Annotated in this window: 106 protein-coding genes, 2 tRNA genes and 2 pseudogenes (1 of these 110 running past the window's edge); 56 read left to right on the forward strand and 54 right to left on the reverse strand. The window is 69.8% G+C overall.

Going from position 1 to position 111,041, the window contains the following annotated elements; genetic code table 11:
- On the forward strand, positions 1–590 hold a 590-nt coding region (locus ABS772_RS15890; RefSeq protein ID WP_350395811.1), incomplete at its 5' end, for a TCP-1/cpn60 chaperonin family protein.
- A 190-nt stretch (positions 591–780) separates the two neighbouring features.
- Positions 781–1,074 carry a hypothetical protein gene (locus ABS772_RS15895; protein WP_350395812.1) on the forward strand — a complete coding sequence of 98 codons (294 nt, stop codon included), beginning with the start codon at positions 781–783 and terminating at the stop codon, positions 1,072–1,074.
- 218 nt (positions 1,075–1,292) lie between these two features.
- On the opposite strand, the gene ABS772_RS15900 is transcribed toward ABS772_RS15895, so the two are convergent.
- A complete protein-coding gene (locus tag ABS772_RS15900; RefSeq protein ID WP_350395813.1) occupies positions 1,293–1,823 on the reverse strand; it encodes a hypothetical protein in 531 nt (176 codons plus the stop codon).
- The gene (locus tag ABS772_RS15905; protein ID WP_350395987.1) at positions 1,813–2,718 is read right to left on the reverse strand and encodes a ParA family protein; all 906 of its coding nucleotides are present in this window, start codon (positions 2,716–2,718) and stop codon (positions 1,813–1,815) included. Before ABS772_RS15905 ends, ABS772_RS15900 begins: the two co-directional genes overlap by 11 nt.
- A gap of 283 nt (positions 2,719–3,001) precedes the next feature.
- Between ABS772_RS15905 and ABS772_RS15910 the strand changes: the two genes are divergently transcribed.
- Positions 3,002–3,400 carry an MAPEG family protein gene (locus ABS772_RS15910; RefSeq protein WP_238257998.1) on the forward strand — a complete coding sequence of 133 codons (399 nt, stop codon included), beginning with the start codon at positions 3,002–3,004 and terminating at the stop codon, positions 3,398–3,400.
- A 10-nt stretch (positions 3,401–3,410) separates the two neighbouring features.
- On the opposite strand, the gene ABS772_RS15915 is transcribed toward ABS772_RS15910, so the two are convergent.
- Both ABS772_RS15915 and ABS772_RS15920 read right to left on the reverse strand, forming a co-directional pair.
- Positions 3,411–4,478, reverse strand: a complete 1,068-nt coding sequence (locus ABS772_RS15915; protein ID WP_350395814.1) for an adenylate/guanylate cyclase domain-containing protein — start codon at positions 4,476–4,478, stop codon at positions 3,411–3,413.
- Positions 4,479–4,852: 374 nt separating this feature from the next.
- Complete coding sequence (locus tag ABS772_RS15920; protein ID WP_350395815.1) at positions 4,853–7,039, reverse strand: transglycosylase domain-containing protein; 2,187 nt, start codon at positions 7,037–7,039, stop codon at positions 4,853–4,855.
- A gap of 464 nt (positions 7,040–7,503) precedes the next feature.
- Between ABS772_RS15920 and ABS772_RS15925 the strand changes: the two genes are divergently transcribed.
- A complete protein-coding gene (locus ABS772_RS15925) occupies positions 7,504–8,796 on the forward strand; it encodes a PepSY-associated TM helix domain-containing protein (protein WP_350395816.1) in 1,293 nt (430 codons plus the stop codon).
- A gap of 2 nt (positions 8,797–8,798) precedes the next feature.
- Here the strand turns inward: ABS772_RS15925 and ABS772_RS15930 are convergent, their stop codons facing one another.
- The 3 genes from ABS772_RS15930 to ABS772_RS15940 all read right to left on the reverse strand — a co-directional run bounded on the left by ABS772_RS15930 (position 8,799) and on the right by ABS772_RS15940 (position 11,616).
- A complete protein-coding gene (locus ABS772_RS15930) occupies positions 8,799–9,581 on the reverse strand; it encodes a restriction endonuclease (protein WP_350395817.1) in 783 nt (260 codons plus the stop codon).
- 195 nt (positions 9,582–9,776) lie between these two features.
- On the reverse strand, positions 9,777–10,292 hold the full coding sequence (locus ABS772_RS15935; protein ID WP_238255364.1) for a MucR family transcriptional regulator: 516 nt from the start codon (positions 10,290–10,292) through the stop codon (positions 9,777–9,779).
- A 673-nt stretch (positions 10,293–10,965) separates the two neighbouring features.
- On the reverse strand, positions 10,966–11,616 hold the full coding sequence (locus ABS772_RS15940) for a class II aldolase/adducin family protein (protein ID WP_350395818.1): 651 nt from the start codon (positions 11,614–11,616) through the stop codon (positions 10,966–10,968).
- Positions 11,617–11,736: 120 nt separating this feature from the next.
- On the opposite strand from ABS772_RS15940, the gene ABS772_RS15945 reads away from it, so the two are divergent.
- Complete coding sequence (locus ABS772_RS15945) at positions 11,737–11,913, forward strand: hypothetical protein (protein WP_350395819.1); 177 nt, start codon at positions 11,737–11,739, stop codon at positions 11,911–11,913.
- Positions 11,914–11,959: 46 nt separating this feature from the next.
- Positions 11,960–14,662, forward strand: coding sequence for a bifunctional acetate--CoA ligase family protein/GNAT family N-acetyltransferase (locus ABS772_RS15950; protein ID WP_350395820.1), 2,703 nt, complete (start codon positions 11,960–11,962; stop codon positions 14,660–14,662).
- Between the two features lie 145 nt (positions 14,663–14,807).
- Here the strand turns inward: ABS772_RS15950 and ABS772_RS15955 are convergent, their stop codons facing one another.
- The 3 genes from ABS772_RS15955 to ABS772_RS15965 all read right to left on the reverse strand — a co-directional run bounded on the left by ABS772_RS15955 (position 14,808) and on the right by ABS772_RS15965 (position 18,655).
- Positions 14,808–15,629: an IS110 family RNA-guided transposase gene (locus ABS772_RS15955; protein ID WP_350395821.1), complete on the reverse strand. Its 822-nt coding sequence runs from the start codon at positions 15,627–15,629 to the stop codon at positions 14,808–14,810.
- Between the two features lie 554 nt (positions 15,630–16,183).
- Positions 16,184–16,711 carry a Dps family protein gene (locus ABS772_RS15960; RefSeq protein ID WP_238255360.1) on the reverse strand — a complete coding sequence of 176 codons (528 nt, stop codon included), beginning with the start codon at positions 16,709–16,711 and terminating at the stop codon, positions 16,184–16,186.
- Positions 16,712–16,855: 144 nt separating this feature from the next.
- Positions 16,856–18,655, reverse strand: coding sequence for a L,D-transpeptidase family protein (locus ABS772_RS15965; RefSeq protein ID WP_350395822.1), 1,800 nt, complete (start codon positions 18,653–18,655; stop codon positions 16,856–16,858).
- Positions 18,656–18,848: 193 nt separating this feature from the next.
- On the opposite strand from ABS772_RS15965, the gene ruvB reads away from it, so the two are divergent.
- From ruvB to tolB, 8 genes are all read left to right on the forward strand, one after another.
- Positions 18,849–19,919: a Holliday junction branch migration DNA helicase RuvB gene (ruvB, locus tag ABS772_RS15970; RefSeq protein ID WP_238258203.1), complete on the forward strand. Its 1,071-nt coding sequence runs from the start codon at positions 18,849–18,851 to the stop codon at positions 19,917–19,919.
- Positions 19,912–20,880, forward strand: coding sequence for a metallophosphoesterase (locus tag ABS772_RS15975; RefSeq protein WP_350395823.1), 969 nt, complete (start codon positions 19,912–19,914; stop codon positions 20,878–20,880). Before ruvB ends, ABS772_RS15975 begins: the two co-directional genes overlap by 8 nt.
- A gap of 296 nt (positions 20,881–21,176) precedes the next feature.
- Positions 21,177–21,890: a DUF4142 domain-containing protein gene (locus ABS772_RS15980; protein ID WP_350395824.1), complete on the forward strand. Its 714-nt coding sequence runs from the start codon at positions 21,177–21,179 to the stop codon at positions 21,888–21,890.
- Positions 21,891–22,047: 157 nt separating this feature from the next.
- The gene (gene ybgC, locus ABS772_RS15985; protein ID WP_350395825.1) at positions 22,048–22,479 is read left to right on the forward strand and encodes a tol-pal system-associated acyl-CoA thioesterase; all 432 of its coding nucleotides are present in this window, start codon (positions 22,048–22,050) and stop codon (positions 22,477–22,479) included.
- Between the two features lie 286 nt (positions 22,480–22,765).
- Positions 22,766–23,482, forward strand: a complete 717-nt coding sequence (gene tolQ, locus ABS772_RS15990) for a protein TolQ (protein ID WP_238257247.1) — start codon at positions 22,766–22,768, stop codon at positions 23,480–23,482.
- A 31-nt stretch (positions 23,483–23,513) separates the two neighbouring features.
- Complete coding sequence (locus ABS772_RS15995) at positions 23,514–23,963, forward strand: ExbD/TolR family protein (RefSeq protein WP_012456993.1); 450 nt, start codon at positions 23,514–23,516, stop codon at positions 23,961–23,963.
- Positions 23,964–23,977: 14 nt separating this feature from the next.
- Entirely contained in the window at positions 23,978–25,348 is a 1,371-nt protein-coding gene (tolA, locus tag ABS772_RS16000; protein WP_350395826.1) for a cell envelope integrity protein TolA, read from the forward strand.
- 78 nt (positions 25,349–25,426) lie between these two features.
- Positions 25,427–26,767 (forward strand): Tol-Pal system beta propeller repeat protein TolB, encoded by a 1,341-nt coding sequence (gene tolB / locus ABS772_RS16005; protein ID WP_350395827.1) that lies wholly within the window; start codon positions 25,427–25,429, stop codon positions 26,765–26,767.
- A 1,075-nt stretch (positions 26,768–27,842) separates the two neighbouring features.
- Here tolB and ABS772_RS16010 read toward each other — a convergent pair.
- Positions 27,843–28,478, reverse strand: coding sequence for a glutathione S-transferase N-terminal domain-containing protein (locus tag ABS772_RS16010; RefSeq protein ID WP_238257243.1), 636 nt, complete (start codon positions 28,476–28,478; stop codon positions 27,843–27,845).
- Between the two features lie 200 nt (positions 28,479–28,678).
- On the opposite strand from ABS772_RS16010, the gene ABS772_RS16015 reads away from it, so the two are divergent.
- From ABS772_RS16015 to gltX, 4 genes and pseudogenes are all read left to right on the forward strand, one after another.
- Positions 28,679–28,945 carry a hypothetical protein gene (locus ABS772_RS16015; protein WP_350395828.1) on the forward strand — a complete coding sequence of 89 codons (267 nt, stop codon included), beginning with the start codon at positions 28,679–28,681 and terminating at the stop codon, positions 28,943–28,945.
- Between the two features lie 155 nt (positions 28,946–29,100).
- Entirely contained in the window at positions 29,101–29,535 is a 435-nt protein-coding gene (locus tag ABS772_RS16020; RefSeq protein WP_238257241.1) for a DUF4345 domain-containing protein, read from the forward strand.
- Positions 29,532–29,720: pseudogene (locus ABS772_RS16025) on the forward strand (hypothetical protein); the annotation flags it as partial. The gene ABS772_RS16020 and the pseudogene ABS772_RS16025, both read left to right, overlap by 4 nt.
- Before the next feature lie 129 nt (positions 29,721–29,849).
- Positions 29,850–31,199 (forward strand): glutamate--tRNA ligase, encoded by a 1,350-nt coding sequence (gltX, locus tag ABS772_RS16030; RefSeq protein ID WP_350395829.1) that lies wholly within the window; start codon positions 29,850–29,852, stop codon positions 31,197–31,199.
- On the opposite strand, the gene ABS772_RS16035 is transcribed toward gltX, so the two are convergent.
- The 5 genes from ABS772_RS16035 to ABS772_RS16055 form a co-directional block, all read right to left on the reverse strand.
- Positions 31,196–31,975, reverse strand: a complete 780-nt coding sequence (locus ABS772_RS16035) for a class I SAM-dependent methyltransferase (protein WP_350395830.1) — start codon at positions 31,973–31,975, stop codon at positions 31,196–31,198. The genes gltX and ABS772_RS16035 overlap by 4 nt on opposite strands.
- Positions 31,972–32,463, reverse strand: a complete 492-nt coding sequence (locus tag ABS772_RS16040) for a VOC family protein (protein ID WP_350395831.1) — start codon at positions 32,461–32,463, stop codon at positions 31,972–31,974. Before ABS772_RS16040 ends, ABS772_RS16035 begins: the two co-directional genes overlap by 4 nt.
- Before the next feature lie 79 nt (positions 32,464–32,542).
- A complete protein-coding gene (locus tag ABS772_RS16045; RefSeq protein WP_350395832.1) occupies positions 32,543–33,769 on the reverse strand; it encodes an MFS transporter in 1,227 nt (408 codons plus the stop codon).
- A gap of 77 nt (positions 33,770–33,846) precedes the next feature.
- Positions 33,847–35,979, reverse strand: a complete 2,133-nt coding sequence (locus ABS772_RS16050) for an OmpA family protein (protein WP_350395833.1) — start codon at positions 35,977–35,979, stop codon at positions 33,847–33,849.
- A gap of 158 nt (positions 35,980–36,137) precedes the next feature.
- Positions 36,138–37,256: a DUF2865 domain-containing protein gene (locus ABS772_RS16055; RefSeq protein ID WP_350395834.1), complete on the reverse strand. Its 1,119-nt coding sequence runs from the start codon at positions 37,254–37,256 to the stop codon at positions 36,138–36,140.
- A gap of 73 nt (positions 37,257–37,329) precedes the next feature.
- Between ABS772_RS16055 and ABS772_RS16060 the strand changes: the two genes are divergently transcribed.
- On the forward strand, positions 37,330–37,875 hold the full coding sequence (locus ABS772_RS16060; protein WP_350395835.1) for a CreA family protein: 546 nt from the start codon (positions 37,330–37,332) through the stop codon (positions 37,873–37,875).
- 11 nt (positions 37,876–37,886) lie between these two features.
- Here ABS772_RS16060 and ABS772_RS16065 read toward each other — a convergent pair whose 3' ends face one another.
- From ABS772_RS16065 to ABS772_RS16075, 3 genes are all read right to left on the reverse strand, one after another.
- Positions 37,887–38,156: a Txe/YoeB family addiction module toxin gene (locus ABS772_RS16065; protein WP_350395836.1), complete on the reverse strand. Its 270-nt coding sequence runs from the start codon at positions 38,154–38,156 to the stop codon at positions 37,887–37,889.
- Positions 38,153–38,407 carry a type II toxin-antitoxin system Phd/YefM family antitoxin gene (locus ABS772_RS16070; RefSeq protein WP_350395837.1) on the reverse strand — a complete coding sequence of 85 codons (255 nt, stop codon included), beginning with the start codon at positions 38,405–38,407 and terminating at the stop codon, positions 38,153–38,155. The genes ABS772_RS16065 and ABS772_RS16070 overlap by 4 nt, the downstream gene beginning before the upstream one ends.
- Before the next feature lie 93 nt (positions 38,408–38,500).
- The gene (locus ABS772_RS16075) at positions 38,501–38,830 is read right to left on the reverse strand and encodes a hypothetical protein (protein ID WP_238255324.1); all 330 of its coding nucleotides are present in this window, start codon (positions 38,828–38,830) and stop codon (positions 38,501–38,503) included.
- A gap of 329 nt (positions 38,831–39,159) precedes the next feature.
- Here ABS772_RS16075 and cysS point away from each other — a divergent pair, with 329 nt between their 5' ends.
- On the forward strand, positions 39,160–40,548 hold the full coding sequence (cysS, locus tag ABS772_RS16080) for a cysteine--tRNA ligase (RefSeq protein ID WP_350395838.1): 1,389 nt from the start codon (positions 39,160–39,162) through the stop codon (positions 40,546–40,548).
- A 4-nt stretch (positions 40,549–40,552) separates the two neighbouring features.
- Here cysS and ABS772_RS16085 read toward each other — a convergent pair whose 3' ends face one another.
- Both ABS772_RS16085 and ABS772_RS16090 read right to left on the reverse strand, forming a co-directional pair.
- A complete protein-coding gene (locus ABS772_RS16085) occupies positions 40,553–41,344 on the reverse strand; it encodes a class I SAM-dependent methyltransferase (protein ID WP_350395839.1) in 792 nt (263 codons plus the stop codon).
- Positions 41,344–41,946: an LOG family protein gene (locus ABS772_RS16090; RefSeq protein ID WP_238255321.1), complete on the reverse strand. Its 603-nt coding sequence runs from the start codon at positions 41,944–41,946 to the stop codon at positions 41,344–41,346. Before ABS772_RS16090 ends, ABS772_RS16085 begins: the two co-directional genes overlap by 1 nt.
- Positions 41,947–42,174: 228 nt before the next feature.
- Here ABS772_RS16090 and ABS772_RS16095 point away from each other — a divergent pair, with 228 nt between their 5' ends.
- The 5 genes from ABS772_RS16095 (at position 42,175) to ABS772_RS16115 (ending at position 48,768) form a co-directional block, all read left to right on the forward strand.
- Entirely contained in the window at positions 42,175–43,890 is a 1,716-nt protein-coding gene (locus ABS772_RS16095) for a LysM peptidoglycan-binding domain-containing protein (protein ID WP_350395840.1), read from the forward strand.
- Between the two features lie 109 nt (positions 43,891–43,999).
- The gene (locus ABS772_RS16100; protein ID WP_350395841.1) at positions 44,000–45,928 is read left to right on the forward strand and encodes an ABCB family ABC transporter ATP-binding protein/permease; all 1,929 of its coding nucleotides are present in this window, start codon (positions 44,000–44,002) and stop codon (positions 45,926–45,928) included.
- 75 nt (positions 45,929–46,003) lie between these two features.
- Positions 46,004–46,714: a phosphatidylserine decarboxylase gene (locus tag ABS772_RS16105; protein ID WP_350395842.1), complete on the forward strand. Its 711-nt coding sequence runs from the start codon at positions 46,004–46,006 to the stop codon at positions 46,712–46,714.
- Between the two features lie 50 nt (positions 46,715–46,764).
- Positions 46,765–47,607, forward strand: coding sequence for a CDP-alcohol phosphatidyltransferase family protein (locus ABS772_RS16110; RefSeq protein WP_350395843.1), 843 nt, complete (start codon positions 46,765–46,767; stop codon positions 47,605–47,607).
- Positions 47,608–47,712: 105 nt separating this feature from the next.
- Entirely contained in the window at positions 47,713–48,768 is a 1,056-nt protein-coding gene (locus tag ABS772_RS16115; protein ID WP_350395844.1) for an NAD(P)H-dependent flavin oxidoreductase, read from the forward strand.
- 248 nt (positions 48,769–49,016) lie between these two features.
- On the opposite strand, the gene rpsD is transcribed toward ABS772_RS16115, so the two are convergent.
- A complete protein-coding gene (rpsD, locus tag ABS772_RS16120) occupies positions 49,017–49,634 on the reverse strand; it encodes a 30S ribosomal protein S4 (protein ID WP_238257416.1) in 618 nt (205 codons plus the stop codon).
- 286 nt (positions 49,635–49,920) lie between these two features.
- On the opposite strand from rpsD, the gene ABS772_RS16125 reads away from it, so the two are divergent.
- Positions 49,921–51,117 (forward strand): lytic murein transglycosylase, encoded by a 1,197-nt coding sequence (locus ABS772_RS16125; RefSeq protein WP_350395845.1) that lies wholly within the window; start codon positions 49,921–49,923, stop codon positions 51,115–51,117.
- A gap of 84 nt (positions 51,118–51,201) precedes the next feature.
- On the opposite strand, the gene ABS772_RS16130 is transcribed toward ABS772_RS16125, so the two are convergent.
- The 7 genes from ABS772_RS16130 to ABS772_RS16160 all read right to left on the reverse strand — a co-directional run bounded on the left by ABS772_RS16130 (position 51,202) and on the right by ABS772_RS16160 (position 57,026).
- Positions 51,202–51,597, reverse strand: coding sequence for a HEPN domain-containing protein (locus tag ABS772_RS16130; protein ID WP_350395846.1), 396 nt, complete (start codon positions 51,595–51,597; stop codon positions 51,202–51,204).
- On the reverse strand, positions 51,594–51,968 hold the full coding sequence (locus ABS772_RS16135; protein WP_350395847.1) for a nucleotidyltransferase domain-containing protein: 375 nt from the start codon (positions 51,966–51,968) through the stop codon (positions 51,594–51,596). The genes ABS772_RS16130 and ABS772_RS16135 overlap by 4 nt, the downstream gene beginning before the upstream one ends.
- Positions 51,969–52,112: 144 nt before the next feature.
- Positions 52,113–52,505 carry a 50S ribosomal protein L19 gene (gene rplS / locus ABS772_RS16140; RefSeq protein WP_238257412.1) on the reverse strand — a complete coding sequence of 131 codons (393 nt, stop codon included), beginning with the start codon at positions 52,503–52,505 and terminating at the stop codon, positions 52,113–52,115.
- Between the two features lie 244 nt (positions 52,506–52,749).
- A complete protein-coding gene (gene ppk2 / locus ABS772_RS16145) occupies positions 52,750–53,640 on the reverse strand; it encodes a polyphosphate kinase 2 (protein WP_350395848.1) in 891 nt (296 codons plus the stop codon).
- A gap of 161 nt (positions 53,641–53,801) precedes the next feature.
- Positions 53,802–55,202, reverse strand: coding sequence for a murein L,D-transpeptidase family protein (locus ABS772_RS16150; protein ID WP_350395849.1), 1,401 nt, complete (start codon positions 55,200–55,202; stop codon positions 53,802–53,804).
- Positions 55,203–55,350: 148 nt separating this feature from the next.
- Positions 55,351–56,076 carry a DUF1796 family putative cysteine peptidase gene (locus ABS772_RS16155; protein ID WP_350395850.1) on the reverse strand — a complete coding sequence of 242 codons (726 nt, stop codon included), beginning with the start codon at positions 56,074–56,076 and terminating at the stop codon, positions 55,351–55,353.
- Positions 56,073–57,026 (reverse strand): acetyl-CoA carboxylase carboxyltransferase subunit alpha, encoded by a 954-nt coding sequence (locus tag ABS772_RS16160; protein WP_350395988.1) that lies wholly within the window; start codon positions 57,024–57,026, stop codon positions 56,073–56,075. Before ABS772_RS16160 ends, ABS772_RS16155 begins: the two co-directional genes overlap by 4 nt.
- Positions 57,027–57,219: 193 nt before the next feature.
- On the opposite strand from ABS772_RS16160, the gene ABS772_RS16165 reads away from it, so the two are divergent.
- The 3 genes from ABS772_RS16165 to ABS772_RS16175 all read left to right on the forward strand — a co-directional run bounded on the left by ABS772_RS16165 (position 57,220) and on the right by ABS772_RS16175 (position 59,966).
- On the forward strand, positions 57,220–58,344 hold the full coding sequence (locus ABS772_RS16165) for a patatin-like phospholipase family protein (protein ID WP_350395851.1): 1,125 nt from the start codon (positions 57,220–57,222) through the stop codon (positions 58,342–58,344).
- Positions 58,345–58,409: 65 nt separating this feature from the next.
- Complete coding sequence (locus ABS772_RS16170) at positions 58,410–59,153, forward strand: acetoacetate decarboxylase (RefSeq protein ID WP_350395852.1); 744 nt, start codon at positions 58,410–58,412, stop codon at positions 59,151–59,153.
- A gap of 27 nt (positions 59,154–59,180) precedes the next feature.
- Positions 59,181–59,966 carry a 3-hydroxybutyrate dehydrogenase gene (locus tag ABS772_RS16175; RefSeq protein WP_238257499.1) on the forward strand — a complete coding sequence of 262 codons (786 nt, stop codon included), beginning with the start codon at positions 59,181–59,183 and terminating at the stop codon, positions 59,964–59,966.
- Positions 59,967–60,013: 47 nt separating this feature from the next.
- On the opposite strand, the gene ABS772_RS16180 is transcribed toward ABS772_RS16175, so the two are convergent.
- From ABS772_RS16180 to ABS772_RS16190, 3 genes are all read right to left on the reverse strand, one after another.
- Positions 60,014–60,370 carry a CsbD family protein gene (locus ABS772_RS16180; RefSeq protein ID WP_238257500.1) on the reverse strand — a complete coding sequence of 119 codons (357 nt, stop codon included), beginning with the start codon at positions 60,368–60,370 and terminating at the stop codon, positions 60,014–60,016.
- A gap of 238 nt (positions 60,371–60,608) precedes the next feature.
- Positions 60,609–62,018 carry a malonyl-CoA decarboxylase gene (locus ABS772_RS16185; protein WP_238257501.1) on the reverse strand — a complete coding sequence of 470 codons (1,410 nt, stop codon included), beginning with the start codon at positions 62,016–62,018 and terminating at the stop codon, positions 60,609–60,611.
- Positions 62,019–62,213: 195 nt separating this feature from the next.
- Positions 62,214–62,417, reverse strand: a complete 204-nt coding sequence (locus tag ABS772_RS16190; protein ID WP_238257502.1) for a hypothetical protein — start codon at positions 62,415–62,417, stop codon at positions 62,214–62,216.
- Positions 62,418–62,680: 263 nt separating this feature from the next.
- Here ABS772_RS16190 and ABS772_RS16195 point away from each other — a divergent pair, with 263 nt between their 5' ends.
- Positions 62,681–63,877, forward strand: a complete 1,197-nt coding sequence (locus ABS772_RS16195; RefSeq protein ID WP_350395853.1) for an MFS transporter — start codon at positions 62,681–62,683, stop codon at positions 63,875–63,877.
- On the opposite strand, the gene cobD is transcribed toward ABS772_RS16195, so the two are convergent.
- Positions 63,870–64,880, reverse strand: a complete 1,011-nt coding sequence (cobD, locus tag ABS772_RS16200) for a threonine-phosphate decarboxylase CobD (RefSeq protein WP_350395854.1) — start codon at positions 64,878–64,880, stop codon at positions 63,870–63,872. The genes ABS772_RS16195 and cobD overlap by 8 nt on opposite strands.
- 17 nt (positions 64,881–64,897) lie before the next feature.
- Here cobD and cbiB point away from each other — a divergent pair, with 17 nt between their 5' ends.
- Entirely contained in the window at positions 64,898–65,896 is a 999-nt protein-coding gene (cbiB, locus tag ABS772_RS16205) for an adenosylcobinamide-phosphate synthase CbiB (RefSeq protein ID WP_350395855.1), read from the forward strand.
- A 73-nt stretch (positions 65,897–65,969) separates the two neighbouring features.
- Positions 65,970–67,088, forward strand: coding sequence for a DUF3616 domain-containing protein (locus tag ABS772_RS16210; RefSeq protein WP_350395856.1), 1,119 nt, complete (start codon positions 65,970–65,972; stop codon positions 67,086–67,088).
- Between the two features lie 207 nt (positions 67,089–67,295).
- Here the strand turns inward: ABS772_RS16210 and ABS772_RS16215 are convergent, their stop codons facing one another.
- Positions 67,296–68,753 (reverse strand): cobyric acid synthase, encoded by a 1,458-nt coding sequence (locus ABS772_RS16215; RefSeq protein WP_350395857.1) that lies wholly within the window; start codon positions 68,751–68,753, stop codon positions 67,296–67,298.
- A gap of 71 nt (positions 68,754–68,824) precedes the next feature.
- Positions 68,825–69,634 carry a cobalt-precorrin-6A reductase gene (locus tag ABS772_RS16220; RefSeq protein ID WP_350395858.1) on the reverse strand — a complete coding sequence of 270 codons (810 nt, stop codon included), beginning with the start codon at positions 69,632–69,634 and terminating at the stop codon, positions 68,825–68,827.
- Positions 69,635–69,692: 58 nt separating this feature from the next.
- Between ABS772_RS16220 and ABS772_RS16225 the strand changes: the two genes are divergently transcribed.
- A complete protein-coding gene (locus ABS772_RS16225; protein ID WP_350395859.1) occupies positions 69,693–70,991 on the forward strand; it encodes a DNA polymerase IV in 1,299 nt (432 codons plus the stop codon).
- Between the two features lie 229 nt (positions 70,992–71,220).
- Here ABS772_RS16225 and ABS772_RS16230 read toward each other — a convergent pair whose 3' ends face one another.
- From ABS772_RS16230 to ABS772_RS16240, 3 genes are all read right to left on the reverse strand, one after another.
- Entirely contained in the window at positions 71,221–71,748 is a 528-nt protein-coding gene (locus tag ABS772_RS16230; protein WP_350395860.1) for a DUF421 domain-containing protein, read from the reverse strand.
- A gap of 64 nt (positions 71,749–71,812) precedes the next feature.
- Complete coding sequence (locus ABS772_RS16235) at positions 71,813–72,583, reverse strand: potassium channel family protein (RefSeq protein WP_350395861.1); 771 nt, start codon at positions 72,581–72,583, stop codon at positions 71,813–71,815.
- 96 nt (positions 72,584–72,679) lie between these two features.
- A complete protein-coding gene (locus ABS772_RS16240) occupies positions 72,680–73,558 on the reverse strand; it encodes a cell envelope integrity EipB family protein (protein WP_350395862.1) in 879 nt (292 codons plus the stop codon).
- A 509-nt stretch (positions 73,559–74,067) separates the two neighbouring features.
- Here ABS772_RS16240 and ABS772_RS16245 point away from each other — a divergent pair.
- Positions 74,068–74,613, forward strand: a complete 546-nt coding sequence (locus ABS772_RS16245; protein WP_238255818.1) for a GcrA family cell cycle regulator — start codon at positions 74,068–74,070, stop codon at positions 74,611–74,613.
- A 185-nt stretch (positions 74,614–74,798) separates the two neighbouring features.
- Here the strand turns inward: ABS772_RS16245 and phoB are convergent, their stop codons facing one another.
- The 6 genes from phoB to pstS form a co-directional block, all read right to left on the reverse strand.
- Positions 74,799–75,503, reverse strand: a complete 705-nt coding sequence (gene phoB / locus ABS772_RS16250) for a phosphate regulon transcriptional regulator PhoB (protein ID WP_017483366.1) — start codon at positions 75,501–75,503, stop codon at positions 74,799–74,801.
- Between the two features lie 91 nt (positions 75,504–75,594).
- On the reverse strand, positions 75,595–76,308 hold the full coding sequence (phoU, locus tag ABS772_RS16255; protein ID WP_238255816.1) for a phosphate signaling complex protein PhoU: 714 nt from the start codon (positions 76,306–76,308) through the stop codon (positions 75,595–75,597).
- 132 nt (positions 76,309–76,440) lie between these two features.
- Complete coding sequence (gene pstB / locus ABS772_RS16260; protein WP_238255815.1) at positions 76,441–77,256, reverse strand: phosphate ABC transporter ATP-binding protein PstB; 816 nt, start codon at positions 77,254–77,256, stop codon at positions 76,441–76,443.
- Positions 77,257–77,295: 39 nt separating this feature from the next.
- Positions 77,296–78,189, reverse strand: coding sequence for a phosphate ABC transporter permease PstA (gene pstA / locus ABS772_RS16265; RefSeq protein WP_238255814.1), 894 nt, complete (start codon positions 78,187–78,189; stop codon positions 77,296–77,298).
- 80 nt (positions 78,190–78,269) lie between these two features.
- Complete coding sequence (gene pstC / locus ABS772_RS16270) at positions 78,270–79,244, reverse strand: phosphate ABC transporter permease subunit PstC (RefSeq protein WP_238255813.1); 975 nt, start codon at positions 79,242–79,244, stop codon at positions 78,270–78,272.
- Positions 79,245–79,355: 111 nt separating this feature from the next.
- Positions 79,356–80,399, reverse strand: coding sequence for a phosphate ABC transporter substrate-binding protein PstS (gene pstS, locus ABS772_RS16275; protein ID WP_238255812.1), 1,044 nt, complete (start codon positions 80,397–80,399; stop codon positions 79,356–79,358).
- Between the two features lie 304 nt (positions 80,400–80,703).
- Here pstS and ABS772_RS16280 point away from each other — a divergent pair, with 304 nt between their 5' ends.
- On the forward strand, positions 80,704–80,979 hold the full coding sequence (locus ABS772_RS16280) for a hypothetical protein (protein ID WP_238255811.1): 276 nt from the start codon (positions 80,704–80,706) through the stop codon (positions 80,977–80,979).
- Between the two features lie 46 nt (positions 80,980–81,025).
- On the opposite strand, the gene ABS772_RS16285 is transcribed toward ABS772_RS16280, so the two are convergent.
- From ABS772_RS16285 to ABS772_RS16295, 3 genes are all read right to left on the reverse strand, one after another.
- A complete protein-coding gene (locus tag ABS772_RS16285; RefSeq protein WP_238255810.1) occupies positions 81,026–81,232 on the reverse strand; it encodes a hypothetical protein in 207 nt (68 codons plus the stop codon).
- A 253-nt stretch (positions 81,233–81,485) separates the two neighbouring features.
- Entirely contained in the window at positions 81,486–81,737 is a 252-nt protein-coding gene (locus tag ABS772_RS16290; protein WP_350395863.1) for a PilZ domain-containing protein, read from the reverse strand.
- A 169-nt stretch (positions 81,738–81,906) separates the two neighbouring features.
- Positions 81,907–82,269 (reverse strand): hypothetical protein, encoded by a 363-nt coding sequence (locus ABS772_RS16295; RefSeq protein ID WP_350395864.1) that lies wholly within the window; start codon positions 82,267–82,269, stop codon positions 81,907–81,909.
- A gap of 333 nt (positions 82,270–82,602) precedes the next feature.
- Here ABS772_RS16295 and ABS772_RS16300 point away from each other — a divergent pair, with 333 nt between their 5' ends.
- From ABS772_RS16300 to ABS772_RS16320, 5 genes are all read left to right on the forward strand, one after another.
- On the forward strand, positions 82,603–83,499 hold the full coding sequence (locus tag ABS772_RS16300) for an NAD(P)H-hydrate dehydratase (protein ID WP_350395865.1): 897 nt from the start codon (positions 82,603–82,605) through the stop codon (positions 83,497–83,499).
- Between the two features lie 525 nt (positions 83,500–84,024).
- A complete protein-coding gene (locus tag ABS772_RS16305) occupies positions 84,025–84,279 on the forward strand; it encodes a hypothetical protein (RefSeq protein WP_350395866.1) in 255 nt (84 codons plus the stop codon).
- Positions 84,280–84,306: 27 nt separating this feature from the next.
- Positions 84,307–84,582: an adenylosuccinate synthase gene (locus tag ABS772_RS16310; protein ID WP_238257837.1), complete on the forward strand. Its 276-nt coding sequence runs from the start codon at positions 84,307–84,309 to the stop codon at positions 84,580–84,582.
- 28 nt (positions 84,583–84,610) lie between these two features.
- Positions 84,611–84,853: a hypothetical protein gene (locus ABS772_RS16315; protein ID WP_238257836.1), complete on the forward strand. Its 243-nt coding sequence runs from the start codon at positions 84,611–84,613 to the stop codon at positions 84,851–84,853.
- A 192-nt stretch (positions 84,854–85,045) separates the two neighbouring features.
- Positions 85,046–85,420, forward strand: a complete 375-nt coding sequence (locus ABS772_RS16320; protein ID WP_350395867.1) for a DUF4440 domain-containing protein — start codon at positions 85,046–85,048, stop codon at positions 85,418–85,420.
- A gap of 588 nt (positions 85,421–86,008) precedes the next feature.
- On the opposite strand, the gene ABS772_RS16325 is transcribed toward ABS772_RS16320, so the two are convergent.
- The 3 genes from ABS772_RS16325 to ABS772_RS16335 all read right to left on the reverse strand — a co-directional run bounded on the left by ABS772_RS16325 (position 86,009) and on the right by ABS772_RS16335 (position 87,729).
- Complete coding sequence (locus ABS772_RS16325) at positions 86,009–86,977, reverse strand: hypothetical protein (RefSeq protein WP_350395868.1); 969 nt, start codon at positions 86,975–86,977, stop codon at positions 86,009–86,011.
- A gap of 254 nt (positions 86,978–87,231) precedes the next feature.
- Positions 87,232–87,420 carry a hypothetical protein gene (locus ABS772_RS16330; protein ID WP_350395869.1) on the reverse strand — a complete coding sequence of 63 codons (189 nt, stop codon included), beginning with the start codon at positions 87,418–87,420 and terminating at the stop codon, positions 87,232–87,234.
- A gap of 153 nt (positions 87,421–87,573) precedes the next feature.
- Positions 87,574–87,729 (reverse strand): hypothetical protein, encoded by a 156-nt coding sequence (locus ABS772_RS16335; RefSeq protein ID WP_350395870.1) that lies wholly within the window; start codon positions 87,727–87,729, stop codon positions 87,574–87,576.
- A gap of 393 nt (positions 87,730–88,122) precedes the next feature.
- Here ABS772_RS16335 and ABS772_RS16340 point away from each other — a divergent pair, with 393 nt between their 5' ends.
- Positions 88,123–88,320 (forward strand): hypothetical protein, encoded by a 198-nt coding sequence (locus ABS772_RS16340; protein WP_350395871.1) that lies wholly within the window; start codon positions 88,123–88,125, stop codon positions 88,318–88,320.
- 21 nt (positions 88,321–88,341) lie between these two features.
- Entirely contained in the window at positions 88,342–88,728 is a 387-nt protein-coding gene (locus ABS772_RS16345; RefSeq protein WP_350395872.1) for a hypothetical protein, read from the forward strand.
- Positions 88,729–88,805: 77 nt separating this feature from the next.
- Here the strand turns inward: ABS772_RS16345 and ABS772_RS16350 are convergent.
- Positions 88,806–88,881: transfer RNA gene (locus ABS772_RS16350), tRNA-Asn, on the reverse strand.
- Positions 88,882–89,126: 245 nt separating this feature from the next.
- On the opposite strand from ABS772_RS16350, the gene ABS772_RS16355 reads away from it, so the two are divergent.
- From ABS772_RS16355 to ABS772_RS26420, 4 genes are all read left to right on the forward strand, one after another.
- Positions 89,127–89,200, forward strand: a tRNA-Cys gene (locus tag ABS772_RS16355).
- 167 nt (positions 89,201–89,367) lie between these two features.
- The gene (locus tag ABS772_RS16360) at positions 89,368–90,018 is read left to right on the forward strand and encodes a protein-L-isoaspartate O-methyltransferase family protein (protein WP_350395873.1); all 651 of its coding nucleotides are present in this window, start codon (positions 89,368–89,370) and stop codon (positions 90,016–90,018) included.
- Between the two features lie 435 nt (positions 90,019–90,453).
- Positions 90,454–91,878 (forward strand): TolC family outer membrane protein, encoded by a 1,425-nt coding sequence (locus ABS772_RS16365; protein WP_350395989.1) that lies wholly within the window; start codon positions 90,454–90,456, stop codon positions 91,876–91,878.
- A 370-nt stretch (positions 91,879–92,248) separates the two neighbouring features.
- A complete protein-coding gene (locus ABS772_RS26420; RefSeq protein WP_407942997.1) occupies positions 92,249–92,599 on the forward strand; it encodes a PopZ family protein in 351 nt (116 codons plus the stop codon).
- Positions 92,600–92,934: 335 nt separating this feature from the next.
- Here the strand turns inward: ABS772_RS26420 and ABS772_RS16375 are convergent, their stop codons facing one another.
- The gene (locus tag ABS772_RS16375) at positions 92,935–93,408 is read right to left on the reverse strand and encodes a hypothetical protein (protein ID WP_350395875.1); all 474 of its coding nucleotides are present in this window, start codon (positions 93,406–93,408) and stop codon (positions 92,935–92,937) included.
- 2,089 nt (positions 93,409–95,497) lie between these two features.
- Here ABS772_RS16375 and ABS772_RS16380 point away from each other — a divergent pair.
- The 7 genes from ABS772_RS16380 to ABS772_RS16410 all read left to right on the forward strand — a co-directional run bounded on the left by ABS772_RS16380 (position 95,498) and on the right by ABS772_RS16410 (position 104,247).
- On the forward strand, positions 95,498–98,218 hold the full coding sequence (locus ABS772_RS16380; protein WP_350395876.1) for a valine--tRNA ligase: 2,721 nt from the start codon (positions 95,498–95,500) through the stop codon (positions 98,216–98,218).
- On the forward strand, positions 98,215–98,952 hold the full coding sequence (locus tag ABS772_RS16385) for a DUF2459 domain-containing protein (protein WP_350395877.1): 738 nt from the start codon (positions 98,215–98,217) through the stop codon (positions 98,950–98,952). Before ABS772_RS16380 ends, ABS772_RS16385 begins: the two co-directional genes overlap by 4 nt.
- A gap of 109 nt (positions 98,953–99,061) precedes the next feature.
- A complete protein-coding gene (locus ABS772_RS16390; RefSeq protein WP_350395878.1) occupies positions 99,062–100,579 on the forward strand; it encodes a Do family serine endopeptidase in 1,518 nt (505 codons plus the stop codon).
- Positions 100,580–100,766: 187 nt separating this feature from the next.
- A complete protein-coding gene (locus ABS772_RS16395; protein WP_350395879.1) occupies positions 100,767–101,648 on the forward strand; it encodes an aldo/keto reductase in 882 nt (293 codons plus the stop codon).
- A gap of 159 nt (positions 101,649–101,807) precedes the next feature.
- A complete protein-coding gene (locus ABS772_RS16400; RefSeq protein WP_350395880.1) occupies positions 101,808–102,257 on the forward strand; it encodes a hypothetical protein in 450 nt (149 codons plus the stop codon).
- Between the two features lie 72 nt (positions 102,258–102,329).
- Positions 102,330–103,409, forward strand: a complete 1,080-nt coding sequence (locus ABS772_RS16405) for a tartrate dehydrogenase (protein WP_350395881.1) — start codon at positions 102,330–102,332, stop codon at positions 103,407–103,409.
- Between the two features lie 13 nt (positions 103,410–103,422).
- On the forward strand, positions 103,423–104,247 hold the full coding sequence (locus ABS772_RS16410; protein WP_350395882.1) for a BKACE family enzyme: 825 nt from the start codon (positions 103,423–103,425) through the stop codon (positions 104,245–104,247).
- Between the two features lie 58 nt (positions 104,248–104,305).
- Here the strand turns inward: ABS772_RS16410 and ABS772_RS16415 are convergent, their stop codons facing one another.
- Complete coding sequence (locus ABS772_RS16415) at positions 104,306–105,661, reverse strand: MFS family transporter (protein WP_350395883.1); 1,356 nt, start codon at positions 105,659–105,661, stop codon at positions 104,306–104,308.
- Positions 105,662–106,113: 452 nt separating this feature from the next.
- Between ABS772_RS16415 and ABS772_RS16420 the strand changes: the two genes are divergently transcribed.
- A complete protein-coding gene (locus ABS772_RS16420) occupies positions 106,114–106,974 on the forward strand; it encodes a DUF1236 domain-containing protein (RefSeq protein WP_350395884.1) in 861 nt (286 codons plus the stop codon).
- Positions 106,975–107,139: 165 nt separating this feature from the next.
- Positions 107,140–107,865 carry a transcriptional repressor LexA gene (gene lexA / locus ABS772_RS16425; protein WP_238256229.1) on the forward strand — a complete coding sequence of 242 codons (726 nt, stop codon included), beginning with the start codon at positions 107,140–107,142 and terminating at the stop codon, positions 107,863–107,865.
- Here lexA and ABS772_RS16430 read toward each other — a convergent pair.
- Positions 107,859–109,238 (reverse strand): annotated as a pseudogene (locus ABS772_RS16430) (ComEC/Rec2 family competence protein); the annotation flags it as partial. The gene lexA and the pseudogene ABS772_RS16430 overlap by 7 nt on opposite strands.
- A gap of 64 nt (positions 109,239–109,302) precedes the next feature.
- On the opposite strand from ABS772_RS16430, the gene ABS772_RS16435 reads away from it, so the two are divergent.
- Positions 109,303–111,041, forward strand: the 5' portion of a protein-coding gene (locus ABS772_RS16435; protein WP_350395885.1) for a recombinase family protein. It continues 43 nt past the right edge of the window; only the first 1,739 of its 1,782 coding nucleotides appear in the window; its start codon is at positions 109,303–109,305; its stop codon lies off the right edge, out of view.

The following is a 111,041-nucleotide window of genomic DNA, read 5'->3' on the forward strand; positions in this document are numbered from 1 at the left end:
CGCAGATCGAGGAGACCACCTCGGACTACGACCGTGAGAAGCTCCAGGAGCGTCTCGCCAAGCTCGCGGGCGGCGTCGCGGTGATCCGCGTCGGCGGCGCGACCGAGGTCGAGGTCAAGGAGAAGAAGGACCGCGTGGACGACGCGCTCAACGCCACCCGCGCCGCGGTGGAAGAGGGCATCGTTCCGGGCGGCGGCACCGCCCTGCTCCGCGCCAAGAAGGCGGTCGCCGAGCTGAAGTCCGACGTTCCGGACGTCCAGGCCGGCATCAAGATCGTGCTCAAGGCGCTCGAGGCTCCGCTGCGCCAGATCGCCCAGAACGCGGGCGTCGAGGGCTCGATCGTCGTCGGCAAGATCACCGACAACACCGGCTCCGAGACCTTCGGCTTCAACGCGCAGACCGAAGAGTACGTCGACATGATCCAGGCCGGCATCGTCGACCCGGCCAAGGTCGTGCGCACCGCCCTTCAGGACGCCGCCTCGGTGGCCGGCCTGCTGGTGACCACGGAAGCCATGGTCGCCGACGCGCCGAAGAAGGACAGCCCCGCTCCGGCGATGCCGGGCGGCGGCATGGGCGGCATGGACTTCTAAGTCCAAGCATCCATCGAAGATCGGAGGAGGGGGTCGCCGCGAGGCGGCCCCTTTCTCTTTTGAGCGCCCGGAGCGTCGGGCGCGAACGGCCGGGACGGGAACGGTCCGATCTCAAGAAAAGCGGTGGACACTATCCTATGCGATGGCTGGCGGTTCCGTCTCTCGGCAGCCTCGTCCCGTGACCGGCCAGATGTCTGCGAACACCGTGACGGATCGTACGCCCGCCCCATCGCCCCCGTCCCTGCGCCTCCGCGAGGAGATGCTCGGCCTGATGCAGGCGCTGGCCGACGGAATCCGGATCGACGGCCTGATGGCCGATCAGCTCTCGCAGATCGCCGATCGCGCCCGGCTCTGCGGGGAGGGGGAGATGGCGGACGGCCTCCTCGACGTGACGCGCCAGCACCGGGTCGCGGTGCTGGTGGGGCAGGGCCGGCTCGCCGCCCTGGCGGCCCGCTACGCGATCCTGTTCCCCGACGAGCCGTAGAGCGTGGACAGGGCGGCCCGCATCGGGCGGAGGCTCATACGATTTTCGGTTGATTCCTTCGTTGCCGCTTCCCGTCATTCCGGGGCGCCGAAGGCGAACCCGGAATCCACCTGTGATGCCACGTTGAGTCGCGCATCTCGGGTGGATCCCGGGTTCCGCTGCGCGGCCCCGGGATGACGGGGTAGGGGCTGAACCGAACCAATCAACCGCAGACCGTATCAGCCCTTCTTCTTCTTACCCTTCCGCTCCTTCTGATCCTTCTTGTCCTTCTTCTCCCGGCCCTCTTTCGCGGCCGGCGCGTCGTGGTCCCGGCCGTCCCACACCGCGGCGAAGGGGCGGCTCGCAAGTGCGCGCTGCGGGGGAGGCTCCGCGGCCCGCGTCCGGGCCGCCGCGTCCTCAGCCCGGACCTCGCCCTTGCGGAACGGCGCATCGCCGGCCGCCAGGGCGGTGAGGCGGTGGCGGTGCCAGCCCGGCGTCGCGGTCTTGAGCGAGGGATGATGCGGATCGAGGCGGGTCACGAGCCCCTTCACCTCCGCCTCGGACATCCCGTCCGCAATCAGGGCGAAGGTCTCGCTGCCCAGGATCTCGCGGATATTGCGCAGCGACACCACGCGCAGCGCGCGGGCCTTGAGCTGCTTCACGACGAGGGTGCGGGCGAGCTTGGGAACTTCGGTGCGGATGTCGGGAAACGCTTCCGGCGCGGAGGCCATCGCCTGCAACACGGCGTAACCATCGACATCAAGGGCCATGGAGGAGTTCCTTCACTTCCGCGACGAGCGGAATCAGCACATTGGGGACGTGGGCGCCATACTTGGCGGAGAAGGTCGGCGGTGCGCCGTCGGCGGGAACCAGCGCGTCGGCGAGCGCCGCCGCCTGCGGGATACGGGTTTCGAGCAGGTGGAAGCCGGCATCCTCGGCCCTCGCCTCCGCCTGGAGCCGGGCCAGGGTCCGCTGGTGCTGGCGCACCTGGGCCTGGAAGCGGGTGACGAGAACGTGCGGTGCGCTCCTCGGCACGATGTGGCTCGCCTGCCGGTTCGAACGCCGCCAGATCGTCTCGACGAAGGCGTTGAGACCGTAGGTCGAGAGGAAGTCGGGGATCGAGGTGACGAGAACGAGGTCGGCGGCCCGCACCGCCACCTCGGTCATCGGCGAGATGCCCGGCGCGCAGTCGAAGAAGATGTAGTCGTACTTCTCCGCCAGCGGGGCGAAATCCTCCTGGAAGATCGACCACAGCTTCTCGTCGATGGCGTGCATCGAGAATTTCCGCTCGGTCAGTTCGTAGAGGATCTCCCGTTCCACGAGCCGCAGATGCGGGCCGGACGGCAGCAGCGACAGCGAGAGCGGGGCGTTCTTGTGGATGGTCAGGCTGACGCCGGGCTGGATGCGGGCGGAGAGGTCCGGCTTGTGCCGGGTGATGAGCTTGAGAGCGAGATAGGCTTCGAGCGTGCGCCCGCGGACGATCATCTCGCCGAGCAGCTCGTCGCCCGCGAGGCAGACCGACACGCTCGCCTGCGGATCGAGATCGATCACCAGCACCCGCGCCCCGTCGGCGGCCAGCGCCTCGGCGAGCATGACCACGGTGGTGGTCTTGCCGACCCCGCCCTTCATGTTCGCCACCGCGATCAGCTTGCCGCCCACCGACATCCCCCGGGTATCCATCTCCGCGTCCGGCCACGCTGTACCGCCAAGCCGAGCCGTTGGACGGCACTCTAGCGCATCGAACGTTGCCGTGAGCTGACAACGCCTTTCGGCAAAGTGCCGACTGTCATTCGGCCGGCGCCCGCGTCGATCCGCGATCGTCGCCGGGCGGATACGCCTTCGTGATCACGGCGACGGGCGGACGACGGCGCGGATAATCCTATCTTGCGAAGCGCACACGACATCCGCCGCCCCGGCGGTTCGCCCATCCGATCCGAGGTTTCGCGCTGTGACCTTCCCGACCACCACGGCCTTCTACGCGGCGATCCTGGGCCTGATCTATGCCGGCCTGTCCGGCTGGGTGATCGGCGGTCGCGTCACCGGCCATGTCCTGTTCGGCGACGGCGGGCAGGATGCTCTCCAGCGCCGCATCCGCACGCACGCCAACTTCCAGGAATACGTGCCGCTGACCCTGCTGCTGATCGCGCTCTACGAGGCGGGCGGCGGCGCCCATGCCTGGGTCCAGGGCCTGCTGATCGTGCTGGTGATCGCGCGCATCCTGCACCCGATCGGGATGTTCGCGCCGCCGAACTCGCCGCGTCAGTTCGCCTGCCGCGGCGGCGGCATCATCGCGACGATCGCCGTCATGACGGTCGCCGCGATCCTGCTACTGTTGCGCGCCGGCTGACCAACTGGCCTCACGGCGCGGCGGCGATCCGCGGCGCCGTCGTCCCGGTGAGCGTCGGCATTCCGCCGCGTTCGAGGGTCGCCACGGACAGGGGCTGGCCGCGCCCGCGCAGGGAATGGGTTCCGAGCGGGCGCGCGACGACACCCTCGGGCAGGCGCGGCAGCCGCTTCAGCAGATCCTCGGAGATCAGCGTGTCGACGCCGAGCGGGCGGCACAGGGCTTCGACCCGGGCGACCACGTTCACCGCGTCGCCGAAATAGGCGATCTTGTGCCGGTCCACGCCGACTTCGGCCGTGATCACCCGACCGCCATGCAGGCCCGCCCGCAGCCGCGGAACGGTGCCGAAGCGCGCCTCCCACGCCTCGGCCTCCGCCTCGATCCGCTCGCGCACGGCGAACAGGCACTCGACGCAGCGCGCGTCCTTCAGCCCGCGGGCCATCGGCCAGGTGATCATGGCGAGGTCGCCGATATAGTCGTCGGTCGAGCCGTAGAACCGGCGAACCGGCTCCGCGAGGGTGGCGAAGACGGCGCTGAGATATTCCTGCGCCCGCAGGTCGCCGTGCGTCTCGGCGAAGGCGGTGGACCCGACGACGTCGAGGAACAGGAAGATGCGCTCCTCCTCCACCGGACGGTGGTAGCGCCCGACGAGGAAGTTGATGAAGACCTCGCCGCCGATCAGGTCGCGCATGCGGATCACGAAGACGAGGAGCGCCGAGACGGCGAGCGCGTAGGCGAGCACCCGCGGCGTGGTGCGCACGGCCTCCGCCAGGCTGTCGTCGGTCAGGCCGATCAGCCAGACGACGAAGCCGCCGAGCGCGGTGCCGACGATGATCATCGCCACGTAGGAGAGTTCCGCCGCCACGACGTAGAGCCCGGCGGGCAGGCGGCGGATGCGCGCCTGGACGCCCGCCAGAAGCACGCCCCGGTCGAAGGCCAGCGCCGAGATGCCGACGCACAGGCCGTAGGTGAAGCCGGCCGCCGGGGTCGCGCCGCCGGCGAAAATGACGTTGTAGAGCAGCCCCGCCCCGCCCGAGGCGAGGAGGATGAGCAGCCAGAACCAGCGATGGTGCGGCAGCATCAGATCGGGCTCCGGCGATCGTCGGAGGAAGTGCCCGGCCCGTGCGCGGCGGCCCGTGAGCCTTGCGTGCAGCGGTCGGGCAGGCGGGTCGACACGGGCGCTCCTTCCGTCGCCGGTCAGGAGGTGTCGGGGAAACCCTGATCCTCACCAGGCTGTCGAAGGCTCATGCCTGCAACGTGGCGCGAATGTGGCGCGACGCCGCATGCAGGGTTCGGGCCGGACCATAAATGTTTCTCGCCGAAGGCCCGGCGGGAGGGATGAGCGCCCCTGCCGGGAGAAACCGGCAAAGCTTGGCACGCCCCAGGAGGACGCTCGAACACCGGCCGCTTCCGTTCAGTCGCGGCGGCGCTGCGGGGTTCTCTTGAACGAGCCCCTTACTCGCCGACCCCGAACAGCTTCTCGAGGAAGTTGCGGTCGTCCCGGCTCGGACCGCGCTCCCGTGCGCCGGGAACCGGGCGCGGGGGGAGGGCGGAGGCCGTCTGCTCGGGCTCGCCGAGCAGCGCACCGATCAGGCCGCCGGGGCCGGACTCGCGCTCGGGCGCCGCCTCGGGCCGCGGAGCGCGCCAGCGGTTGAGGCCCGGCAGGCCGACCGGCTTCTCGCCCTTGAGCGCCGTGGTCATGTACGCCTTCCAGATCTCGACCGGCAGGCTGCCGCCCGAGGCCCGCTTGGTCGGCTCGCCGTCGTCGTTGCCGAGCCAGACCCCGGTCACCAGCGTGGCCGAGTAGCCGACGAACCACGCGTCCCGGAACTCCTGGCTGGTGCCGGTCTTGCCGGCCAGTTCCCAGCCGGGGATGTCCGCCTTCTTCGCCGTGCCCATGGTGAAGACGTCGTGCATCATGGCGTTCATCATGCCGACGGCGTTGGGGTCGATGACGCGGCCGAGGCCGCCCTCGCCGCGCTTGTACAGCACCTTGCCGGTGGCGCTCTTGATGCTCGCGATGACGTAGGGGATCACGCCGGTGCCGCCGTTGGCGAAGGCGCAGTAGGCCCCCACCAGTTCGAGCGGCGTCACCTCGGAGGTGCCGAGCGCGATCGAGCCGTTGGCCTGGAGCGGCGAGGAGATGCCGAGCCGCTGGGCGGTCTGCACTACCGCCTTCGGGCCGACCTCCTGGCCGAGCTTCACCGCGACCGTGTTGAGCGAGAGCGCAAGCGCCTCGCGCAGGGAAACCGGGCCGCGGTAATTGTGCGAGTAGTTCTCCGGCGCCCAGTTGCCGATCCGCACGGGAGCGTCGTCGCGGATGGTGTCCGGGGTCAGGCCGCGCTCGACCGCGGCGAGGTAGACGAAGGGCTTGAAGGCCGAGCCCGGCTGGCGCTTGGCGGTGGTGGCGCGGTTGAACTGGCTCTGCGCGTAGTCGCGCCCGCCGACGAGCGCCCGGATCGCCCCGTCGGGCCGCATCGAGACGAGCGCACCCTGGGCGACGTTGTAGCGGCTGCCCTTGGCGTTCAGCTCGTCGGTGAGCGCCTTCTCGCCCGCCGTCTGCATCCCCGCATCCACGGTGGTGGCGACGACGATGTCGTCGTCGAACTTCGGCAGGAAGTCGTCGAGCACGTCCATCACGAGGTCGGCGACGTAGTTCGGCGAGCCGCCGCCGCGGGTCGAGGCGGGACGCGCCGGCTGCGCCAGCGCCACCTTCACGTCGGAGCTCTTGGCGAAACCAAGTTCCTCCATGGCGGCGAGCACCTGGGCGGCCCGGGCCTGCGCGGCCTTCAGGTTGCGGTTGGGCGCGAGCCGCGAGGGGGCCTGCACCAGGCCGCCGAGCATGGCGGCTTCCGCCAGCGTCACGTTCTTGGCGGGCTTGCCGAAATAGCGCTGCGCCGCCGCCTCGACGCCGTAGGCGCCGGCGCCGAAATAGACCCGGTTGAGGTAGAGTTCGAGGATCTCGTCCTTGGTGTATTTGTGCTCCAGCCACAGCGCCAGGATCGCCTCCTGGATCTTACGCGAGGCGGAGCGCTCCGGGGTGAGGAACAGGTTCTTGGCGAGCTGCTGGGTCAGCGTCGAGCCGCCCTGGGCCACGCCGCGCCGGGTCAGGTTCTGCGTGATCGCGCGGGCGATACCGATCGGATCGATGCCGAAATGGTCGTAGAAGCGCCGGTCCTCGATGGCGACGAAGGCGCGGGGCAGGTAGGGCGGCAGTTCCTTGATCGAGACGACCCGTCCGCCGGTCTCGCCGCGGTTGGCGAGCAGGCTGCCGTCGCTCGCGAGGATCGCGATGTTGGGCGGACGCTTCGGCACCGCGAGCTGGTCGATCGGCGGCAGTTGCGAGGCGTGGTAGGCGATGAGGCCGGCCAGCCCGATGACGGCCCAGATCCCCAGGACGACGCCGGCATAGACCAGGCGGCCAAGCCAGGAGCGCCGACGCGGCGGGCGCCGGCCGCCGCCGCCGGACGCCTTGCGCGCGCGCACCTTCGGTGGCGACGCGGCGCGTCCGGACGAGGCCCGTTGCGCGCCCGCGGACCGGTCGTTGCGCGACAGGCGCACGTCGAGACGGCCCGGCTCGCTCCCCTCCGGGATGTCGAAGGTCGGTTCGCTGCGTGGTTTGCGTCCGCGAGACTGCGCCATGCGTTCCATGCGTCCGGGACGATCGATCCGCGAGGACTTTTCCTCCGACGATCCTCCTCGAGGGATCTCGAGGCTCCCGCGACCGTGCTCCCCTTACTCGGAATCCGCGCGTCGAAAGTCCGCCGGATCGCCCCCGTCGAACGGGCCGGCCCGCCCTGCGGAACGGCGGCTCGCCCCTTGCGTCAGAGACAGTAAATGCGGCGGGTTTAAGGGTTGTTAAACCAGCCGGAGCGCCCCCCGCCGGCCTTTACCGGATCTTCACGCGTGAGCGTCTCGCGCGCGATGCGATCGTGCCGCCCGAGGGCTGGCGCATCGTCCGCGCAACCTTTATCGACGGTCCCGCCCTGGCCGCGCTGGCACGAGGGCACGCACGAGGGGCTGGATCGGGTCCCGTTCGTCCCAGGGCCGGATGGCCTTTCCTTCTCCGCCGGGCCGGCCCGTCCCGGAACGAGGCTTGAGGGTTGATGGCGCGCTCCGTTTTCGTTCTCCTCCACCGCTGGGCGGGCTTGGCGATCGCCGCCTTCCTGCTCGTGGCGGGGCTCACCGGCGCGGTGATCTCCTGGGACCACGAGCTCGACGACTGGCTCAACCCGCATCTCCACACCGTCGAGAGCCGCGGCGCGGCGATCCCCGCCCTCGACCTCGCGCGGCAGTTCGAGGCGCGTGAGCCGCATGCCCGCGTCGCCTACGTGCCGCTGGCGGCGGAGCCCGGCGAGTCGCTGTCGCTGTTCGTGGTGCCGCGGGTCGATGCGGGAACGGGGAGCCTGTACAAGCTCGGCTACAATCAGGTCTTCCTCGACCCCGTGACCGGCGCCGAACTCGGCCGGCGGGAATGGGGCCAGGTCTGGCCGATCACCCGCGAGACGCTGATCTCGTTTCTGTACAAGCTGCACTACTCCCTGCACCTGCCTGAGATGTGGGGCGAGGAGCGCTGGGGAATCTGGCTGCTGGGCATCGTCGCCGTCGTCTGGGTGCTCGATTCGTTCGTCGGCTTCTACTTGACCCTGCCGGTGCGCAAGGCGCGCAACCCGGACCGTCCGGCCGCGGTCGAGCGGCAACTCGGCCGGGGCTGGTGGTCGCGCTGGAAGCCGGCCTGGAAGGTGAAGACCTCGGGCAGCCCCTACCGGATCACCTTCGATCTGCACCGCGCCTTCAGCCTCTGGACCTTCGCGCTGCTGTTCGTGCTCGCCTTCACGGCGTTCTCGCTCAATCTCTACCGGGAAGTGTTTCTCCCGCTGATGTCGAGCGTCTCGCAGCTGACGCCCGACCCGTCGAACACCCGCCCCTTCGTCTCGCCGCTCAAGCCGATCGAGCCGGGGGTGGACTACGCCCGGATCCTCGAATCGGCGCAGGCGGAGGGGCAGCGCCGCGGCTGGAAGGAGCCGGTCGGCGCGCTGGCCTACTCGACGATGCAGGGCTTCTACACCGCGCGCTTCTTCGAGCCCGGCGACGACCACGGCGCCGCGGGCGTCGGCCCGGCGGCGATCTACTTCGACGGCGGGGACGGACGGGTGATCGGCGACCGCCAGCCCTGGGTCGGCACCGCCGCCGACATCTTCGTGCAGGCGCAGTTCCCGGTCCATTCCGGCCGCATCCTCGGCCTTCCGGGGCGCATCCTCATCTCGTTCATGGGGCTCGTCGTGGCGATGCTCTCGGTCACCGGCGTGGTGATCTGGTGGCGCAAGCGCGCGGCGCGGCTCTCCGTGCGCCGCAAGGCCGTCGCACTGCCCGCGGGCCGGCCCGTACCGGCGGAATAGGCTCAGCGCCCGGCCGTCGTGACGCGACGGCCGGCCCGGCGCGTTGGGGCCAGCGTCGCGAGGTCGTCGTGGTGCAGGAGCAGCACGCCGGTCGTGCCGGCGAGCTTGCGGGCGGCGGGCGTGAAGCCGGCATTCGAGACCACGGCCGCCATGTCGCCGGACCAGTGCAGCGCCGCCGCCGCGACCTCCTGCACCGCTGCGTTGCCGACCGGGCGCGTGTAGCGCTTGCACTGCACGACGAGGCGCAGACCGGCCTTCTCTGCGATGACGTCGCAGCCCTGGTCGCCGCTCGCCCCCGTCGGCCGGGCATCCCACCCCGCCTCGCCCAGGAGCTCGGCGCAGTACCGCTCGTAGGCGACGCCATCCTCCGGCGTGTCGATCGCGTCGGGTAGTTCGTGCGCGCAGGCGACCCGCTCGACGATCGCCACCATCTCGTCGAAGCGCGGCTCGACGTAGTCGGAGAAGCCGCGCTCCTCCACCAGCGGCAGGACCGTGCGCTCCACGAAGTACGCGCGCTCGCGCAGCCAGCCGTCCTCGATGATGTTGCCGTAGGCGTCGAGGAAACATTCCTGCCGCCGTCTCAGGGCCAGCGTCGCAGCGTGACGCCGGGCAATCCGGCGCACCAGCGAGCGGAACCGGCGCGGGCGGCCGAGGCGGATCAGCAGGATCGCCAGGCACGCCGCTCCGGTCGCGGCGAAGGCCGGCGCGCCATAGCGGAGACCGGCGCCTCCCCCGAGGACGACGGTCCAGAACAGGCGCGTGGCAGTGGGCGACCGGCCGGACATCATGTCTCCCGCAAGCGGCCGGGCCTGAGCCCGGCATCCGCGGGAACTGTTCCGGTCAACGGGTTGCCCGACTTCTAACGCCGCCGCCCCATCGTCCGGCGCCCGGCGAGGCGGCAGGGCATCACGTGTGGATAAGCCTCTACGGCCCGCATCGACCGCCGGCTGACGGCCAGGCGTCGCCCACCGCTCGCGCGTTCAGGCCGCGTCCCCCGACTTGGCCCGGCCTCGGCGGCGCGGCGCCGAGGCGCTGCTGTCCTGGGCCGATTCCGGCGCGGCCTCGGGTGCGACCTTCGCGGGCCATTTCCGACGCTGCTGGCCGAGGCCCATCGTCCGGGCGAGTTCCGAACGGGTGGCGGCGTAGCTCGGAGCCACCATCGGATAGTCATCCGGCAGGTTCCAGCGCGCGCGATACTCGTCCGGCGAGAGGTTGTAGCGGGTCCGAAGGTGCCGCTTGAGCGACTTGAACTTCTTGCCGTCCTCGAGGCAGATGAGGAAATCCTGCTGAATCGAGCGCCGTATCGACACGGCCGGGGTCAGAGCCGGCTGCTCGGGCTCGGCCGGCTTGTTCGACAGCTGGGCGAGAGCGCCGTGGACCGACGTGATCAGGCCGGGCAATTCCCCGACCGCCAGCGAGTTGTTCCCCACGTAGGCCGACACGATGTCAACGGCCAGAGTTACGTAATCGCCAGTGGAGCTATCCTCGAGCGACATCCTCAATATCCCTTCTGATATGTGCAACCGACGTGCCCCATTGCGCGCCGCGGGGGCGACGCCATCATTGCGGAGCACGGAGTGACTGCGCTGAATGGCGCAGGATTTAACCTTTGATCGGTTTTGCCGCAAGACGGATTTTTGGGTCCGACAGAAATCAATTCAACTTTTGCCCAGGTCAGCGACCCATTTGCGAGAAAAGAAGCATTCTAAATTCCACGATACCGGCCAAATTCAGCCACAACTCAAGAGTTCAAGCCAGGAGGATTGCGTAGAGAACGCTGGCCGAATTGGTGCAGCGGCGTGAGCCCGACTCGCTCGAGAGGTTGCAGGCGGCCGGGGCGGATGATGGACACCGTGGCACGGTTGCAGAGCGGTCATATCGACGACGGGTGATCGGATCTCGAGGCAGACGGTCGTCGGTCCAGGCTACTAAGATATAATAATATGGATTTATGGCATCGAATGCCGGGACAAAGCAGTCTCAACGATCCCACCTTGCGCCCCTGCTCCAATCTCATCCGGTGAAGGTTTGCTCGGACGACGATTTCAAGATCCGCGCGACGTCCCGTCGTCCGCGGTTGACGCCGGCCTCGTCGGCCCCTGCGGAGCGTGATGGGAGCGGAACGGTTCGCGACATCATCGGCGGCATTCGAACCGGTCCCGGCAAGGATCAGTGACCGGATTTTTCCCGCGGGCCGTAGGATCGGAAGCGCTCGACCGTTTCGGCGACTTCGGCGTCGGACAGGACCACCGGCGTGCCGACCTGCAGGGCGATGGCGTATTGGCGGCACAGGGCCTCGACTTCGACGGCGAGCCACATCGCCTTCGACAGGTTGGGGCCGGTGGCGATCATGCCGTGGTTGGCGAGCAGGCAGGCGCTGCGGCCTTCGAGGGCGTCGAGGGCGAAATCGGAGAGGCGCTGCGTGCCGTAGGGCGCGTAGGGAGCGCAGCGGATGGTCGGTCCGCCGGCCATGGCGATCATGTAATGCACCGCCGGGATCTCGCGACCGCAGATCGCGAAGCCCGTCGCGTAGGGCGGATGGGCGTGGACCACGGCGCCGATCTCCGGCCGGGCCGCCAGGATGTCGCGATGGAACCGCCATTCGGAGGAGGGCGCGAGCGGATGGTCCCAGCGCCCCTCGAAATCCATCGCGACGAGGTCGTCGGGGCTGAGCTGCTCGGCGGGAATCCCGGAGGGGGTGACGAGAAAGCCCGCGCCGGATCGAACCGAGAGGTTGCCCGACGTCCCCTGGCTGAGGCCGAGATCGAGCATCCGGCGCATCGACTCGACCATCGCTTGGCGGATCGCGAAAGTCGGCACGGACAACTCCTCGGGTAAGAGACCGATCGAGGACGCGAGCCTGGAACGGGCTCGGTCAGGCGCGGTTGGACCGTCGAGCCGGCAAGACCGCCGCACGACACTATCCGCAGGAGCCTGCCTGTGAAACACGGATGGGTCAGCCTCACCGAGATCGCCCGGACGCAGCACCTCTCCCTCGGTGCGGCCCGCCGTCTCGCCGAGCGCGAGCATTGGCCCAAGGTCTTCAAGCAACACGAGACATTCGTGCTGCCGCGGCACGAGAAGACCTTACCGTCCTCCGATCGCGCCGCCGTTTGAAGCCTTTGTCGCTCGGCCTCACGCCGCGGAATGCTATAGGCGGCGCATGAGCACCTATCGATTCGAGGCTCTGCTCGCGCCGCGCCGCATCGCCGTGGTGGGAGCGGGCGATCGCCCCGGCTCCGTCGGCCGGGCGATCATCGACGGCCTGCGCGCCGGCGGATTCGCCGGCGACGTCGTCCCGGTCCACCCGCGCGAGGCCAGCGTCGACGGGCTGGCCTGCAGCCCGCGCCTCGCCGACATGCCCGAGCCTCCCGATCTCGTCATGATCGCGACGCCCCCGGCGGCGGTGCCGGCGATCGTGGACGAAGCGGGCCGGATCGGCGCCGCCGCCGCGGTCATCCTGTCCGCCCATCTCGGCCACGGCGAGGCGGCCCCGGTCAGCGCGGCTCAGGCGGCGGCGCGGCAGCACGGCCTGCGGCTGATCGGCCCCGACAGCATCGGGCTGAGCGTGCCGGCGCGCGGCCTGAACGCGACCCTGCTCGCGCGCCCGCCGAAGCCGGGAGACCTCGCCCTCATCTCGCAATCCGGCACCGTCGCCTCGGCCATCGCCGAGTGGGGGTGGCGCCACGGGGTGGGCTTCTCGGCGGTGATGACGCTGGGCCGCTCCGCCGACATCGACATCGCCGACTGCCTCGACCACTTCGCCGAGGATTACCACACCCGCGCGATCATCCTGTCCCTGCACCACGTCGCGGATGCGCGGAAATTTCTGACCGCCGCGCGGGCGGCGGCCCGCGCCAAGCCGGTCGTGGTGCTCCGCACCGGCCGGCACGAGGCGCCGGGCCGCCAGCCGGAGACCCATACCGGCGCGCTCGCCCGCCCCGGTGCCGTCTACGAGGCCGCCTTCCGCCGGGCGGGACTGCTGGCGGTGGACGGGCTCGACGCCATGTTCTCCGCCGTGGAGACCCTCGGCCGCCAGCGGCCCTTCCCCGGCAACCGGCTGATGATCGTCTCCAACGGGCGCGGCATCGGGGCGCTCGCCGCCGACCGGCTCACCGATCGCGGCGGCACGCTGGCGGCGCCGGCCGAGGCGACGCTGGAGAGCCTCGCCCCGGTGCGGCACGGACGGCAGGCCAACCCCCTCGATCTCGGCATCGACGCGGTGCCGGGCGACTATGTCCGCGCGCTGGAACCATTGCTCGCGGGCCGCGACAGCGACGCCATCGTCGCCGTCCACGTGCCGACGGCGCGGGCGGGCAGCCGCGAGGTGGCCGAGACCGTGGCCGGCACCGTCGCCAAGGCCCGCGCCGCCGGGCGCCGCAAGCCGGTCTTCGCCGTCTCGATCGGCGAGGACGAGGCGATCCGGGCGATCTACGCCGAGGCCAAGATCCCGCTCTTCGCGACCGATGCCGACGCGGTCGAGGGCTTCCTGCACCTCGTGCGCTACCGCGAGGCCCAGACCGACCTGATGCGCACGCCCGACGCCCTGCCGCGCGATTTCTCGCCGGACGTCGCCGCCGCGCGCCGGATCGTGGAGCAGGCCCTGGCCGAGGGGCGCAGCTGGCTCGATCCGCACGCCGTGACCGAGTTGCTGACCGCCTACCGCATCGTCTCGGTGCCGGTGACGCTCGCCCCCGATCCCGACGGCGCCGCGGCCGCCGCCTGGCCGTTGATCGCGGGCGGCGGCACGGTGGTGCTCAAGCTCGTCTCGCCCGACGTGGTGCACAAGTCGGAGGTCGGCGGGGTCCGCCTCGGTCTCACCTCGGAGGCGGACGTGCGCGAGGCGGCGCACGCGATGATCGCGCGGGTGCGAGAGCTGCGACCCGATGCGCGGGTGGCGGGCTTCGCCGTGCAGCCGATGCTGCGCCGGCCGCAAGGGCGGGAGCTGATCGCGGGGCTCGCCGAGGATCCGGTCTTCGGGCCGGTGGTCGTGTTCGGGCGCGGCGGCACGGCGGTGGAGGTGATCGACGACCGCGCCCTCGCGCTGCCGCCCCTCGACCTCGCGCTCGCGAGCGAACTCATCGGCCGCACCCGCGTCGCCCGGCGGCTCGAGGCCTATCGCGACGTCCCGGCGGCGGATCTGCAGGCGATCGCCCTGCTGCTGGTGAAGCTCGCCCAGCTCGCCGCCGACCTGCCGGCGGTGCGCGAACTCGACATCAACCCGCTTCTGGCCGACGCCGACGGGGCGATCGCCCTCGACGCGCGCGTGCGCATCGCGCCGGAGCCGGGTCCGTCAGAGCGCCGCCGGGGCAACTGGCACCCGCGCTTCGCGATCCGCCCCTATCCGTCCGACTGGGAACGGCGTCTCGATGTCGGGGAGCGGTGCGTGAATGTCAGGCCGGTGCGGCCGGACGACGAGGACATGTTCCGCAGCTTCTTCGCGCAGGTCGATCCGGAGGACGTGCGTCTGCGCTTCTTCGCCCCCGTCCGCGACTTCAGCCACGCCTTCCTCGCCCGGCTGACCCAGCTCGATTACTCCCGCGCCATCGCCTTCGTCGCCATCGACGAGGCGGCGGAGGAGGGGCGGCGCATGCTCGGCGCCGTGCGCCTTCACGCCGACGCCAACCACGACGCGGGCGAGTTCGCGATCCTGGTCCGCTCCGACATCAAGGGGACCGGCCTCGGCGTCGCCCTGATGCGGATGATGATCGACTGGGCGCGGGCCGAGGGGATCGGCTGCGTCGAGGGCAGCGTGCTCGCCGAGAACCGGCCGATGCGGGCGGTCTGCCGCCATCTCGGCTTCGTGGAGCATCCGATGCCGGACGATCCGAGCCTCGTGAAGGCGGTCTTGAAGGTCGGGACGTAGCCGGCGGTCTGCGTCCCTCGCCGAAGCCGGGCGAGGATCGGAGGGATCACCGAAAGTCGTAGAATAAGGTTTCCGGCTGGTCACCTCGTATCTTGTCCATCTCGTCATCGCGAGGCGGAGCCGAAGCGATCTACCGTGTCTCGGGTCAAGCGGGTTGGAAGGGTTTTCCGGCGCGGACCATGGCATTGAGGGTGGTGACGAGCTTTCGCACGACGGCGATGAGGGCGACCTTGTGGGGCTTTCCGGCCGCACGCAGGCGTTCGTAGAGGCTGCGGAACACCGGGTTGTGGCGGCTGGCGGTCAGGGCGGCCATGAACAGCACGTCGCGCAACGGCTTGCGTCCGCCGGTGATGCTGGCCGAGCGGATCGACGAGCCGCTGTGACAGGTGATCGGCGCGACCCCGACCAGGGCGGCGACCGTGCGCCGGTTGAGGCGGCCGAGTTCCGGCAGCCACGCCAGTAGGGCGCGGCAGGCGACGGGTCCGACGCCCTTGCAGGTGCGCAGCAGGGCGGCGGTGCGGGCCCGTTCGGCATCGGCGGCGATGGCCTCGTCCAAGGCGGCGCCGATCTCCCGGATCTGGGCGTCGAGCAGGGCGAGGCTGGCGGCGATCGAGCGGCGCACGAGGGCGCTCTCGGTGCGCTCCCTCCGGCACTGCTCGGCCTGCCGCTGATCCTTGAGCTGGCCGAGCCGGGTCATCAGCTCGGCCAGCGCGCGCTGGGCCGGGCTCGGCAGCGGCGGGGCGGGCTCGTCCGCGGTGAAGGCGGCCAAGGCGGCCAGGACAGCGGCGTCGATCCGGTCGGTCTTGGCCAGCTTCGCCTTGGCCCGGGCAAAGGCGCGGGCGCGGCTGGGATGGATCCGGCGCAGCGGCAGTCCCAGCGCGGCGGCGGCTTCGATCAGCGGGCGCTCGTAGCCGCCGGTGGCCTCGCACACGAGGTTGGCGCAGCCGCGCCAGCACGGCTCGGACACGGCTCGGACAGGGCCGCGGTCAGCGCCGTGACCGTGTTGTCGATGTGGGCGGTGCGGCCCTGCAGGTCGGCGAAGTCGACCCACTCTTTCGAGATGTCGGCGCCGAGAAAGCAGGGGGCGGCTGGCGTGGTGGGGGCGGGCGAGGCTACCATGACGAGGCCTTTCGCAAGACAGGCAAGGTCCTCTGGCACCGGATTGTAGGCTCGGGCTGCTCCCGCTCTACCGTTCGTGCTCAAGACCGGGGAGGCGCCGCCGACGGATCAAGATTGCTTGCGACCTCGTGAGTCGATCCAGAAACGATCTCGCCGGCGGCCCTCCCTTTGTCGTTCCTGTTCCGTTTGCGGAAAAGACCGACGCACTCAACGTACAATCCAGGGCGCGCCCTCTCCGGAATGGTCGCGCACTGGATTGCCACGGCTTCGCCTCGCAATGACGAAGGAGAGCGCGACGTGATCAAACGGATAACGCATCAAGTGCCGTTCCACCCGGAATGAAGAAAGCCGCCGACCCTCTCGGGTCGGCGGCTCCTCCGCACTCGGGTGCCGGGGAACGGATCAGTGACCGCCTTCGGTGGCCTCGCGGGTCGACTCGTAGAGGAACCACGTCCGCTCCTCGGACTGGTCGATCCACTCTTCCAGCAGGCTCGTGGTCGAGACGTCGTTGGCCTCGTCGGTGATGCCGTGCAGCTCGCGCATGTTGGCGGTCAGCGCCTTGTTGTCGTCGCGCAGCTCCTTGAGCATCTCCAGCGGGCTCACATACTCCGCGTTGTTGTCCGGAACGCGCTTGAGCTGGTCGGCCTGACCGAGCGAGCGCAGAGTCGTGCCGCCGATCTTGCGGGCGCGCTCGCCGACCGCGTCGATGATGCCGAAGATCTGCTCGGACTGCTCGTCGAGCAGCAGGTGGTAGTCGCGAAAATTCGGCCCGCTGACATGCCAGTGGAAATTCTTGGTCTTGATGTAGAGCGCGAAGAGATCCGACAGGAGGACGGTCAGGCCCTCGGAGATCTTCTTGACGTCGTTCGGATCGAGATCGGTCGGAGTGTTGAGCCGATCGCTGGAGACGCGCGGCTTAGCCTTGGCCATGGGAAGTTCCTAACAGTCTGCAACCGAAGTCCAGCCGGCGACAACCGCGCCGGCACTCGATCGGCAGAATGAGGGAATCGGAGGCTTTGTTCCGCCCCGCATGGCTGCGCTGCTGTGGATGGGATGCGGAAGGGCGTGGCGCCGTCAGCCGCGCCCGCCAACGAGTCCGGGCGGCAGGAGGACCGGTTCGGCATCCTGCCCGCGCGTGGGCGGCGCGGCCTTGCGGGCCTGCGGCTTCTGCGGAACGGCAGGGGCGGGCGGCGACGCGGCGGGCGCCGGAGACGCGGGGGCGTCCTTGGCCGCCGCCGGCCTGGCCGGGGCGGGCTTGGCCGATGCCGGCGACGATGCCGGCCTGGCGGGCGCGGCCGACGCAGGGGCCGTCGCCGCATTCGGGACCGACGCGCGCGGCATCGGCGCGCGGGGCGTGATGGCGCCCGTCGTCGTCACGTCCGGAGCCGGGGTCGCGGCGGCTGGGGCGGGCGGCGTGTCGAGCCCGTAGATGTCGTCGCGGAAATGCACGCGCCCGTCCGAGGTGGCGTAGCCGGTGAGGTAGACGAAGGCGACCGGCGTCGGCTTCACGAGCTTCACGTCGCGCCGCTCGCCCCCGGCGATGGCGGTCTCGATCTCGATCGGCCCCCAGGTCGAGCCGGCTCCGTTCGGCCCCTCGGTGCCCTGGAGCAGCCAAGCGGCGAATTCCTTCACCTGTCCGACGCGGACGCAGCCGTGCGAGTGGAAGCGCACCGAGCCCGCGAACAGCGACTTCGACGGCGTGTCGTGCATGTAGATCGCGTGGCGGTTCGGCATGTCGATGCGGATCTGCCCGAGCGAATTGTCGAGGCCGGAATCCTGGCGCAGGGTGTAGTTGGCCGCCTTCTGCGTGGTCCAGTCGATCGTGGTCGGATCGACCTCGACGCCGCCGGGGCCGAGGATGCGGATCCGGTTCTTGGCAAGATAGCCGGGATTCTTGCGCATCGTCGGGATGATCTCGTTCTTGATCACCGAGACGGGCACGGTCCAGGTCGGGTTGAGGTTCACGTCGGTGATCCGGGTCTCGACCGCCGGCGTCTGCTTGTCGGGCGAGCCGACCACCGCGACGTAGCGGCGCGTGACGGTGCCGCTCTCCACCGCCTCGACGGTGGCGGAGGGGATGTTCACGGTGACGTAGCGCTCGCCGAAGCCGAAATTCGAGCCCATCAGCCGCTGCGCCGAGGCGCGCAGCTGTCGCTGGCGCACATCCGCCGGCACGTTGAGGGCGTTGAGCGTCAGGCGGCCGAGGATGCCGGCATCCGGCAGGCCGTGGCGGGCCTGGAACGCCTTCACCGCGGCCACCAGCGGCGGATCGTAGCGGTCGGACGGCGGCGCGTCGGCGGGAAGGTCGCCGGTCAGCGTGAGATGGTGGCGCAGGGACGGGATCGCCGGGTGGCTGTCGCCGGGCTTCGGCGCGAAGTCGGCTGGCAGCGTCTTCCAGCCGCCGGCCTCGGCATAGACCTGATAGCGCTCGGCGGCGCGCATCGTGTCCATGAAGGTCTGCGCCGTGTAGGTCGGCAGCGGATCCTCCGAGACGCGGGCGTAGACGACCGGCGGCAGCTCGCGCGACACCTTCTTGGCCGGCGTCTCGGTCGGGACGGCCACGGTGTCGGCGGTCGGGCGCTCCAGCTTCGGGTCCGCTTTCGGATCGGGCTTCGAATCGGGCTTCGCGTCGGGTTTGGCCTCGGCCTTCTCCCGGCGCGGCTCCGGCTTCGGATCGGCCCGCAGCTCCCGCTTCGGTTCCGGCGCGCCCTCGGCCTTCGGCTCGATCCGCAGGTTGATGCGAGAATCGGGCTGCATCTCGGGCGCGGGCTCGGCCCGGAGCGGGGCGGCGAGGAGCAGGGCGAGGGCGGCGCCGGTGCCGCCGAGGAGCCGGGCGCGGCGGAGCCCGCGCGGGGCGGAGGGAACGTTCGGCATCACGGATCTCGTCGGGAGCACGCGGCGATCATCCGCAGTGTTGGTTACCAACTCGCTGAAGGCCTCCCGCGCGGCGTGTGCCGCGGCACGTCGCCTCTCCGTCGCCCCCATCGCACGGGGCCGATCGGCCGCGGTGGCCCCGGCGCGCCGGATGTGCAAAACGCGAGGTCAGCCGACGCCCCGCGAGACCCCCGTGAGCGAAGACAAGACCGCCAGACCCGGCAAGACCCTGTTGAACCCCGAGCGCAGGGCGGACGACGTCGATCAGTCGATCCGGCCGTTGAGCCTCGCCGAGTTCATCGGGCAGCGGGCGGCCCGCGCCAACATGCAGATCTTCATCGAGGCGGCCAAGAAGACCGGCCAGGCCCTCGACCACGTCCTGTTCGTCGGCCCGCCGGGGCTCGGCAAGACGACCCTGGCCCAGATCGTCGCCCGCGAACTCGGCGTGAACTTCCGCTCGACCTCCGGCCCGGTCATCGCCAAGGCCGGCGACCTCGCCGCGCAGCTCACCAACCTCGATGAGCGCGACGTCCTGTTCATCGACGAGATCCACCGCCTCAACCCGGCGGTGGAGGAGATCCTCTATCCCGCGATGGAGGATTACCAGCTCGACCTCATCATCGGCGAAGGCCCGGCCGCCCGCTCGGTGAAGATCGAGCTGCCGAAATTCACCCTCGTCGGCGCCACGACCCGCGCGGGCCTGCTCACCACGCCCCTGCGCGACCGCTTCGGCATCCCGATCCGGCTCGAATTCTACGAGATCGACGAGCTCGAACTCATCGTCCGCCGCGGTGCGCGGGTGCTCGGCCTCGGCATGTCGGAGGAGGGCGCCAACGAGATCGCCAAGCGCGCCCGCGGCACGCCGCGCATCGCCGGCCGCCTGCTGCGCCGGGTGCGCGACTTCGCCATCGTCGAGGAGGCGCAGACGGTGAGCCGCGCCATCGCCGACCGCGCGCTGCAGATGCTCGACGTCGATCCCGTCGGCCTCGACGTGATGGACCGCAAGTACCTCACCCTGATCGCCACCTCCTTCGGCGGCGGCCCGGTCGGCATCGAGACCATCGCCGCGGCCCTCTCCGAGCCGCGCGACGCGATCGAGGACATCATCGAGCCCTACCTGATCCAGAAGGGCTTCGTGCAGCGCACGCCCCGCGGGCGGGTGCTGACGCCGCACGCCTTCCGCCACATGGGCTTCGCCGAGCCGCGCCGCGATCCGGGCACGCAGTTCGGCCTGTTCGGCGGCAGCGACGACCCGGATGCCTGAGGCGGACGATCGCGCCTCGACGCGCGGCGGACCACCCGTCTCCGTCACCCGCCGCACGGTGCTGATCGGTCTCGGCGCGACGGCCCTGACCGGCGCCGGCACGGGCGCCTACGCCGTCGGCCTCGAGCCGATGCGCCTCACCGTCACCCGCTACAGCCTGCGGCCGATGGGCCCCTGGCCGGAGGGCCTGAGGCTGCGGATCGTCGCCCTGTCCGACATCCATGCCTGCGAGCCGTGGATGTCGGCCGCGCGCATCGAGGGGATCGTCGCCGCCGCGAACGCCCTGAAGGGCGACGTGACGGTGCTGCTCGGCGACTACGTCTCCGGCATGAACCTCGTCACCCGCTACGTCGACGCCGCCGAGTGGGGACCGATCCTCGGCGGGCTGCGGGCGCCGCTCGGCACCTACGCGATCCTCGGCAATCACGACTGGTGGGAGGACAGGGGGGCGCAGGCGCGCGGCAGCGGTCCGACGATCGCGGGGGAGGCCCTGCGGCGAAACGGCATCCGCGTGCTGCAGAACGAGGCGCTGCCGCTCGCGGTGCGGGGGCACGAGGTCTGGCTCGCCGGGCTCGGCGACCAGATCGCCTTCGTGCCGAGCGCCCGCAAGCGCGGCCATCCCCGGATCGGCGTCGACGACCTGCCCGGCACGCTCGCGCAGATCCCGGAGGGCGCTCCCGCGATCCTGATGGCCCACGAGCCCGACATCTTTCCCCAGGTGCCGGCGCGGATCACCCTCACGCTCTCGGGCCACACGCATGGCGGGCAGGTGCGCCTGTTCGGCTACGCGCCGGTCGTGCCCTCGCGCTACAAGAACCGCTTCGCCTACGGCCATGTGCGCGAGCAGACGGACCTCATCGTCTCCGGCGGCCTCGGCATGAGCATCGCCCCGGTGCGGCTCGGCGTACCGCCCGAGATCGTCGTGATCGACCTCGGCGGGGACGGGAAACCCATCTTCTAGATATGCATCGAGAGCATATCAGACCGATCGATGAACCGGGACGGGCTACCGGCGTAGGGTGTCGTTCGCTCACCTCCGGAGCGCTGGCTACCGCCAATCATCGTTGATTTTCATGCCCTTTTCGGGCGCGCCCTGTTCACCGCTTGCGAGAACGGTGAAGCTTAAATCCTTTGATCACAGGATTGTGCGCCGGCGGAACATGCATGCACCGCACAAGTTGAGGCCGCGACCCCGCTCCTCGGGAGCGCCGGCCCGAAACACCGATCCCAAGCACGACCTTCAAGGAAACATCCGCCATGAAGTCGACCGTCCTGGCCGCTCTCGGCCTGTCCGTCGCCCTCGCCACGCCCGCCCTGGCCCAGGACGCGCTGCCCCTTCGAATCGGTGCGGACGCGCCGATCGGTGCCGCGGCCACCTCGACCCCGGAGTTCCGCGCCGAGGCGCTGCGCTCGGACGCCGCCAGCATCGAGGCGAGCCGGATCGCCCTCGAGCGGTCCCGCAACCCGCGCGTGCGCAACTACGCCAACCGGGTGCTGGTCGAGCGTGAGGCCACCACCAAGGCGCTTCTGCCCGAGGGCACGTCCCTCTCCGCCAGCGGCCGCGTCGTCTCCGACAATCAAGGCATCCCGACCCGCCTCGACAATCCGGTCGGCGTGGTGCTGGCTCCGGTGACGCTCGCCGCCAACATCGGCACCGGCATCGTCGGCGGCGTGCTCGGCGGCGTCGGCCTCATCGACAACAGCCCGGCCGAGCCCGGTCGCCGCGTCGCGCTCGGCCCGAACGGACAGCAACGCATCGAGCGCCTCCGCTCGGCCCGGTCCGCCCGCGAGTTCGACCGCACCTACGTCAACGAGCAGGCCCGCTCGGACGCCCGCACGCTCGCCCTCTACAGCAGCTACGCCCGCAACGGCGACAGCACCGCCGGCCGCACCTTCGCCAACGAGGCGCTGCCCTACATCGCCGACGAGCACGCCCGGTCCGCGACGCTCGCCGACCGCCTCGGCGGCTGATCGACCCGCGCCCGACGCTGAAAAGGGGCCGCCCTCGCAAGGGGGTGGCCCCTTTCCGTTTCGGCACCCGGTCGGACCGTTCTCGGCTCCCGGCCGCCTCTCGCCACCGCGGGCCGGAGCCGGTAAAGACCGGCCTCCTCCTCAAAGCCGGATACCCATGGATCCGATGACAGGCGCCGACGCGCACCGCCTCCCGCTGCGCGTCTACTACGAGGACACCGACTTCTCGGGCTTCGTCTACCACGCGAGCTATCTGCGCTTCATGGAGCGCGGGCGCACCGAGCTTCTGCGCGGGCTCGCGGGCGACCAGTCGGACCTTCATGCGGAGGGAGCGGGTCTCGTCTTCGTCGTGCGGAAGATGACCCTCGACTTCCTGAAGCCCGCCCGCATGGACGACCTGATCGAGGTCCATACCCGCTCGAGCGAGTTGCGCGGCGCATCCATGCATCTGGCTCAGGAAGTCCGCCGCGGCGACGAGGTGCTGGTGCGCGCCGAGGTCGTCGTCGCCTGCGTGCGGAACGGGCGGGCGATCCGCCTGCCCGAGAGCCTGCGCCGCGCGCTCACGCCCTCCGAACTCGGACCCGCCTGACGTCGACGGGACGACCGATCATCGGCCCCGCTCCCAGCCTCATGATCCGCGGCGGGACAGGGTGCGTCGATCCCGCGAGCGGTCGGATCCCGGTCCACGCAACGGTTTCTTAACCCTGTCGCGAGCTTAGACTCCTGCACGGGCAGCGCCGATGCGGGCCGTCCGAGACCGGGCCCCGACCCATACTTTCGACAGATTCGCGAGTGATCTCAGGTCTCATCGCTCAAAGGATCAGTCGGCAGTCCGGCCCGCGGTGGCGCGGCCCTGACGACGCGAGGATCGTTCGATGACCCCAGCCGATGCCATGCAGGCCGCGCCCGTCGCAGACATGAGCCTGTTCGGCCTGTTCTGGCAGGCCCACTTCGTCGTGAAGATCGTGATGATGGGCCTGCTCGGCGCCTCGATCTGGTGCTGGTCGATCATCGTCGACAAGACGCTGCTGTTCCGCCGCACGGAAGCGGAGATGGATGCCTTCGAGGAGGCGTTCTGGTCCGGCCGCTCGCTGGAGGAGCTCTACCGCTCCTTCAACGACCGCCAGCCGACCGGGCTCGGCGCCCTGTTCGTCGCCGCCATGCGGGAATGGAAGCGCTCCTTCGAGGGCTCGGGCCGGCAGATCCACTCGCTGTCGCAGCGCATCGACAAGGTGCTCGACGTCACCATCCAGCGCGAGGTCGAGCGACTCGATTCGAAGCTCCTGTTCCTCGCCTCGATCGGCTCGGCCGGCCCGTATATCGGCCTGTTCGGCACCGTCTGGGGCATCATGACCGCCTTCACCTCGATCGCGGCCTCGAAGAACACCTCGCTCGCCGTCGTGGCCCCGGGCATCGCCGAGGCGCTGTTCGCCACCGCCATCGGCCTGTTCGCGGCGATTCCCGCGGTGCTCGCCTACAACAAGCTCCAGGCCTCCGTCGCCAAGTCGCAGTCGCGGCTCGAAGGCTTCGCCGACGAGTTCTCGGCGATCCTCTCGCGCCAGATCGACGAGCGCCTCTCGGTCGCCGCCTGACCGAATCGTTGCTGAAGCGGGAGCCAGGCTTATGGGCATGACGCACGGCGCGGCGCAGGGCGGCGGCAAGCGCCGCCGCCGTGGACGCCGCGGGCACGGCGCCATCAACGAGATCAACATGACGCCGTTCATCGACGTCGTGCTGGTGCTGCTGATCGTCTTCATGGTGGCCGCACCGATGATGACGGTGGGCGTGCCCCTCGACCTGCCGCAATCGAAGGCGAGCCCGCTCAACTCCGACGTCAAGCCGATCACGCTCTCGATCCGCCGCACCGGCGAGGTCTATCTCGGCGAGGTCGAGCTGAAGGACGACGACATCGTGCCCCAGCTCATGCAGACGGCCAAGACCGGCACAGAGGAGCGCGTGTTCGTGCGCGGCGACAAGCGGGTCGATTACGGGCGCGTGGCCCAGGTGATGGCGATCGTGACCGGCGGCGGCTTCAAGAAGGTCGCCCTCGTCACCGAGCCGGAATCGAATTAGCGGAGCGGGACGAAGTGGCTCTGCGCTGGCCCGAATCTCTTCGCAATCGCGAGCCGGGTGTCTGGATCTCGGCTGGCGCGCACGCCGCCGTGCTGGGCCTCGCGCTGTTCGCGGTCGCGGCCCCGGCCCTGCCCGACGCCCAGGAAGGCGTGCCGGTCGAGGTGCTGACCGAGCAGCAATTCTCCGAGCTGACCCGCGGCGAGCGCAACGCCGAGAAGCCGCAGAACAATCCGAACCGTGCCGACCGCGTTTCCGAGAAGGTGGAGCAGCGCGAGCCCGAGAACGCGAAGACCGACGCGCCGGCCGCCCCCACCCGCACCGCCGACACCCGGCTCGCCGCCGTCGACGCGATGCCGCTGCGCGCCGACACCGCCGATCCGGTGAAGGAGGAGGCGGAGGCCGCCGCCGCGAAGGCGGAAGCCGCCAAGGCCGAGGCCGAGAAGGCCGCTGCCGCCAAGGCGGCCGAGGCGAAGGCCAAGGCCGAAGCCAAGGCGAAGGCGGATGCCGCCGCGAAGGCCGAGGCTGCCAAGGCGGCCGAGGCCAAAGCCGCCGCCGCGAAGGCGGAGGCCGAGAAGCGCGAGGAACTCCAGAAGCTGGTCGAGCGCGAGCAGGCGGAGGCCGAAGCCGCCGCCAAGGCAGCCGAGAAGGCCGCCGAGGCCAAGGCCAAGGCGCGCGCCGAGGCGAAAGCGAAGGCGGAGGCCAAGGCCAAGGCGGACGCCGAGGCCCATGCCAAGGCGGAGGCCGAAGCGAAGGCCAAGGCCGAGGCCGCCGCGAAGGCCGAGGCGGAAGCCGAGCACCGCAAGCAGGTCGCCGAAGCCAAGGCCAAGGCGGAAGCCGAGGCGAAGGCCAAGGCCGAGGCCGCCGCGAAAGCCAAGGCGAAGGCGATGGCCGACGCCAAGGCGAAGGCCGACGCCGAGGCCAAGGCACGCCAGCAGGCAGAACTCGCCAACAGGGCCAGCCCCGGCGACAGCCGCGAGACGAACACGCGCGCCGCCTCGCAATCGACCGGCTCGACCGGGCGCGAGGTCCAGCGCACCGCCTCGCTCGGCGCGGCGACCGGCAACGCCCAGCGCCTCTCGCCGTCCCTGCGCGACGCCCTCGTCGGCATGCTGCAGCAGCAGATCGAGCGGTGCTACTCGGCGCCGCCGGGCGCGACGCAGGGCGTGGTGCTGCCGATGCTCGACATCCGCCTCAATCCGGACGGTTCGCTCACGGCTGAGCCCCGCGTGATGCGCGCCGGAAACAACTCGGTCGATCAATCGATCGCCCAGGCGGCGCTCCGGGCGGTGCGGCGCTGCGCGCCCTACAAGATCCCGGCCCAGTACGCGCCGTATTACAACGACTGGAAGGCCATCAACGCCGAGTTCGAGTTCTCGCCCGTGTGATCCGCCGGCTCGACCAGCCGATCCACCCCGTCTCGGCCTTCCTCTCTCGCACTCCTTTGACTGACCTGGACTTGTCCCATGCCTGGAACAGCCTTCACGCGGCGCGCCCTCCTGCCGGCTCTGACGGCCGCGCTCGGCGTTCTCGCCCTGGCGCTGCCCGCCGCCACCCCGGCGCGGGCGCAGCTCCAGCTCCGCATCGGCAGCGGCGCCTTCCAGCCGATGCCGATCGCGGTCGCCGACTTCGCGGGTGACGCGAGCCTCGGCACGCTGGTCTCCAGCGTCATCACCAACAACCTGCGCCGCTCCGGCTACTTCACGCCGCTGGAGAAGGGGCGCTTCCCTGAGAATCCGAGCTTCGACGCGGCGCCGAACTTCGAGGCGTGGAAGGGCGCGGGCGTCCAGGCGTTGGTGACCGGCCGGGTCGGGCGCGACGCTTCGGGCCGTCTCACCGTCGCCTTCCGCCTCTGGGACGTGGCCTCGGGCCAGCAGATCACGGGTCAGCAATACGGCACCGACGTCGCCAACGCCCGCCGCACCGGCCATCTCGTGTCGGACGCGGTCTACACCAAGGTCACCGGCCTCGGCCCGTGGTTCGACAGCCGCGTCGCCTATGTCGACGAATCCGGTCCGAAGGAGCACCGCCGCAAGCGCCTGATGGTGATGGATCAGGACGGCGCCAATGTCCGCGCGCTGACCGGCGGCGGCGACGTCTCGGTGGTGGCCCCGCGCTACTCGCCGGCGGGGCAGGACATCGCCTTCATGACCCAGGCGACGGGCCAGCAGCCGAAGGTCCAGATGATCGACCTGGAGACCGGCAAGCGCCAGACGGTCGGCAACTTCGCCTCGATGAGCGCCAGCCCGCGCTTCTCCCCGGACGGGCGCCGCCTCGTGATGAGCGTGCAGCAGGGCGGCAACGCCGACATCGTCACCGTCGATCTCGCGTCGAAGGCGCAGACGCCGGTCACGCAGGGACTGGCGATCGACACCTCGCCGAGCTACTCGCCGGACGGCAGTCAGATCGTGTTCGAATCCGACCGCGGCGGCTCGCAGCAGATCTACGTGATGGGAGCGGACGGCTCGAACCCGCGCCGCCTCTCGTTCGGCGAAGGCTCGGCCTCGCAGCCGGCCTGGTCGCCCCGCGGCGACCTCATCGCCTTCACCCGGCAGCGGAAGGGCGGCTTCGCCATCTGCGTGATGAAGCCCGACGGCTCGGGCGAGCGGGTGCTGACGGAGGGCTTCCACAACGAGAGCCCGACCTTCGCGCCGAACGGCCAGTACGTGATGTTCTTCCGCGATCCCGGCGGCCAGGGCGGCGGCAAGCTCTACATGGTCGACATCACCGGCAAGGTGGAGCAGCCGGTGCCGACCCCGTCTTTCGCCTCGGATCCGACCTGGTCGCCGCTCCTATCGGGGAAGTAGGCCGACGGTCGGAGCCGCACGAGTTCCGGCTGATCCCCTCGAGCTTTGCCCATCCCGTCATCGCGAGGCGGAGCCGAAGCGATCCAGAGCGCGACCTCTCCGGAAAGGTCGCGCCCTGGATTGCCACGGCTTCGCCTCGCAATGACGGCGGAGACGCCGAGGCGTTCCAACCGGAAACCGTATCAAAGCGGTCGAGTCGCGCGCGCCTCCGTGAGCGTGCTCGACCGCGCTGCTTTGGCAAGCGCATCGCTCCTCATTCTGAGGTGCCAGGAGCAAGCTCGGCCTCGAAGCACGCCGGAACGCCCGATCCGAAGGCATCGCTCTATCGGGTGAAGCGTCGCGGCGTGCTTCGAGGCCCGCTTTCGCGGGCGCCTCAGCATGAGGAGCGCCGCGAAGGCCGGCTTCCGGCCTCGCGCCAACGACGAAATCCGCGCGGGCCTCGACGGCCGGCACGGCAGAAACTCGTCTGGATCGCGATAAAAACCGCGGCGGAAGCGGTCCAGAGGTGGGGCTGATGCGTGTTCGAAGTCGCGCCGTGTCGGCCGCTTCTGCGCCCCTAGGGATCCGCTTCCGTCCGGTGTTCGTGGCGGGCCGCTAAGTCCGAGACCGAACGGGTTCTCAGGCTATCGTAGCGGCTTTGCGCTGCGGTGGAGTCATCCCTGTCTCCTCCAGCTTTCGCCAACAAACCGTGCGCGGACCACCCGGTTTCCTGGCCGATGTGCTTGCGACCGCGAAGCACGGATAGAGACTGCGTCCGTATTGGCAGGCCGTCAAGCGGGAATTTGCTGCCAAGCCGACTGTTTCTCGTCCTAGCGAATGCTTGATCGACAAAATCGTTCGCCGGCAACGGCTTACGGCGCACGATGGAAAAGTCCGATGTGCAGCGGGCCGAAAACGACGGTTTTCGGCAGGACGGCGGAGGTCCGGCGCGAGCGCGCCGTCGAGGCATCGACACAAACCAGCATCAATCGTCGGCGAGACTGTCCTGCCTGTCCTGGCCGCTCCCCCCCCCGGCAACCGGACAGGCTCGCGGGCCGGCACGACGCACCCAGCAGGCGTGCCGGTCCGCGGTCGATCAGATCGCCGCGAGCCCGCGTTGCACGGCCGGGCGGGCGAGCAGCGCGTCGAGCCAGCGGCGCACGTTCGGATGGCCGTCGAGTTCGATGCCCTGCTTGCCGTGGAACTTGGCCCAGGTCAGCGCGGCGATGTCGGCGATCGAGTAGGCGTCGGCGAGGTATTCGTGCGCGGCGAGCCGCCGGTCGAGGACGCCGTAGAGGCGCTTGGCCTCCTCCGTGAACCGCTCGATGGCGTAGGGGATCTTGTCCTGCGCGTAGATGCGGAAATGGTGGGCCTGCCCCAGCATCGGCCCGAGGCCGCCCACCTGCCAGAACAGCCACTCGTCCACGGCAGTGCGGGCGCGCTCGTCGCTGGGATAGAGGCAGCCGGTCTTGCGCCCGAGATATTGCAGGATCGCGCCCGACTCGAACACCGAGATCGGCGCCCCGCCCGGCCCGTCCGGATCGACGATGGCCGGGATCTTGTTGTTGGGCGAGATGGCGAGGAAGTCGGGCGCCATCTGCTCGCCCTTCCCGATATTCACCGGCACGACCCGGTAGGGCAGCCCGCACTCCTCGAGCATGATCGGGATCTTCCACCCGTTCGGCGTGCTCCAGGTGTAGAGTTCGATCGGCTGCGCCGTCGTGACCGCCATGCTGGCATCCCGGGAAAGCGGGCCCGCGCCCATCCTCGGCTAAGGAGGTAGCGCGGAACGGGCCGGCGGCTCAAGCCGACGGCCAAGCCTGTCTGCAATCGTGTGCAAGTTGCAGAGGGCGCTTGCTCTTTGGCCGCCGATGCGGCTGTGATGCGGCGTGGACGGCGACGCTGCCGAATCCGTCCCTCCGGAGTTGCCCGATGCTCTCTCGTCTCCTCGCCGCCGCCCTGATGGCGGCACCGCTCCTCCTGGCTCAGGCCGCGACGGCCAAGGACACCTGGAACGCACCGAGCGCCAAGGAGACGGCGAAGGAGCCGAGCGTGGCCCAATCCGCCGCCCGCGAGCGGCAGAAGAAGTGCGGCGCCGAGTGGCGCGCGCTCTCGGCCACCGAGAAGGCGGCCCAGGGGCCGAAATGGCCGCAATATTACAGCAAGTGCGTCAAGCGCCTGAAGGAGCAGAAGGCCTGACGGACCGTCCGCGCCGTTGACGGGGCAGGCCGTTCGTGAACCGAACGGCGGCGGGCGTGTTGCCCCGCCGACCTGTCCTGAAACGCTCCCGGGGCAATGCGGATCATGGTTCCGCGCGGGAGCGAATCGAAGCGAAGACCGAAAGCCTCGACGACATGGAGCGTGAACGCCGCATCCTGCAACGCACGGTAGCGGTCGCCGCGATCGTGCCCGTCCTGGCGGGACTCTACGGCGTGCTGTTCGGCATCGACGGCATCGGCGGCGGCACACCGGTCAACATCTCGGCCGACAGCCATTTCCGCTACCTGTCCGGCCTGCTGACCGGGATCGGCATCCTGTTCTTCACCTGCGTGCCGGCGATCGAGGACAAGTCGCGGCTGTTCCGCTTCCTCACCCTCGTCGTGGTGCTCGGCGGGCTGGCGCGGCTGCTCGGGCTCTACCTCACCGGGCTGCCGTCGCTGACCATGCTCGCGGCGCTCGCCCTCGAACTCGTCGTCACGCCGCTGCTCTGCCTGTGGCAGATGCGGGTCGCGCGCCTCGCCCGCGATCGGCGACAGGCCCTGGAGCCGGGTACCGGGGTCGCACGGTGAGCGGGGCGGCGCAGCGGGCCGGCCGGGCGGGTGCGGGCGAGCGCCTGCTCGACACCCTCGACCGCTGGGTGCCCAAGCCCGCCGCCTGGGCCTTCGCCATCCGGATCTGGCTCGCCATGATGCTGGCGCTCACCGCCGCGTTCTGGCTCCAGCTCGACAGCGCCTCCTCGGCAGCCGCCGCACTGGGTCCAGGCGCTGCGCGCGTGGATTTTCGGCCGTCCCGCCCGGACGGGGCTCGGCGCCGAGCGGGCGAACTGACGCCGCCGCTGCGCGCAAACGGTGCGATACCCACGAAAATTGGGTAAGGCGGCGGCATGGCAGCCTCACCCCTCGTCCGCTTCGCTCCCTCGCCGACCGGCTTCCTGCATATCGGCAACGCCCGCCCGGCGCTGCTGAACGCCCTGTTCGCCCGCCGCGAGGGCGGCCGCTTCCTGCTGCGCCTCGACGACACCGACCGGGAGCGCTCGACGGAAGAATTCGCCGCCGCCGTGGCCGAGGATCTCGGCTGGCTCGGCATCGCGCCGGACCTGTTCTTCCGCCAGAGCGAGCGCACCGCCCTCTACGACGCGGCGGCCGAGCGGCTGAAGGCGGCGGGGCGGCTCTATCCCTGCTACGAGACGCCGGAGGAGCTGGAGCGGCGGCGCAAGCGCCAGCTCGGCCGCGGCCTGCCGCCGATCTACGACCGGGCGGCGCTCGCCCTGACCGAGGCCGACCGCGCCGCCCTGGAGGCCGAGGGCCGCCGTCCGCACTGGCGGTTCAAGCTCGATCACCGCGTGGTCGCCTGGAACGATCTCGTCCGCGGCGAGAGCCACGTCGATTGCGCCTCGCTCTCCGACCCCGTGCTGGTGCGCGCCGACGGCAGCTACCTCTACACGCTGCCCTCCGTCGTGGACGACGCGGAGGTCGGCGTCACCCACGTGATCCGCGGCGAGGATCACGTCACGAATACCGGCGTGCAGGTGCAGCTCTTCGAAGCCCTCGGCGCCGCCGTGCCCGCCTTCGGCCACCACAACCTGCTGACCACCGCGGACGGGGAGGGGCTGTCGAAGCGCCTCGGCCATCTCTCCCTGCGGTCGCTGCGCGAGGCCGGCTACGAGCCCGCCGCCGTGCGCTCGCTCGCGGTGCTGACCGGCTCGGCCGAGGCCGTACGCCCGATCGCCTCCCTCGACGAGTTGGCGGGCCTCGTCGATCTCGCCCACCTGTCGCGGGCGCCGGCGCGGTTCGACCCGGCGGAGCTCGACGGGATGAACGCCCGCCTCGTCCACGACATGCCGCTCGACGCGGTTCGCGAGCGGCTCGCCGCCCTCGGCGTTCCGGCGGACCAGGCCGAGGCGTTCTGGCCGGCGGTGCGGGCCAATCTCGGCCGCGTCGCGGAGGCCGCGGATTGGTGGCGGGTGGTGGCGGGGCCGGTGACGCCCGTGATCGCCGAGCCGGATTTCATCGCCGGGGCCGCCCGGCTGCTGCCGGAGGCGCCGTTCGATGCCGGCACGTGGAAGGCCTGGACCGACGCGGTGAAGGCCGAGACCGGCGCCAAGGGCCGCGCCCTGTTCATGCCGCTGCGCCTCGCGCTGACCGGCCTCGATCACGGCCCGGATCTCTCCGCGCTGCTGCCGCTGATCGGACCCGAGCGGGCGGGGCGGCGGCTGGCCGGCGAGACCGCCTAATCCAGGACGCCGTCGGGCTCCGCCTCGATCATCATCACATCGAGGGTGAAGCTGCCGTCGTCCTCGATCGCGAAATGGGACCGCACCGCCTCGGCGGCCCCCGTCTGAAGCGCCCGGATCACTGCGATGCTCGCCTCCGGCGTGCCCATCCGGGCGACCCAGGACGGGAAGTCCATGCGCACGCGCCAGTGCCGGGCGGCGCCGGGCACGAAGCCGGCCTCCGCCAGCATCCGGCGCCACTCCGCCTCGCCGTAGTCGCGCACGTGGGACGGATCGCGCAGCAGCTCCCAGGCCTGGAGATGGGTGTCGAGCAGCGGCGGACCCGGATGCACGACATCGACGATGCCGAGCCGCCCGTCGGGGGTCAGCACCCGGTGCGCCTCGCGCAGGGCGGCGGGCACGTCGCCCCAATGGTGAGCGCTGTAGCGCGAGAGCACGCGCTCGAAACTCGCATCCGCGAAAGGCAGCGCCTCGACGCTGGCCTGCCGCGTCGCGACGTTGGTCAGGCCACGGCGGCGCGCCTCGACCGAGACGGCGTCGAGCATCACCTGCGACAGGTCCAAGGCCGTGACGGAGCGGACATGCGGCGCCACCGCGTAGGTGACGTGGCCGCCGCCGCAGCCGAGATCGAGCACCGCCGCGTGGGGGAGGGCAGCGAGACCAGCCAGCGCCTCGAGGTCTTCGCCCGCGGCGTGGACGGCGCTGGCGACGTAGGCGGCGGCGCGGCTGCCGAACTGGCTCGCGGTCTGGGCGTCGTGGCTCGGCGATCCGCTCATGCCGTCCGCTCTCCTCCGGCCGCGGCCCGCTCGATCGCCGCGACGTCGAGCTTCACCATGCCCTGCATGGCGGTGAAGACGCGGGCGGCCACGTCCGGATCGGGATCGGCGAGGCGGCGCAGCATCACATCCGGCACGATCTGCCAGGGCACGCCCCAGCGGTCGCGCAGCCAGCCGCAGGCGATCTCCGCCCCGCCGTCGGCGGTGAGCGCCGACCACAGGCGATCGACCTCGGCCTGATCCCGGCAGGTGACCGAGATCGAGGCGGCGGTCCCGTAATCGACCGGCGTGCCGCCGTTCAGCGCCTGAAAACTCTGCCCGCCCAGGGTGAAGGCGATCAGGATCGGCTCGCCGGCCTCGCCGCCCGGCCAGGGGCCCGGCGAGCGCTGGACGTGGTCGATCCGCGAATCGGGCACGAGCGACACGTAGAGGCGGACGGCCGCCTCCGCGTCCTTGCCGAACCAGAGGCAGGTGCTGACGTCGGGCATGGGGCGCTCTCCCTCTCCGCGCTCAGGATAACGAGCCCAGCGCTCGAAATTCAACCGCCGGACCGGCCGCCGCGGCCGTTCAGGTCGTCAGTCCTCCGCCCGCCGGCGGGAGCGGCGCGAGCCGCGTCAGGCGCAGCGCGACGAGGAGGGCCGCCACGTAGAGGCTGCCGAAGAAGCCCGCGACGCCGGGCCAGCCGAAATGGAGGAAGAACCAGCCGCCCGCCGTGCCGAGCAGGGACGAGCCGAGATAGTACATGCAGAGATAGATCGCCGAGGCCTGGGCCCGGTCGCTCGACGCCCGGCGCCCAACCCAGCTCGACGCCACCGAGTGCGCGCCGAAGAAGCTCACGGTGACGACGACGATGCCTGCGATGATGAGGACGAGGTTGTCGGCGAGCGTCAGCGCGATGCCGCCGATCCCGAGGAGGATCGCCAGCCACAGCACCTTGCGCCGCCCCAGCACCCCGGCGATGTGGCCGGTGATGGCCGAACTCGCCGTGCCCGCGAGGTAGACGATGAAGATCAGCCCGATCACCGTCTGGCTCAGGGAGAAGGGCGGTTCGAGCAGGCGGAAGCCGATATAGTTGTAGACGCAGACGAAGCCGCCCATCAGCAGGAACGGCTCGAGGAACAGCCACGGCAGGCCGGCATCGCGGAAATGGTGGGTGAAGGTGCCGGGCACCTCGCGCCAGCGCATGCGGTGGGCGAGGAAGTGGCGCGAGGCGGGCAGGGCGAACTGGAAGGCGAGCGCCGCGAACAGCGCCAGCACGCCGATGATTCCGAGGCCCCAGCGCCAGGAGGCGTGGTCGGCGATGACGCCCGCGAGCAGCCGCCCGACCATCCCGCCCAGGGCGTTGCCGCCGATGAGCAGCCCCATCGACAGGCCGATGGCCCGCCCGTGCATCTCCTCGCTCAGGTAGGCCATGGCGACGGCGGGCAGGCCGCTCGCGGCGATGCCGGTCAGCGCCCGCAGCATCAGGAAGCCGTGCCAGCTCGGCATCAGCACGGCGCCGATGGTGAGGAGCGCCGAGGCGAACAGCGAGGCCGCCATCACCCGCTTGCGGCCCCAGACCTCGGAGAGAGGGCTGACGATCAGCAGCGAGACCGCGAGGGTCGCGCAGGGCAGCGACAGCGCGAGGCTGCTCTCGGCCGGGGAGACGTCGAAGGTGTCGTGGAAGACCGGCAGGAGCGGCTGGACGCCGTAGAGCACCGCGAAGGTGGAAAACCCCGCCGCGAACAGGGCGAGGGTTGCCCGGCGGAAAGTCGGCGTCCCGGCCTCGATGAACCGGTCGCTGTCGTCCGCCATCGCTGCCCCGTGCCCTTGATCCAACGCGTACCCCTCCCCCACCTGCGCCGCAGAGGGGGGAGGGTCAAGCACTTGGATCAACGCGGAGCGGGCGGCTGCTGCCCCTCTGCCTGCTGCTGGAGCAGCGGCGTGATGCGGCGGACCGTGACGCGGCGGTTCTCGCGGTTCGCCTCCTGCGTGTTCACCTTCAGGTACTGCTCGCCGTAGCCCTGCGTGGTGAGGTTCTCCGGCGGCACCTGGAAGTTCTGCGTCAGCACCGCGGCCACCGACTGCGCCCGGCGATCGGAGAGCGACAGGTTGTCGATGTCCGACCCGACGGCGTCGGTGTAGCCCTCAATCAGGAACACCTCCTGCGGATTGTCCTTGATCGTCCGGTTGATCGCCTCGGCGATGGTCGAGAGGCGCTTGGCCTGGTCGGGCGTGACGGTGAAGGAGCCGGTGTCGAAGGTGATCGTGTTGATGTCCACCGAGGGCATGCGCGCGCGCAGCTGCGGGCTGTAGCGCACCTGATCCAGGGTGTAGCGCCGATCGAGCTTCTGAACCGGCGGGGCGGAGAGCGCCTCGTAGACGGTGCGCTCGTCGGCCCCGTCGTAATCGACGACGTAGCGGTCGCGCGGGATGCGGATATCCGGCGGCGGCAGGTCCACCACGTCCTCGTAGATCGGCCGGGGGGCGCCGCCGTAGGTGTTGTTGATCAGCACGACCTCGCGTCCGTCGCGGTAGCGGCGGGAGCGGCGCAGCAGCCGGCCGTCGTCGTCCACGACGGTGATGATCTGTCCGCCCGCCGGGCTGTCGACGTAGCTGTAGATCTCGCCGCCGCGGCGCTCGCTGCGATAGCCGCGGTCGCCGTAGATCGTTCGGAAGCGCTCGTTCTCGTCGTGGCGGATGTAGGTGGTGTCGCGGTCGCGCACGATGATGCGGCCCGGCTCGCGGTAATAGGTTCGGCCGTCGATGTCGTACTCGCGGCGGTCGCGGCGGATCGTGTCGTAGTCGCGCACGCGGTAATCGTCGTCGCGGAACCCGCCGGGAACGTAGGCCGGCGTGCCGGGCACGTTGAAGCGGTCGCGCCGGTCGTCGCGGTCGCCGCGCCGGTCATCGAAACGCCGGTCGTTGTCCCGGCGATCATCCCGGCGGTCGTCGTCGCGGCGATCGAGCCGGTCACCGCGCCGGTCGCCGTCCCGCCGGTCCCCATCGCGCCGATCATCGAGGCCGCGCTGATCGAGGCGGCCGTCGGGCTGGTTCGGCGCCACGGCGTCGGGCTGCGTGCCGGGGGGCTGGACCGGTCGGCCGGGAACGCCCGGCTGCTGGTTCGGGGCCACCGGACGGCCGGGGACACCCGGCTGCTGGTTCGGCGCCGTGCGCCCGCCGGGCGCTTCGCGGGTCGCGTCGGGCTGGGCCGCGGACGGCGCGGCCGGCTGATCCGGACGGGTGGGCTGCTGCGGGTTCGGGGCCACCGGACGCCCCGGCACGCCCGGACGCTGGTTCGCGGGGGGCTGGGGCTGCGTCGGCGGCGTCGGGCGCTCGGAGGCCGGCGGCGTCGGCGCCTCGGGGGCGCGGCGCTGGCTCGGCGCGGCGTCGCGATCGGTGTCGCGGCCGGCGGGGCGAGCCGGACGGTCCTGGCCGTCGCGGTCCGGCCTGTCCGGTGCCTCGCGACGGGCCGGCGCCTCGCGCTCGGGAGCGTCGCGGCGGGCCGGCGCCTCACGATCCGGGGTCCGTTCGCGGGCCGCCGGCGGGGTCGGGCGCTCGTCGGAGCGATCCGGACGCTGGGCCGGGGCCGGTGCCCGCTCGGGGCGCTCCTGGCGATCCGGACGCTCTTGGCGATCCGGGCGTTCCTGGCGGTCAGGCCGCTCCTGCGGGGCCGGACGCTCGGGGCGCGCGGGTCGCTCGGCGGGTTCCGGCCGCTCGCGGGCGGCGGGGGCCTGACGCGGCTCGGGCCGCTCCGGACGCTCGGGCCTGTCCGGCCGCTCCCGCGCCGGCGGTCCGCCGCGCTCGACTCCGCCACGCTCGGCCGGACCGGCACCGCCGGGCCCACCCGGCCCACCGGGGCCTCCTGGTCCGCGGCCGCCGCTGCGCGGCCCCTCTCCGGCATCCTCGCGCTGCGCAAGCTCGATCCGTCCGCCGTCGCCGAGAGACCGCGCCATGGACAGATCGGAGAGGACGAGCGCCGGCAGCACGGTGCCGGCCAGGAGCAGGGAGCGGGTCATCCGCATGAAGTCAGCCTCACAAAACACAATCGGCGGTTCCGAACACAGGCGGGCCGGATTGGTTCCCAATCACGCCGGGTCGAAATCCGGCAAAGACTGGTCGAGGCTAAGGACTTTTCTGCGTTTTTCCCCCTGATGAGCCCGCTCTGATCGGTAGCTGCGGCTTACGGCACCGGCGTCAGCGCCGGGGGCGGGAGGAGGCTCGGGACGATGATGCGGATGGCGCTGCGGCTCTCACCGGTCGAACCGGTCTGCTCGCCGGCCTCCTTCGCGGCGTGGTCCTTCGCGACGTCCTTCGAGAGCTCGGACGGTGCGCCCTCGCGGTTGGCCGCATCGGCGGCGAGGCTCGCCGCCGTCCGGTCGGCCCGGCCGACGAGGGTCAGGCGGACCTTCGGCGCCCGCGACAGCTTCTCCGCGGTCATCGGCGTGACGAAGATGTCGCCCTTGTGCCGGACCAGCATGCTCTCGGCCTTGGCGAGCGACTGCGCCCAGCTCTGGCCCTCCCGCTTGCAGGAGCAATCCGCCGTGAAGCTCTTGCGGAACTTGAAGGCCGACGGCAGCGCCGTGTAGGCGCGATTGCCCTTGATGGTGGCAGCGTATTTCAGGGCTTCGTCGCCGTGCGGCATCGAGTAGGCGACCGCCTCCGTGCCGGGGCAGAGCGCCTGGCACATCTCGTCGGCCCCGCCGCGCCCGTCGGGCAGGTTCGCCATCGGGAAGTACGACCCGTCGCAGGTCTTCACGCAGATCACCTGCACGCCGCCGCGGGCGGTCTGATTGCCGGCCGTCTGTCCCTCCTGCCCATCGCCGGGGGTCAGGCCGGTGCAGGCATTCGACACGGCGGCGACGAGCTGCCGACGGCGGGCGGCCACCACCTCGCCGTCGCCCCCGCCATAGGTGGCGTTGAGCGAGCGGATCCGCGCTTCGACGGCGCCGCATTGCGGGGGACGCGTGTCGAAGAACAGGAACTTGCCGCCCTCGCAGTTGAGGCTGCGATAGTAGGCCTCGAGGCGCGCGACCTCGCTCTGGAGCGCCGACGCCGTGGAGGCGCTGGCGTTGAGATTGGCGAGTTCCGTCCGGTAGCGCTGGCAGGCCCACACGTCGGGCGCAGCGACGGCCGGCGCCGCCCGAGCGAGGGCGAGCGCGGCGAGCACGACGCCGAGTGCGCGGCGAAACTGCGGTCCGATCATCGGCATGGTGCGGATGCTGGGGATCTCGGGCAGGGGTCGCGGGGGTTCACAGCAGGATGCCGGGCCGCGCGAAGCGGCACAAGCGATCCCCGACATGTGTTAAAGCCCCTCGCCCTTTCGGGACAGAGACACCATGTCTCTGCGGCCGAGCTTTGAGGGGATTGCGTCGATGATGTGGCTCACGGGCACCAATGGGAATGGCGGCCGGCGCGCCGCGGCCGGCCTCGCCGCGGGCGTCGCCGTCTGCCTGGCTTTGGCGGCCCCGGCCGCAGCGCAGGAGCCCGACCGGATCTTCGACAAGTCGACGGTCTGGCGCCCGCTGACCCCGAACGACAAGCTCGTGGTCTACGGCATCGACGACCCGGCGGTGGCCGGGATCGCCTGCTGGTACACCCAGCCCGAGAAGGGCGGCATCAAGGGCACGTTCGGGCTGGCGGAGGATGTCTCGGACATCTCGCTCGCCTGCCGGCAGGTCGGCCCGGTCCAGTTCAAGGACAAAATGAAACAGGGCGAGGTGGTGTTCAGCGAGCGCCGCTCGCTGATCTTCAAGTCGATGCAGATCGTCCGCGGCTGCGACGTCAAGCGCAACACGCTGATCTACATGGTCTATTCCGACAAGGTGATCCAGGGCTCGCCCAAGAACTCGACCTCCGCCGTGCCGCTCGCCCCGTGGGGAACCGAGCCGCCGCCGAAATGCGCGGATTTCCTGAAATAGGCGAACGGGGATCACGCGTAGTGCCAGCGGCACTGGGCGATTTCGAGCGTCTGCTCGGTGCCCGTTCCACCGACGCGGTAGACCAGACGGTGCGAGCCGGTGATGCGGCGCGACCACCATCCCTTCAGATTGCCCTTCAAGGGCTCGGGCTTGCCAAATCCCGCGAAGGGTGAGCGGGAGGCGTCCTTGATGAGGTCGTTGAGGCGCCTTAGAACGGCGGGATCCGTCGCTTGCCAGTGGAGGTAATCCGCCCAAGCCTGATCGGACCAGAGCAGCCTCACTCCTCGATCAGGGGACGCTCCGTGCCCCCGCCCGCATCGAGCTGGCTCACGCTCGCCATCAGGCGGGCGGCGTTGGCCGGCGTGCCGAGCAGATGCATCGTCTCGCGCAGGCTCTCCAGCTCGGCGAGGGGGATGATCGCAAGGTCCTCGCGGTTCCGGCGCGACACGACGAGTTCGACCCGGTCGCTCTCGACCCGGTCGAGATGCTCGGCCAGATGACGCCGCAGCTCCGTGAAACCGACAGAACCCATGGGCTCACACCGACCCTGTACCGCTTCCTGTACAGATTGATAGTGGCCGGACAAGGCCGCTGCAAGCGGTGCACGAGGGTCCGGGGGAGGGTATCAATCCTGACAGGTGATGCGCAGCGGGCGCGGGGCGCTCTTCACCGGGGCGGCGTCGCCGATGGCACCGGTATACTCGTCCTGCGCGGCGACGCCGTAATTGGCGGCGCTGGCGAAGCCTTGCGACTCGCACCAGGCGTTGGCGACGACCTGTCCGCACTCGCTCGGACCGCCGCTCAGGCACTCGCCGACGCCGTAGCCGTCCTCGGCCGGGATCAGGAACGTCTTCTCGACGGGCTTGCGCGCCGCGGCGGGCTCACTGCCGGCGCTCGCCGGCAGGGCAGCGCTGGCGAGAACGAGAGCGAGAAGGGCGACGGTCGGACGGCGCATGGTGAAGACCTTGTGAACGGGTTCGTTCGAGTGCGGAGTGTTCGGACGGCGCGGTAAACAAACCCTTGCCGGTCCGGATCACGGTCGATTGAGAAGCGGCACGTCCGCCGCCCTTCTCGAATTCATCACCGTTTTGGGGTAGCCCAACCGCGTGGCGGCGACCGTCGCGGCGACGCAACAGCGGCGGGCGGCGGCCCGGGCGAGACTGTGGCGGCGCCGCGGCCCGGCAATGCCCGGCGGCGAGCGGAAAGTGCTGCGCCGCAACGACAAACGACGAGGGCGGCAGCCGCCGCAGGGGAGGCCGGGCGAGCCCGGCAGGAACGCAGTCGATGACGCCGATGTTGCGCCTCTACAACACGCTGACCCGCGAGAAGGCGGCCTTCGCCCCGATCGATCCGGCGAACGTGCGGATCTATGCCTGCGGGCCGACGGTCTACGACGCGGCGCATATCGGCAACGCCCGACCGATCATCGTCTTCGACCTGCTGTTCCGGCTGCTGCGCCACCTCTACGGCGAGGCGCACGTCACCTACGCCCGCAACGTCACGGACGTGGACGACAAGATCAACGCCCGCGCGCTCGAGCGCGGCATCACCATCCGCGAGCTCACCGACGGCATGCTGGCGCAGTTCCACCGGGACATCCGCGACCTCGGCGTGCTGATGGCCGACGACGTGAACCGGGCCGGCGCGCCGGCGCGCTTCATCGAGCCGCGGGCCACCGACCACATCGCGGAGATGCACCGGCTGATCGAGGGGCTGGTCGCGGCCGGCCACGCCTACGTGGCGGAGGGGCACGTCCTCTTCGACGTGCCCTCCATGCCGGATTACGGCGCGCTCTCGAAGCGCCCGCTCGACGAGATGGAGGCGGGCGCCCGGGTCGAGGTCGCGCCCTACAAGCGCTCACCCCTCGACTTCGTGCTGTGGAAACCCTCGAAGGAAGGGGAGCCCTCCTGGCCCTCGCCCGCCGGGATCGCGGCGCCGGGCCGGCCGGGCTGGCACATCGAGTGCTCGGCCATGTCGTGGAAGCACCTGGGCGAAACCTTCGACATCCATGCCGGCGGCATCGACCTGATCTTCCCCCACCACGAGAACGAGGTGGCCCAATCCCGCTGCTGCTTCGGCACCGACGTGATGGCCAACGTCTGGCTCCACAACGGCTTCCTGCAGGTCGAGGGAGAGAAGATGTCGAAGTCGCTCGGCAACTTCATCACCATCCGCCAGGTGCTCGACGACTGGCCGGGCGAGGTCGTGCGCCTCAACATGCTGAAGACCCACTACCGCCAGCCGATCGACTGGACCCTGCGCGGTCTGGAGGAATCGAGCCGGATGCTGGACCGCTGGTACGAGGCGGCCGGCGAGGCGGCGCCGGGCGCCTCGGTGCCCGAGGGCGTGGTCGAGGCGCTCGGCGACGACCTGAACACGCCGGCCGCCATCGGCGAGTTGCACCGGCTCGCCGGCAGCGACGCCGGAGCGCTCAAGGCCGGCGCGGGGTTGATGGGCTTCCTGCCGCACACCGCGTCGGAGCGCGAGGCCGCGCGGGTCGGCGCGGCGGGGATCGACGTGGCGCGTGTCGAGGCGCTGATCGCCGAGCGCAAGGCGGCCCGCGCCGCCAAGGACTGGGCCGCCTCCGACCGGGTGCGCGACGCGCTCACCGCCCTGGGCGTCAGCGTGAAGGACAACAAGGACGGCACCACCACTTGGACGGTGGCGGGCTGAAGCGTCAGCCCGTCAACCGCTCCAGCCACCCGCCGCCATGGGCGAAGGAACGCCCGCTCAGCCGGCGCAGCGCTTCCTCCGTCGGCACGAGCGGGTGCTCGGCATAGACCTGCGCGATCTCCTCGGCGGTGTTGGGGAGCCGGGAGAACTCCTCAACAATCGCGTCGTAGTTGGTCTTGAGCGTGCGCGAGGACGGGTCGAGCCCGGTGACGACGACGAGACCGGTCGGCGGGGCATCCACCAGCATCACGTCGAGATCGGGCCGGTAGCGCTTCAGGATTGGCACGATCTTCCAGACGTCGCCGGTCCACCAGCCCTCGAACGGAGTTCCCCGCGCGCGGATGTCGGCCTGCATCGGGTCGCGGTCGGCCATCGGCGCGGCCACCGGCAGGCAGTCGTGCATCACGATGATCGAGTCGCGCCGGCAGATCGCCTCGGTGTTGAGGAAGTCGCGCAGCAGGAACTCGAACAGGTGCATGCCGTCGAGGAAGGCGAGGTCGATCCGCCCGCCGATGTCGCGGCGCAGGTTCAGATGCGCGAAGAACACGTCGCTCATCACCTGAAACAGCGAGACCTTGACCTTATTGGCTGCGACGTTGGTCCGAAGCCGGAATTCCGGATCGACGGCGACGCCGTGGCGGCAGGCGATGCCCGAAAAGATGTCGCCGAAGGCGACGCCGATCTCCAGGTAGCGCCGGACGGCGGCGTTGCGGGAGAGCTTGGCCAGCACGCTCGCGTAGTACTCGCCCCGGTGCTCGCCGGCGATGGTCTGTCCGGGCTCGGTCGAAGCCGTCATCAGAATCGCTTCTCGATCAGTTCGTCCGCCATCGGCGCGGGCTCGGTGCGGGCCAGAACCTCGCGCAGGGTGTCCAGCACGCGGTCGGGATCCTCGCCGACGAGGTAGTTCAGATCGAGGCCCTCGCGGATGAAGCCGTGGCCGCGCATGTGGTCGATCAGGGTGATGAGCGGGTCCCAGAAGCCGTTCACCGAGAGCAGCAGGATCGGCTTGCGGTGCTGGCCGAGCTGCGCCCAGGTGAGCTGCTCGACCAGCTCCTCCAGCGTGCCGATGCCGCCGGGCAGGGCGACGAAGGCGTCGGCCCGATCGAACATCAGCCGCTTGCGGGTGTGCATGTCGGAGACGACGACGGTCTCCTGCACCGCATCGAGCATGCGCTCGCGCGACTTCAGGAAGTCCGGGATGATGCCGGTGACGTAGCCGCCCGCATCGAGCGTCGCGCTCGCGACGGTGCCCATCAGGCCGACATTGCCGCCGCCGTAAACGAGCTTGACGCCCGCGCGGGCGAGCGCGGTACCGAGCCGGCGGGCGGCGTCGGCGAAGGCGGGATCGCCGCCGAAGCCGGAGCCGCAATAGACGCAGACGGAGGTCAGCGGCGCCATCACGCGTCTCCTCGACGGCGGCGGCGGACCGCATCCGGGCATCGGATCAGGCGCGCGTCCAAGCCGAAGAATGCTGAGTTCACGCGGGAAAAGTGGGTACGCGCGCGTTCGAGCTTTGGTGTTCTTCTCATGTTCGTTAATATGTCACCGGATTTAGACGGGTTGTCGACAATCGGCGGCACGATGTGCGCGCCCGCGGCGGCCCGAGGCGTGCGGGAGTGTTCGGCCATGACGGCTGAGGTGCGGCGAAGCCTCGTCCTCGCGGCAGCGGGGCTGCTCGGCGGCTTCGCCATGGTGGTCGCGTTGTTCGGGACCGGGGAGCTTCTCAAGCGCAACGCGACGGTCAACCCTTCTGCCGAGACACCGGCCGCGCCGGACGGACCGTCGGCCGGGGCGGAGACCGGCGACCGTGCGGGCAAGGAACCCTCGACGGACTCTCCTCATGCCGCCCTCGGAGCCCTCTCGCAAGGGGGGACCGGGCCGGGACAGCCGGCCGCGCCCGACGCGACGCCGCGCGGGGACGACGGAACGCCGAGCTTCGACATCGTCCGCGTCGAGCCCGACGGGGCGAGCGTCATCGCCGGGCGCGCGGCGCCCGACAGCCGCATCGAGCTCCTGCGCGACGGCAAGCCCTTCGCCACGGCTCGGGCCGACGCCTCCGGCCAGTTCGCCCTGACGCCGCCGGACCTGCCGCCGGGCACGAGCGAGATCGCCCTGCGTGCCACCGGCGCCGACGGCAAGCCGCTGCCGGGGCGCGAGAGCGTGACCGTGGTGGTGGCGGAGAAGCGCGATGCCAAGCCGCTGATCGCCCTGAGCGCGCCCGACGCGCCGACGCGGGTGCTGTCGCAGCCGGATGCGCCCGACGCCTCCGGCAAGCCGCCGGCCGCCGCCTTCGCCGCGACGCCCGGCAACGCCGCGCCCGCGCCGGGTGGGACCGAGGGATCGCGGGAGGCCGGCAAGCCGGCCGGCGAGAGCCGGTCGGCCGCGGTCAAGCCGAGCCGCGGGTCCGACAAGCCCGCCGGCAAGGCGCCGGCCGAGGCGGGCGCCATCCGCATCGTCAGCGTCGATGCGCAGGAGGGCGGGCGCCTCGACGTCACCGGTCAGGCGACGGCGTGGAGCAGCCTGCGCCTCTACCTCAACGACACCATGGTGGCCTCGGGACGGTCCGGGGCCGACGGGCGGGTCGCCTTCACGATCGGGCGCGGAGTGAAGCCGGGCGCCTACCGCATCCGGATCGATTCCGTCGATCCCGCGGGCGGCAAGGTGAAGTCTCGCGCGGAGGTGGCCTTCGCCTATCCCGACAGCGTGCCGCCGACGCGCTACGCGGAGACCGGCCCGGCCGCCGCAGCGAAGCCCGAGGGAACGTCGCCGCCGACCCCGAAGGCACAGCCGGGCCGGGAGCGGGCGGCGGTCGAACCCCGCACGACCGCCCCGGAGCAGCCCGGAGCGGGTCGCCCGACCCCAGCGGCGAAGACCAAATCCGCGGAAGCGAAATCGGCGGAGGCGAAATCGGCGGAGATCGGCCCGGCGCCGAGCCTCGCGGCGGCTCCGCCCGTCGCGGTCGCAGGGTCGCGCGGCGAGGCGGATCGCCCGGTAACCGCCGGCACGCCCGCCCTGGCCGCGTCCTCGGGCGCCAGGACGCCGACGCCGGCTGCGGACGGCCGGGCCGCCGCCGCGCTCGCGCCGAGCCTTCCGGGGGGCAGGTCGGCCGCGGCCGATGCGGGCGCCGTGTTCGTGCCGGAGATCAACACCGCCCGGATCACCCGCGGCGACAGCCTGTGGCAGATCAGCCGGCGCACCTATGGCCGCGGCAACCGCTACACGGTGATCTACGACGCCAACCAGGATCAGATCCGCGACCCGAACCGGATCTATCCGGGCCAGATGTTCGTGCTGCCGAAGGACGCGCCGTCGGCCCGCGGCGTCCCCGACCGCCGGACCTGAGGGGTCGCCGGGCGGCTCCGGCAACGGGGAGGGTGCGCGATCGCGCGCGAGCGCCTATATCCGCCTCGCGACGGCCGCCTCGCGCCGAAGATTTTTTCCGAACCTCACGATGGCAAAAGCACCCGCGCCGGCGGGGGAGGGCGCGTCCGCGCCCCTCGATCGTCCCGGCCTCCTGACGACCTATCGCCGGCTCTGGCCCTATCTCTGGCCCCACGGCCGCGCCGACCTCCAGCGCCGCGTGTTCCTCGCCTTCGGGCTGCTCTTCGTCGCCAAGGCCGCGACGATGGTGATGCCCTTCACCTTCAAATGGGCCACCGACGCGCTGGTCGCCGCGATCGGCGCCAAGGACGGGGCGGGGGAGGCCGCCTCCGCGGTGCCGGCCGGCCTCGTCTCGGCGCCCTTCCTCCTGATCGCCCTCTACGGCCTGTCGCGCATCGCCATGGCCGGGCTGACGCAGGTGCGCGACGGGCTGTTCGCCAAGGTCGCGATGCACGCCGTGCGGCGCCTCGCGCTCCAGACCTTCGAGCACATGCACCGGCTGTCCCTGCGCTTCCATCTCGAGCGCAAGACCGGCGGCCTCACCCGCGTGCTGGAGCGCGGCCGCTCCGGCATCGAGGAATTGTCGCGCCTGATGGTGCTGACGCTGGTGCCGACCATCGTCGAGCTGGCCCTGGTGCTGGGCATCCTCGCCTACGAGTTCGACTGGCTCTACTCGGCGGTCGTGGCGACGATGATCGCCGCCTATCTCGGTTTCACCTGGAAGGCGACCGAGTGGCGCATCGGCATCCGCCGCCGGATGAACAACTCGGACACCGAGGCCAACACCAAGGCGGTCGACTCGCTCCTGAACTTCGAGACGGTGAAGTATTTCGGCGCCGAGAACCGCGAGACCGCCCGCTACGACGCCTCGATGGAGCGCTACGAGAAGGCCTCCACCCAGACCTACGTCTCGCTGGCGGTGCTCAACGCCGGCCAGGCGGTGATCTTCACCCTCGGCATGACGGCGGTGATGCTGTTGGCCGCCCGCGACATCCTCTCCGGCCACACCACGATCGGCGGCTTCGTGCTCGTCAACACGATGCTGGTGCAGCTCTCGATCCCGCTGAACTTCATGGGAATGATCTACCGCGAGATCAAACAGGCGCTGATCGACATCGACGACATGTTCCTGATCCTCCACCGCAATCCCGAGATCGCCGACCGGCCCGGCGCGGCCCCGCTCAAGGTCGAGGCCGGCACGGTGCGCTTCGAGGACGTGCGCTTCGCCTACATCCCGGAACGGCCGATCCTGCGCGGGATCTCGTTCGAGGTGCCGGCGGGCCGCACCGTCGCCATCGTCGGCCCCTCGGGAGCGGGCAAGTCGACGCTCTCGCGCCTCCTGTTCCGCTTCTACGAGCCGAATGCCGGCCGCATCACCATCGACGGGCAGGACATCGGAAGCGTGCGCCAGGATTCCCTGCGCGCGGCGATCGGCATGGTTCCGCAGGACACGGTGCTGTTCAACGACACCATCGGCTACAACATCCGCTACGGCCGCTGGGACGCGAGCGAGGCCGAGGTGCGCGAGGCCGCGCGTCTCGCGCAGATCGACCGCTTCATCGAGAGCCTGCCGGAGGGCTACGATACGCCGGTGGGCGAGCGCGGCCTGAAGCTGTCGGGCGGCGAGAAGCAGCGCGTGGCGATCGCCCGCACCATCCTGAAGGGTCCGCCGATCCTCGTCCTCGACGAGGCGACCTCGGCCCTCGATTCCTTCACCGAGCGGGAGATCCAGGCCGCCCTCGACCGGGTCAGCCGGGGCCGCACCACCCTCGTGATCGCCCACCGCCTCTCGACGGTGATCAATGCCGACGAGATCCTGGTGCTCGACCACGGCCGCGTCGTCGAGCGCGGCGACCATACGAGCCTGCTCGCCCGCGGCGGCGTCTACGCCGCCCTGTGGAACCGCCAGCGTGAGGCGGACGCCGCCCGCGAGGCGCTGAAACGCGCCGAGGACGAGGGCGCGCTGCCCGAGGCCGCCCGGCCGGAGCCGGTTCACTAACCCGCGGTTGACGGAACCGCGCCCCCCTGCCATCCGGCGGGGAAGATTCGCCCCGCCGGAGTCCAACGGGAGCCCATGACCGACCTCATCGAGACGATCCGCCGGACGCTCGTGCCGATCCACAAGGAGGGCTACCCCTTCATCCTGATCGGCATCGTGCTCACCGTGGTGCTCGGCTACTTCTCGCAGTTCTTCGGCTGGGTCTTCCTGATCCTCACGCTCTGGGTCTGCTACTTCTTCCGCGATCCCGAGCGGGTGGTGCCGGTGGGCGACGGCCTCGTGGTCTCCCCCGCCGACGGGCGCGTGAACCTGATCTCGACCGTCCTGCCGCCGCCCGAGCTCGACCTCTCGCACGAGCCGATGCTGCGGATCTCGGTCTTCATGAACGTGTTCGACTGCCACGTGAACCGCGTGCCGGTCTCCGGCAAGATCGGCCAGATCCACTACACGCCGGGCCTGTTCCTCAACGCCGAGCTCGACAAGGCGAGCGAGGACAACGAGCGCAACGGCCTCGTCATGGAGACGACCCATCGCGGCCAGCCCGTGCGCATCGGCGTGGTGCAGATCGCCGGGCTCGTGGCGCGGCGCATCGTCGGCTTCGTCTCGGCCGGCGACGCCAAGCAGGTCGGCGAGCGGTTCGGCCTCATCCGCTTCGGCTCGCGGGTCGATGTCTACCTGCCGGTCGGCACCCGCGTGATGGTCGGGCTCGGCCAGAAGGCGGTGGCCGGCGAGACGGTGCTGGCCGATCTCGGCGGCGGCCCCGAGCGGGCCTTCCGGCGCATCTGACCTCATTGCGGAAGGGCGACATGCCGAGAAGCGACGAGTCGAGAGACGACATGGACGACCTGTTTCCGCCCTTCGCGCCGGACGCGAACGATCGGCCGCGCCGGTTCCGGCCGGTTCCGTTCCGCCTGATCGCGCCGAACATGATCACCCTGCTCGCGCTCTGCCTCGGGCTGACCGCGATCCGGCTCGCCTTCGAGGGACGGTTCGAGCCGGCGGTAATCGCGGTGATCGTCGCGGCGGGCCTCGACGGGATCGACGGGCGCGTGGCGCGCCTTCTGAAGGGGACCTCGCGCTTCGGCGCCGAGCTCGATTCGCTGGCCGATTTCGTGAATTTCGGCTGCGCCCCGGCGCTGATCCTCTACAGCTTCACCCTGCACAACCTGAAATCCGTCGGCTGGATCGTCGCGCTGGTCTTCGCCATCGCCATGTGCCTGCGGCTCGCGCGCTTCAACGCGATGCTCGACGATCCCAACCGCCCCGAATGGAAGAAGGACTACTTCGTCGGCATGCCGGCGCCGGCCGGCGCCATCACCGGGATGCTGCCGCTCTATCTCCACTTCCTCGGCTTCGACTTCGCCGCCTGGGGCCGGCCGGTGATCCTCATCTACGTGCTGGCCATCGCGCTGCTCGTCGTCTCCACCGTGCCGACGTTCTCGGGCAAGACCTGGGGCAAGCGCGTGCCGCGCGACCTCGTGGTGCCGATCTTCCTCGTCGTCGTGGTCGGCTTCGGCCTCGTCATCAGCTTCCCGTTCGAGGCGATGGCGGCGGTGAGCGTGGCCTATCTCGCGGGCCTCCCCTTCGGCGCCGCGCAGTACCGCAAGCGGCTGAAGCAGGAGGCGGCAGCCGAGCGGATCGCCGCGCCCGGCGACAGCCCGGCCGCTCCGAAGGCTTAGCGCAGGTTCGCGGTCGGCGTCTCGGCCGATCCGAGGATCGGGCCGGCGGGATGCGGCGGACCTGACGCCGCATTTCGCGCGCGCCTGGAGGATCAGGAGGCCGACGTGACAGGGACAACGGATTTCGCGCGTCTCGTCGGGATCGCCGTCCCGATCATCCAGGCCCCGATGGTCGGGCCGAAGGCGCCGCTCGCCGCCGCCGTCAGCGCCGCGGGCGGCCTCGGCTCGCTCGCCTGCGCCGCGCTCACGCCCGAGCAGATCCGCGCCGAGGTGGCCGCGATCCGGGCCGCGACGGACGCCCCGTTCAACCTGAACTTCTTCTGCCACGAATCGCCCGCGCCGGACGGCGAGCGCGAGGCTGCGTGGCGGGGGCAGCTCGCTCCCTATTACCGCGAGTTCGGCCTCGACCCGGCCGCCCCGGTGAGCATGGCCAACCGCGCCCCCTTCGACGGCGCCATGGCCGAGGTGGTGTCGGACCTGCGCCCGCGCGTCGTCAGCTTCCATTTCGGCCTGCCGGCGGAGCCGCTGCTGCGGCGGGTGCGGGAGGCGGGTTGCCTGATCCTGTCCTCGGCCACCACCGTGCGCGAAGCGCGCTGGCTTGCCGAGCGCGGCGTCGATGCCGTGATCGCGCAGGGGGCGGAAGCGGGCGGTCACCGCGGCATGTTCCTCACCGACGCGGCGGCCTCGCAGGTCGGCACCATCGCCCTGGTGCCGCAGATCGCCGATGCCGTGGACGTGCCCGTGATCGCAGCCGGCGGGATCGCCGATCCGCGCGGCGTCGCGGCGGCCTTCGCCCTCGACGCCGACGCCGTGCAGGTCGGGACCGCCTATCTGCGCTGCCCCGAGGCCGGCATCTCCGCGCCCTACCGCGCCGCCCTGAGCGCGGCACGGGACGAGGACACGGCGCTGACCAACCTGCTCACCGGCCGCCCGGCCCGCGGCCTGCTCACCCGGGCCGTGCGGGAACTGGGTCCCCTCAGCGCGGCGGCGCCGGCCTTTCCCGGCGCGGCGGTGGCGCTCCAGCCCCTGCGCACCGCTGCCGAGGCGGCGGGCTCGGGCGACTTCTCGCCGCTCTGGTCGGGGCAGGCCGTCGGGCTCTCGCGGGAGCGGCCGGCGGCCGAACTGACCCGCCTGCTGGCGAGCGGCGTGCCGGGCTCTTGATACCGTTTCGGTTGATTTTCGGTTCGGCCCCCGGTCATCCCGGGGCCGCACAGCGGAACCCGGGATCCACCCGTGATGCGCGGCTGGAACACGGCGTTCAGGCCAGTCGTGGATTCCGGGTTCGCCTTCGGCGCCCCGGAATGACGGGAATCAGCAACGAAGGAACCAGCAGGAAATCGTATGACAACGAAAAAGGGCCGCCCCGAGGAGCGACCCTTCTTCGTTTCCGGATAAGCTCCGAAACGAAATTAGCGGGAATAGAACTCGATGACCAGGTTCGGCTCCATCTGCACCGGGTAGGGCACCTCGGTGAGGCCCGGGATCCGGGTGACGCGGGCGGTCATCTTCTGATGATCGACCTCGATGTAGTCCGGCACGTCGCGCTCGGCGAGCTGCGAGGCCACGACCACGATCTCGAGCTGGCGGGAGGCTTCCTTCACCTCGATCACGTCGCCGGCCTTGACCTGGTAGCTCGGGATGTTGACCCGGCGGCCGTTGACCTTGATGTGCCCGTGGTTGACGAACTGGCGCGCGGCGAACGGGGTCGCGACGAACTTCGAGCGGTACACCACGGCGTCGAGGCGGCGCTCGAGCAGGCCGATCAGGTTCTCGCCGGAGTCGCCGCGCAGGCGGATCGCCTCGGCGTAGTAGCGACGGAACTGCTTCTCAGTGATGTTGCCGTAGTAGCCCTTGAGCTTCTGCTTGGCGCGCAGCTGCGTGCCGAAGTCGCTCATCTTGCCCTTGCGGCGCTGGCCGTGCTGGCCGGGGCCGTACTCGCGGCGGTTCACGGGGCTCTTCGGGCGGCCCCAGATGTTCTGGCCCATGCGGCGATCGAGCTTGTGCTTCGCCTGGACGCGTTTTGACATCGCTGTTCCTCTGGAACAAATTTTTGAGGAACGCGCCCTCCTCTCCCTCTTCGCCGGAGCGGCGAGGGCGACAGGGCGGCTGTTACCGCCCGCGGGTGCGCATGAAATGGAACGGGGCCCCGATCAGGAGCCCCGTCCACGGGCGGGGTGCTAGACGAGAACACCCGTGCCGTCAATGCCGCGACCGGGTCAGCGGCTCGGCCGCACCCGATCCTCACCTTTCGTTAACCCTCGTATCGCCTGAATCGCGCGAGACAATTCCCGAGCACTGACGGAGCGCCGACCCATGCCGACGCCAACCACCCGCGCCAGCCTCCTCGGCCTCGCGCTGACCGGCAGCCTTCTCGCCGGCCCGGCCCGCGCGGACTTCCAATCCTGCCTCTCCGGCATCCAGGCTCAGGCGGCGGGGGCCGGCGTCTCGGCGCAGACCTTCCGGGCGGCGACGGCGAACATCGCCTACGACGACAAGGTGATCGAGCTCTCCCAGGCGCAGCCCGAGTTCAAGACGCCGATCTGGGACTACATGGCGGCGCTGGTGGACGAGGAGCGGGTCGAGGACGGCCGCGCCGCCATGCGCCAGCACGCCCAGGCGCTCGCCAACGCCGAGGCGCGCTACGGCGTCGATCGCTACACCATCGCCGCCGTGTGGGGCGTCGAGTCGAATTTCGGTAAGAATCTCGGCAAGATGCCGCTGGTGCAGTCGCTGGCGACGCTCGCCTGTTCCGGTCACCGCCGCCGCGAGTTCTTCCGCACCGAGTTGATCGCGACGCTGAAGATCATCGAGCGCGGCGACATCGAGGCCTCGCGGCTCACCGGATCCTGGGCCGGCGCCTTCGGCCAGACCCAGTTCATGCCCACCACCTATCAGCGTCTCGCCGTCGACGGCGACGGCGACGGGCGGCGCGACGTGGTCGATTCGGTGGCCGACGCGGTCGCCTCCACCGCCAACTTCCTGCGCGTCGCCAAATGGTCGAACGGGCATCCCTGGGGCTACGAGGTCCGGCTGCCGCGCGGCTTCAACGTCGCGGCGGCGGGCCGCAAGAACAAGCACGCCGTCGGCCATTGGGCCTCGCTCGGCGTCACCCGCGTCGACGGCAAGCCGCTGTCGGGGGAGGGAGCCGCCGGCATCCTGGCGCCCGCCGGCGTCAACGGCCCGGCCTTCCTCGTGACCAGGAACTTCGACGCGATCTACTCCTACAACGCGGCCGAGTCCTACGGGCTCGCCATCGCCGTGCTGTCCGACCGCCTGCGCGGGCGCCCCGGCGTCCAGGCCGACTGGCCGACCGACGACCCGCCGCTCTCGCGCGCCGAGCGCCGCGACCTGCAGACCCGCCTGATCGCCCGCGGCTACGATGTCGGCGAGCCGGACGGCAAGGTCGGCTCCAAGACCCGCGAGGCGATCAAGGACGTCGAGCGCCAGCTCGGCATGCCGGCGACGGGCCGGCCGGGCGGAAAGGTGCTGGAGGCGCTGCGGCGGGGGTGATCGGCACGCGGCGTGTGCCAGAGCCTTCCCCTCGCTGCAGAAGGGAAGGGGACGTGCCGCCGCAACCATTACCGCAGGCTCATTTCAATCCGCGAAGAACCGCTCGCGCATCGTTGCCAGGAAAGCTTCGGCTTGTGTGAGCGCCCACTCGGCCTCGTCGTTGGACGGGATCCCGGCCATGTAGTCGGCGCGGACGCGAATATCTTGAAGGCGGTTGAAGGCACGACCGAACGCGGCGTCAACCTGGCCGGGTTGCACCAGTGCTTGACCGAAGGCCGCGATCACTCCGGCATGCGTCTTTATGGTCGTGCCCCCTCGGTGATAACCGGTCGCCATCAGGGAGGCTCTCGCCGCGTCGAACATGGCATAATACGCCCGGTTGCAAGCCCCCTCCGTATCGCCGGTTTCCAAAAGGATACGAGCCGCCTTCAAAGCCCGCTCGGCCTTGCCGATGAAGGCGAGGGCGGAAGCGTCCGTCACAGGCGCACGCCATCCCGCCGGATGCTCGCGATCAGAGTCGGATTGGGAGACCGCTCGGGCTCCCGCCACTCACTCTCCCATAGTGGCACCGCCTGAACGAGCAGGCCGGTCTCCATCAGGATATCGAAGGCGATCTCGGCCATCTCACCCGAGACACGGCTGCGCTCGGCGCTATCGCCCTCCAGCACGATGGCCAGATCGGCGTCGCTGTCAGCCCGATGCGTTCCTCGGGCGCGGCTTCCGAAAAGGAAGGCCTCGCGAATGGGATAATGCCCATCGATACGATTGAGGAAGGCGCGCACGCCGCGCTCCGTCACTTCATCCGGAAAGGATGATCGATGCGCCTCCATGCTCGGCTCGAAATCGGACATGGTCTGACGTGCGCTCTATACCGACCTCACAGACTGGTCCGTCTCATATGTGCATGAGAGCGGGCAACAAAAAACCCGCCCCGAGCGTCTCGGGGCGGGCGGATCGACGAAGGCGGCTCCGCGGAGCCGCCCCTCGAAGACAAATCACTCGGCGGCGGCGGGCGCCTTCTCGGCCTTCGCCGAGCGGTCGGAGCGCTCGACGATGCGGGCCGACTTACCGCGGCGGTCGCGCAGGTAGTAGAGCTTGGCGCGGCGGACCTTGCCGCGGCGGGCCACCTTGATCGAATCGATCATCGGGGAGTGCACGGGGAAGACGCGCTCCACGCCCTCGCCGTAGGAGATCTTGCGGACGGTGAAGCTCTCGTTGAGGCCGCCGCCGTTGCGGGCGATGCAGACGCCCTCGTAGGCCTGGACGCGGGTACGCTCGCCTTCCTTCACGCGGACGTTGACGATGACCGTGTCGCCCGGCTCGAAATCCGGAATGGTCTTGGCGAGGCGGGCGATCTCTTCCCGCTCGAGCTGCTCGATGATGTTCATTGGAAACGCTCCGGCCGTTAGCGCCCGTCCGGTCACGGCCGGGCGTCAGGATTTCGGCATCCTGTTGTGAGTTGGCCGGGCCTGTACCCGATGCGCGCGGCTTTGTCGATGGGTTCGACGGCCGGTGCCCGCCTCCGCGGGCTTAGGTTTCCTCTCCGCTCGACGCTTTCCGGAGCTCGCGCCCCGAAAAGCGCGCCGTGACGCTGCCAAGACAGCTTCGAGCGATGTCCCTTCGGGCCGCGCCTCAGTAGCGGGACGGAACGATCATCTCCCGCGGAATCGGCGCGCGGAGGTAGTCGGCATGTCGCACGCGGTCCGGCAGCACGACCGGCGGGTGCTTGACGGTGTCGTAGGGGATCTGCTCCAGCAGGTGGCTGATGCAGTTGAGGCGGGCGCGCCGCTTGTTGTCCGCCTCGACCACCCACCACGGCGCCTCGGGGATGTGGGTGCGCGCCAGCATGTCCTCCTTGGCGCGGGTGTAGTCCTCCCAGCGGCGGCGCGATTCGACGTCCATCGGCGAGAGCTTCCACTGCTTGAGCGGATCGGCGATCCGCATCCGGAAGCGCAGGGCCTGCTCCGCATCGGTGATCGAGAACCAGTACTTCAGCAGGACGATGCCCGAGCGCACCAGCATGCGCTCGAACTCCGGCACCGAGCGGAAGAATTCCTCCACCTCGGCCTCGGTGCAGAAGCCCATCACGCGCTCGACGCCGGCGCGGTTGTACCAGGAGCGGTCGAACAGCAGGATCTCGCCGGCCGCCGGCAGGTGGGCGACGTAGCGCTGGAAGTACCACTGGCTGCGCTCGCGCTCGCTCGGCGCCGGCAGCGCCGCCACGCGGCAGATGCGAGGATTGAGGCGCTGGGTGATCCGCTTGATCACGCCGCCCTTGCCGGCCGAGTCGCGGCCCTCGAAGATCACGACGACCCGCAGGCCCTCGTTCTTCACCCAATCCTGCAGGCGGACCAGTTCGTGCTGGAGCCGGAGCAGCTCGCGGAAGTAGACGCGGCGCGGCGGCGCATCCCCGTCGTCATGGTCCTCGTCGAAACTGAGCTCCAGCTCCTCGTCGTAGCTGTCGGCCAGTTCGCGGCGGATCGCTTCGAAATCGCTGGCTTGCGGGCGGTTGTCGTCGCGCATGGGGGCTCGGTCCGGTCGTCGGGTCGTACCCGCCGCTTAGAGCACCCTCATGTGACAGAGCGGCGAAAGCGCCGCACCGAGAGACCGTTCCGGACCGCGCGGCGACCGGACGGCCGGACCGTCCGGAAGAGCCGCGCTTCGGCCGGCTCCGGATGACGCTCTCAGTTCCGCACGGAACCGGTGGTCGTCACCGCGGCGTGCGGCTTCGCGGCAGCAGGCTTCGTCTTGGACGCCTCGGTCTTGGTCGCCTCGGCGGCCTTCTCGTCCTTGCCCGGCTTCTGGCCCAGCACCTTGCTGAAGGCGCTCGGGTCGCCGTCGGCGTCGGCCACGGCGATCCGGTGCGGCTTACCCCCGGGCTTGCCCGCGGCCGGCTTCTCGCCCGCCTTGCCGTCCGCCGCCTTGGCCGGCTCCTGCGCGGCCAGGACCGTGGTCGGCTTCTCGCGCTCCTTGCGGGCGGCGGCGGCCTTGGTCGGGCCGGGCGCGTCGGCGGGGGCTGCCGCGACGAGGACGGGCTTGCCCTTGGCATCGACCTCGAACTCGTTCGGCCCGAGCGCGAGGCTTTCCGGCCGGCTGACCTCGCCGAGGTGATAGCGGCCGTATTCCTTGGCGGTGTAGGCGAGCTCCTTGTCCTTGTCCTTCTCCTTGTCGAACTCGGTCAGGCTCGCGAAGGTGGTCTGCGGCGCCTGCGGCCGGAAGACCGGGTTCTGGCCGCCGTCGTCGTAGACGACGCGGGTCGCGGGGGTGCCCTTGGCGATCAGTTCGGCGACCTCGTGGCTGTCGCGGTCGCGCTTCTCGGCCACCAGCGGATCGACCCGGGGCGTGCAATTGCCCGCCGCCACGTCGGCCCCGCCGAACACGTACTTGGTGCCGCAGGCCGCAACCCGCGGCTCCTCCTTGAGGGTCTCGAAATAGTCCGAACCCTCCTTGAGGTTCTTCCAGAACGGCGCGTTGGGATCGTTGCGGAACTTGGCGATGTTCGACGCCGTCATCCGGAACGGGTAGGACTGGAACTGGAAGGCGCGCTGGCCGCCGTTGAAGGCCTCGCGGGCGATGGCGTAGATCTCGGCCATCGAGGCGTCGGTCATGGCGAAGCAGCCCGACGACGAGCAGGTGCCGTGCACCATGATGTAGTTGCCGGTACCGCCCTTGGCCCGGTCGATGGCGTTCGGGTAGCCGACGTCGAAGGACAGGTAGTAGCTCGAATTCGGGTTCATCTGACCCGGCGTGATCGCGTAGAAACCCTCCGGCGCCTGCCGGTCGCCCTGCTTGAGCTTGGGGCCGAGCTGGCCCGACCAGCGGCAGATCGGGAAGGTCTTCAGCAGCGCGTACTGGCCGTTCGATCCGCGCTTCCACACCTCCATCTCCGCTTCCTTCTTGAAGGCGCGGATCAGGATCGGGTCGGATTGGCTCATGCCCTTGGTCTGCATGAGCGCGACCGTCTGGGGCGGAATCGGAGTCAGGCTGCGGGTCGAGGCGCCGCCGAGCATGGCGCTGTCCTGACAGGCGCCGAGGGTCATCGCCAGGGCGACGGCAGCAGCCGCCACGAACGGACGCACAGCCATGGGGAACCCGTCCTCACGTGTCCTTGCCCGCAGGGCACCTCTCGGCCCTTTTGCGGACGTCACTCCCCGAACCCAATAGCCTCGCTAAGCTTACCTGGAGCTTACCGCAATGCGTCTATCCACTTTGTGGATAGGCGTTGCAGGACGGTCACGGTTCCAGGGAAACGCGCCCGGCCTCCCGCACCCGCTCCTTCACGAAGGCGTCATCGGCCGGGTCGGCGAAGCGGAGGCCGACCGAGGAGGAGCGGACCTCGACCCGGATCCAATCGAGGTGCGGCTCCTGCGCGAGCAGGGCGGCGGCATGGCGCTCCCCCTGATGCAATTGCAGCACCGTGAGGTGGTTGTCGGCGCTCCGCGCTTGCGCCCGCGCCGCCAGCGCGTCGCGGATCGCTCCCACCGTCGCCGCGTCGGTGGGGAGGGCGGTCATCAGGTAGAAGCGGTTGCGCGCGCCGGGTCGGTCGAGCGCCGCGCGCAGCCGCCGCACGCCCTCCTGCAGGAAGCGGTAATCCGCGTCGCTGGTCGCCGGGTCGTGGTGGTTGAACACGAAGGGAATCGCGTGCCGGTCGCGGTAGAGGCGATGGCGGCAGCGGGTCTCGTCGTGCGCCCGGCGCTCGGGGAGCGGCGTGCTCTCGTAGTGGCGCCGGTCGAGGAGCTCCGAGAAATCGTCGGCGAGGCAGTCGCGGACCATGCCCGGCGAGGAGAAGATCCAGTCGAAGGGCCCCGACCACGTGCGCAGGCCCAACCCCTTCAGGATCTGCGCGGTGTGGCAGTGGCTGCCGAGCGAGATGTGGTTGACCGGGCCGGGCTCGCGGGTGTCGCGGCGTCCGAGGCGGCGCAGGCCATCGAGCAGGCCCGCGCCGAGCCCGCGCTTCACAGCTTGCGGCCGATATCGAGGAATTTCTGGGCGCGCCGGTCGCGAATCTCGTCGCGGCCGAGGCCGTCGAACTCCGCGAGCGCGCGGGCGATCGCCTCGCCGGCCGCGTCGAGTGCCGCCGGACGGTCGCGGTGGGCGCCGCCGGTGGCTTCCGGGACGATCGCGTCGATGATGCCGAGCCGCAGCAGATCCTGCGCGGTAATCTTCATGGCGGTCGCGGCATCGTGCGCGCGACCCTGGTCGCGCCACAGGATCGAGGCGGCGCCCTCCGGCGAGATGACGCTGTAGATCGCGTGTTCCAGCATCAGCACCGTGTTGGCGGTGGCGATCGCGATGGCGCCGCCCGAGCCGCCCTCGCCGATGACGATGGCGACGTTCGGCACGCCCAGCGCGAGGCAGGCTTCCGTGGAGCGGGCGATGGCCTCGGCCTGGCCGCGCTCCTCGGCCTCGATGCCGGGGAAGGCGCCGGCGGTGTCGACGAAGGCGAGGACCGGAAGGCCGAAGCGGTCGGCGGTCTCCATCAGGCGCACCGCCTTGCGGTAGCCCTCGGGCCGGGCCATGCCGAAATTGTGCCGCAGCCGCGCCTCGGTGGTCGCGCCCTTCTCCTGGCCGATCACGCAGACCGGGCGGCCGCGGAAGCGCCCGAAGCCGCCGAGGATCGCCTCGTCCTCGCCGAAGCTGCGATCGCCGGCCAGCGGCGTGAATTCTTCGATGAGGCCGGCACAGTAATCGACGAAATGCGGCCGCTGCGGGTGGCGGGCGACCTGCGTCTTCTGCCAGGGGGTGAGGGCGGCGTAGATCTCGGCGAGCGCCTGCGCGGCCTTCGCCTCCAGGCGCCCGACCTCCTCGCTGATCGAGACGGCGCCGTCGCGCTGGCCCAGCGCCTTGAGTTCCTCGAGCTTCGCCTCGAGTTCCGCGACGGGCTTCTCGAAGTCGAGATAGGAGCGCATCACCGCCATCGATCGTGGGTCCAGAACCTCGTGGAGCGGTGCGCGGGTCATCCGGTCGCCGCAGGCCGGGCGGTGTTGGGGAAGTGAGCGGGCGGAGTCAACCGGACAGGCGTAACGCAACCGTCACGGCAAAGCCTTCGAGGCGTCATCCGGCCGGGGCAGGTTCGCGGCCGAGCTTGAACGCGAGTCGCCGGTGAACAGCAATCTCTACCCCTCCGGTGAGACCTCGGTGCTGGTGCTGCAGGGCGGGGGCGCCCTGGGCTCCTATCAGGCCGGCGTCTACGAGGCTCTTGCCGAGGGCGGTATCGGGATCGATTGGGTCGCCGGGATCTCGATCGGCGCCATCAACGCCGCGCTGATCGCCGGAAACCCGCCCGAGCGCCGGGTCGAGCGCCTGCGCAGCTTCTGGAACCAGGTGACGTCCGGCGTGACCGGATCGTCCTGGATCCCCGGGGATCAGGCCCGGACCGCCTTCAACGAGTTCTCCGCCAACTGGGCCGCGGCCTTCGGCGTGCCGGGCTTCTTCACGCCGCGCTCGCCCCCGGCGGCGTTCTACCCGGCGGGCGCCCGCGAGGCGCTGAGCCTCTACGACACCGCCGCGCTGAAGGGCACGCTGGAGCGGCACGTCGATTTCGACCTCCTCAACCACGGTCCGGTCCGCTTCAGCGTCGGCGCGGTCAACGTGCGGACCGGCAACTTCGTCTATTTCGACAACCGCCGCGACCAGATCGTCCCGGAGCACGTCATGGCCTCCGGCGCCTTGCCGCCGGGCTTCCCGCCCGTCGAGATCGACGGCGAATTCTACTGGGACGGCGGCCTCGTCTCGAACACGCCGCTCGACTACGTCCTCGACACCGAGCGCCAGCGCGACCTGATGATCTTCCAGGTCGATCTCTTCGCCGCCTCCGGGCCTATGCCGCGCACCCTGATCGAGGCGGCGGAGCGCGAGAAGGACATCCGCTATTCGAGCCGGACGCGGCTCAACACCGACAAGAACGTCGAGATCCGCCGCGCCAAGATCGCCCTGCGCAACCTGATGCAGAGGCTGCCGCCGGACTTCGCCGACGACGAGAACGTCAGCTTCCTGCGCCGGATGGCGCACGAGAACTTCCTGACGGTGATGCAGCTCGTTCACCGCCGCAAGAGCTACGAGGGCAACTCGAAGGACTACGAGTTCTCCCGGATGACGATGCTGGAGCACTGGGCCGCCGGCCGCCACGACGTGCGGCGCTCGCTGCGTCACCGCGCCTGGCTCGAACGCACGCATACGGATGCGGGCGTGGCCGTCTTCGACCTGACCCGCGACGCCCGCGACTGAGGCGACCTCCGCCCGAGTGCACTTGGCGACGGCCCGCGAGACTTCACCCAGGGGAGTGCGAGACCATGACGCGCGACGACATCCTCCAGGCCACGTCGATGCCGCCGTTCAGCCCGAGCTACCCGCGCGGGCCCTACCGCTTCGTGCGCCGCGAATACCTGATCATCACCTACGAGACCGACCCGGTTGCCCTGCGCCGGGCGCTTCCCGAGCCGCTCGAGCCACATCCCGACAATCTCGTGTTCTACGAATGGATGAAGATGCCGGATTCCTCCGGCTTCGGCGATTACCAAGAGAGCGGCACGGGGGCGCTCGCCACCTATCACGGCGAGCCCTGCAACTTCTCGATCCAGATGTATCTCGACGACGAGCCGCCGATCACCGCCGGCCGCGAGATCTGGGGCTTTCCCAAGAAGTGGGGCCAGCCGCGGCTCGAACTGCGCAAGGACACCCTGACCGGCACGCTCTACTATGACGAGGAGCGGGTCGCGATGGGCACCATGACCTACAAGCACAAGAGCCTGAACGGCGACCTTCCGCGGGTGAAGGAAGGCCTGGCCAAGCTCAACGTCAATCTCAAGCTGATCCCGGACGTCGACGGCGGCCCCAAGATCGCGCAGCTCGTCGGCTACCGGCTCGAGGACATCACCGTCCACGGTGCCTGGGACGGCGAGGGCCGGCTCGACCTCATCCCGCACGTCAATTGCCGCGTCGCGGACCTGCCGGTGCGCCGCATCGTCGGGGCGCGGCACATGATCGTCGACTTCACGCTGCCCTTCGGGCAAGTCCTGCACGACTACCTCGCCTGACCGCAGGCACCATCAGGAGGACCGACCATGACCCTGAAAGGCAGGAGCGCCGTCGTCACCGGCTCCACCAGCGGCATCGGGCTCGCCATCGCCCGCGCCTTCGCGCGGGAGGGGGCGGACGTCGTCCTCAACGGTTTCGGCAAGCCCGACGAGATCGAGGCGACGCGCACGACGATCGAGGCGGAGTTCGGCGTCCGCGCGGTCTATTCCCCCGCCGACCTCACGAAGCCCGACGCGATCGCCGGCCTGATCGCCCTCTCGACCGACAGCTTCGGCGGCGTCGACATCCTCGTGAACAATGCGGGCGTGCAGTTCGTCTCGCCGATCGAGGAATTCCCGGTCGAGAAGTGGGACCAGATCATCGCGCTCAACCTGTCCTCCGCCTTCCACACCCTGCGCGCGGCCGTGCCGCACATGAAGGCGAAGGGCTGGGGCCGGGTCATCAACACGGCCTCGGCGCACTCGATGGTCGCCTCGCCCTTCAAGTCGGCCTACGTCGCGGCCAAGCACGGGATCGTCGGCCTCACCAAGACGGCGGCGCTCGAACTCGCCACCCACGGCATCACCGTGAACTGCATCTCGCCGGGCTACGTCTGGACGCCGCTGGTCGAGAGCCAGATCCCGGACACGATGAAGGCGCGCGGGCTGACCAAGGAGCAGGTGATCGAGAACGTCCTGCTCGCGGCGCAGCCGACCAAGGAGTTCGTGACCGTCGATCAGGTGGCGGCGCTCGCCGTGTTCCTGTGCTCGGACGGCGCCAGCCAGATCACCGGCGCCAACCTCGCCATGGATGGCGGCTGGACGGCGCAGTAGCGCCGCCCGAATGCGGGGCGCGGCCGATGCCGCGCTCCCGTGCCCGCTCAGCGGCGCGAATGCAGCAGCAGGGCGAGGCCGTAGCCGACCGCCCCGGCGATCAGCAGCGCGAGGAACGGGTTCTCGCCGACCTGGGTCTCGACCCGCTCGCGCCCGTCGCGCAGATAGGTGCCGCCGTGGCGGCTGACGCGGCCGTAGGCATCCTCGGCGTAATCACTGACGTCGTCGGCGATGTCGCGCACGGCATCCTTCGCCTGACCGTAGATGCGCTGTGCCCGGCCCTCGGCCTCCCGATAACGGCCCTCCATCGAATCCCGGTCCGAGCCGAGCGCATCGCCCACCGCGCCCTGCGCCCGGCCGCCGAAATCCTTCGCGGCACCGACGACGCGATCCGTGTCAACCATGGCGGAACTCCTGTTCTTCCCTCGCCCGCCCCTTGCGAGTTTCGGACGGGCGTCGGTCAGGAGAACGTGCGAGGACAGGATCGGTCCCGCGCCGCAGCGAAAAAGCGGGGCGCTTTGTCCCGAACGAATCGCCGACGTGAGCCGTATCCGACCTGATTGCAGGGGACCGGTGTCAGCAAGGCGGTGTTTTGACGAGCAGTCGCTCGACGAACCGGCGATCACTTCGTCGGCATGCGCTCTACCCCGCCTCGGCCAGCACCACCGCCCGCGGCGGCGGCAGGTTCGAGCGCAACTCGCGGCTGACCGCCGAGGAGGTCGCGACGGTGCCGAGATTGACGTAGGTCTCGTGGTTCTTCTCAATCGCCGACAGGTCGTAGAGGTAGTTCACCATCAGCCCGTAGGACTGCTTCAGGCCCTTCTTCGAGGTGTCGCCGAGGAAGTTCATCCGCTCCAGCCGCGCTCCGTTGCCGAGATGGAAGCGGGCGACCGGATCGAGGGGGCGGCCCTTCTCGTTCTTGGCGCGCAGGAAGTAGGCCGCCGCCGCCGGCAGCATCGCCCGCCGCACGGCCTCGCAGGTCGCCTTGTCGCCGCGCCAATCCTCGGTGTCGAGCAGCCGCAGCGTCTCGACGTCCTCCCGGGTCAGCCCCTGCGGCGCGTCGGCGCCGCGCTCGCGGTCGAGCCAGGTGCGGAAGCCGGGAACCGGCGAGAGGGTGACGAAGGTCTTCAGCGAGGGGATCTCGCGGGCGAGATCCTCGACCACCTGCTTGATGAGGAAGTTGCCGAAGGTGACCCCGGCCAACCCCTTCTGGCAATTCGAGATCGAGTAGAAGATCGCGGTCGTGGCACTGCGCGCCGGCACCGGCTCGCGCCCGTCGGCCAGGATCGGCTGGATCGCCGGAGCGATGGCGTTGGAGAGCGCCACCTCGACGAAGATCAGCGGCTCGTCGAGCAGGGCCGGATGGAAGAAGGCGAAGCAGCGCCGGTCCGTCGGTTCGATGCGGCGGCGCAGCTCGTCCCAATCGGCGATCTCGTGGACCGCCTCGTAGCGGATGATCTTTTCCAGGATGTGGGCCGGCGTCGACCAGTCGATGGGGCGCAGCACCAGGAAGCCCCGGTTGAACCACGAGGCGAACAGGTGCTCGAAATCGCTGTCGAGGCTCGCCGCGGCGTCGACCGTCTCCGGTGCGGCGCCCCGCTCCTTCAAGCGCTTTCGCAGGGCGAACAGGTCCTCGCGCATGCGCACGAGCGCCAGGGTGCCGCCACGGGCGAGGTTGAGGCGTCGGATCAGTTCCTGCGAGCGGGGCTCGGCGGCCTCGTGCAGCAGGCCGAGGCGCGCCCGCGTCGGCTCGGCCCGGTAGGCGGCGATGGCCGCATCGACCGCGGCGTGGTCGGCGCCGAATTCGGTCGCGACGAGTTCGAGGAAGGCGAGCCGCTCGTCCAGCGGGAAGGCGGCGTAGCGATCGAGGATCAGCCGGGCCAGCGCCACCCCGGAGGCTTCGCCTCGACGGGAGATCAGGTCCTCGCACAGACGGGCGAGATCGGCCGGGTTGGCCGTCCGCGCCAGGTCGGTGCGCGTCAGGCCGATGAGATCGCGGCCCCGGTCGCTGATGGTCTGGATGAGATCACCGAGGAACGAGATCGCCGCCATGACCGAACAAGCCCTTGGATCTGCCGAGCCGACCCGTGCAGGCTCGGCTGTTGCCGGAACCTAGGGCTTACGCCCCGTCGGCGCCAGACGTGCGGGACATGGCAACCGTGCTTCGAACCTTGCCGATGATGCGATCCCGGGCGGCGTCGCGGGACGCCGCGACCCGTGTCGGCCGGCCGGAGCCGACCCCGTGCCTCAGAGCTCCGCTTCCGCCTGCGGTGCGAGATCCACCGTATCGGCCCGCTCCCGCCAATCGGTCACGCCGCGCGAGCGGGCGAAGCGGATCTCCGCGGCCCTCAGGGCGCGCTCCGGATCGCGGGCGCGGGCGATCTCCACGAAGCCGACCGTGAAGGGCACCCCCAGGATCTGCTTCGCGAAATGGACGCGGTAGTTCGGCATACACGACTCCTTATGTTGAAGCGGCTGCCAGGCGCTCGCAGAAGATGTGCGCCATCTCGCACCCATCCGCAACTGCCGGCCCTTCCAAGCCGCTGCAAAGGCTGTGCCTTTCTCCGTACGACCCACCATATAGGTGTGGCGGCGGAGGTATGCTACCGCCGGGAACCTGAACGGAAACGGACACTCTGCCGCGCGGCAGTCGCAGAGCTCTCGGGGCACCGGGGGCTGGCATTCCGGCCGCCGCCTGCCGTAAGGGGCGGTCCATGCCGCCTGCTTCAAATCGCGACGCGAGCGATTCGCGCGCCATCCCGCCCACGACCCGGTTCGGGCTCACCCTGATCGCGGGCGGTGCGGTCGCCAACATCTACTACAATCAGCCGCTGCTGGCGGTTCTGGTCGCCGAGTTCGGCGAGCGGGCGGCGCTGCTCGTGCCGACCGCCAGCCTCGTCGGCTACGGTCTCGGCATCCTGTTCCTCGTGCCGCTGGGCGATGCGCTGCCGCGGCGCGACCTCATCGTGTGGCAGCTGCTCGGGCTCGCCGTCGCGCTGGTCGCCGCGGCGCTCAGCCCGAACCTCGCCGTGCTCGCGGCGGCGAGCCTCGTCATCGGCGTGCTCGCCTGCGCCGCGCAGCAGGCGGTACCCTTCGCCGCCGAACTGGCGCCCGATGCGAGCCGGGGCCGCATCGTCGGCGGGGTGATGACGGGCCTGCTCTCCGGCATCCTGCTCGCCCGCACCGCGAGCGGATTTGTCGGCGCGCATTTCGGCTGGCGCGCGGTGTTCTTCGCCGCCGCCGGCCTGGCCATCGCCATGGCGGGGGTGGCGCTCCGAACCCTGCCGCGCACCGCGCCGACGCGGCGGCTGCGCTACCGCGCGCTGATGACCTCGCTGCTGCATCTTGTGCGCAGCCAACCGATCCTGCGGAACGCCAGCCTGTCGCAGGCGCTGCTGTTCGCGAGCTTCAACGCCTTCTGGGCGACGCTGGCCCTCCTCGTCGAGGCCCCGCCCTTCGATCTGACGGCGGCGGGGGCGGGCCTGTTCGGCGTCATCGGCGTCGCGGGGGCGCTGATCGCCCCGCATTCCGGCCGCTACAGCGACCGGCGCGGCGCCCGGCCGGTGGTGATCGCCGGCAGCGTCCTCGTCGCGGCGGCCTTCGCGGTGCTGGCGCTCGCCGGACAGGTGTCGCTGGTCGCCATCGCCGCGGGCGTCCTGCTCCTCGATATCGGCATCAACGGCGCGCTGATCGCCAACCAGACCCGCGCCTACGCCCTCGCGCCGGGCGCGCGGGGACGCATCAACACCGTGCTGTTCACCGCCGTCTTCATCGGCGGGGCGGCCGGCGCCTTCCTCGGCTCGCGCGCCTTCCTGCTCGCGGGCTGGCCCGGCGTCTGCGCCGTCGGCGGCGCCTTCGCCCTCGCCGCGCTCGCCGTGTCCTGGCTCGGCGGCAGGCCCCGGCCTACCTGAGCACCCGCGAGAGGCGGCACCACGCCGCCTTGTCGGGGGGCAGGCCGAAGCGCAGACGCTCCGGCGCCTCCGCGAAGCGCCGCACGTAGATCCCGGCCGCGCCGAGCGCCCGGAACAATCCGGGCCCGTCAGAAAAATCCGCCGTGCGAAAAAGGGCCGTCCCGCCGACGATCCGTCCGCCGGCCCGCCCGATCATCCGGTCGAGGCGGGCCGCGTCCCGCGCCCGCGATTCGGCGGCCTCGCGGCGCCACGCGGCGTCCGGCAGCGCCGCGAGGCCGGCGGCGATGGCCGGACCCGAGACGGCCCAGGGGCCGAGCGCGGTCTCGATGCGCCGCGCCAGGGCCGGCTCGGCGAGCGCGAAGCCGAGCCTGAGGCCGGCGAGCCCGTAGGTCTTGCCGAAGGAGCGCAGGATCACAAGGCCAGGTCCCGGCGAGGCCGCCTCCACGGGCTCGAGGTCGGCGAAAGCCTGATCGAGCACGACGAGGCCGCCATCAGCCGCGCGCGTCAGCGCGGCGGCCGTGAAGACGCGCCCGTCGGGATTGTTGGGGCTCACCGCGACCAGAACCTCGGCGCCTCCGGCCTCGGCCGGGTCGTCCACCATCCGTACCGTGTGGCCGGAGCGCGCCCAGGCGGCGGCGTGCTCGGCATAGGTCGGCCCGACCACCGCCACGCGGGCGGGCGGCAGGAGCCGGGGCAGGGTCTCGATCAGGATCTGCGTGCCGGGTGCGGCGACGACGTGGTCCGGCCCCGGTGCGCCGTAGGCCGCCGATGCCGCGGTTTTGAGCCGGGCGAGGTCGCCGGGTGAGGGCAGGCGGTGCAGGGCACTGGCAATGAGCGGCGGCAGCGGATAGGGCACCGGGTTGATGCCGGTCGAGAGGTCGAGCCACGGCTCGGGCGCGTCCGGAAACAGCCGACGGGCCGCGTCGAGATCGCCGCCATGGAGAATCCCGCCATGCGCGATCGCGTCACTCGAACCGTTCTCCGGCACCCCGTCTCCGTCCATCCCGCCCCGCACCCACGATGCCCTGGACTGCCCTGACCCATCCGCCCGACACCCTCGGCATCCTGGCGCTCGCCCTGCTGATCGAGGCCGTGGCGGGCTATCCGGACCGCCTCTACAGGGCGCTCGGCCACCCTGTCACCTGGATCGGCCGGCTGATCGGGGCGCTGGAGCGCGGGCTGAACCGCGGCAGCGCCGCCGCGCGCCGGCTCGGCGGCGTCCTGGCGCTGGCGCTCCTGCTCGCGGCCACCGCCGCCGTCACGCTCGCCCTGACCGGCCTCGCCGCGCTCGCGGGCCACGGGACCGGCCTGCTGCTCCTCGCCGTCCTCGCCGCGAGCCTGCCGGCGCAGCGCAGCCTCTTCATCCACGTCCGGCGCGTCTCCGCCGCCCTGCGCACCGAGGGGCTTCCCGGCGGTCGCGCCGCCGTCTCGATGATCGTCGGGCGCAACCCCAACAGCCTCGACGAGGCGGCGGTGTGCCGGGCGGCGATCGAGAGCCTGGCGGAAAACTTTTCCGACGGCATCGTCGCGCCGGCCTTCTGGATCGGTGCCGGCGGCCTCACCGGCGGCGCGCTCTACAAGGCGATCAACACCGCCGACAGCATGGTCGGCCACCGCACCCCCCGTTACGAGGCGTTCGGCTGGGCCTCCGCCCGGCTCGACGATCTCGTCAACCTGCCGGCCTCGCGGCTCACCGCCCTGCTGCTGGTCGTGTCCGCCGCCTTGAGCCGGGACGTCTCCGCTTCGGGCGCGTGGCGGGCGATCCGCCGCGATGCAGGGCTCCACCGTTCGCCGAACGCCGGCTGGCCCGAGTCGGCGATGGCGGGCGCCCTCGGCCTGAGGCTGGCCGGTCCGCGCATCTACGGCGCCACCCGCGTCGAGGATGCCTGGATGGGCGACGGACGGGCGGAGGCCGGCCCCGACGACATCGTGCGCGCGCTGAAGCTTTACCGGACGGCCTGCGCGCTGCTGTTCACAATCGTCGTTGCCGGAACCGGGATTTGGCTCTACGTATTTTGAAAACAGTCGACGATCGCATCGATACTCGAAAGGTCAATAGCACGTTATCCGGAATAGACAGGAGACTGCGGCCATGCGCTTCGTCAACGGCATCTGTCTTGCGTTGATCTTCGGAGCTGGATTGACTTCGGTGGAAGCCAAGGACACGATCCTGGAGCCAGAGGGTCAGCCCTATACCGTTAAGGAAGACTTGAAGGGCTCAGGCAAGAAGGACGGCGAGGCCGCCTACGACGTTAGCGGCATCGCCTGCATCCTTCGCGATTCGGGCAAGCGGCGGTGCCTGGTCGTGAACGACGAGGGCCGCAAGGCCCAGTTCCTGACGATCGACGACCGCAGCATCGAGCCCAAGAAGACGATTAATCTCATCGGCAAGACGCCGGACCCGGCGACGCGCGGAGCGGTGTTCGCCGGCAAGCAATGCCCGGACAAGAGCCCCGCGAAGTTCAAGGAGTTCGACGGCGAGGGCGTCGCCTATGCCAAGCCGTACTTCTATGTCGTCGGCTCGCATGGCTGCGGCCGCAGGAAGGACACGCTCAGTACCTCGGCGATGATCCTCGCCCGCATCCGTGTCGATGGGCAGGGCAAGCCCGACGTGGAGGATGACGACGAGCCGGAGGCCGCCGTCGAGACCACCTACCGCCTCGGCGAGGTGCTGGCGGGAGCGGACCGGGTGGGGGCGTCCTTTCTCGAAAGCCTGACCGAGTCGAACGGCCTCAACATCGAGGGCATCGCCGTAGTAAACGACCGTCTCTATGCCGGCCTGCGCGCGCCCGCGGTGGACGGAGAAGCCTTTCTCGTCGAGGCCGATGTCGATGCCCTGTTTGCCGACGGGCAGGGCCCCTATCAGGGGAAGAGGCGGACGATCCCGATCAAGGTCGGCAAGGATGCCGGCATCCGCGATCTCGCGGCGCTCGATGGTGGGCGCCTGCTGGTGCTCACCGGGCCGGCCCAGGAGCAGCCCAAGGTCGCCTCCAAGCTCTTCCTGTTCGATCCGAGCAAGAGTGGCGATCCGCAGCTCCTCGGAGAACTGGACGAGCTCGATGATGCCGAGCGCGCCGGCAAGCCCGAGGCGGTCACCGCGATCGGCCGCAACCGCGTGCTGGTGCTCTTCGACAGCCTGAGGAATGGCGGAGCGCGCGCCTACAAGGTGCCGGCCAAGCTGATGTCCGAGCGTGACGCCGTTTCCGATTGATCGCGTCGGTGCTGCTTCCCGTCATCCCGGGGCCGCGTTGCGGAACCCGGGATCCACCCGTGATGCGCGGCTGTGTGATGCGTTGCGGCCAGTCGTGGATTGCACGCCTCCGGCGCGCCCCTTCGGGTCCGGGTTTGCCTGCGGCGCCCCGGAATGACGGTGGTTGGGTCTGAACCGATCAGCCGGAAACCGTATGACGTACGGCTCTCAACGCAGGCGCAGCAGCCCGTCGCAGTCGAGATGCGTCTCGAGATGGTCGGCGAAGCGGTCGAGCACCTCTTCGATGCCGGCCTCGTAGCGGGTGAGGCTCGGCGCGGCGCCGAGCCGGGCGAGCCAGGCGGCGCGCTGGCGGTCGTCGGCGAACAGGCCGTGGACGTAGGTGCCGGCGACGAGACCGTCGCGCGAGACCGCCCCGTCGGCCCGGCCGTCGGAAAAGTGCAGCAGCGGCCGGGCGGTGTCCGGCCCGGTCGTGTCGCCGACATGCATCTCGTAGCCGGAGAATGGCGCGCCATCCGCGCGCGTCGTGCCGGTGACCGCGACGAGACGCTTCTCACCCGTCATCACCGTCTCGACGTCGAGCAGACCGAGACCCGGCAGGTCGCGGGGGGCGCCCTCGATGCCCAGCGGGTCGGCGATGGAGCGCCCGAGCATCTGGTAGCCGCCGCACAGGCCCAGCACCCGCCGGCCGCGGCGCAGATGCGCGCGGATATCGACGTCCCACCCCTGCGCGCGGAGACAGTCGAGGTCGTCGATCGTGGTCTTCGAGCCCGGCAGGACGATGAGGTCCGCCTCCGCCGGGATCGGCGCACCCGGCGGCACGAAGACGACGCGCAGGCCGGGCTCCTGCCGCAGCGGGTCGAGGTCGTCGAAATTGGCGATGTGGGGAAATTGCAGGACTGCGATCAGCGGCCCGGCGCCGTCGCGGCGGATCGGCGGGGCATCGAGCGCCACAGCGTCCTCCGGCGGCAGGCGGGCGGCATCGGGAAAGAACGGCACGAGGCCGAACGGCGACCAGCCCGTGCGCCCGGCGATCAGGGCCATGCCGTCGGAAAACAGCGTCGGGTCGCCGCGGAAGCGGTTGACGATGAAGCCGCGGATCATCGCCGCGTCGTCGGGCTCCAGCACCGCCTGCGTGCCGACGAGGCTGGCGATGACGCCGCCCCGGTCGATGTCGCCGACGAGCACCACCGGCGTCCCCGTGGCCCGGGCAAAGCCCATATTGGCGATGTCGCCCCGGCGCAGGTTCACCTCCGCCGGCGAGCCCGCGCCCTCCACGAGCACGATGTCGGCCTCCGCGCGCAGCCGCTCGAAGCTGTCAAGCACGGATTCCATCAGGCGCGGCTTCCACGATTGATACTCGCGCGCCTTGGCGGTGCCGATCATGTGGCCCTGCACCACCACCTGCGCGCCGACCTCGCTCTGGGGCTTGAGCAGCACCGGGTTCATGTGGACGGAGGGCGCGACCCGCGCGGCGCGGGCCTGGAGCGCCTGGGCGCGGCCGATCTCGCCGCCGTCGGCGGTGACGGCGGCGTTGTTCGACATGTTCTGCGGCTTGAAGGGGCGCACCGTCAGACCGCGCCGGGTGAAGGCGCGGGCGAGCCCCGCCACCAGAAGCGACTTGCCGACATCGGACCCGGTCCCCTGGAGCATCAGGGCGCGGGTCATGGACGGTTCCTCGTTTCGGGCGCGGGCATGTCCCTGCCATGGCATCGGCACCGGGCCGCGTCGAGCCGGATCTATGCCGGGCCGCTTCGATCGAGGCCGGTCTTCAGCCAGCGGATTGCACCCGCGGCGTCGGGGACGGCGGGGATGTCCGGCAGGGCAGGGCGGGCGACGATGACCACGGACACGCCCAGCGCCCGCGCCGCCTCGATCTTCGGATAGGTTGCCGCGCCGCCGGAATTCTTGGTCACCAGCACCTCGATCCCGGCCTCGCGCATGAAGCGGGTCTCGTCCGCGAGCGTGAAGGGGCCGCGAGCGCTGACGGTCACGAGGTTCGGCACCGGCAGCGCATCGCCGACCGGCTCGATGGTGCGCACCAGGTAGGCGTGCTGCGGCGCGCGGGCGAAGGCGGACAGCTCCTGCCGGCCGATGGTGAGAAAGACCCTTCGCGGCGCGGGCCCGAGCGCGTCGAGGCAGGCCGGAACGCTGTCGGTCTCGGTCCAGTCGTCGCCGGGCTGCCGCTCCCAGGCCGGACGGCGCACAGCGAGCAGCGGCACGCCGCCGGCCCGGCAGGCCGCGGCCGCATTGGCCGAGATTCGCGCGGCGAAGGGATGGGTCGCGTCGATGACCGCCTCGATGCCGTTCCCGGCGAGCCAGTGCGCCAGCCCCTCCGCGCCGCCGAACCCGCCGACGCGCATCGGCACCGGCTCGGGCCGCGGCGCGGCGGTGCGGCCGGCCAGCGACAGGGTCACCGAGACATCCGTTTCTCGGGCCAGCAGGGCGGCGAGGGCGCTCGCCTCGGTCGTGCCGCCGAGAATCAGGACGCGGGTCGCATTCGGCTTGGGATGGGGCGCGGGCGGACCCTGGTCGGCGGCTCCAGACATTCGTACAATCCGTCTCGCCCGCGATCGGCCCGGCACGGTTCCGGGCAAGGTTTTCGACGTGAGACCCTTCTGCCGCGATTGCCTGACGATGCAAGCCGAGGGCGCCTTGCGCTGCCGCGGCTGCGGCTCGCCGCGCCTGCTCGCCCACCCCGCCCGCGACGCGCTGAGCATCGCCCACGTCGATTGCGACGCCTTCTACGCGGCGATCGAGAAGCGCGACGACCCCTCCCTGCGGGACAAGCCGCTCATCATCGGCGGGGGCCGGCGCGGCGTCGTCTCCACCGCCTGCTACCTCGCGCGGATCTCCGGCGTGCGCTCGGCGATGCCGATGTTCGAGGCGCTCAAGCGCTGCCCCGACGCCACCGTGCTGCGGCCCGACATGGAGAAGTACGCCCGCGTCGGGCGCGAGGTGCGGGCGATGATGCTGGCGCTGACCCCGCTGGTCGAGCCCGTCTCCATCGACGAGGCGTTCCTCGACCTTTCCGGCACCGAGCGTCTCCACGGCACCAGCCCGGCCCTGACGCTCGCCCGCTTCGCCGCGCGGGTCGAGGCGGAGGTCGGCATCACCGTGTCGGTGGGCCTCTCGGCCAACAAGTTCCTGGCCAAGATCGCCTCCGACCTCGACAAGCCCCGCGGCTTCTCGATCATCGCCGGCGAAGAGGCCGCCGCCTTCCTCGCCGACAAGCCTGTCGGCATCCTGCCGGGCATCGGCGAGAGCGCCCGCAACCGTCTGGCCGGCCTCAACATCCATCGCGTCGGGGATATCGGGCGGGCCGATCCGGCGCGGCTGCAGGCGGCGCTCGGCCGGGACGCCCTACGCCTCCTCGCCCTCGCCGCCGGGCGGGACGGACGGCCGGTCCGTCCCACCCGCGAGGCCAAGAGCGTCTCGGCCGAGACGACCTTCTCGACCGACCTCGCCCGGTTCGAGGATCTGCGGCCGATCCTGTGGCGGCTGTGCGAGAAGGTCTCGGGGCGGCTGAAGCGGGCGGAACTCGCCGCCGGCAGCGTGACGCTGAAGCTGAAGGACGCGCGCTTCCGGCTGCGCACCCGCACCCGCGGCGGCCTCAAGCCGACGCAGCTCGCCGACCGCCTCTTCCACGAGGGCGAGCCGATGCTGCGCGCCGCCTGCGACGGCACGCCGTTCCGCCTGATCGGCATCGGCGGCGGCGACCTCTGCGGCGCGATTCACGCCGATCGGGGCGACCTCGCCGACCAGGGGATCGAGCGCGTCGCGCGGCGGGAGGCGGCGCTCGACCGGGTGCGGGAAAAGTTCGGCAGCGCCGCGATCCAGCGCGGTCTCGTCTTCACCGGCGAGCCGGAGCGGCGTCGGGCGGAGCCGGCCAAACCCGGGGTCTAGGGTCCGTCGCCTCATACGGTTTCCGGTTGATTTCTTCGTGCCACTTCCCGTCATTCCGGGGCGCCGAAGGCGAACCCGGACCCGAAGGGGCGCGCCGGAGGCGTGCAATCCACAACTGGCCTGAACGCCATATTCCAGCCGCGCATCACGGGTGGATCCCGGGTTCCGCTGCGCGGCCCCGGAATGACGGGGGTTGGGGACGAACCGAAGCGATCAACCAGACACGGTATCAGACCGGCTCCCGGCGGTCCTCCGGCCCAGGGGGGGTCTCCTCGCCGTCACGGCGGATCACGCTGATGCTGCCGTCGCCCTCCAGCGAGGCGAGCCGGACGAGGGCCGGGTCGTCGATTCCCTGTAGGCGGAGCTGGCTCATGAGTTCCGCGTGCGTGATCATCTCGCGGCGCATGTTCCGCCAGCAGATACGGCCGTCGGCGACGAGGGGGAGCCGCTTCGGCGTGATGAAGCGTTCGAAGGCGGGGAAGCGGAAGGCGAGCCGGTCGATGCCGTAATTCCACCCGACGATCGTCAGCACCAGCAGGATGCCCTCCGTCAGCGACTTGTACTCGTTGGAGAAGGCGTTCTGCGAGACGTCGGCGATCAGCACGATGACGAGCAGGTCGGCGAGGCTCACCGCACCGGCCTGGCGCTGCATCACGAAGCGCATGATGAGGAAGAGCGCGAGGTACATCACCGTGCCGCGCAGGGCGATCTCCACGAGGGAGTGCTCCGGTACGAACAGCGCTCGCCAGTCGGGCATCCGGTCCTCCGCCGCGATCGGTCGTTTCAATCGGGAACGCGTCGCGGCCCTGCGCCGATGCGGCTCAATCCGCGCCCTCGTCGGGAATGTTGAGCAGGGTGCCGCAGGCCTTGCAGTGCACCGCGTCCGGCTCGTGCCGCTGCAGGCCGCAGGCGGGACAGGGGAAGCGCACCTTGTAGGGGCGGAACAGGACCTGGGCGAGGCGTAGGAAGAGCGTGACGCCGCAGATCATCACCACGACCGAGATCAGGCGACCGCCGGTGCCCTGCAGGGTGACGTCGCCGTAGCCCGTCGTCGTGAGCGAGGTCACGGTGAAGTACAGCGCGTCGACGTAGTTGCCGATGTTCGGGTTCGAGCCGTGCTGGGTCGCGTAGACGAGGCTCGTCATGATGAAGATGAACACCGCGAGGTTCACCACCGCGATGATCACGTCCTCGTTGCGGCGGAAGAACGGGAAATCCTCCCGCATCCGGTCGAGCAGCTGGTAGGTCCGCAGCAGCCGCAGCGTGCGCAGGATGCGCAGGAAGCCGGCGCCCTCGCCGACGATCGGGGCCAGGAAGGAGGCGATCGCCGCCACGTCCGCCCAGGTCGTCGGTCGCAGGAACTCGCGAACCGGTCGCGGACAGATCGCCAGCCGAGACAGGAAGTCGGCGGCGACCGCCGCACCGATCAGGACGTCGATCCCCTCGATCAGCGGCGGGCGAGGCAGGAACGAGGAGACGATGATGAACAGGAGCGTGGCGAGGTCGAAGGCGAGCAGGCCGTAGCGGAAGCGATGCGCGCGGTCGCTGCTTCCCTCGTAGAGTTCCCGCAGACTCTGCCTCAGGCCCGCCATCGCGCAACACGCTGCCGCCGCCGCTCACGGCTCCGGCAGCAGGAACGTTTCTCGGGCTCGGCCCGATCCGCCGTCGATCGCCTCGGCGGGCGGACGCTACTTCCGGCAGGCGGCCTCGGCCTTCGGATCGGATTTCGGATCATCCTTGGCGAGATCGAGACGGCTCATGTTGCCGTCGATGGCGAAATCTCCGTAATCGAGGTGCAGACGCCCGCTGACGCCGTCCTCGTAGAGATCGAAAGTGAGGGTGTAGATCGGCGTCCGCTCGCCCTCTCCGGGGGTGAAGTAGCTCAAGGTGACCGGCCAGCGCCGCATGCCGGCACGGTCACCCTCACGCAGAGGCTTGTCGCGCTCGGTGTCGGAAGCGGGCGCCGCGCTCGGCCGGCCGATGATGGCCAGCGTGTCGTAGACCTTGCGCCCGTCATCCGAACCGTCGAAGACCTTGGCCGAGACCGTGGTCTCGCCGGCCTTCGCCGCCTCGATCAGGCGGATCATGTGGTGGATCGGGAACAGCACCGGCCCTTCGACCTGGAACTGGTCGCGCTTGGGCTCCTTGAGCTTCACCTTGAACGGGTCGCCCGCCTCCGCAGTCCCGTCCACCGCCGGTGACGGCACGTTGTTGAGGATGGTCGTGGTGCGGAAGCGGAAGCTCTTGCCGTCGCCGTTCTCGAACGTGGTGCTGCGCAGATCCGAGGTGCGGTCGCCGGACTCGCCGGAATTGAGCAGCGTCACCTGCCGCGTCTGCATGGTGTAGCCGCGGCAGGCGTCGCCCGAGAAATCGATGACGATGCGGCCGCGCACGCCCTCGACCGCCCGCGTCCCGGTGGAGCGCGCCAGCGACAGGTCATAGACCGCCCGGTGGTTGGTGAGCCGGATCGCCGCCTCGTCGGGAACCGGAGCGGCCGGCCCGGCGGCCAGCGCGACGCCGGGCATCGCGGCGAGAAGGAACAGGGCCGGCGCGAGGCGCAGTCGCATGCGATCTCCCAAGGTCCGCTAGGGGTTGTCCACAGGCGCAGGACCGGTGGATGCCGCCCGTCACATAGTCATCGCGCCTGCCCGGACAATCTTTTTCGGCGGCGATCCGAGCGCAGGCGGCGTCGCCGTCACCGCCGGTTCGCTCGCTCGAAGGGTCCGTCGGGGCCGGCCACGCGTGATCGTACGTTTCGAAAAAGAGCAATTTTACGCAAGGTGTTAAGGGATCTCGGCCAAATCGGTTGTCATGCCGCCGGGACGGATCCGAGCCGCCGCCGACGGAATCGGATTGGCGGTGGAAACCGACCCGTGAAACGCGCTGACCCTTGCTCCGCGGCCGAGCTGTCCTGTAGTCTCCACAGCGTCGCCAACGACAGCTTTGGCGTCTGTTAACCGACATGTGCAGGGCCGGATCGCGGGCCCTGGCGATGCCCGTTGCCGCTCTTCGCGGCGGTGACGCTGCGCGGTCGGTCGGTTTTGCGTTCAAAGGACGTGTCGACGTGGAGGGGGCAATGACGGAAGCGGTCCCGAGCTGGACGGATGAACGCGTCGAGCTGCTTCGCCGCTTGTGGGACGATGGTTTGAGTGCCAGCCAGATCGCCCTCCAGATCGGCGGCGTCTCCCGCAATGCCGTCATCGGCAAGGTCCACCGCCTCGGGCTCGCGGGCCGCGTCAAGCCGATCGGCCCGGGCGGGGCTCAGGCTCGCCGCAAGGAGGACCTGAGCGCCGAGGTCGCATTGGAGACGGTGATCGTCGCCGAGGAGCCGACGCTGCCCGAGCCGCCGGCGATCGTCGCGCACCGCCCGGCACCGGACTTTCCGCTCCCGCCGAAGGCCGCCCCGGAGCCGGTGGCGCTCGCCGTCTCCGAGCGGGTCACCATCATGGACCTGCGCGACTCCATGTGCCGCTGGCCGATGGGCGATCCGACCTCGCCGGAATTCCGCTTCTGCGGCGCTCGCGCGATCACGGGCCTGCCCTACTGCACCCAGCACGCGCAGGTCGCCTATCAGCCGGCGGCCGAGCGCAAGCGCGACCGCCGCGTCGCCGGTTTCCGCTAAAGCCTTTGGGGCCGCCGCGCGGCGACTTCGGACGCCGCGCGATCGAGCGCGCGACCCCTCCGGATCGTGCGGAGCCCTGGATTGCCACGGCTTCGCCTCGCAGTGACGGGCGGGAGACCAGAACGATCAAACGGATGACATCGGACGCACGTCCCGTCAGCCGAGAGGCCCGCGCCCGGCCACCCTCACTCGGCTCCCGCGAACATCTCGTCGAAGGAGTAGCCGGAGCCGCGCACCGTGCGGATCGGGTCGCTCTGGCGCGGGCGGTTGATCGCCTTGCGCAGGCGGCCGACATGGACGTCGACCGTGCGCTCGTCGATGTAGACGTCGTGGCCCCAGACGCCGTCGAGCAGCTGCTCGCGGGAAAAGACCCGGCCGGGGCTCTGCATCAGGTATTCGAGCAGCTTGAATTCCGTCGGCCCGAGATGGATCTCGCGGCCCTGGCGGCGGATACGGTGGCTGACCCGGTCGAGCTCGATGTCGCCCGCCACCAGCATGTCGGCGACATGGGCGGGCTTGGCCCGGCGGAGCAGGGCGCGCACGCGGGCAAGCAGCTCGGGCACCGAGAACGGCTTGACCACGTAGTCGTCGGCCCCCGTGGAGAGGCCCCGCACGCGGTCGGCCTCCTCGCCCCGCGCCGTCAGCATGATGACGGGCAGCCGCTCCGTCTCGCGCCGCGCCCTGATGCGGCGGCACAGCTCGATGCCCGAGAGACCCGGCACCATCCAGTCGAGCAGGACGAGGTCGGGAGTCATCTCGTGCAGGCGCAGATCCGCCTCGTCGCCGCGGATCGCGACATCGACCGCGAAGCCTTCCGCTTCGAGGTTGTAGCGCAGCAGGGTCGTCAGCGATTCCTCGTCCTCGACGATCAGGATGCGCGCACTCGTCATCGTCCGTCTTTCCATCCGTCGCGCCCGGCCTGCCCCGTCGGGGAGCAGGCCGGAGACGCCCCTTTTCCGCTTCGCGCCCCGCCCGGCGGCGTCAGGCGCCCGGCGTCACCGTCGCGTAGTTCGAAGCGTCGTTCTTGGGCCGCTCGCCGGCCGGCGTCTCACCGGTGACGAGGTATTCGATCGTCTCCGCCACGTTGGTGGTGTGGTCGCCGATGCGCTCCACGTTCTTGGCGCAGAACAGGAGATGCGTGCAGAACGAGATGTTGCGCGGATCCTCCATCATGTAGGTCAGGAGTTCGCGGAACAGCGAGTTGTAGAGCGCGTCGATGGCGCTGTCGCGCTCCCAGACCTCGTGGGCGGCGGCCACGTCGCGGCTGGCATAGGCGTCGAGCACGTCCTTGAGCTGCTCCTGCACGAGGTCGCTCATGTGCTGGACGCCGAGCACGATCTTCTGCGGCTGCGCCTGATCGCTGATCGCCACGACGCGCTTGGCGATGTTCTTGGAAAGATCGCCGATCCGCTCCAGGTCGCCCGAGACGCGGATGCCGGAGATCGTCTCGCGCAGGTCGATGGCCAGTGGCTGGCGCCGGGCGATGAGGAGGACGGAGCGCTCCTCGATCTCGCGCTGAAGCGTGTCGAGGCGCTTGTCGGCGGCGATCACGGCCTGGGCCAGCACCGTATCCCGGCGCACCAGGGCCTCGGTGGCATCGGTCATCATCTTCTCGGCCACGCCGCCCATCTCGGCGATCGACCGGCGCAGGTTCTCGAGGTCGGTGTCGTAGGAAGAGACGATGTGCTCGGCCATGTCGCGAATTTCCCGATCAGGCAGTCGGACGAGGGCGCTCTCGAACCGGATCGGACGCTGGTCCGGCGGCGGAGGGCGCGTCAGAACGAGGACGCAAGGGGGGTCGCGACGGCACCGCAGTCGCGACCGGGCTTAACCGAAGCGGCCAGTGATGTAGTCCTGGGTCTGCCGCTTGGCCGGGTTCATAAAGATCTTCGAGGTCGCGTCGAACTCGATCAGCTCGCCGAGATACATGAAGGCGGTGAACTGCGAGATGCGCGCGGCCTGCTGCATGTTGTGCGTCACGATGACGATCGTGAACTCCGCGCGCAGCTGCTCGATCAGCTCCTCGATGCGGCCCGTCGAGATCGGGTCGAGCGCCGAGGTCGGCTCGTCGAACAGGATGACCTCGGGACGCTGGGCCACGGTGCGGGCGATGCACAGGCGCTGCTGCTGGCCGCCGGACAGGCCGGTGCCGGACTGCTTCATCTTGTCCTTCACCTCGTCCCAGAGCGCCGCCTTGCGCAGCGACTCCTCCACGCGCCCGTCCAGCTCGGACTTGGGCAGCTTCTCGTAGAGGCGCAGGCCGAAGGCGACGTTGTCGTAGATCGACATCGGGAAGGGCGTCGGCTTCTGGAACACCATGCCGACCCGCGAGCGCAGCTCGTTGAGATCGACCCTGGAGTCGAGGACGTTCTGCCCGTCGAGCAGGATCTCACCCTCGGCGCGCTGCTCCGGGTAGAGGCTGTAGATCCGGTTGAAGGTGCGCAGCAGCGTGGACTTGCCGCAGCCGGACGGCCCGATCAGCGCGGTGACCTGCCGGTCCCGAAAATCGAGGTTGATGTCCTTCAGGCCGTGGAAGCTGCCGTAGTAGAAGTTGAGTCCTTTGACGGCGATGCGCACGGGCGCCTTGACGTCGGCCGGGCTGCGGCCCTCGAATTGACTGCGGATCGCGGGGGAGGCGCTCATCGGATCTCTCGTCGGTGGGAGGTCTGTGCCGGGGCCGTCTCAGCGCGCCCGCTGGTCCTTGATCACGAAGCGGGCCACCACCGACAGGGCGAGGATGGTGACGGTGATCAGGAGCGCGCCCGACCAAGCCAGGCTCTGCCAGTTGGGGTAGGGCGAGAGGGCGAACTGGTAGATCATCACGGGCAGGTTCGGGACGCCGCCGAGCAGGTTGGCGTTGAACCAGCTGTTGTTGTTGAGCGCCGTGAACAGCAGCGGGGCGGTCTCGCCGGCGATGCGGGCCAGAGCCAGGATGATGCCGGTGACGATGCCCGCGCTCGCCGCGCGCCAGGTGATGGCGCGGATGACGAGGGAGCGGGGCGCGCCGAGCGCCGCGCCGGCCTCGCGCATCGGACTGGGCACGAGGCGGAGCATGTCCTCGGTGGTGCGCACGATGACCGGCGTGGCGATGATGGCGAGCGCCACCGCGCCGGCCCAGCCCGAATAGGTGCCCATCGGCCGGACCATCAGGGTGTAGACGAACAGGCCGATCAGGATCGAGGGCGCCGAGAGCAGCACGTCGTTGAGGAAGCGGATGACGTCGGCGAGCTTCGAGGTCCGGCCGTACTCGGCCAGGAAGGTCCCGGCCATCAGCCCGATCGGCGTGGCGATGACGATGCCCAGGAACGTCATGATCAGGCTGCCGAGGATGGCGTTGGCGATGCCGCCGCCCTCGGAGCCCGGCCCCGGCGTCGGCGCCGTGAACAGGGCGGGCGAGAAGCCCTTCAGGCCCTCGACGATCAGCATGAGCAGGATCGACCCGAGCACGACGATGCCGAGCCCGGTGGCGATCGTGCTCGCGAGGATCAGCGCGCGGTCGGCGACGCGGCGGCCGGAGCGCACGCGGCTGGCCGTCGGGGCGCGGCCGGCCGTCGCGATGGGGTTGCTGGCGTCCATGGATCGGCGTCCTCAGGCTTGGACAGTCTCGGGCGATCGTCGCGGTCGAGGTGGCACGGGCCGGTTCGGTTCAGGCGGCCTCAGGCCACCTTCGTCCGCCGCACCAGGAGGCGGGCGATGATCAGCACGAAGAACGTGATGATGAAGAGCAGGCAGCCGAGCGCCATCAGCGAGGAGAGCTGAAGCCCGTCGGCCTCATTGAACTCGTTGGCGATGCGCGAGGCGATGGTCGAGCCCGGATCGAAGATCGAGGCGGAGAGGCGGTTGGCGTTGCCGATCACGAAGGTGACCGCCATGGTCTCGCCCAGCGCCCGGCCGAGACCGAGCATGATCGCGCCGATGATCGAGACGGAGGCCTGGGGCACCAGCACGTAGCGTACGACCTCCCAGGTGGTGCAGCCGATGCCGTAGGCGCTCTCGCGCAGCACGGTCGGAATCTGGTCGAGCATGTCGCGGGTGATCGAGGCCACGAAGGGCACGATCATGATGGCGAGGATGATGCCGGCGGTCAGCACGCCGACGCCCGAGGGGATGCGGGCGTAGAAGAGGGTGCCGAGGATCGGGATGCCCTCGACCAAGTTCGAGACCGGCACCTGCACGAAGCGGGCGAAGAGCGGGGCGAACACGAACAGGCCCCACATGCCGTAGATGATGCTGGGCACCGAGGCGAGCAGCTCGATGGTCATCGCCACCGGCTTGCGCGCCCAGCCGGGGCAGAGCTGCGTCAGGTAGACGGCGATGCCGAGGGAGATCGGCACGCCGATGATCAGGGCCAGCATCGCGGCGGCGACCGTGCCGATGACCGCGGGCAGGGCGCCGAACTGCTCGGTGCCGATGTTCCAGGCACTGGAGGTGAGGAAGCCGAAGCCGAACTCCGAGAAGGCCGGCCACGCGCCGTAGATGATCGAGCCGAGGATGCCGGCGAGCACCAGGAGCACGAACAGGGCGGCGGCGTAGGAGGCTCCGTGGAAGAGGCGGTCGGCGCCCTTGCTCGGAGCGATACGGGCTACTCCGCTGTCGCGGTCTACGGCGAGGGTCTGGGTCAAGGCGGTCATCCGCGGAGGCTCTTCGGCTGGTGAGCGTTTAGCGCGCCGTCGCGCGCGAGGCGAGCGGACCAGTTCGGGAAGGGCCCTCTTCCACCTGGGAAGAGGGCCCTTCTCTTTCGCTTAGTTGCCGGTGAAGGCGGCCTTGCCGTCCTTGCCCTTGATCGTCTTCCACTCGTCGTGGATCAGGGCGACGACGTTGTCGGGCAGCGGCACGTAGTCGAGCTCGGTCGCGAGCTTGTCGCCGTTCTTGTAGGCCCAGTTGAAGAACTTCAGCACCTCGGCGGACTTGGCCGGATCCGCCGGCTCCTTGTAGACGAGGATGAAGGTGGCGGCGGTGATCGGCCACGCATCTTCACCCGCCTGGTTGGTCAGGGCGATGCCGAAGCCGGGGGTCGACTTCCAGTCGGCGCTGGCGGCGGCGGCCTGGAAGGCCTTGTCGTCGGGCTGCGGGAACTTGCCGGCCTTGTTCTCGATGAGGGCGTAGGCGAGCTTGTTCTGCTTGGCGTAGGCCGACTCGACGTAGCCGACCGAGTTCGGGACCTGCTTGACGGTGGCGGTCACGCCCTCGTTGCCCTTGCCGCCCTGACCGACCGGCCAGCTCACGGTGGTGGCGGCACCGAATTCCTTCTTCCACGGCTCGGAGACCGAGGAGAGGTAGGTGGTGAAGATGTTGGTCGTGCCGGAGGCGTCCGAGCGGTAGACCGGGGTGATATTCGCGTCGGGCAGCTTGAGGCCGTCGTTGAGCTTGGCGATCTTCGGGTCCGACCACTTCTGGATCTTACCGGCATAGATGTCGGCCAGGAGCTCACCGGTCAGCTTGAGCTTGCCCGGCTCGAGGCCGGCGATGTTGACGACCGGGACGACGCCGCCCATCACGGTGGGGAACTGGACGAGGCCGTCCTTCTCGAGCTGGGCCGGCTTCAGCGGCGCGTCGGTCGCGCCGAAATCGACCGTCTTGGCCTGAATCTGCTTGATGCCGCCGCCCGAGCCGATGGACTGATAGTTGAGACCGGTGCCGGTCTCCTTGCGGTAGGCTTCGGCCCATTTCGAGTAGACGGGGAAGGGGAAGGTGGCGCCGGCGCCGGTGATGTCGGCGGCCATGGCCGAGGTCGCGAGCTGAGCGGCAGCGAGGCCGACCGCCAAGGCGTAAGCGAAGGGTTTCACAAGCATCTCCGTAAGGTGTCGGGCGCATTGTCGGGGCCGGCCCTGGTCTTGGACCGGTCTCGCGGCGACGCTGCTGCCAACTAGTGCACCGACGCGCCGCCTCTATGACGACCACATGACGGTGACATGACAGCCCCCGGAAAGGCGGAATTTCACTGAGGATGGGACCGCTTGCGGCTCTCCGGCGTTATCCGGAATGGTACCCGCGGCAGCCGCCTCCGGGGACGATCCCGGCGGGCCTCGGTCCCCGGGAGATCCGGCGAGGGCGGTGGCCTGCGGGAAAGAGTTCGAGGAGACCGTCGGCGTGACGGAGCCGTATTCAACGCGCGAGAAGGAAGCCCGGCTCGATCCGGCCGACCCTCAGGAGGCGGCCTATCTGGCGCTGCATGCCGAGCGGGCGGCGCTCGAGGAGGAGCTGACGCGGCAGCAGCAGCGTCAGCGTTTCGGCAGCAACGAGCAGGAGATCGCCTCGGCGCGCGCGACGGAGTCGTCCCTTCTGAAGGACCTCGATCGGGTTCTGACCATGATTCGCGCCGCGGAGATCCGGCGCCAGCAGCCGATCGCCCGGCGCTGGCAATGATCCCGGCCGATCGCCGGGCCGCCGGGCCTCCTGACGGGGAGACCGCTCACGGGCTGCGGCGGCGGTCGCGCTCCTTCTGCCGCAACTGAAGCAGAAGCTCGACCTGAACATCCGTGATGGGCTGGGCGTCGCAGCGCTCGACGTAGACCTCGCGCAGAGCCTGCCCGATCCGGTCCCGGCTCTCGCCGTTCAGGGCAGGCATGGCGGCTTCGACGAGCGATCCGGCGGGGTAGTCCGTCGCGAGCTGTGCCATGACCTGACGAAGCCAAATCTGAAGGAACCGTATCGCAACCGGCAGGAAGGAGCGATGGTGGTTCAGATTGGACCAGGATGGTTAACAAAAGCTTACCGCGGACGGATTAATCCGTTTGCCCCTCCGAGCTAGCCCTGCCTCCCGTGCCGTGTCCGAGACGCGTCGGCCGACGCGCTGTCCAATCAATAGAGACGCCAACAGCGGCGACCACGCCTCTCGGCAAAGGGCACCCGGCAGCGCCTCGGCGCGTGCTCTACCGATAACGCGCCCCGATCACCTCGTCCGTCCGCCACAGAGTGCAGCACACCTTGATGGGTTCGAGAGCCGAGGAACTCAGCATGAACACGTCGGGCACGAGCGATGTATCCAGAACGGTGATCTCGACGTCCTGTGCCGAGATGCCTCGCACCCAGCACCCGATCGAGGTGTGTTCATCGACCGCGATCAACCCGGCCTCGTCGGCCGTCGGTGCTGTGCTGAGCCGGAGTCCTGCATGCCTGGACATCGATGTCCTCACGTGATCATCGAAACGTGGCAGTTCCCCGATAAGATGCCGTTGCGTAGTTCCTTAAGATTCGAACGAACGGGCGTCGAAACCTGATCGTCCGCCCCTTTCAACAATTGAGTGCCGCGTCCGATCTAGTTGAAACGGAATGGCGTCCGCCGCCGTTCGTTCAGCGCAGGAGCCAGACGACGAGCCCGACAACCAGGGCGGCCGCGGCGATCACGCCGTAATAGGCGGGCATGACCCACCGGCCCGTGCCGTGACCGGTGCGCATCTCGGCAGCCTTCTGGCGCTCGGGCCGGGTTTCCTGCTCCCGCGCCAGCGCGACTCGCGACGGGGCCGCGGGCCTGCCGGCCGCCTCGTCATCGGTGCCGAGGGGTGACAGGCCGGGATCGTGGGCAGGGATCTTGTCGCCGGTGCGGCCGGAGTCGATCTCGGCCTTCAACTGCGCGCTCGTCGGCTGCGCCGAAGCCGGAGGCGCCTCCGGCACGCGATCGGCGGGCGGAGGCGGTGTCTCGGAACGGAGTGCCATCGATCAACCACCTCTCTCGGATCGCCCCTGCCGGCTGCGGCCGGCCCCGCCGTTCTCCCCGCCGCCGCCCTGCGGACCGGCGCGCATGGGCTGATCGGCGTTGCCGCCGGCCGCGCTCGTGAAGAGGGAAAAGGTCTTCATGGCGGGGTCTGCGACGGCATCCACCGGGGAACCCGACGCCGCGATTTAAGATCCATCCGAGGGCAAGGCCGGCCGATTGCGGACCGATGGGGATACGGCCGCACCGTCGGAGACTTTACGCTCCGGCGTCGTCCGGGACCGCGGAGGGCGCCCCAACCTGTCCGCCGCCCCGGACGCGAACGCAGCTGCGCGATGACCGAGAACCACCTGACGCTCGAACGCCTCCGGGCAACACCCCTCCCGATGCCCGAGGAGGGCAGCAAGGAGCAGCGGGGAACGATCCTCGTGGTCGGCGGGTCCGCGGAGGTTCCGGGGGCGGCCCTGCTGGCCGGCGTCGCGGCGCTCCGGTCCGGTGCCGGGCGCCTGCGCATCGCGACGGTCGGGAGCGCTGCCTCGGCGATGGCTCTCGCTCTGCCCGAAGCACGGGTCATCGGGCTTGCCGAGACGGAGGAGGGCGAGATCGCCCCGGCCGCAGCCGCGTCGCGCCTGCCGCCGCTGGCCGAGCGCTGCGAAGCGGTGCTGATCGGCCCCGGGCTGAGCGCCGGCACGACCGCGGACGCCATCTCCCGCACGCTCCTGTCAGCTCACGGGAGTGCCGCCCTCGTGATCGATGCGGGGATGATCGCCGGGCTCGCCGCCCAGGCGGAGGCGGTCCGAAGCTGTCGCGGCCGCGCGGTGATCACGCCGCATGCCGGCGAGATGGCCCGGCTTCTCGGCATGGACCGGAGCGCGGTCGAGGCCGATCCCCTCGCGGCGGCCCGCCGGGCCGCGGACCTGCTCGGATGCGTCGTCATCATGAAAGGCGCCGAGAGCTGGATCGTCGATCCCTCCGGTGGGTCCTGGCACTATGGCGGCGGCGGCGTCGGGCTCGCCACCTCCGGCTCCGGCGATGTTCTGTCGGGCATCGTCGCGGGCCTCCTCGCGCGCGGCGCCGAGGCGGCCTTGGCGGCGGCCTGGGGCGTCTACCTGCATGGCCAGGCCGGACGGCTCCTTGCCGAACGCGTGGGACCGATCGGCTTCCTGGCACGCGAGATCGCCGACACGATTCCGGCCCTCCTGCGCGAGGCCGAGGCGGGAACCGGTTCGTGAGCCGCGAGGCCGAGGAACAGCGCCGGAAGCGCGGGGGTTTTGCCTAACCTCACACCACGGAGGTCGATCATGACGCCATCGGAGCCTGCCAAACCCGGTGATGACGCGCCGCCCGGAACGCCCGGCACGGGCGAGAACCTGTGCCCTCGGTGCGGAGGAAGCGGTCGCGTGGAAGCCAAGAGCTGTCCGGACTGCAACGGCACCGGCAAGGTGATCTCCGGAATCGGCGGCGGCTGATCACCGCCGCCGCCGACGACGGCCTGCGGCGGCCGTCGGCCCGACAGCGAAACCTGTGAAGGTGTCCTACGACATCCGATCGATCTCCTCGGCGCAGCGGATGTCGGCGAAGCCGGGATCCGCCCGCGCCGATGCGAGCGACGGCATGCGATCCCCGTCGAATCGCCGCTTCGAAACAGGCTCACGCAGCGCTCCGATCCGTGCTAGAACGAAAGCGGAACGCGAGGCGACCGCGGCATCCCGCCGGGATGCGCGGAGGCGGGCGAGCCCTGGTGAGGGAGAACGACGGTGACGATGCGGACGACCTACCTCGTGCAGACCTTCGTGCTGAAACGCAAACGCCTGTGTCCGGGCGATCAGCAGGTCTCGCCGACGGTGAGCGGTGCGCTGAAGCGGGCCGAGGCGATGGCCGCGCGGCTGCCGGGCACGGCCGCCATCCAGATCGTGGCCGACGACGAGACCGGCGAGTTGGAGAGCGCGACGATCCTCGGCCGGTTCGGCGAGGTGCCCGACGATTTCGCCGACACGCTGCAGGCCGCCTGACGCGACCATTGAGAGAAGAGAAAGCCTATGGCCTTCAAGCCAAAATCCGCCGCAGAGACGAAGGCTCGCGACCTGGGTCTGGCGCTCGCCCGGATCGCCGAGAGCGAGGGCATGCCGGCCCATGTCGGCGTGGACGCCCTGCGCCGGGCGAGCCCGCGCCTGACGCCCCTCGCGATCGGGCAGATGGTGCGCAAGCACCGCGACATCGTCGAGGAGGCACTCACCGAGCGCGGGCTCACGCTCGTCGATTACGCCGACCAGGGCCCCGGACGCGGCATGGAGTTCACGGTCGCCGACGCCTGAGAACGCATCGGCCTCGGGGATCCCTGCCATGGACGCCGTGCGCCGGGTCGGCGCCTACCTCCAGGTTCAGGACGGCGACGGCTGCCGCCACCTGCTGCGGGTTTCCAGCGTGCAGGCGGTCAGCGACACCGACCTGATGCGGAACGAGACCTTCATCACCGCCGCAGGCCGCACGATCCGCGTGCCGCAGCCGCTCGACGAGATCGTGCCCCTGATCTCACCCGGCGAGCGGTTACCGGTCGAGGAGGAGGCGGAGTCCTGGCCGTTCTGAACGGGTAGCTCGAAGACCTCGCCCGAGCGGGCGTCCAACCCGAAGGCGCTCCGCCTCGGTCAGGGCGATGATTTCCATCCGCCCCGCGCCCGCTGCGCGAACCATCCTCTGCCCTCGTCGGAATTGTCGTTTCAGGAACGATCACCGCGCGTGACTCTTGTCTCGGCACGTCGGGAGCCTGAGGAGAGCCGCGTGGACGATGATCGGGTCTGGTCGTTCGAGAAGAGCCTTTGGACCGGCGGCGCGGACCATTACCGCGAGTTGGTCGATGACGAGTGCCTGATGGCGCTCCCGCAGCCGCCCTATGTCTTCGGCGGCACCCAGGCGATCGAGGCGGTGTCGCACACGCCGCGCTGGTCCGATGTCCAGATCGAGGATGGTCGGATCGCGCGCCCTCAGGAGGGTCTGATCGTCATCGCCTACACCGTGAAGGCCACGCGCGGCGAGGAGACCTACGAGGCGCATTGCACGTCGACCTACCGCCGCCTGTCCCACGAGGAGTGGCGAGTCGTGCAGCATCAGCAGACTCCGCGCATCCTCGCGCCGGTCGTCGATGAGGAGAGCTGACGGATCTTGCGCCCACAGGTGGGCGACCGAAGGAACGGAACGGGCAGGCCGGCGTCCCGAGGCGTGCGACGGGAATGCTTCGCCGATGCCGTCCGATGCGGAGCGAGGCGTGACGCGCGGAGCCTTTGGACAGCCCGAAGGCTCCGTCTCCCCTCTGTCGGCAGACGGTTCAGGAAAGACCTGTCGGCGGTCCTTGCCTCACGCGGCCGACAATGCGACCGTGCGCGGAAACCGCCGTCATCTCATCATGTTAAGGAGATTTGGCTCCCCGAGCGGGACTCGAACCTGCGACAATGCGATTAACAGTCGGGGTGGAGTGATTGTTTTCATTGGGAGACGTCACCGCGGGGAGGGGCCTTCGCCCTGGCGCTACTCGCCCCGCGGTGACCCCGAGTCTCGCTCGGGGCTGAGTGGCACGGTAGGCTCGCCGGATGGCTGATTCCCCCTGCCGTCGGCTCCTCTGTCAGCCGGCAGCATTCGTGCTCTCCCACCTCCCAATCGGCCTGCTCCCGCTTGAAGATGCCGCGTGGAGCAAGGCATTTGCAGCTCTGCGCCCCACTCTAAATGCTAACTTCATTTCTGTGACTATTATAGGCAGGGTCCGGCCGTAGTTTTCACAAATATGTTGCCAGATAAGTCCACACAAAGAGATCCTTTGATCTTCCCTCCTGAAGTGGGCAAAGACGGCGCTGCGATACCTTTGTCACTCAAGATAAATCTGCCGTCATTTAATTCTAGAGCATTTGTTACCGCATTGAACGACACACAATGAGATACTCCAGAAAAACATACCTTCTGACCAGGTTTTGCGGTAATTATCCTATCGACATCCGCGTCATAGGAATTTATCACGTCGGAGTGGGCGCCATAAATCTTAATCGATGAACGCGAGTTTGAACCATCAACGATGGTTGCATCAGAGATAAGGCCCGTGCCGACTTCGGAAAATCCTTTCTTACCTTGAAACAGTATTCCATAATATAAGGATTTCGAGCCCGGGTTTGGATTGCCGGACATCTCGATCCCTGCGGTCATCGGCAAGCCTGTGAATGTAAGATAGTCACCGAAGGCAACAGTTCCACCAGGCGCATAATCCCTGTTGAAGTTCGTATGATCAGCTTCACGACCGTAAAATGGGTAGTTACCAACACCCGCATGCATATGCACATCGGTGTTGATACCCCACATATTGGAACCGCCCGGCAACCCAAGCGCGAACACAGATAAGGCGACCTTTTGGTTATGGTTCGTCTGTGATAGACCACCTCCGCCCGTTTCGTTGATGAAGTTCACGCCGAGACCAGACTCTTGCTTTGTATTGTCAAGAGCTGTACGAGCCTGAACAAGATGCTGCGCGCGTTGAAGATATCGCTGATCATTCTCACCAACTGGTGAACCATCAGGCGCGCCAATGCCGACGACTGCTGCAAACGGGTTAGATATAGTTGAGGAAGACTTCGTACAATATTGTTGTGGAACGGGACTTTGCGAGCCATCTTTCGATTTGCTCCACTTTGAGGTATCGCAATTACTGTTGTCCGATGCGTTCGACTCCACCGATCTCTCGTCCTTCGAAATCGCCCCGCCTGTTACCACAGAAATCGATGCGCATACTATCGATAGTGCAATCGCTACTTTCTCTAATCTCATCTTCCATCTCACGTGGGCGCTAAATGAACGCCCCGAGGCACGCTGAAGGAATATCGCATTCCATGCTGTTTGCCTCGGCGGGCGCCAAGCCATTTGGTCTCACAATGATGATGTCTGTCGAGCACAAAAAGCCCTGGAGCCGTTGAAGGTGAGTCGCTGTTTCATCCGCCACGCTCCATGGGGCCTTGCCGTTCCTGCCGCGTCTCACGCTGCAGTTCGATCATCATAGACATCTTTTCCTTGATGCGGCCAAAGCGCTCTTCAAGCTTCGGCAGCCGGTCGCGGTCGTGCTCAAGGCTCGATAGCCGCTCGGCGAGGCGTAAACTGTTCAACGCGAGACCACCGATCATGCTGTCGAGCCCGGCGGTGTAGGAGCTGGTCCAATATATCTGTCCGGCTATGGCAACTGCGAGACCGCACACCGCCCAAAAGGCGCGCACCGCGGCAGGGTCACGATGCTGTCGGACGCTTCGCTTGAAACCTGGAGCGTTTCGGACATGGGGTCAGGCTTTCAGTAGGCGGGCGGCGCCGGCGCGGGCCAGCGTGGAGAGCGGCGAGGAGACGAAGAAGGCCGTCAGGATGGTGGCGTCGATCGCCACGTACTCGGGCGGCAGCGGCTCGATGAGCCAGCCGAGCGCGAAGGTCTTCGAGGCGCACATCGCCCCGAAGTGGACGGCCGGCGGGATGCCGATGCCGTAAATCAGGCCCTTGAAGGCGGGCGCGATTGCCGCCTTCGCTTGGTGGCCGCGATCTCGGCCCGGACGACCTGCTCCGCCACGTCGCGCTTGTGTCCTGGCCGTTTTCAATCCCCTTGAGGATGGGCTGCAGGACCGAATTGCCGAACGCCTAGATAATGCCAGAGCCGACGGTGCCGAGAAGGCTTCCGATCGGGTTCGAGAGCCAGCCAAGGAGGCTCATCGCGGCGGCTCCCTCGACGGCAGAGCCGCGAGCTTCCTCGCATAGATGCGGGCGGCGAGCCGGGCGACGGCGAGGAAGGCGGCCACCTTCGTGCTCGGCAACCGCGCGCCCGCAAGCTCCGCCCGAGCTACGAGATGATCGTCGCGCTTCGTGCCGCCGCCCATGAGGTGGGCCGGCCGAGCATCGCGCTCGCGGTGACGCTTCAGTTCGACCTCGGGCTTCGGCAGAAGGACGTAATCGGCGAGTGGGACCGCCCCGAGGCGAAGGCAAGGGCTCGAATCGGTGGAGCCATCACGGACGGCGCATGGTTCTGGGATTGGGGCCTCGTCTAGAACCACATCGACGGGACGATCTTGCGCAAGCCGACGTCGAAGTCGAACGGCAATGAGATCACCGAGCACGATCTCAGCCACTACCCTGAACTGCTCGCGGAACTGCCGCCCCGCGGCGTCGGGCCCTTGGTCATCGATGAGCGGTCCGGCTTGCCTTGGAAACGCTCGCATTTCAGCCGGACGTTCCGCGAGATCGCCCGAGCCTCCGGTTGGCCCGACGGCATCTGGAACATGGACAGCAGGGCCGGGGCGGTCATCGAGGCGGGTGCGGCGCCGGCCGACGTGATGCGCACCGCGACGCACACGCAGATGTCGACGACGATGCTCTACAATCGCGGATCGGTGGTTCAGTCGGGCCGCGTGGCCGAGCTACGAACGGCGCGGCGGAAGACGAAGCCGGCAGGCTGAAAACACTCCGAGAACAACGACGGTAACAGGCGCGATGACGCGCTTTCATCGAGTTCTAGCTAAGTGCTTGAAGAATTTGGCTCCCCGAGCAGGACTCGAACCTGCGACAAAGCGATTAACAGTCGCTTGCTCTACCAACTGAGCTATCGGGGATCACCCGGCCGCCTCGGCGGCGCTGGCGGGTCATTAGCCTTCACTGGGGGCCGACGCAAGGGTCCGTCCCGCGCTTTTTGCGGCTTCTGAGCCGGCGACGCGATTTTTCCCTCGAATCGCGGTGGGGCGTCAGCCTTCATGTCGATCGCACGACAAGACCGTTGCCGAGCGGGTCGCGCCTCTGCTAGAGACGCCTCGCTCCGGAGCGGCCGCTCGGCCCGGAGCGTCGCGCATCGACGCGGCGAGGCCTCGTGGCGGAGTGGTTACGCAGAGGACTGCAAATCCTTGCACCCCGGTTCGATTCCGGGCGAGGCCTCCAAACTTCCGATACTCTTCGACAATCGATCCGATCCGACACGGTGCAGGGCGCTCGCGCGAGCCTTGCAATTCCGGGGACGATCCACGACAACCCGACCCGCTCGGGCCGGTGCCGCGCGACGGGCGGGCGGAACAACGGTCTGGCGCAGCGGCAGGGATGGACGGCTCATGCTCGATTATGCTCAGGCGCGGCGCCTCATGGTCGATTGTCAGCTCCGGACCTTCGACGTGAACGATGTCGCGGTGCTCGACGCGTTCGATTCCGTGCCCCGCGAGCGCTTCGTCCCGCCGGGCCGCGAGGAATTCGCCTATATCGACCAGACGCTGACCTTCGATGCGGGCGAGGACGGCGTCCGCGCGATGCCGGCCCCGATGGTGCTGGCCCGGATGATCCAGGCCCTCAAGATCCGCCCCGGCACCCGCGCGCTCGATGTCGGCACCGGCTACGGCTACGGCGCCGCCATTCTCCGCCGCCTCGGCGCCGAGGTCGTCGCCCTCGAATCCTCACCCGATCTCGTCGGCGCCGCGCGCGAGCGCCTCGGCGACGGCACCGGCCTGGTGCAGGGCGCCCTGGCCGCCCCGGTCGAGGGGGCTCCCTTCGACGCCATCCTGGTCGAGGGGCGCGTCGAGATCCGGCCGCAGGCCCTGCTCGATCAGCTGGCCGACGACGGGCGCCTCGTCTGCGTGCTCGGGCCGCACCGGAACGCCAAGGCGACCCTGTTCGTGCGGGCGGGCGACGCCTTCGGGTCGCGCGCCCTCTTCGACGCGTCGCTGCCCGCCCTCAAGAGCTTCGCGACCGAGCCCGGCTTCGCGTTCTGAGTCGGGGTCGGGCGCCGTCCACGACCTGCGGACGGGACGGTCTCACGCCGGGCCACCGCACCGCACGACCGGGGCGCGTCGCCCCCGGAACGGCTCCGCATCCCCATCATCGCGCACCGGGCTTCCCCGAAGCGGCGGGCGCCGCGTCGCGCCCTTGTCCGGCTCCGGCGGCGATGAGGGATTAAGCCCGCGGGGGTGTCGCTTTTTTGAGGCACCCACCGCCAATCCGACGCCGCGGTGCGGGAAACTCTGTCGCTGACGGCGCAAGCTCGGCTACTCTGCCGCACGAGGCGGGCTGGCCACTCCATCGCATGGGCGTGCACTCGGCACCCCTGTCGCGACCCTCTCGGAACCGGTCGTCCGGCGGATGTCCCAGGAGGGACGAATGCGGGGACGGCGAACCGAGGCGGGCACGGCGGTGCGGCAGGACGGTAAATCGAGAAACCGCAAGGGCTGATCGACGTGAAAGAACGGAACCCTGCGGCGCGGTCCGCGCTCCGGCTGGCTGGTGCCGTCGCATCGGCGCTGGTCGTTGCCTGTCCGGCCGCTGCCGAGACCCTCGAGAGCGCGCTCTCCCGCGCCTACCAGGCCAACCCGGCGCTGAACGCGGCGCGGGCGAACCTGCGCGCGACCGACGAGGACGTGAATCGCTTCCAGGCCGGCTACCGGCCGAACGCGGCGATCTCCGCCGATATCGGCGTTCAGCAGTTCCAGGGGTCGATCTCCGGCCAGCAGGTCAACGGCCGCCGCGGCCTGACGGTGCCGGGCGGCGCCGGCCTCACGGTCAACCAGAACCTGTTCGACGGCTTTCAGACGGACAACCGGGTCCGCGCCGCCGAATCGACCGTGCTCGGGACGCGCGAGGGCCTGCGCCAGACCGAGATGAATACGCTGTTCAACGCAGCGCAGGCCTACATGAACGTTCTGAGCGACACGGCGACGCTCGAACTCCAGCGCAACAACGTCGAGGTGCTCGAGGAGCAGCTCCGCCAGACCCGCGACCGCTTCAACGTCGGCGAGGTGACCCGCACCGACGTCGCGCAGGCCGAGGCACGCCTCGCCGGCGCCCGCTCGCAGGTCAGCGCGGCGGAGGCGGCGCTGCGCGCCTCGATCGGCATCTTCCGGCAGGTCGTCGGCGTCGAGCCGCGCCAGCTCGCTCCGGGCCGGCCGCTCGACCGCTACGTGCCCGGCTCCCTCGATCAGGCGATCCTGATCGGCCTGAAGGAGCACCCGCAGATCCTCTCCTCGCTGCACGCCGTGGACGTGGCGGAGCTGCAGGTGAAGGTGGCCGAAGGCGCGCTCTACCCGCAGGCGCAGGTGACCGGCGCGGTGCAGCAGCGCTACGACCAGCAGTTCCCCGGCGACAACGGTGTCACCGCCTCGATCGTCGGGCGGGTCAACATCCCGCTCTACCAGGGCGGCGGCGAGTACGCGGCGATCCGGCAGGCCAAGGAGAATGTTGGGCGCGCCCGCCTCATCGCCGACCAGGACCGCGACACGATCCGCGCCTCGATCGTGCGGACCTGGGGCAACCTCGAAGCCTCGAAGGCGCAGGTGATCGCCTCCCAGGCTCAGGTCCAGGCCAACGAGGTGGCGCTGAACGGCGTGCGCGAGGAAGCCCGCGTCGGCCAGCGCACCACCCTCGACGTGCTGAACGCGCAGCAGGAACTGCTCAGCGCCCGCGTCGCCCTGATCCGCGCGCAGCGCGACCGCGTGGTGAACTCCTACGATGTGGTCCAGGCGGTCGGCCGGCTCACCGTCCGCTTCACCAGCCTGCCGGTCACGCCCTACAGCGCCCGCGAGCACCTCGATCAGGTCCGCGATCTCTGGTTCGGCCTGCGGACGCCCGACGGGCGCTGACGGCCGCGCCCGGGCGGCGTTTTCCTGTTGGCCGGCAGCAAGCCATGGTTGATGCCGGACGAGGCGATGAAATAATTCGTTAACCTAATCATCGTCTTGTCAATCGTCACCGAGTATCGTCCCGATGAGCGCAGCGAGCCCTAAGGTTCAGGACAAGACGCAGGAACCCTCCATGGAGGAGATCCTGGCCTCGATCCGCCGCATCATCGCCGACGATCAGGCGCCGAAGCCCGCCGAGGCCGAGGCGCCGCCGCCCCCGCCGGCTCCGCCGCCGCCGGACGACGACGACGTGCTGGATCTCGCCGAGGTCGCCGAGCCCGTGCGCAAGCCGGAGCCCGTGGCCTTCGACATGCCCGAGATCGATTTCCGGATGCCGGACTTCGACGCGGAACCGGAACCGGCCTTCGACCCGGCCCCGAAGCCGGACCCCTTCGACTTCGAGCCCGAGCCGGCGCCCGCTCCGAAGGTGAGCGAGCGGGTCCGTGCGGCGGTCGAGGAGGAGGCGACGGAGCGGCTCGTCTCGTCGAGCACGGTCGAGAGCGTCGGCCAGAACTTCCAGCTCCTCGCCCACACGGTGCTGTCGCAGAACGCCCGCACGCTGGAGGATCTCGTCAAGGAGATGCTGCGGCCGATGCTGAAGAGCTGGCTCGACGACAACCTCCCGCACATGGTCGAGCGGCTGGTGCGCGTCGAGATCGAGCGGGTCGCCCGCGGGCGCTAGTTTTCGGGACGTCATCCATCCGGCCTCAACCGGGGACGCTGGAGTTGCGAGACTTCAGCAATCCCGAAAAGGCCGGACGGACATCGATCGGATGGCGCGTTTGACGCCGTCTGGTCGCGAGCGTCGGGCGCGGCCGGTCCGGAGCGGGCTTGCGCCGCGAGCGATCCTGCGCGAACGGGCCTATGCCCGCGCCGACGACATGTCGGATCAGCGCCGCCAGGAACGGCCGCCTTCCTGTTCCGCCACGACCGGCACCACCCGCCCGCAGGCCTCGACGGCGGAACGCCCATAACTCGGCCCGGCCTGAGCAAGGACGACCTGTCGATACTGCTCGGCTAGGCATAGGCGTCGACGATCTTACCGGCCCGATCTGCCCTGCACGTCAGCACGCCTTGCCGCACCTCGTAATTCTCGCGTGTGTTGTGGCTCGCATAGATGAGCCGGAATCCGACTTTGGCGACGGACCCACTCCGGGTCCGCCTCTCGGGTCCGGCCGAAGCGGCATCAATCCGTACGGCGCCCAGCTTCCTGGCCGACTGGGCGACGGTCGAACGGCAGGCCCTCACCAGCGAATTGCGACCCGGCGTCTTCGGCAGTGGTGCGAAGACGTACCGTAAAGCGACCCTGGTGCCCCGTACCTTCCCGTACTTCGGCAGCCGAGCAACGATCGTGCGTTCGCCCTTCGCTCGCGACGCGGCGGACGACAGGCTCAACTGCCACGGCATCTTCCACGTCGCGTATGTTTTCAGCCTCGGCGTCGAATGGCCCTGCCGGGCAGTCGCATCTCCGGTTCCGACCATCAGGATCATGCAGGCAGCGATCGTGCTGGGAATGAGGGCGGCCAAAGCTCTTGCGCGCATGTGTCGGCTCCTGAATTTCCGGCTGGAAGTAGCGGCCGCTCAGTGCGATGTCGGCCGAAGAAGGGGAGGCAACGTGAAGCTTCTCGGCCGATCCGCTTTCGCGAGATGCGGCAGTGCTGGTTCAACTCCGCGACGTTGTTTGCTGAAACCACTGCCTGTGGGCGCTCGCCTGAGCGGTCGCGCGACCTTCGATCGTTCCTTCGCTTTCGCGAATGCGCTCGGCGGTTCGCCTCGCGTCGGACCAATCGCCTCCTGAGACGAGCCGGCATCGGGAGGGGCCTCCATGCGGACACTTCCAGGGCTCGGAGCGAGTGTTGCACCCTCTTCGCCGACAGCAGTGCGAGCCATGAGGTCGACGGGGGGGCGTGTGCTTGCGACGACCAGCTTCGGGGGAGCGACGATCCGTGCGGACGGCCCCTGCGGCAGGGATATGCGAGCGGGGCGCGGGTCCGACGCAGCGGGCGAACTATCGGGGCCTTCGACGATCACTGCGAGTTCGATCGTGTCCCCGTTCGATGGGATTGCTGCGCTAGGCGGACCATCGGTTCGAACGAGCCCATCCGGCGCCAGGACGGTGACCGTTTCAGCAGCCGGAATGTCCCGAACGGTGCGCGATCCCCCAGGAGACGTGGTCGGTGGTGCATCGATGGACGCGTGGGCCATCCGACGACCTGCTGTGTCGAGGGCACCTCGGTTCGGTCTGAAATCCACGAGGGCAGCGACAGCGCCCATCAGAAGCAACGCCGCGCCGCAGACGGCATACGGCCATCTCCTGCGCCGACCGGCACCCGCAACCCTCTCGGGATCGAGCGTCGGTGACTGAACCTCCGGTTCCGTATCGGCGCTGCCGCGGCAGGCCTCTGGAAACGATCCTGGCCCGGCAGCCAGCCGATTCCAGTTCGCCTTTGCCTGCGGCGAGCAGGGCGCCTTGCCGTCTCCGGGTGATGGAGCCGATTTCGACCGGGCGCGAAGAGCGTCGCGTTCGCTGTCCAATTGATTCAGAAGTTCCGTGACCCAAAGACTGTCACGAGCCTGTTTTTCTCCGCGCGGCGAACAAGCGGAGCTTGGGTCAAGAGACCCTAAATCCGGTGCGTGAGCCGGACTGCCGATGGATTCGAAATTCCGTTCCTCTCTCTCAAGGTCTGCCGAACTGGTGCGCGAACGGTGCCGTATCGGATTTTCATTCCGATCACCGGTCATCGTCCTACTCCGCGCGCATGCAGAGCGGTTGCTGCTGTAGGATCATCTGGCGGCGCCTGCTGAAGCTGTAAGGTAAGTCTGCTCCAGGTCAGCTAGCTTGCACAGATGAGCTTGCCCTGCATTTACTCTTAAGTGGTATGCGGGGCCAAAATAGACTCCGCAGTCGCCTCCCAGGAGATTTTGGTGCACCTGCGGGCGATTGCTTATTTAGATGGCAATAAAAAAGGATAATACAGCGTAAATTATAATAATATGCAACTTTGATGCGGAGCTGAATCTATATATCAAGATAGAATGTTGATCCACAACATCGAAGACAAGAATAAATCAGCCGAGTGTCGTTCTGCGACATGTCCTGCACGACACTCGCCGCCCGGCCGATGCCGTAGAGAGATGATCCGGGTGAGATGGAGGGTCATACGCCATCTCGTGATCGCCTCGGTCGCTCCGCTGTCATTGCGAAGCCAGCGAAAGCGATCCAGTCCGCGACATCTCCGAAAAGGTCGCGCCCTGGATCGCTTCGGCTCCGCCTCGCGATGACGGAGTGCGGCCAAACCCGAAGGGATCAAACGGAGCAGGCATCGAGGGTCGAACGCCCATCACTCGGCTCGGCCTGAGCGAGGCCAACCTGTCGATGCTCTCGCCCTGATTTCTGCATCGTCTTTTCCGGAAGCCGCGGTCCACCTTTCGGGACGATCATCCGACTCCCACGGCGATCGCCGGAAGAGCGATCGAACCCTCGGCAGGACGGGCCGACGGTTGACGGCAGCACCGCGGCGGGCCGATAGCGGCGGCAACATTCTTTTCAGAACGCCGCCTCGAAAAGCCCGCCTCGCCCATGATGGACAAGACCTTCGACCCCGCCGCCGTCGAGGCGCGCGTCTCCGCGGCCTGGGACGAGGGCCAGGCCTTCCGCGCCGGCCGTCCCGAGCGGGCCGGCGCCGAGCCCTTCAGCATCGTGATCCCGCCGCCGAACGTGACGGGCTCGCTGCATATGGGCCATGCCCTCAACAACACGATCCAGGACATCCTCGTCCGCTTCGAGCGGATGCGGGGGCGTGACGTGCTGTGGCAGCCGGGCACGGACCATGCCGGCATCGCGACGCAGATGGTGGTCGAGCGCCGGCTGATGGAGACGCAGCAGCCGGGCCGGCGCGAACTCGGGCGCGAAGAGTTCCTGCGCCGGGTCTGGGCCTGGAAGGAGGAATCCGGCGGCACGATCATCGGCCAGCTCAAGCGGCTCGGCGCGTCCTGCGACTGGTCGCGGGAGCGCTTCACCATGGACGAGGGCCTGAGCCGAGCGGTGCTCAAGACCTTCGTCGATCTGCATGCCCAGGGGCTGATCTACCGCGACAAGCGTCTCGTGAACTGGGATCCGAAGTTCCAGACCGCGATCTCGGACCTCGAAGTGCAGCAGATCGAGGTGAAGGGCCATCTCTGGCACTTCGACTACCCCGTCGTGGACGAGGCCGGCGCCGAGACCGGCGCGGTCATCACCGTCGCGACCACCCGCCCCGAGACGATGCTCGGCGACACGGCGGTCGCGGTTCACCCCGACGACGAGCGCTATCGCGATCTCGTCGGCAAGCGCGTGCGCCTGCCGCTGGTCAACCGGCTGATCCCGATCGTCGCCGACGCCTATTCCGATCCGGAGAAGGGGACGGGTGCGGTCAAGATCACCCCGGCCCACGACTTCAACGACTTCGAGGTCGGGCGCCGGAACGGCTGCCGGCCGATCAACGTGCTCGATCCGGAAGCGCGGATCCAGATCGCCGGCAACGCCGATTTCCTGGACGGTGCCGCGCCGGAGGAGGCCGCGCGGGCGCTCGACGGCCTCGACCGGTTCGAGGCGAGGAAGCGCGTCGTCGCCCTGATGGAGGAGCGCGGCCTGCTGCGCGCGGTCGAGCCCAACACCCACGCGGTGCCGCACGGCGACCGCTCGGGCGTGGTGATCGAGCCCTACCTCACCGACCAGTGGTACGTGAACGTCAAGCCGCTGGCCGAGCGGGCGCTCCAGGCGGTGCGCGACGGCAAGACCCGTTTCGTCCCGGACAACTACGAAAAAATCTTCTTCCAGTGGCTGGAGAACATCGAGCCGTGGTGCGTCTCGCGCCAGCTCTGGTGGGGCCACCAGATCCCGGTCTGGTACGACGGGGAGGGCGGCGTCTTCGTCGCCGAGAGCGAGGCGGAGGCGGTCGCGCAGGCCAAGGCCAAGCACGGTACCGAGGTCGCGCTGACCCGCGACCCCGACGTCCTCGACACGTGGTTCTCCTCCGCGCTCTGGCCGTTCTCGACGCTCGGCTGGCCGGACAAGACGCCGGAGCTCGCCCGCTTCTACCCCACCAACACCCTGGTCACGGGCAAGGACATCATCTTCTTCTGGGTCGCCCGGATGATGATGATGGGCCTGCACCTCACCGATCACGCCCCGTTCGAGACGGTCTACCTGCACACCCTCGTCCGCGACGAGAAGGGTGCGAAGATGTCGAAGTCGAAGGGCAACGTGGTCGATCCGGTCGATCTCATCGACCGCTTCGGCGCCGATGCCCTGCGCTTCACGCTCGCCGCGCTCGCCGCCCCCGGCCGCGACATCAAGCTCGGGCCCCAGCGGGTCGAGGGCTACCGCAACTTCGCGACCAAGCTCTGGAACGCGGCCCGCTTCGCCGAGATGAACGGCTGCGAACTCAAGGCCGACTACCGGCCCGAGGCCGTGACCGAGACGCTCAACGCCTGGGCGCTGACCGAAGCCGCCAAGGCGGTGGCGGAGGTGGCCCACGCCATCACCGTCTACCGCTTCAACGACGCCGCGGCGGCCGCCTACCGCTTCGTCTGGAACGTGTTCTGCGACTGGTATCTCGAACTCGCCAAGCCCGTGTTGCAGGGCGAGGGCGTCGATCCGGCCGCGCGCGCGGAGACGCAAGCCACGGTCGCCTTCCTGATCGACCAGATCGCCAAGCTGCTGCACCCGTTCATGCCCTTCCTTACGGAGGAGCTGTGGGCGATCAAGGGCGAGGCGCTGCCCGCGCCCCGCGGCCTGCTCGCGCTCGAATCCTGGCCGGAGCTGTCGGCCTATCAGAACGCCGAGGCCGAGGCCGAGATCGGCTGGCTGGTCGATCTGATCTCCGAGATCCGCTCGGCCCGCTCCGAGACCAACGTGCCGGCCGGCGCCCAGGTGCCGCTGGTGCTGGTCGCCGCCGACGCGTCGGTCCGCGCCCGGGTCGAGCGCTGGAGCGAGACGCTGGTCCGCCTCGCCCGGCTCTCCGAGATCGGCTTCGCCGATGCCGCGCCCAAGAACGCGGTCCAGCTCCTCGTGCGCGGCAGCGTGGCCGCGCTTCCGCTGGAGGGCATTGTCGACCTCGCCGCGGAGGTCGCGCGGCTGAAGAAGGAAGCGGGGAAGGCGCGGACCGAGATCGGCAAGATCGAGGGCAAGCTCGGCAATGCCGACTTCCTCGCCCGCGCGCCCGAAGAGGTGGTGGACGAGCAGCGCGAGCGCCGCGACGCGGAAGCCGCCCGGCTCGTCAAGATCGAGGAAGCGCTGGCCCGCCTCAGCGACGCATGAAACCTCTGCGGCGGCTGGCTCTGGCCCTTGCCGGATTGGCCGCCGCTCTTCTCGCGCTCACGCTCTGGACCGCGCGGGCCGGCGACCCGAGCCTCTACCCGCCCTCCGGCCCGGACACGGAGACCGTATTCCTCGTCAGCCACGGCTGGCATTCCGGCCTCGTCCTGCGCCGCGAGAGCGTGACGGGGGAGGGGGCCGGCGCGGCCCTGCGCAACATCGCGACGCGCTTCCGCGCCTACGACGCGCTGGAATTCGGCTGGGGCGAGGCGCGCTTCTACCGGGCGACGCCGACGCTCGCCGCCTTCGACTGGCGGCTCGCGCTCTCGGCCCTGTTCCGGCCCGGCGGGAACGACGGCGTGATCCAGGTCGTCGGCCTCGCGCGCCCCGTCCGCGAGAGTTTCCCGCAAGCCGACATCGTCGCCGTGCCGCTCTCGCGGGCGGGGTTCGCCCGGCTCCTCGCCCGCCTCGACGCGGGCTTCCGCCTCACCGACGGGCAGCCCGCCGCCCTCGGGCCGGGCCTCTACGGACCGAGCCTGTTCTACGCCGGGCAGGGCCGCTTCTCGTACAGCAACGTCTGCAATCACTGGGCGGCGGGGCTGCTGAACGCCGCGGGAGTACCGATCACGCCGGTGCTCGACACGCACCCGGCCGGCCTCCTCGCCGACCTGCGCTGGCGGGCGGGCCTGACGATCCTGGCCGGCCCCGAGGCCGGGCCGGACCTGTCCAAACCGTAATCTTCGCGCCATCCGGCCGTCAGGCTGGGGCCTCTAGGAGTCTCCCTACGGATCGCTGCCCGCTGCCCGGCACGGATGCGACCCTCGAGATTGTCCTTCGGAGACCTCCATGACCATGACCGTCCGCCGTCGTGCCTACGCCTCCGTCGCCGCGGCCGCCCTCGTCGCGGGCGGCGCGGTTGGGTTCGGCCTGACCGAACCCGCCACGCCGGCCTACGCCCAGGCCCTGCCCAAGACGCCGATCGAGGCCCCCGAGCACCCGCCGGGCTCCTTCGCCAACGTCGTCGACAAGGTGAAGCCCGGCGTCGTCGCCGTGAAGGTCAAGCTCGACAGCAGCGCCGACGATGACGACGACAGCTCCGGCGGCCCCAACATGCAGCAGGTGCCGCCGCAGCTGCGCGAGTTCTTCAAGCGCTTCGGCCAGGGCGGCGGACAAGGCGGTCCGGGCGGGCGCGGCATGCCGCAGCAGCGCGGCGAGCGCGGCGCGGTCGGCTCGGGCTTCATCATCTCGGGCGACGGCTACGTGGTGACCAACAACCACGTGGTCGACAAGGCCAAGACGGTCCAGGTCACCCTCGACGACAACCGCACCCTCGACGCGAAGGTGATCGGCAAGGATCCGAAGACCGATATCGCGCTCCTCAAGATCACCGAGGGTGGCAGCTATCCCTACGTCCAGTTCGGCAAGGCCGCCCCGCGGGTCGGCGACTGGGTCGTCGCCATCGGCAATCCGTTCGGCCTCGGCGGCACCGTGACGGCGGGCATCGTCTCGGCCCGCGGCCGCGACATCGGCGCCGGCCCCTACGACGACTTCCTCCAGATCGACGCGCCGATCAACAAGGGCAATTCCGGCGGCCCGACCTTCAACGTCAACGGCGAGGTCGTTGGCGTGAACACGGCGATCGCCTCGCCGTCGGGCGGTTCCGTCGGCCTCGCCTTCGCGATTCCCGCCGAGACGGTGCAGGCGGTGGTCGATCAGCTCCGCACCGACGGCAAGGTGGTGCGCGGCTATCTCGGCGTGCAGGTCCAGCCGGTGACGAAGGACATCGCCGAGGGGCTCGGCCTCGACAAGGCCAAGGGCGCCCTGGTCGATCACGCCGAGAGCGGCACCCCCGCCGCCAAGGCCGGGCTGAAATCGGGCGACGTGATCGAATCGGTCAACGGCGCGCCCGTCAACGATGCCCGCGAGCTGTCGCGCCGCATCGCCGGCCTCAAGCCCGGTACCGAGGTGAAGCTCGCCTACCTGCGCAACGGCAAGAGCGACACCGCGACGGTCGAGCTCGGTACGTTGCCGACCGACGGCAAGGTGGCGAGCCGCGGCGACAGCTCGTCCGGCGGGCAGCTCCGGCTCGGCCTGAGCCTCGCGCCGGCCAGCGATGTCGGCCTCGGCGACGAGGGCGTTGCGGTGATGGATGTCGATCCCGACGGTCCGGCGGCGGCCAAGGGCATCGCGCAGGGCGACGTGATCCTCGACGTCGCCGGCTCCAGCGTCTCGAAGCCCTCCGACGTCCAGGCGCAGATCCGCGCCGCGGAGTCGAACGGCCGCAAGGCGGTACTGATGCGGGTGAAGAGCGCCAAGGGTCAGACCCGGTTCGTCGCCGTGGCGCTCAACAAGAAGGAGGGCTGATCCCCTCCGGCGGCCGGGGCCGGCGACGGCCCCGCCCCGCTCTCGGACTTCCTGCGATCCCCTGACTTCGCGCCCGCTCCGTCCAGCGGGCGCTTTTTCGTGCCGTCCCCCTGACGCCGGCCCCGGCGTGCCCGATATCAGTCCGTCGAGCGCCCCCACGGGGCGAGCAACGGAGAGGAAGACGGGCATGGCCATCGTCGCGGCATCCGGCACCTTCGCCATCGGCGGGGATCTCCCCGTCCACCGTCTCGGCTTCGGCGCGATGCGCGTCACCGGGGCCGGCATCTGGGGCGATCCGCCGGATCGCGAACGGGCGAAGGCGACGCTGCGGGCGGTGCCCGGCCTCGGGATCGACCTGATCGACACCGCCGACAGCTACGGCCCCTTCGTCAGCGAGGATCTGATCCGCGAGACGCTTCACCCCTACGAGGGTCTCGTCATCGCCACCAAGGGCGGCCTGACCCGCCACGGCCCCGATATCTGGCGCCCCGTCGGCAACCCTGATTACCTCCGCCAATGCGTGCTGATGAGCCTGCGGCGGCTCGGCGTCGAGCGCATCGACCTGTGGCAGCTCCACCGGATCGGGCCGGATTGCCCGCGCGAGGTGCAGTTCGAGGCGATCGCCCGGATGCGGGAGGAGGGCCTGATCCGCCATATCGGCCTCTCCGAGGTCTCGGTCGAGGACATCGAGGCCGCCCAACAGTTCTTCCCCGTGGCGAGCGTGCAGAACCGTTACAATCTCGTCGACCGCACCAGCGAGGCGGTGCTGGCCTTCTGCGAGCGGCACGGCATCGGCTTCATTCCCTGGGCGCCCCTCGACAAAGGATCGCTGACCGGCCCCGGCTCCGCCCTGGAAGCGATCGCCGGACGCCTGGGCGCGAGCGGCGGCGCCGTGGCGCTCGCCTGGCTCCTGAAACGCTCGCCGGTGATGCTGCCGATCCCCGGCACCGGCGATCCGGGTCACCTCGCGGAGAACGCGGCCGGCGCCGAGCTGCGCCTGAGCGACGAGGATTTCGCGGTGCTCGACCGGGCCGGACGCGAAGCGTGGCAGGGCGCGGGCGCGGGTTAGATCATCGTCCCGAGAGGTGACCACCGGCTTTCGGAACAAGACGATGCGTTCGGGGCCAGCGTGCCGCGGCGCACCTTTCAATCGGTCGGTGCGGGAACCGGATCTGGCCCGATTCTTTCATGTCCCGGGCGGCGCAGACCGCCTGACGAAGGGATCGACATGACGTCCGCCGGCCATCTCGCTCGCAGCGGCCTCCTTGCAAGTGTCGCGCTGCTGACCGCGGCCACCGCCCCGGCGGCGGCACAGACGCGCTGGGTCTCCGGCACCTACGTCTACGCCGACCTCTGCACGATGCCGGAGGACGGCGCGCAGGCCGGCCGGCGCATCACCCTCAAGCGCTGGCCCAAGGGCGACAACCTCGTCATCGAGGGCGCCGGCCTGCCCGCTCCGGTCGAGGCGGCGGTGACGATCGACGACGGCGCCAAGACCGTCGCCTTCCAGGTCGAGACGAGCGCCGGCCCCGTTCGCTTCGAGGGCATCGCCGGACCCGACGCGCTCGTCGGCACCCTGCACGGCGCCGACGGCGCGCAGCCGCTGCGCCTGAAGCGCGTCCTGCGCCCCCGCGCGCAGCAGGCCTGCCCCGGCGAGACCACAGGCTCGATCAACTGATCCGTCTCCGGCCATTGACCTCGTGGGCTGCCGGCGCAAGTGAGGCGCGGGGGCCGACACGAGGCAATCAGCATGGGCGGGACGAAGCGCAGCTACCGGATCGCGGTGATCCCGGGCGACGGCATCGGCAAGGAGGTCGTGCCGGAGGGGGTGCGGGTGCTGGAGCGGGCCGCCGCCCGCCACGGCTTCGAGATTGTGCAGGACTGGTTCGATTTCGCCTCCTGCGACTACTACGACGCCCACGGGCGGATGATGCCCGAGGATTGGAAGGATCGCGTCGGCGGCCATGACGCGATCTTCTTCGGCGCCGTCGGCCTGCCCGACCGCGTGCCGGACCACATCTCGCTCTGGGGCTCGCTGATCCAGTTCCGGCGCGAGTTCGACCAGTACGTCAACCTGCGCCCGGTGCGCCTGATGCCCGGCGTCGCGAGCCCGCTCGCCGGCCGCAAGCCCGGCGACATCGACTTCTGGGTAGTCCGCGAGAACACCGAGGGCGAGTACTCGAATGCGGGCGGGCGGATGTTCCCCGGCACCGATCGCGAGTTCGCCGTGCAGGAATCGATCTTCACCCGCCACGGCGTCGATCGCGTCCTGAAGTTCGCCTTCGAGCTGGCGCAGAGCCGGCCGAAGCGTCACCTGACCTCGGCCACCAAGTCGAACGGCATCTCGATCACGATGCCGTACTGGGACGAGCGGGTGCGGGCGGTGGCCCAGGGCTACCCCGATGTCCGGTGGGACCAGTACCACATCGACATCCTGACCGCGCATTTCGTGCTGAACCCGGACCGGTTCGACGTGGTGGTGGCCTCGAACCTGTTCGGCGACATCCTCTCCGATCTCGGGCCGGCCTGCACCGGCACCATCGGCATCGCGCCGTCGGGCAACATCAACCCGGACCGGCTCTACCCGTCCGTGTTCGAGCCGGTGCACGGCTCGGCCCCCGACATCGCCGGCCAGGGGATCGCCAACCCGATCGGCCAGATCTGGTCGGGGGCGATGATGCTGGAGCATCTCGGCGAGCGCGAGGCCGCGGCCGAGATCGTCGCCGCCATCGAGCGGGTGCTCTCCGAGCAGGCTCTGCGCACCCGCGACCTCGGCGGCAGCGCCGACACGCAGACCTGCGGTCGCGCCGTCGAGCAGGCGCTGGGCTGACGGGCCGGCCTCGATGAGACCCGTCGTCGTCACCGTGGCGATCACCGGCTCGGTCGCGCGCAGGGCCGACAACCCGACCGTGCCGATCACGCCCGCCGAGCAGATCGAGTCGACCCACGCCGCCTACGAGGCCGGTGCGGCGCTCGCCCATATCCACGTGCGCGCGGACGACGAGAGCCCGTCCCTCGATCCCGAGCGGTTCGGGCGGGTGCAGGAAGGCATCCGCCGGCACTGCCCGGACATGATCGTGCAATTCTCCACGAGCGGGGCGGGCTCCGACCCGGAGGAGCGGGGGGCCTGCCTGATCCACCGGCCGGACATGGCCTCGCTCACGACGGGCTCGGTCAATTTCGGCGACGGCGTCTACGAGAATCCGGCGGCCTCGTTCACGGCGCTCGGTCGGCGGATGCGGGCGGAGGGCGTCTCCCCGGAGATCGAGGTGTTTGACCTCACCCATCTCCACAATGCCCGCCGCCTCGTGGACGAGGGCGTGATCGGCGCCGCGCCCCATGTCCAGTTCGTCATGGGCATCCGCAATGCCCTGCCGCCCGACCCACACCTGCTCGACCTCCTGCTGGCGGAGACCCGGCGCCTGCTGCCGGGCGCGACCTGGGGCGCCTTCGGCATCGGCCGCTTCCAGAGCCCGGTGATGGGCTGGGCGCTGGCCCGGGGCGCGCAGGGCGTGCGCACGGGCCTGGAGGACAACGTGCGTCGCTCGAAGGAGCGGCTCGCCGACGGCAATGCGGACCTCGTCCGTCTGGCCGCCGAGATCTGCGCCGAGCACGGCGCCCGTCCGGCGACGCCGGCCGAGGCGCGGGCGATCCTGCGCCTCGATTGATCCTGAGCATCGTCCCGAAAGGCGGCCGCCGGCTTTCGGGACGATGCTCCCTCGCCGATCAGGCGAGGGCGGGTCTCGCCTTGCGCCCCAGCGCCTCCTCGACGGTGCCGTCGCCGTCGAGATAGCCGTGGCGCTTCGGGTTCGGCATCAGCAGCGAGGCGACGAACGAGACCGCGAGCAGCACCGCGACGTACCAGAAGAAGCTGCTCTCCGCGCCCGCCTGCTTCAGCCAGAGCGCGACCGCCTCCGCCGTCCCGCCGAACAGCGAGTTGGCCACCGCGTAGGACAGGCCGACGCCGAGGGCGCGCACCTGGGTCGGGAACAGCTCCGCTTTCACGATGCCGCTGATGCCGGTGTAGAAGCTGATGACGATCAGCCCGATCATGATCAGGCCGAAGGAGAGGACCGGGCTGGTGGTGGCGCCGATCGCCGACATCAGCGGCACGATCATCACCATGCCGAGCCCGCTGAACAGCAGCATGCTCGTCTTCCGGCCGATCCGGTCCGAGAGCCAGCCGAAGAAGGGCTGGATCACCATGTAGACGAACAGGGCCGCCGTGGTGATCTGCGAGGCGGACACCTTGTCCATATGCGCGGTGTTGAAGAGGTATTTCGGCATGTAGGTCGTCAGCGTGTAGAACGACAGCGACCCGCCGGCCGTATAGGCGAACACCACGGCGAAGGCGCGCCAGTGCTTGAACAGCCCGGCGAAGGTTCCCGACTCCTTCGAATCCTTGTTCTCCGCGCTCATCGTCTCCGACAGCGAGCGGCGCAGGAACAGGGCGATCACCGCGGCCAGCGCACCGATGACGAAGGGGATGCGCCAGCCCCAGGCGGTGAGCTGCTCGGCCGTGAGCAGGCTTTGCAGCACAACGAGGACCAGCGAGGCGAGGAGCTGGCCGCCGATCAGCGTGACGTACTGGAACGACGCGTAGAAGCCGCGCTGCCCCTTGGCGGCGACCTCGCTCATGTAGGTCGCGCTGGTGCCGTACTCGCCGCCCACCGAGAGGCCCTGCACCATCCGCGCGAGGACGAGCAGCACCGGTGCGAGAGGCCCGACCGTGGCGTAGGTCGGCAGCAGGGCGATGGCGAGGGAGCCGCCGCACATCATCAGCACCGAGATCATCAGCGAGGTCTTGCGCCCGAGCCGGTCGGCGATGCGCCCGAACAGCCAGCCGCCGATCGGCCGCATGAAGAAGCCCACCGCGAAGACGGCCGCCGACTTGAGAAGCTGGCCGGTGCTGTCGCCCTCGGGGAAGAAGACCGGGGCGAAGTAGAGGGCGAAGAAGGCGTAGCAGTAGAAGTCGTACCACTCGACGAGATTGCCCGACGAGGAACCGACGATCGCCATGATGCGGCGGCGCCGGTCGGCCGCGTCGTCCTGCGCTTCCGCCGTCGCGGTGATGTCCGACATGCTGTTCCCCTGCTGATCCGGCCCTCGGGCGGACGTGAGCCAGATAAAGCTAAGCGCCGGGCCGAGACGGACCAGCCGCTGGGACAGCACAGGCGCAGGCGGATGTCAGCGAAGGAGGCGCCCGGCCGTATCGATCGACCCGACGCGAAACGCGCTCGAGATTCGGGTTCCGCAGGCTGCGCCCATCCGCCCGGAGCCATCGACCCGAACGCTTGCGGCCCGGCATCGCCCGGAGAGGGATAGTAAAGCTCGTAAGCTCGCTACGGATTTACAAACACATAGAGCCCGCCCGTCAGCACGTCGGCGGCGATATACGAGCCTCTCCATTTATTGCCAGGCTTGTCCCGAAGAACAAGCGGCAATGCATCTTCGGGGAACGATTTTCGCGCGGTCGCCGTTGCGAGCCGGGTTTCGGCGCCGCGTCGGTCGCCGGCAGCAGACAGGAACGGACCATGACGAAGTTCTTTCGCAGCACGGCAACCGCCGCGATCCTCGTGCTCGGCGCGGCGACCGCCCTCGCTCAGGGCGGCGGGGCCGGCGGTGGTGCCGGCGGTGGCGCGGGCGGAGGCGCCGGGGGCGGCGCCGGCGGCGGTGCCGGGATGGGAGCCGGAGGTGCCGGCGGCGCGGGCGGTGCCGGTGGCGGCGCCGGCGGGAGCATGGGCGGCGCGGGCGGCGGAGCCGGCGGAGCCGCGAGCGGACCCCGCGGCGGAGCCGGCGAGGCGGGTGGTGCCGGCGGCGCCCGCGGCGGCGGCGAGATGGGGGGCGGTGCCCGCGGCGGCGAAGCCGGCGGTGCGGCGGGCGGCGCCGGACGGGGCGGCGCGGCGGGAGAGACCGGCCCCCGCGGCGGTCGGGACGGCGGCCCGGACCGCGCCGGAGAACCGGGTGAGCGCGGCGCCCGCGACGCCGGTCGCGACGGCGCGGGCGAGCGCGACGGCCGGAGCAGCCGTGACGCGGCCGGCGAGCGCGGCGGGCGCGACGGAGCCGGTGAGCGCGGGGGCCGCGACGGGGTCGGTGAGCGGAGCGGTCGCGGGGCGGCGACGGAGGCACGCGGTGCCTCCCGCAGCCTGAGCTCGACGCAGCGCACCGAGTTCCGTCAGTCGATCACCCGCTCCAATGTCCGGGCGGTCACGAACGTGAACTTCGCGGTTCGCGTCGGCACGGCGATCCCGCGCTCGGTTTCGCTGCATCCGCTGCCGCCGGCGATCCTCTCGCTGGTCCCGGCCTATCGCGGCCTGCAGTTCATCCTCGTCGGCGACGACATCGTCATCATCGATCCCGACACCTACGAGATCGTGGACGTCATTCCGGCCTGATCCGGATCCGCGAGGTCGCAACGAAGGGCGGCGGCGCTGCGGCACTGCCGCCCTTCGCATGTCTCGGTTCGTCTTGCGGAACAGGAGAGGAACGTCTAGGCTGTTCGCGCTTTGTTTTCAACGATTCTGCGGCGCCCCCGGCCCGCGGTCGACAGCAGGTGCCGCATGCTGACCCGCAAGCAACTCGAACTGCTCCAGTTCATCCAGCAGAGGATGCAGGAGAGCGGTGTGCCGCCGTCCTTCGACGAGATGAAGGACGCGCTCGATCTCAAATCCAAATCCGGCATCCATCGCCTGATCATGGCGCTGGAGGAGCGCGGCTTCCTGCGCCGCCTGCCGAACCGGGCACGGGCGATCGAGATCCTGCGCATGCCCGACATGCCGGCCGCCAAGCAGGGACCCGCGCCCGAGCCGCGCCGCTTCACCCCGAGCGTGGTCGAGGGCGGCCTCTCGGCCAAGCCGCCCGCGCCGAAGCCGCCGATGCTGCAGGCCCACGACGGCAACGGGCATTCGGTGATGGTTCCGGTGATGGGCCGGATCGCCGCCGGTACGCCGATCTCGGCGATCGAGAGCCAGAGCCACTCGATCTCCATGTCTCCCGACTTCCTGTCGGGCGGCGAGCATTACGCGCTCGAAGTGCGCGGCGATTCGATGATCGAGGCCGGCATCCTCGACGGTGACCTCGTGGTGATCCACAAGCAGGACACCGCCAACAACGGCGACATCATCGTGGCGCTGATCGACGACGAGGAGGCGACCCTCAAGCGCCTGCGCCGTCGCGGCTCCTCGATCGCGCTTGAGGCGGCCAACCCATCCTACGAGACCCGCGTCCTCGGTCCCGATCGGGTGCGCATCCAGGGCAAGCTCGTGAGCCTCGTGCGCCGTTACTGAGGCGTCTCGGGGAGCGGCGGGTCCGTCGGATCGACGTCGCGGGCTGATTCGGGCTCCGACCGGGCTGCCGGCGTCATCACCGCGCCGACGGCCCGGGGCTGCCAGGGCTTCGGTTCACCGGCGCCGCGCGTCGTGACCACCTCCGGCCCCGCCGGGCCGAGCCGGATCGCGGTGGCGCCGTGCACTGCCAGGAAGCTGCGGTCGGCGATCAGCGGCGCGGCACAGCCCGGCGGGGCGCGCAGGCGGCTGATCAGGATGTCGGCCCGGACGCAATCCTCAGGGAAAGCGCGCTTGTCGTTGACGAGGGCGACGGCACGCCCGTCGATGGCGGCCAGGGTGCAGCCGAGGCGGTCGCATCGCGGCCCGGCGGTAGCGGTGATCGCGTCGGGGCGGCGCCCGTCGCCGTCGGCCTTCAGCCATTGCTCCAGCACGAAGCCGGGCGGGCGCCCGAGGACGACGAGGCGCCCGTCCTTGCCGCGGATTGCGGCGCCGGCCCCGTCCCGGTCGATGTAGATGTCGTAGCGCGCCGGGCTCGCGGCCAGCGCGATGCCGAGCCCCGCCGGCAGCAGGGCGAGGAGACGCAGCCGCGACACCGGAAGGGTCGCGAGGAGCAGGGCGGCCGCGAGCAGCACCAGGGCGCCCGTGCCGAAGGCCGGCAGCACCACGTTGGCCTGCCCGAACCCGGCGATCCAGGCCGAGATGTCGAGCATCCCCCGCACCGCGAGCCCCATCAGCCACCAGACCGGACGATCGAGGGCGAAGGGATAGGCCAGCATCCCGAGCACCGCCGCGGGCATCACGGCGAGGGAGACGAGCGGCAGGGTCAGCGCGTTGCCGACGAGGCCGAAGGGCTGCACGGTCTGGAAGTGGTAGGTGGCGAAGGGCGCGGTGGCGACCTGCGCCACCAGCGTCGTGGCCAGCGTGCCGACCACCGCGGTCGCCGTCCACGACGCCGCCCGCGCGATCCGGGACGGGCTCTCGGTCCGGAAGACGCGCCCGTCGATGAGCGGCGCGCAGGCGATCAGCCCGGCCACCGCCCCGAACGACATCTGGAAGCTCGGGCCGAGCAGCGCCTCCGGCTCGCGGGCCAGCGCCAGGATCGCGGCGAGCGCCAGGTTGCGCATGCTGAGCGCCGGGCGATCGACCAGGATCGCGCCGAGCATCACCAGCGTCATGATCAGCGCCCGCTCGGCGGCGACGTCCCAGCCCGAGAAGGCGCAGTAGGCGGTCACCCCCAGCATCGCCGCGCCGGCCGCGATCTTCTTGATCGGCCAAGCCAGCGCCAGCACCGGCACCAGCGCGAGCCCCGCCCGCACCAGCCAGAACACGACGCCCGCCGCGAGCACCATGTGCAGCCCGGAGATCGAGACCACCTAGTTGCGAGTAGGCCGGCTTTCGTTTTACGAACAGGCGTGACGGAAAAGCCTGGGCGGTGAGATGTCGGACAGGGTCGGGAGCGAAGCGGAGCCGGGCCCGGCGACCGCCTATTCCTACATCCGGCTGAGCTCGAAGCGACAGTCGAACACCGGCGATAAGAAGGCCTATCGGGACGGCCTGAGGCGCCAACTTGCGCTTCGCGACGAGTACCTCGCCGCCAACCCGCACCTCACGCTCGACACCACGTTCTCCCTCCACGACATCGGCGTGTCGGCGTTCACGATGGCCAACATCGCCAAGGGGGGCGATGGCAAGCTCGCGTTGTTCCAGCAGGCGGTCGACGAGGGGCGCATCGCCAAGGGCAGCTACCTGCTCGTCGAAAGTCTCGACCGGATCTCGCGCGCGAGCGTACCCGTCGCACAGCACATGCTGCTTGGCCTGGTGAACGCCGGCATCATCGTCGTGTCGATCTCCGACAAGATGACTTATCGGCAGGCTCCAAACGATCTCACCTCCCAGGCCGCCTTCCTGGTCTCGGTGATGTCCCTCATGCGGGCGCATGAGGAATCGGTGATGAAGTCCAAGCGCCTCAAGGAGACTTGGGAGGAGAAGCGGAGGAACATCGGGTCAAGAAGGCTGACCGCCCGCGTCCCGGGCTGGCTGCACGAGGTCAATGGCGTCATTGAAGTGCACCCGAAGCGCGGCGCCGTTGTGAAGGAGATTATGGAGCTGCTCGCGGATGGATGGGGCCGCGACCGCATTGCCAGGCACCTGAACGCGAACGACGTCGAATGCTGGGGGCACGGCCGGTCCTGGCACGGGGGAACCGTCCAGAAGATCACCGACAACAGGGCGCTGCTAGGGGAATTCCAGCCGCACCGGCTCCAACAAGTCGAGCGACGAGGTATCATGGCCGCCAAGCGCGTGCCCGTCGGTGACCCGATCCGCGATTACCTCCCTCGGGTTATCGACGATGACCTATGGGTTCGGGCTCGCGGCGTGGCCAACAGGCGCCGTCTGGGCCGAGCCCCTAACGCGGGCGGCCGTCAGGGCACGCGTGTCACCAACCTGTTCGGGATGGTCGCCAAGTGCGCCGCCTGCATGAAGCCGATGAACTACCGCGACCGCGGACCGCGCTCGACGCCGGTCCTGCGGTGCTCGTCGGAGCGGGCTGGCACCTGCACCAACGCCTACCGCATCCCGTACTACGATACCGAAGCCGCCATTCTCCTCTGGCTTGTAAAGCTCGACCTGACGGCTGGCGCGCGCGGCGAACTCGCGCGGCATGAGGAGGCCTTACGGACCAAGGTCACCGAGCGCGACGTGCTGCAGGCGCGGGGCGAAGCCATCGTGCGGGAGTATGGGGCGGGGGGACGCTTCGCGAAGGTCCCCCTCGCCGAGATCGATGCCGCCATGACGGCTTGCGAGGCAGCCATCGCGGACCTGACCAGCAAGATCAACGCGTTACGCCTCGATGGCGGTCGCGACGAGCGTTCCGCAGCCATCGAACGTCTGCAGGAACTCCAGAGAAGGGGGGTGCCAGACGGGGAAGTCTTCGCGGCAAGGATGCGGATCCGCCAGATCATCCGGGACACGTTCGAGACAATGTGGTGCTACCCGGACGGCAACATTGAGATCTTCACCATCGACGGCGGCTATCATGCCTTCCGCGACGGGTATTGGTGGAACGAGGGCGACCGGACCTGGGTGCCGTCAGTTGGAGCCATGACCGGGATCCCCTATCGCGGGACCAAGGCGGAGATGGCTCGTCGGGCGGAATGGCTGGAGCAGGCCTATCG

Origin of the sequence: Methylorubrum podarium (genome assembly GCF_040270385.1) — a bacterium.
Classification (GTDB): Bacteria; Pseudomonadota; Alphaproteobacteria; order Rhizobiales; family Beijerinckiaceae; genus Methylobacterium; species Methylobacterium podarium.

Excerpts from the sequence above, each read along its gene's own strand:
- ABS772_RS15895 (WP_350395812.1), top strand. The coding sequence starts at position 781 with ATGTCTGCGAACACCGTGACGGATCGTACGCCCGCCCCATCGCCCCCG.
- ABS772_RS15900 (WP_350395813.1), bottom strand. The coding sequence starts at position 1,823 with ATGGCCCTTGATGTCGATGGTTACGCCGTGTTGCAGGCGATGGCCTCC.
- ABS772_RS15905 (WP_350395987.1), bottom strand. The coding sequence starts at position 2,718 with ATGTCGGTGGGCGGCAAGCTGATCGCGGTGGCGAACATGAAGGGCGGG.
- ABS772_RS15915 (WP_350395814.1), bottom strand. The coding sequence starts at position 4,478 with ATGCTGCCGCACCATCGCTGGTTCTGGCTGCTCATCCTCCTCGCCTCG.
- ABS772_RS15920 (WP_350395815.1), bottom strand. The coding sequence starts at position 7,039 with ATGGCGCAGTCTCGCGGACGCAAACCACGCAGCGAACCGACCTTCGAC.
- ABS772_RS15925 (WP_350395816.1), top strand. The coding sequence starts at position 7,504 with ATGGCGCGCTCCGTTTTCGTTCTCCTCCACCGCTGGGCGGGCTTGGCG.
- ABS772_RS15930 (WP_350395817.1), bottom strand. The coding sequence starts at position 9,581 with ATGTCCGGCCGGTCGCCCACTGCCACGCGCCTGTTCTGGACCGTCGTC.
- ABS772_RS15935 (WP_238255364.1), bottom strand. The coding sequence starts at position 10,292 with ATGTCGCTCGAGGATAGCTCCACTGGCGATTACGTAACTCTGGCCGTT.
- ABS772_RS15950 (WP_350395820.1), top strand. The coding sequence starts at position 11,960 with ATGAGCACCTATCGATTCGAGGCTCTGCTCGCGCCGCGCCGCATCGCC.
- ABS772_RS15960 (WP_238255360.1), bottom strand. The coding sequence starts at position 16,711 with ATGGCCAAGGCTAAGCCGCGCGTCTCCAGCGATCGGCTCAACACTCCG.
- ABS772_RS15965 (WP_350395822.1), bottom strand. The coding sequence starts at position 18,655 with ATGCCGAACGTTCCCTCCGCCCCGCGCGGGCTCCGCCGCGCCCGGCTC.
- ABS772_RS15975 (WP_350395823.1), top strand. The coding sequence starts at position 19,912 with ATGCCTGAGGCGGACGATCGCGCCTCGACGCGCGGCGGACCACCCGTC.
- ABS772_RS15980 (WP_350395824.1), top strand. The coding sequence starts at position 21,177 with ATGAAGTCGACCGTCCTGGCCGCTCTCGGCCTGTCCGTCGCCCTCGCC.
- ybgC (WP_350395825.1), top strand. The coding sequence starts at position 22,048 with ATGGATCCGATGACAGGCGCCGACGCGCACCGCCTCCCGCTGCGCGTC.
- tolQ (WP_238257247.1), top strand. The coding sequence starts at position 22,766 with ATGACCCCAGCCGATGCCATGCAGGCCGCGCCCGTCGCAGACATGAGC.
- ABS772_RS15995 (WP_012456993.1), top strand. The coding sequence starts at position 23,514 with ATGGGCATGACGCACGGCGCGGCGCAGGGCGGCGGCAAGCGCCGCCGC.
- tolB (WP_350395827.1), top strand. The coding sequence starts at position 25,427 with ATGCCTGGAACAGCCTTCACGCGGCGCGCCCTCCTGCCGGCTCTGACG.
- ABS772_RS16010 (WP_238257243.1), bottom strand. The coding sequence starts at position 28,478 with ATGGCGGTCACGACGGCGCAGCCGATCGAACTCTACACCTGGAGCACG.
- ABS772_RS16015 (WP_350395828.1), top strand. The coding sequence starts at position 28,679 with ATGCTCTCTCGTCTCCTCGCCGCCGCCCTGATGGCGGCACCGCTCCTC.
- ABS772_RS16020 (WP_238257241.1), top strand. The coding sequence starts at position 29,101 with ATGGAGCGTGAACGCCGCATCCTGCAACGCACGGTAGCGGTCGCCGCG.
- gltX (WP_350395829.1), top strand. The coding sequence starts at position 29,850 with ATGGCAGCCTCACCCCTCGTCCGCTTCGCTCCCTCGCCGACCGGCTTC.
- ABS772_RS16035 (WP_350395830.1), bottom strand. The coding sequence starts at position 31,975 with ATGAGCGGATCGCCGAGCCACGACGCCCAGACCGCGAGCCAGTTCGGC.
- ABS772_RS16040 (WP_350395831.1), bottom strand. The coding sequence starts at position 32,463 with ATGCCCGACGTCAGCACCTGCCTCTGGTTCGGCAAGGACGCGGAGGCG.
- ABS772_RS16045 (WP_350395832.1), bottom strand. The coding sequence starts at position 33,769 with ATGGCGGACGACAGCGACCGGTTCATCGAGGCCGGGACGCCGACTTTC.
- ABS772_RS16050 (WP_350395833.1), bottom strand. The coding sequence starts at position 35,979 with ATGCGGATGACCCGCTCCCTGCTCCTGGCCGGCACCGTGCTGCCGGCG.
- ABS772_RS16055 (WP_350395834.1), bottom strand. The coding sequence starts at position 37,256 with ATGTCGGGGATCGCTTGTGCCGCTTCGCGCGGCCCGGCATCCTGCTGT.
- ABS772_RS16060 (WP_350395835.1), top strand. The coding sequence starts at position 37,330 with ATGATGTGGCTCACGGGCACCAATGGGAATGGCGGCCGGCGCGCCGCG.
- ABS772_RS16070 (WP_350395837.1), bottom strand. The coding sequence starts at position 38,407 with ATGGGTTCTGTCGGTTTCACGGAGCTGCGGCGTCATCTGGCCGAGCAT.
- ABS772_RS16075 (WP_238255324.1), bottom strand. The coding sequence starts at position 38,830 with ATGCGCCGTCCGACCGTCGCCCTTCTCGCTCTCGTTCTCGCCAGCGCT.
- cysS (WP_350395838.1), top strand. The coding sequence starts at position 39,160 with ATGACGCCGATGTTGCGCCTCTACAACACGCTGACCCGCGAGAAGGCG.
- ABS772_RS16085 (WP_350395839.1), bottom strand. The coding sequence starts at position 41,344 with ATGACGGCTTCGACCGAGCCCGGACAGACCATCGCCGGCGAGCACCGG.
- ABS772_RS16090 (WP_238255321.1), bottom strand. The coding sequence starts at position 41,946 with ATGGCGCCGCTGACCTCCGTCTGCGTCTATTGCGGCTCCGGCTTCGGC.
- ABS772_RS16095 (WP_350395840.1), top strand. The coding sequence starts at position 42,175 with ATGACGGCTGAGGTGCGGCGAAGCCTCGTCCTCGCGGCAGCGGGGCTG.
- ABS772_RS16100 (WP_350395841.1), top strand. The coding sequence starts at position 44,000 with ATGGCAAAAGCACCCGCGCCGGCGGGGGAGGGCGCGTCCGCGCCCCTC.
- ABS772_RS16105 (WP_350395842.1), top strand. The coding sequence starts at position 46,004 with ATGACCGACCTCATCGAGACGATCCGCCGGACGCTCGTGCCGATCCAC.
- ABS772_RS16110 (WP_350395843.1), top strand. The coding sequence starts at position 46,765 with ATGGACGACCTGTTTCCGCCCTTCGCGCCGGACGCGAACGATCGGCCG.
- rpsD (WP_238257416.1), bottom strand. The coding sequence starts at position 49,634 with ATGTCAAAACGCGTCCAGGCGAAGCACAAGCTCGATCGCCGCATGGGC.
- ABS772_RS16125 (WP_350395845.1), top strand. The coding sequence starts at position 49,921 with ATGCCGACGCCAACCACCCGCGCCAGCCTCCTCGGCCTCGCGCTGACC.
- ABS772_RS16135 (WP_350395847.1), bottom strand. The coding sequence starts at position 51,968 with ATGTCCGATTTCGAGCCGAGCATGGAGGCGCATCGATCATCCTTTCCG.
- rplS (WP_238257412.1), bottom strand. The coding sequence starts at position 52,505 with ATGAACATCATCGAGCAGCTCGAGCGGGAAGAGATCGCCCGCCTCGCC.
- ppk2 (WP_350395848.1), bottom strand. The coding sequence starts at position 53,640 with ATGCGCGACGACAACCGCCCGCAAGCCAGCGATTTCGAAGCGATCCGC.
- ABS772_RS16150 (WP_350395849.1), bottom strand. The coding sequence starts at position 55,202 with ATGGCTGTGCGTCCGTTCGTGGCGGCTGCTGCCGTCGCCCTGGCGATG.
- ABS772_RS16160 (WP_350395988.1), bottom strand. The coding sequence starts at position 57,026 with ATGCGCTCCTATCTCGACTTCGAGAAGCCCGTCGCGGAACTCGAGGCG.
- ABS772_RS16170 (WP_350395852.1), top strand. The coding sequence starts at position 58,410 with ATGACGCGCGACGACATCCTCCAGGCCACGTCGATGCCGCCGTTCAGC.
- ABS772_RS16175 (WP_238257499.1), top strand. The coding sequence starts at position 59,181 with ATGACCCTGAAAGGCAGGAGCGCCGTCGTCACCGGCTCCACCAGCGGC.
- ABS772_RS16180 (WP_238257500.1), bottom strand. The coding sequence starts at position 60,370 with ATGGTTGACACGGATCGCGTCGTCGGTGCCGCGAAGGATTTCGGCGGC.
- ABS772_RS16185 (WP_238257501.1), bottom strand. The coding sequence starts at position 62,018 with ATGGCGGCGATCTCGTTCCTCGGTGATCTCATCCAGACCATCAGCGAC.
- ABS772_RS16190 (WP_238257502.1), bottom strand. The coding sequence starts at position 62,417 with ATGCCGAACTACCGCGTCCATTTCGCGAAGCAGATCCTGGGGGTGCCC.
- ABS772_RS16195 (WP_350395853.1), top strand. The coding sequence starts at position 62,681 with ATGCCGCCTGCTTCAAATCGCGACGCGAGCGATTCGCGCGCCATCCCG.
- cobD (WP_350395854.1), bottom strand. The coding sequence starts at position 64,880 with ATGGACGGAGACGGGGTGCCGGAGAACGGTTCGAGTGACGCGATCGCG.
- cbiB (WP_350395855.1), top strand. The coding sequence starts at position 64,898 with ATGCCCTGGACTGCCCTGACCCATCCGCCCGACACCCTCGGCATCCTG.
- ABS772_RS16210 (WP_350395856.1), top strand. The coding sequence starts at position 65,970 with ATGCGCTTCGTCAACGGCATCTGTCTTGCGTTGATCTTCGGAGCTGGA.
- ABS772_RS16215 (WP_350395857.1), bottom strand. The coding sequence starts at position 68,753 with ATGACCCGCGCCCTGATGCTCCAGGGGACCGGGTCCGATGTCGGCAAG.
- ABS772_RS16220 (WP_350395858.1), bottom strand. The coding sequence starts at position 69,634 with ATGTCTGGAGCCGCCGACCAGGGTCCGCCCGCGCCCCATCCCAAGCCG.
- ABS772_RS16230 (WP_350395860.1), bottom strand. The coding sequence starts at position 71,748 with ATGCCCGACTGGCGAGCGCTGTTCGTACCGGAGCACTCCCTCGTGGAG.
- ABS772_RS16235 (WP_350395861.1), bottom strand. The coding sequence starts at position 72,583 with ATGGCGGGCCTGAGGCAGAGTCTGCGGGAACTCTACGAGGGAAGCAGC.
- ABS772_RS16240 (WP_350395862.1), bottom strand. The coding sequence starts at position 73,558 with ATGCGACTGCGCCTCGCGCCGGCCCTGTTCCTTCTCGCCGCGATGCCC.
- ABS772_RS16245 (WP_238255818.1), top strand. The coding sequence starts at position 74,068 with ATGACGGAAGCGGTCCCGAGCTGGACGGATGAACGCGTCGAGCTGCTT.
- phoB (WP_017483366.1), bottom strand. The coding sequence starts at position 75,503 with ATGACGAGTGCGCGCATCCTGATCGTCGAGGACGAGGAATCGCTGACG.
- phoU (WP_238255816.1), bottom strand. The coding sequence starts at position 76,308 with ATGGCCGAGCACATCGTCTCTTCCTACGACACCGACCTCGAGAACCTG.
- pstB (WP_238255815.1), bottom strand. The coding sequence starts at position 77,256 with ATGAGCGCCTCCCCCGCGATCCGCAGTCAATTCGAGGGCCGCAGCCCG.
- pstA (WP_238255814.1), bottom strand. The coding sequence starts at position 78,189 with ATGGACGCCAGCAACCCCATCGCGACGGCCGGCCGCGCCCCGACGGCC.
- pstC (WP_238255813.1), bottom strand. The coding sequence starts at position 79,244 with ATGACCGCCTTGACCCAGACCCTCGCCGTAGACCGCGACAGCGGAGTA.
- ABS772_RS16285 (WP_238255810.1), bottom strand. The coding sequence starts at position 81,232 with ATGGCACAGCTCGCGACGGACTACCCCGCCGGATCGCTCGTCGAAGCC.
- ABS772_RS16290 (WP_350395863.1), bottom strand. The coding sequence starts at position 81,737 with ATGTCCAGGCATGCAGGACTCCGGCTCAGCACAGCACCGACGGCCGAC.
- ABS772_RS16295 (WP_350395864.1), bottom strand. The coding sequence starts at position 82,269 with ATGGCACTCCGTTCCGAGACACCGCCTCCGCCCGCCGATCGCGTGCCG.
- ABS772_RS16300 (WP_350395865.1), top strand. The coding sequence starts at position 82,603 with ATGACCGAGAACCACCTGACGCTCGAACGCCTCCGGGCAACACCCCTC.
- ABS772_RS16310 (WP_238257837.1), top strand. The coding sequence starts at position 84,307 with ATGGCCTTCAAGCCAAAATCCGCCGCAGAGACGAAGGCTCGCGACCTG.
- ABS772_RS16315 (WP_238257836.1), top strand. The coding sequence starts at position 84,611 with ATGGACGCCGTGCGCCGGGTCGGCGCCTACCTCCAGGTTCAGGACGGC.
- ABS772_RS16330 (WP_350395869.1), bottom strand. The coding sequence starts at position 87,420 with ATGATCGGTGGTCTCGCGTTGAACAGTTTACGCCTCGCCGAGCGGCTA.
- ABS772_RS16335 (WP_350395870.1), bottom strand. The coding sequence starts at position 87,729 with ATGTGCGCCTCGAAGACCTTCGCGCTCGGCTGGCTCATCGAGCCGCTG.
- ABS772_RS16340 (WP_350395871.1), top strand. The coding sequence starts at position 88,123 with ATGATCGTCGCGCTTCGTGCCGCCGCCCATGAGGTGGGCCGGCCGAGC.
- ABS772_RS16360 (WP_350395873.1), top strand. The coding sequence starts at position 89,368 with ATGCTCGATTATGCTCAGGCGCGGCGCCTCATGGTCGATTGTCAGCTC.
- ABS772_RS26420 (WP_407942997.1), top strand. The coding sequence starts at position 92,249 with ATGCCGGACTTCGACGCGGAACCGGAACCGGCCTTCGACCCGGCCCCG.
- ABS772_RS16375 (WP_350395875.1), bottom strand. The coding sequence starts at position 93,408 with ATGATCCTGATGGTCGGAACCGGAGATGCGACTGCCCGGCAGGGCCAT.
- ABS772_RS16380 (WP_350395876.1), top strand. The coding sequence starts at position 95,498 with ATGATGGACAAGACCTTCGACCCCGCCGCCGTCGAGGCGCGCGTCTCC.
- ABS772_RS16385 (WP_350395877.1), top strand. The coding sequence starts at position 98,215 with ATGAAACCTCTGCGGCGGCTGGCTCTGGCCCTTGCCGGATTGGCCGCC.
- ABS772_RS16390 (WP_350395878.1), top strand. The coding sequence starts at position 99,062 with ATGACCATGACCGTCCGCCGTCGTGCCTACGCCTCCGTCGCCGCGGCC.
- ABS772_RS16395 (WP_350395879.1), top strand. The coding sequence starts at position 100,767 with ATGGCCATCGTCGCGGCATCCGGCACCTTCGCCATCGGCGGGGATCTC.
- ABS772_RS16400 (WP_350395880.1), top strand. The coding sequence starts at position 101,808 with ATGACGTCCGCCGGCCATCTCGCTCGCAGCGGCCTCCTTGCAAGTGTC.
- ABS772_RS16405 (WP_350395881.1), top strand. The coding sequence starts at position 102,330 with ATGGGCGGGACGAAGCGCAGCTACCGGATCGCGGTGATCCCGGGCGAC.
- ABS772_RS16410 (WP_350395882.1), top strand. The coding sequence starts at position 103,423 with ATGAGACCCGTCGTCGTCACCGTGGCGATCACCGGCTCGGTCGCGCGC.
- ABS772_RS16415 (WP_350395883.1), bottom strand. The coding sequence starts at position 105,661 with ATGTCGGACATCACCGCGACGGCGGAAGCGCAGGACGACGCGGCCGAC.
- ABS772_RS16420 (WP_350395884.1), top strand. The coding sequence starts at position 106,114 with ATGACGAAGTTCTTTCGCAGCACGGCAACCGCCGCGATCCTCGTGCTC.
- lexA (WP_238256229.1), top strand. The coding sequence starts at position 107,140 with ATGCTGACCCGCAAGCAACTCGAACTGCTCCAGTTCATCCAGCAGAGG.